The sequence below is a fragment of the Psychrobacter sp. MES7-P7E genome (assembly GCF_002863645.1).
Lineage (GTDB): Bacteria > Pseudomonadota > Gammaproteobacteria > Pseudomonadales > Moraxellaceae > Psychrobacter.
Genome location: NZ_PJBU01000074.1, coordinates 1 through 86,185 on the forward strand (window position 1 = coordinate 1; position 86,185 = coordinate 86,185).

The window sequence follows — 86,185 nt, forward strand, 5'->3', positions numbered from 1 at the left end:
TTTTACAGTTACATTCTCAACAACTCTGTACCAATATAAAGGTTGTTCAACAACTAAATAATTTAAGTCATTATTTTTTGCAGCTTGTAACCATAAATCGAAATCTTCTGCCAAAATTCTACTTTCATCATAATTATTTCTTATATACCAATTTTTACGTGCTAATAGCGAAGCATGTAACAGATTAGTCACTCCCTCTAGAATCATTTTTGCATTCATTTGGTAATTATCACCTAATCGCACACCTGTCAGCTCATTATTTTTACCAATGGTAAAACAACCTGTAGTAACGAAATCAACTTCCTTATTACTTTCTAATACTTGTATTTGCTTCTCAAGACGATGGTTACTCATCAAGTCATCAGCATCCATACGTGCAATATAATCATATTTGGCTTCACGAACAATTTGATTTAATCTATAGGGTAATTTTTTATTTAAACCATCAGATATCACCCTGATCCTAGTATCTCTACTCTCAAAATCTCTAGCAATTTCCAATGACTTATCGGAAGAACCATCATCAATTAAAATCAATTCCCAATATTGATACGTTTGAGCTAAAACTGAACATATAGCATCTTCTAGATAGTTTTCTGTATTATAAAATGGAATGCCAATTGAGATATAAGCGCGACTTTTCATCAGAACACCTCAAACATAGGATTGATAATATAAGGACTCAGATTGCTGAACTTTGATGTCGTCAATATGAAATACACCAGGAAGATAAACACACTGATGATATAGACATAAATATTATTTATCTTTTTCAAAACCACAGGCAGTAATAAAATCAAAGTCCATGTGAAATACGAAATGATTCTTTGCGGGCCTGAAGCGCTAGTACCTAACAGCGCTAGCGGTATGACAAAAACTACGCCTGACGCATAAAACATCAATAGCTGTTGAAAGGTCTTATCTTTAATTTTATATACATAGCTTGCAACAATTATGAGAAGCATAAGCACTGTGTAAAACCCAAGTGTCAAAAACCCGCCTGACTCTTCAGATACTTTTGCATAGTCTTCATATCGATCATTAGTAGATGAAATATAAGATACGAGTAACCTACTAACGAATAAAGACCCGAAAAACGTCGCAAGTATTTTATAAGCTGGCTTCACTCTCAAATTTACAATCAAATAAAATGGAATGATAAATAAAGCCGTGATATGAAAAAACGATGCAATGGCACATATTAATAGATAAGGAAAAAGCCGTTTCTCTAGCAGATAAGGAATGGCTAAAGTAAACAAAGCCATTGCGATTCCTTGACGCAATCCATTGAATGAAAAGGTATAGACGCCTAGCGTAATAAACAGAAATACAGAGAGCCAATAGTTCACACTGTATTTTCTGATGATTCTTAAATAGCAATAGACGATAACCAAGCTGGTGATGATCAGTAGCCAAAAATAGTTATTCGTCACATGCAGTAATGAATACTCAAATAGCTGGTAGCCGTACTCAACATCTTCATTAAATCTAAAGGACTCAGGACTCAATTTATTATTAAAATTTCTGATATAGTTTGCAGTATCCGTACCGACCCAATAGCTACGACCGCCTGCGAATAGGGCTAAAGTAATTAAGGGCAGCCAAAAAGACGTACGATTGAGAGATTTTTTCTCCAGTACTATCCAGAAAACAACAAGGCTAAGGACTAACAGATAAGGAAGCATTTAATCCTCTATAAAGTAGCTGAATATTAAGTAAAAGCCTTATCGCATATTCAAATACATTTGCGTTAACTTCTGCGAATTGGTCGCGGCGCTAAAGCCATGTAAATTTAGCGTCTTTATTACTTCTGCTTCATTGGATATTGGAGGCTGAAAACTCAGCAAACTATCCACCCAAACATTGGCTGACTGTATAGGCAAAAAACATACAAGTCCAAGTCCTAAATCTACTTCATTTGATACTTGATCAGAAACCAATGCCATAAGTCCTACTGTCTGGCTTTCTACTAAGACTACTGGGAAACCTTCATGCAGGGATGGCATAATCATATAGTCAGCACTGGCCATTAACTCAGTAATATCAGTACGCATACCCAAAAACTTAATGTTATCCCCTAAGGCCTGCTCTTTCACTTGTCGTCTTAACTGGTCTTCCAATGGACCTTGTCCAACGATATATAAGGTAAAGTCGATCTGACGTTTTTTCAGCTGCTCAGCGATTTCTAAAGAAAACTGATGGTTTTTAACCTCATTGAGACGACCAACTTGGATGATTTTTAACCCTTCATCTCCAAGTCTTTTAGCACCAAACTCCTGATTGATATAATGCCGTGATTGGTTAGCGACTGATATCATCTTCTGTATATCAACAGCATTGGGCAGTAGCCAAACATCTTTTGTAGTACCAAATAAGTAATTTGCAGCACGATCACCGCAGCTGATTCTCTTAGTAGCCAATGTACGATTGGTAATTAATGCCCATTGTTCATATATTTTTTTAATAATATTGGTTTTACCATTACTGGTGCTATGAGAGTGAGAAATGCGATGCGGCACGCCAGCACCTTTAGCAGCCAACAGATGAAAAGCATTGTTTAATAGCATATGAGCATGAACGATTTGATAATCAGGCTGCTGTTTAAGGAATTTTTTAAGTTTGAGCATGCGCGTTAATGAATGACCAGCTAAAATCGGTATAACCCTACCGCCCAACGCTATTATCTCAGCATCATAGTCGCCGATCTCGTCGGTAAAAGTGACAAAATCAAACTGAATCTGGCTATGATCTATATGACGGTATAAATTCATAAGCATGGTCTCTGCCCCAGCACGATCCATTTTTCCCACTATGTGCAGCACTCTCCGGATAGTCATATCATTTACCTTTTAAGAAACATAAAGCCAACTTTGCTTCTTGTAACTATTTCCAATTTGCTTCCTTTTAACCTTGTTTCTTTCTTTAATGCTTTACGAAGCACCTGCATTATAGGCAGCGCAATTTGGCTTGGCATACGTGCTATATTGCTGATCACTATATTTCTTAACGTCAAATTGTTCTGATAACCATTTAAACGTAGTGTTTTATCTGCTTTTTTAGCTTGTGCCAGTGCCCTTATTAAATACTCATTGTCTATACGGGTGAGAATGCTCCAATGACTTTGTCTGATTTTATTGGCAAGTATTTTTTTAACTTCATTAGCTTGATAGTCTTCTACTAGATTCATGACTTTTGAATGAATAACGAAAAGGTCTAATAGCTTTTTATCTGTTGAACCCGTAATCGACGTGCCTCGCTGTCTATACAGGTAAAAATTAATAGGCAACTGATATCTAACCTTAGTAGATAAGCCAAGATGCCAATGGAAAGGCCAATCCTCGTAATACAAACCCACTGGAAAACTTAGAGAAGCCGTTTGCACGACACTGGATTTAATAAATTTAAGCCACGCAAAATGCGGTAGGCTAAAATACGAATCGTCTATCTTGGTTGTCTCGGATGCCAAGCTAGCAGCTGGATACGGTAGTTCATTCTCTGCCGCTCCTTCTTTGAACGGTGCAAAACCATATGTCACTACTTCTGCATTCGTAGTAAGAGCACAATCTACACAAGCTGCCACTAAGCGAGTATCTACAATGTCATCAGAATCAACAAACATCATATAATCACCTACTGCAGATTTAATACCAGTATTGCGAGCAGCAGAAAGACCGCTGTTTTCATTATGTTGAATGACTCTGATACGCTTATCTGTGAGATGTAAGGCAAGCGCTTGTTTTGAATTATCAGTAGAGCAATCTTCAACGACAATAATTTCAATATTCTTATACGTTTGCTGCTTGATAGTTTCTAAGCAAGCGTCAATATATAACGCGACGTTGTATACTGGCACGATAATGCTCACCAATGGCTTTGCTACGCTAGTCATATAATAACCACCGATTTTTCTAGATCATGGTATTCATTGATATGAACGGGTGACTCATTCATCGTACCGTGAGACAAAAATAGCAGTTTGTCGATATGTTTCGAAATCTCAGCAACCTCATCTAGTTCTAAAAACACAAGTCTTGGATGATTACGTAACCAGTCTAACTGCGTTTGCCTTATCTTATGATTGGAGTTCGGCAATACCAAGCAAGGTGTACCCGATAGTAAACATAAAATCATGCCATGTAGGCGGTCAGTCACGACCAATTTTGCAGATCGAAACTGGCTAAGCTTGTCAGTCAATAATTTTTTGCAATGTGCTTCGTCCAATTGAGAGCCGCCAGCATGAGTATCTGTCTTTTCAATATGATAGTCAGTATCTGCTAAGGCTTTATCTATAAAGCCGTATTGTTCAGTGGATAGAGCAGCTTCTTTGTCATTCCGTAAGCATCGCAGAATAGTTGACGACTCTACGTCATTTTTCGTCCCAAGTACTGCTGCGTTTGCACTCATAACGATATCTGGCACAAGACCAACATGGACATTGCTATACTCAGCAAAAAGCTTGATAAGTTTGGCCGCTGTCATCGACTCTCTAGCGAAAATGTGTATATCTGGGTGCTTGGCGTAGACCTTTACAATACGATGCAATGCTCGCTTAGACTTAGCAGAATCACTCCAATCTAAGGTCTGAGGAAAACACACAACGCGATTCGTAGGAAACGTATTGATAACTAATTGGCGCAGCTCCTCAATATCAGGATACGAGCTACCCATATTGCCTCCCCCAATAATAGTGACAATATCCCTCTGTTGTATTTGTTGTTTAATCGAATTAAGCACCAATCTGGTTTGACTAATAGGAACACTGACAACTTCATAATCAGTCATCACATGTTGCAAGTATTGCTTTTGAGCATAAGAGATAGCAATATCACCAATATTGCCGTAGTCAGCTGCCAGAAAAATGAAGCATCGATTACTACTAGGCAAAGGAAAATCTCGCGCGCCCCTATAAGTAACTAAGTGTTGTTTCAGTTTAATTGGTATGAGTTTTTTTATGGCGGTAGTATTCATTTTTGACACTCCCTTATTTATTTCTCATTAACATCTTTTTTACCCACATGCGACGCTTTGACCCAAAAGGTAATAACCCACTCAATTTTGGAGATGATTTACGTTTGAGTACTTTTTCAATGTATGGAAGCCATTCAAGACCCTTGCCCGTTTCAATCATTTCTTGACGAATTAGATACCAGTCTATGCGTACAGCGTCACTTTTCAAAACCATAAACCTGAAAAGTGACGAATCTATCGGGGTGTCAAAACAAGCAGGATTATCAACACCTGCAAGTAAGAGATTCAGTCGAGTTCGTACACATTTTTCACAGTGACCGCAGTTTCTATCATGCTTATTACCAGCCCAGCAAACACGTAAATTTCGTATGCCTATAGACCAATTTGAAAGAATGATTAACTTCTCAGATCGACGAAATCCTGCACCATCATGAATAATTCTAAAATTGCCACCGCTCAATAATGGATCTGTTATGGGGTGTGAACCCCATGGAGTAAGTAATACATCATAAGAATCGCCACTACCGATGAGTCCAATTCCTGCATATCGTTTCAATCCACATAGAACGGAAGCAATGGCAGCCGCGTGATATTCTTCCCAATCGATAGACCACAATGTTCGAACATTCGTCTTAACGGGCAGTAGATCAACGTTAATATCAGAAAGTACTTTGGTTGCTATCTCTACAGCACTATCAAAACCTTCTGTATCATCTAAAGGTATATCAAAACCATGCACAAAAACCCCTGCCTTAATATCTCGCGTGGCATATCCTGCTCTGCCTGTCGCATGACGATAAGCGGTAAATTGAGCATCCACGCCACCAGAAAATGCAGCAATCGCACCTTCTACTTGTACGTCGCGCGCTCTAATACGATCAACTTGTATATCAATCAAAAAATAACGCTCTGGTAACCATTTATTCCAGACATACTGTAGTTCTGTCAGGTTGGCTAATAGCTCATGGGACACGCTGCCATGGACACGAATAGCCGCACGCAGCTGCATCGCAGGCAACAATGTGGCTAACAAATAAGAGTCGCAATCATCATCTGCTGGCATTGGTAGATTGATAGGATATGCAAACCACAACTCTTGCTCAGTGACACTTTCACCCATGGTTGTTTTTTTCAGCAAACAAGAACGAGTCTGTCCATTTTCGTCACTTTTTAATGCCTGAGGAAACAAATCAATATTAAACATGTTTTTTTACCTTCGCTTTAGACCAAGACAGTTGTAAAAAAGCCAATGTCATCACATACCAACGTCGTGAAAAACATGAAATCAAAATACGAATACAGCGTGCTGGGTGCCATTGATGGTAATGTGGCAAACAGTTCTGATAAACGAAAGACTGGCGTATTTTTATCAACTCTGCATGGCGTTTTCTCATCTGAATATGAGCCAAATTATTGAGTAAATATGGCAGCATATGCTCGATATAACTACGGGCAAAATCTGATAGCAGTATTTGTCTCTCAGTAGCACTGATAGACCAGTCATGTATCCTGACTCTAGCGTTATAGTCTGCTTCAATAGACTCGAGCAGCCCTGGCTTATATTGCAAACTCGTCATCGAAGTGGCATTTTCATAGTAGTTATATGGACAGTCGGGTACGACAGATAAATGGTTCGATTTACCCAAGCACTCAATATTAAAAATACCGTCTTCACCAAGCTTTATGTCACAATTAAACCGTAAATCCGCTATCAGGCTTTTGCTATAAACCTTGGTAGTTACATACCAATATATATTTCTATTCTCTGTCACTCTCAGCTGTAGCATTTTAATGTCTTGCCGTGAATATTCTGCTGTAATGTTACGTCGCTCGATAACAGAGTCATCTAACATGATGCGCTTATGACCAAACGCCAACATTTCGATATTCCGATCAACCATTTGTGCAATGACAAAGTCAAAATACCAATCATCGATAGTGTCGTCCGCATCTATAAAAACGATGTAGTCGCCGGTTGCGATATCAAGCCCAGTATTACGAGCATCTGCCACGCCCCCATTTTTTTGATATTTCACCGTAACCCATGCCCTATCACTTTCCCACCTGTGCAATAACCTAGCAGTTTCATCATCAGAACCATCATCAATAATGATCAATTCAATCTCATGATTCTTTTTCGCAACGTCAATACTACCAATACAACGATCAATAGTAGCAGCGGCATTAAATGCGGTGATAATAACTGAAATCATAGTGAGCCTCTTGAGTTGAGACTTCTAATGCATATCCTTTGTGCCATCCAACGCAGTCAACATATTTACCTACTGCTGCACTTTATAGATATGAACCAGACGCCGAAAAGCGACATAAACGATAGATAAGCTAAGCAATACCCCAACAGATGAGAACAGGGCAATGGCTACCATATCTGACTCAAAAACGTAAAACCCTATATACAGCGCTGCAGCACGAAATATCACTGCAAAAATCTCTCTAATCAAAAGAAAACGCTGCAAACGCAATGCTGGCAATGCTGCAGTACTCGCACCCGATACCAAGCTGGTCAAAAGCCAAATAGAAAGCCACTGTGAATAACTACCTGCTAATGCCCACTCTGCGCCAAACACTAAAGAAAAAAGATAATCGCCAAAAACGAACACTGTACCGAATGGAACAATACCAACCACCAATAGAATTACCGTCACTTTTAATAAAAATTGATAAGCTTCTGGTGACTTTGCTGTGATCGCACGCGTAATCTTAGGGTAAAAAACCTCTCCAACAGCTTGGCCTAGCAACATCGCTGGTGCACCAAGTACAAGAATAGCCAACGAATACTGCCCAGCAGAAGAAGCACTAAATAGTGATGCTAATAAGATAGTTGGCAACCCTACTGAAGCAGCATTAAGCATACTCTGTGGCATGCGATATATGGCAAAGTCACGCTGAGATATAGCGGCGTTACGGATACCAATCGTGCCAAACCAATTTCGGACATTTAATACACCAATCCTAGGCACACGGAGCATTTGCATTATAAAATTCGTGATCTGCCCTGCTATCGTCAATAAAATAAGCAACATACCAGAGGGGGCCCACATACCCCCTATCAACTTACTGGTATCTGTCACAAGCTTGCTCTCTACATATGCACGAGCTTTGGCTTTAAACAAACCTACCCTGATAGCAGACTGATCAGCAACAGATAGAAACGCGCCAGCCAATAGCGTCAACGGTATGAGATACAACATATATGGTGCACCTTCCATACCCGTCCATCGTGCCAAATAAACATTGCCGAAATAGACAGCGATGAACGCTATAGCCGCTATAAACAAACTGAGCAATACAGACAATCTGATAATGGCAGCGGCATCCTCGTCACTGTCAGGCATCACAATGGCATTGGCATAACCCATGGTCGCAATCGGAGTAATAATACTGATGACTGCGGCAAATGCGGCAGCGATACCAAAATCTTCAGGACTATATAATCTGGTGAGAAACGGCATAAAGACCATAGCGATTGCCTGACCAGCAGCAATACCGCCGCCAACCATGGCCACATCTCGTACAAAGTGACTGGCTTTCAATCGACTGATTACGCTCTGTATCGATAAAAACACTTCAGAGGCCATTACTCATCATCCAATTTGGTATGTCACAGCATTTATATAAATCACCATATCCTAAACAATCTTACCAATAAGTGATTTCATCATCTCTTCAATATCAACCTTATCACCGCTATTTAATACCCTTACTTAGTATCATTACTACTACTTAACCGACCACCTCTAACTGCTCTACATCTGTCTTTGTGACATCAGCTTCATCGCCTTCTCGGTAGCCTTCAACGAAGGTCCTAAACTGTGCTTTCAACCATTCAATATCGTGCCGCTTTGATCTTTCGATAAACTCAAACAAGATAGCTTCGATGTCTTCCAATGGAAAACTATGCTCCATTGCTTGCATAATGAGTGGATGAAACGTGGTTTCTATGTTGTCGGCACCAATGATTAACTCTTCATAGAGCTTTTCACCTGGTCTCAATCCAGTAAACACAATTTCGATATCACCATTAGGGTTCCTCGCATCTTTTAGCTCGCACCCTGTCAGACGAATCATACGTTTTGCAAGATCCACAATTTTGACGGGCGCACCCATATCAAGCACAAATACTTCACCACCGAACGCCATAGCCCCTGCTTGAATAACCAAACTGGCCGCTTCTGGTATGGTCATAAAGTAGCGCGTGATGTCTGGATGGGTGATGGTAATCGGACCACCCTGCTCAATTTGTTTGGTGAATAGTGGCACTACGGAGCCTGATGAACCCAAAACGTTACCGAAACGCACCATACTAAAACACGTATGACTGTTGCTTTGGCTCAGTCCTTGGCAGACAAGTTCAGCCAAGCGTTTGGAGGCACCCATGACATTGGTCGGTCGCACTGCTTTGTCAGTAGAGATCAATACAAATGTATCAACGTGAGCCTTTATCGCGGCACAGGCACAATGGTAGGTGCCTTTAGTATTATTAATCGTGCCTTCAAATGGATTGGACTCGACAATCGGTACATGTTTGTATGCTGCAGCATGATAAATCGTTTTTATATGGTATTTTTCGAATATATTGATTAATTTTTTTTCGTTACCCACGCTTCCAATGATGCTAACAATCTCAGTATCTTGATATTCAATATTACTAATAACATTACTAGCGACAAGGCTTCTAAGTTCCTGATCGATTGTGTACAAAGCATATTCAGACTGCTCGTATAACACCAAACATGCAGGTTTATTTTTCATGATTTGTCTACACAGCTCACTACCAATAGAACCCCCTGCGCCTGTCACGAGTACGTTTTTACCCGTAATATTTTTTTGGAGGAGCTCAGCAACTGGTTCTACAGTCTCTCTTTCAAGCACATCTAATATATCAACTGGCCGTATATGGCTGACTGTTACGATCTCATCAGCAAGCTCTCGTAAGCTCGGTAAATCTTTTAATTTGACAGAAACACCTGACAGGCTATCCATAATCTGTTTTTTACGACCACGGCTCATAGAAGGCATTGCCAAAATCACTTGCGCGACATTTAATTTTTCTATTAACCAAGGTAACGCATGAGCAGCATATATTTTTTTACCATGTAAATAAGCCCCTATCAGCTGCGGATCATCATCGATATATGCCACTACATTGTATTTATGAGAATGTCTCAAGCTCTCTAATAGCTCTCTACCAGCCGATCCTGCACCATAAATAATCACGTTATCGCAGCAACTATCTAGGCGATCTTGATTGTCTGGTTTCTGTAGTCGATTCAGCAACCCACGAATCATTAGCCGACTGTTCCATAACCAAATAAAGAATAAGAACAAAAATATGATTGGCGCTGAGCGCGGCATCGTTGACACTGGGTTCACATAAATGATGAACTGATAAACGATAATAAGTAATAAAAACAACTGTAGTACTCGACCCATCGCAGCATCGAAAAATCCTCTAGAAGCACCTCTATAAAAGCCAATCAGATATAAGCTGACGACAGGTATCAATGCATAAAAAGCTAATACCGTAAGACCGATTTGATCATCGACATAACCCTGACGCAATGCCAATGCCGCTACCAAGCAAAGGACAGCAACTGAAAAATCGATACCAAATAAGATAGAGCATTTAGCAAAGCGTGGTAAAGCTAATAAAAACAGCGTCATACGCCTCGACCATCGATTGAGGTCACTTGGCGTTTGATAAGCATTGTTAGACTCTGTTTTTATAAACATAAGATCCACCTACTTAAGTTATGTCGCTCGTTTGCCATGGACAATGAACAGTAGCTGACTACGAATTGTGTCCATAAGCATAATGGTAGTGATAGCTGTACCGGTTCAAGATACTTTGCTGTATGTCATTTAATATGATGCCATCGACTTGTATGTTTGCTTTACTCATCTGTTTAATGGCATAGACCAACTGACCTTCTACTGAATGATCAAATTTGGTAACGATCAGTACTTTGTCTGCGTGCTGTGCCAACACCATGGCGTCTGATGCAGCCAATATAGGCGGCGCATCGATAACGATATAGTCGTACTTCGTTTTGAGCGCTACCATCAAATGATTGAACCTCTCTCCTATCAATAACGAAGTCGGATTATGCGATGGTCGTCCCCGCGATATAAGGTCGATATGCTCCATACCAGTCGGCTGAATAAAGCTTTCAAGGTTTAACTTAGCCATGTCAATATCTAACCGAGGCTCATTATCTGATAGAGAGCTATCTTTATCCTGCAGTAAGTAGTCTGTGAGACCACTGTCTGGATTCATACCAAACATTTTGTGCAGCTCTCCTAAACGCATATCTCCATCGATAATCAGCACTTTTTTGTCAAGCTGTGCAAATACCTCAGATAAATTGGCCGTAATAAAAGACTTACCGACACCTGGGCTTTCTCCAGTGATTAATATGGTCTGAGCGGATTTCTCATCTACTGTCTTCGTCGTCTTACCAAATAAAAGGTTTGTCCGTAAATTTTTAATTGCTTCATAGCTCAAGCCATTGTGATCAACGTGAGCAAGCATCCGACCAGTATTTTTTTTGTTCCTACCTAGCTTAGATATCGAGGTCGAACGTGGAATCGTTGCAATAACAGGAATTCCCGTTTTAGATTCTAGATGCTCTGGGTCCTTTACGACATTTCTAATTAAGTTTCTGATTAAAACCAGCATCACCCCAAGTACAGTACCTACGAGTAGCGCCAACAGCATAATTTGGAATTTGTTTGGTGCAATGGCATCGAAGGTACTAGTCGGTCTATCTAGAATACGGGCATAACCAACCTGACCAGCTCTAACGATTTTTAGTTGTTCATAATTTTTGAGCAGCGTGAGGTAAATCTCTCTATTGATAGCTGTATCTTCTGATAGCTTTAAGAACTCTCGCTGTATTTCAGGCAGTCCTGCGACGGTGCTACCTATCGCTCCTATTCGACTGTTGAGGACTTTTAGTTGCTCATTGATCTGGATGACGAGTGGGTGTTCATTGGTATAGTAAGTCGTTAGATCGGCTCTCTTTAATTTGAGATCATTAAGCTGCTCATCGATTCGAGACTTTTCATTTAGTAATAGCTCAGCTTCTTTACCTACATCGATGGTGCCGTGTTTTTTACGAAACTCATTGAACTGAGCTTCAGAGGTGTCTAATTTCTCTTTTAACGCTGGAATCTGCGTCTCCATAAAAGCCAATGTTTTGGTCGTTTCTTCCGTACCACGAGATTGGTTTTGATCGATATATGACTGGACTATCTGATCAAGTGTGGTCGTTATTTGCTGTTGGTTTGTGCCTGTCATCGACAGCTGAATAATGTTGGTTTTATCGCCTTTTTCTTCCACAGACAATTCGCTATTAATTGCGTCTGTCGTGGTCTTTAAGGCCTGCTTAGTGATGCCAATAGGATAACCGTCTGTAGGTAGCTCAGTCACTGTAATATTAATCTCACCGTTTACCCCATTGAACTGATGCGGCTGACCTAACTGTCCTTTAAAATCATCTAGTCCATTGCTCAGGACAAACCCTGTGTCAGACTGTGATAGCGTAAAAGATTGGTTTAAATACGCTGGTGACACATCGAACTGATTGATTTGTACGGAACCGTTTTTTGTGCTCAGAGACACACCATCATTCGTGTTCAACTGAGTGTTAATGCGGTCGTTTGTTATTTTATCGAGATAGCCAATATTAGGATCGGTCAGTTTGATGTCTAGATGTAGCATATCGACGACTGGCTCTAGTATCATCCGAGACCGTATGAGCTCGGCTTCTGCCTCAGCCTTGCTCACTTCTTCTCCGACCAACTCTGAGATATTCGCCCCAAGCGCATCGACTCCTTGGGAATTTTCTTCAATTTGGATTAGCGCATCAGACTTGAAGGTTGGATTAATATAGCGTGTATAAAAAAATCCTATTAAGAGTCCGATTGCTGCCATGAGCGCTATGACTTTCCAGCCACGCAACAAAACCAAAACCAGCGCCGTTAAGTCGATGTTGTCATTGTCGTTGTCACCCTTAGGTGTCGATAGGTCTTTTGAATCTATATTATTCATAACCATATACCCATTATTCAATGTAAATCGCTTAATAGCTTTCGCTTAGCTTCAAGACCCTAACTGCCCTTGACTGCCCTTGACCGCAGTTAGATTGCTCTCTGCCTCATCGCACCTTATAAAACCTATCACTCTACTTTCTATTCTTATCTCATTTAATCTCAGTATTTAAATTCAAAGCACATCCAGTATTTTCACTAGCTATCATTTATAACCCTGATATCACGTTGATGGCAGAGGTTGACGGTAGTATCGCGCTAATCACACGATTCCAGCGGGCCAAGCCTGTTGGATCCACATAAAGAATGTCATTGGCCTGCATGTCAAAGCGACTGGCTAGTGCCAAGCTTGTGATGCTCTGCATGTCGACGTAATAGATATTTGTGTACTGGTGCTGAGGGTTATCGCGCACGATATATACTTTGGCTGCGTTAGCCGTATTGGAATTTAGTCCATTTGACTCGCCCAATACATGCGCCAAACTTAGTCCCTGTTCTGGAATCGCAACTGGCTCAATTTTGCCAAATTCACCCAATACGTAGACCTTATTGCGGCTTTGATTATTGACATGAATAGAGTCACCATCCCGCAGATAGATTTGATTGGCAGACAGCCCCATTTTATGTAGTGACTGCACTCCTAAGCGATAGCTGTTGCCCTGACGGTTGAGCACAATGTTGTTTGAATCGCCTGTCTCAGTGGTACCACCTGCCATAGAGATAGCCCCATATACCGACACTGGCACATCAGCAATAGCAAACTCACCAGACTGCTTCACCGCACCATCTACGAAAAACTTGCTGCCACGGTAATTGATGATTTTGACTTGAGGATCTGAGTACTTGAGATAGCGCTGTAGTTTGCTTTGCAACGTAGCGGTGAACTGCGGCACGCTCAGCCCACTGGCTTGGACTCTGCCTATCAATGGAAACTGTATATACCCTTGTTGATCTACCGTTAAGCTAGCAGTTGACGCATTAATATCTGGATAATTGGTAAGGATGATATTCAGCACATCCCCTTTCGCAATGCCATAATTGACTCGTCCAGAGGTTTTGATCAAATGAGAGAGATCTTGAGTAACAGTAGCCAGCGCTGTACGCGGTAAAGTTGCCAGACTTAAAGGCTGAATGTGAAATTGAAGGCCGTTTTCTGCGGTAAAGGTGCCAGATTCAGGAAGATTTCCTGACTGAAGTCCTGAGTTGATCGTACAGCCACTAAACAACCCCATTAGAAATAAGCAAAATATGCTCATTACCAGGAAGCGTCTGTGTACAAAAATGAAATATTTATTAACCATAACAGTTACTCATATTTATATTTGTGAATCAAACCAGGAAACCTCACCACAGCATTTATATTCGTAAAAAAGAATATATTTAATAAATATACACCTAAAATATATTCAGTGCAATACATATAACTTGCCATAAAATAATTAAGTGACTATTTTGCAATTTCTCATCAAGCCCTTTATTTTCGGCTAATTGCAAAAATTTATATCGACTTTTAGATTGTTGAGCGATAAAAAAACGCAAGTGAAAACAGCTTCGTCATAAATAAAATTTTTATTTTTAATTTGAAAAACTTTAACTTAATAAAGGATTGTTTCGATTGCATTTATGATTGGAACTATCCCTTTAATGCCGGAGTAGTGTAAGTGTTTGTATCTATGTATTAACTTATATAGTCAGTCACTAAGACTCTTCGAGTCTATATTTCGTATACGACTAATAAACTTTTATTGATTAGCACAATGTTTGCTTATGCATTAATAATCAGTAAGCTATTGGTTTACGTGCTAAATTTGTTAAAATAGCGTAGAATAGTCAATCCAATTTTTTACATTGAGAAATGTAACCCACCGACTCAAGGATATTATGATGAAAGACGAAAAATTACAGAAAGCACTCGCCCGTATGGGACTTGGTTCACGCCGTCAAATGGAAGAAGTCATCAAATCTGGCCGCGTAACGGTTAACAATGGTCCTGCGACCATCGGTGATCGCGTCTCGCAAGGTGATGAGATTCGCGTTGATGGCCGTCAAATCAAATACACTTCTGAAAATGAGAAGCGTCGCCGTGTTATCGCTTACTACAAGCCTGAAGGCGAAGTTTGCTCGGCTAAAGATCCAGAAGGCCGCCCAACTGTCTTTGAACGTTTGCCAAAGCTGACGCATGACCGCTGGGTAATGGTTGGACGTTTGGACATCAACTCAACTGGCCTATTGTTATTTACTAATGATGGCGAAATGGCGCATCGCTTGATGCATCCATCTGGTGAAGTCACTCGTGAATATGCGGTACGTGTATTGGGTGAAGTAACGCCTGATATCGCCCGTGCATTGACCGCTGGCGTCATGCTAGAAGATGGCCTTGCAAAATTTGAAGACATCAAAGAAGGCGGCGGCGAAGGCGTCAACAAGTGGTATCACGTCCAGCTAAAAGAAGGCCGTAACCGCGAAGTACGTCGTTTGTTTGAATCACAAGGTCTAAAAGTTAGTCGTCTACTACGTACACGCTATGGCACGATTGTTCTACCAAAAGAGCTACGTACTGGTCGTTTCTTAGAGCTTGATAAAAAAGAAATCAATACGTTGACGGATTTGGTCAGCTTACGCCCACGTTATGGCACGGGTCTACATGGCGCAGCCAAAGAAAAACAAGAACGTATCAGAAACAAGCCGCTTAAAGCGCGTCGCACTGATACTCGTAGCGATAACCGCAACAGCAGCGCGAAACCTAAAAGTAGTGCTAGCCCTGCCAGCCGCGGTACACGTAACACCCGTAATCGCAATGATAAGCGCTAGTTAAATTGGGTTAACATTATTCTAAGTCTTGAATAGATTTAGAATAAACATAAAAAAGCGGTCAATGATAAATAGTCATTGACCGCTTTTTTATGTCTTTTTATAGGCGTCACAGTTTACAGAGGTCACAGTCGCTTAGTATAAAAATAGCGGCTCAGCTATCGTGACTATTAATATAGTGTTTCATGACTCGCAGCTCTTTTAGCTGCTCCTCGTCCATTTGTGCCAGTAATCTATCCAAACGCTGTTCGATATTATCTAAAACACTCTGCAATAACTCACTAGCCTCTAACCTCTTTTCGCTATTCTCATTAGTGACGTTTATATTTGTTAATTGATAGTGAGTAGCTAGCATCTCGGGTAACCGTGTTTGCAGCATTTTACTTAATACAAACTGTGCTTCTGTTATCGCTGGTGTCTTATATTGAGCGTGTAGGGCTGCTTGATAAGCGTGATAGCTGCTTACTTTCTCATCGATATCTTTTAACTGGCGTAGTTGTTGCTCTGACAAGTTTTTTAAGTGCTGTTTATTTAACTTTAGCTGCTGCAAGCTTAATGTGGCTAATGACAAGGGCGCATCATAATCCTGATAAGTGAGCACACCAGGTGAGATACCGACGGCTTTATGAAAAGCCTGCCAGCCTTTTCTACCTAGATAAAAGGTAGTGACGGTCGTTACAATACCGATGCCTATTAAGATACTCATATACGCTTGCTCTTTACCCTTTCACCGTTCAACTTTGTATTTACAGCTTAATGTCTTTAGCACTCACATTTTCACCAGTTGGGCTTTCAATCGCTTGAATATTTACATCACTACTAACACCACTACTAACACCACTACTAACACCACTACTAACATCACTACTAACATCACTACTGGCATTGCTATCGGGCTTTAGAATATCTGTATTGCTAGCAAGATTGTTAAAACGTTTTTGGAGATAGCGATTGGTTGCAAGTAGTTTTTGACCGTCTTGATGATATGACGCGTTGAGCAGGTCATCAAACTGTGTGTTAATTGTCTTAAGCACGTCTAACAAGGCTTCTTTACCAGTAACATTAGAATGTTTAATTTTGGTAGTGTCAGCAAGCGCACTATCCGTCACATCTAAATCATGCAAGCGGCGATAGTCAGCGACGGCTTGCGGCACATGCCTATCCATTAGGTTTTGAATCATAATATAAGTTTCGTTGACAGTATCTTTATCATCAATTTTGCCATCGTTATTGGTATCGCCATACATGACACGCAGCTTTTCACCCTTTGTATTAATTTGCTCCAGAGCAGTTTTAACGTCGTCAGGTAGGCTTTTTTCAGGTATATAACCCAGTTGCGGCATCGCCTTATATTCGAGCATTTTGGGTGCTGTGACTTTTTTAATGCCACGATAACCTAGATATAACCCAGCCGCTGGCAACAGCCCATACAAAACAAACATTACGAACATCGCAGTCATTTGGGTCATTATATTGTCCTTATTACTTATCAGAATGTCGTGGCTGATTTCTTATGATTGTTATTATTAAACAAAAAAATAAGGCTCTATTAAAGCCCTATATTGTTATGCACTGGGTCGACTGTGTCTTTTGATAATACTTAACCTTTACAAGTGTTCAAAAAAACATCATCAAAGAACATTTAACTTTGCGTACGGCTCTTAACATAACGGTGGGTTGAGGCAAGGCGGTTCAAAACTGTCTGATGCAATTCATCCAATAGTTCGTCAAGCTCATAATCAATCTCTAAAAACAAATCTGTCAGCATATCACCGGCTGTCATCTTGCCCTGCACCATATTGTTTTTGGTGCGATGCGGACTAAAGCGTTGTAGCTGCTCATAATGACGCAATGCCTCAGGGATACTTTCGGATACTAGCTTGTCGATGACGAACTGACGCTCATTATGTTGCTGCTGTTGCTGTTCGTTTAGCTCACTACTCCACTCACGATAACGCTTTAGCTTACCGTTGATACGATCTAATATCGCAACGGCTTCAATAGGCATGGCATTTAGGGTGGCCTCATCGACCACATCAACAAGCTCAGTCATAATCGGACAACGTCCATGTTTGAGATACCATAAAGTATCTGGGTCAAAAGGCGGTCTATTGGTTGGGCGCATTTGAGCACGATTGCTCAGATAGCGATCAGTCAAAGGCGTGGATGATTGGCTATCACTGACTTGTGCCAACGCATCACATATGCGGTTTACACGTTCAGGCGGAGTCAGTGTAGAACGCTCTTGTACTGCGTGATTGCTATCACTATTGGCAGCAGCATCCCGTTCATGATTGACACTCATCTCCTGAGCATTCTTTGCTGCCAATGTCGGTAGGTCATCTTGAGCTTGCCCAAATGACTGTAGCATTCTTGTCAAACTGACTACCATGACTTGCTCTGCCCCTCGTCTATTACACTCACATTGTGCGCATATTGCATACATTCATTCAATAGCGTATCTTAGCAGGTTTTTGCTGGCCTGCCAGTAAGCAAAATGTCACCATTCCTACACGCCAACCGTTAAGCACCGTATTATGAATGCTCCCGATTATATCTCTGGTTTCCTACTTGGGTTATCTCTCATCATTGCTATTGGCTCCCAAAACGCTTTTGTACTTAAACAAGGCCTCAAACGCGAGCACATACTTTTTGTTTGCTTGTTTTGTGCGGTGAGCGATGCGTTTTTAATCTCAGCAGGTGTTGGTGGTTTTGGTGCAGTTACGGCCCGCTATCCTCACGTTATAGATATCGCAAAAATAGCAGGTGTTATATTTTTATTAGGATATGGCTTGCAGAGTTTGTATGCCAGCGTACGTGTGTCACATGCTTTGACTGTCGAAGGACAAGTCGTCACTAGCTTAAAAAAAGCCTTATTACTATGCTTTGGTTTTACTTGGCTAAACCCGCACGTCTATCTAGACACATTGGTACTCGTCGGTATGGTTTCTACAGGTGCAAGCAGTAAATTGACGTTTGCCACAGGTGCAATTAGCGCTTCGTTCTTTTTCTTCTTTGCGCTTGGGTATGGTGCACGATTATTCAGGCCTCTATTTGAGAAGCCTAAGGCATGGAACATACTGGATGCTTTGGTAGGGTTACTGATGCTCTATCTAGCTTGGCATTTGTATCAAAGCTGATAGAAGTATAACTAGGAAATGATAGATAAGCTGAGTGTTGAATAAACTGAATATTAAGTAAACGACGTATTGGATAAACTAAATTACGTCGATATCCGATATCCGCTAACCACTGTATAAATATATATATGGTTAGCAATATTGTATTGATCATTTACATCAAGCTAGGAAAGAGCGTACGCAGTCCATTAACGATAATTTCGATAGAAACGGCTGCCAATAGCATACCCATGATTCGACTCATGATGTTCAAGCCAGTATCGCCTAGTAAGCGACTGATACGACCTGCCGCCATCAATGCCAAATAGCAAAACAGACTGATGAATAAGCCAGCAATCAAGATAGCGGATACCTGCAAAATACCTGATACTTGTGAAGAGTAAATGATAACCGTGGAGATACCACCAGGCCCAATCATCATTGGAATCGCGAGGGGAACCACGGCAGCTGCCATCGAGACTGGCGCGTCTTTCACATGATCAACATCGAAGTTCTCTTGATCAGGTTTAACAGGGTTACCCTCTCCATTCATCATATTTAGCGCAATTAAAAATACCAATATACCGCCTGCCAACTGGAACGAGCCGATAGAAATACCAAGGGTTTTTAGTAGCGTTTCACCTGCAATCGTAAAAAAGCTGATGGTAATAAAAATGGTCAAACAAGCAACGCGCGCGACCTTACGTCGATTGTTCATCGAATAGCCGCGAGTCAAATCCAAAAACAACGTCAATGCGCTAAATGGATTGATCAATACCATAAAGGCTAGGATTATCTTGATAATTTCAGTATTCACTGAGCGCTCGCTTGTCTATTGATACCGCTTGTGCAAAAAGATAAGGTCATCGTGCGAGTGCAACGATGACCCAATAGGCAACTAAAAATAGCATTGTAGCATAGGCAGATAAGCTAATAAAATCATTAACTTTGCGCCGTTACGCCTATATGTCACCTTAGTAAAGCTTCAGTGTAAAAACAAACATTTAACAGGTTGTTAGTACAATCTACCAGTATAAATTACCATTTTACTAACTCGTTGATAGTCTTTTCGATAAAATCGAGCGCATGTAGCGCTATTAACCTTTAGCACATCTATATTTATGCACTAAAATCTAGCCCAATATCCAAAGCAGTAGTACTGTGCGTCAAATAACCCATGGCGATAAAATCAACTCCCGTACTTGCTGCCGCTTGTACCGTTTCAGGCGTAATACCACCTGAGGCTTCAGTCTTTGCGCGTCCCTGACACATAGCAACCGCTTGCGATAATGTTTCAGGCGACATGTTGTCTAATAGCACTAAACTCACACCTGCATCGAGTGCTTGCTCTAATTGCTCTAGCGTATCGACTTCGACCTCAATAGGAATCAGATGCCCAGCAAATTTCTGGGCTTGCTGAATGGCCGTTTTGATGTCACCAGCAATAGCGATATGATTGTCTTTGATTAAAATCGCATCATCCAACCCTAAGCGATGATTGCGTCCGCCGCCGCAGCGTACCGCATATTTTTGTACGATACGTAAGCCTGGAATGGTCTTGCGTGTACAAGTAATCTGCGCAGGATATTGGGCCACACTATCGACAATCTGACGGGTCGCTGTCGCAATACCGCTGAGATGGGTCATAAAGTTCAGTGCCGTGCGTTCTGCTGTCAACAAGTGACGCGCGTTACCTTTTACGGTCGCTAACACTGCGCCAGCCTCTACTGTTTCGCCATCCTGTACTTGTGCAATAAACTCAATTTGTGCATCGACTAAGGCAAAAGACAAACGTGCCAAATCGATACCACATATCACGCCTGCTTGCCGCGCCTTGATCTGTAGCTGCGCTTGCATATCGGCTGGGATAGTAGCTTGCGACGTTACATCACCACGCCTACCCAAATCTTCAGTTAGTGCATTCTCAACCAATGGTTTAAGCAATACGTCATCCAATGCTGGCTCTTTTTCAATTGTCATCTTTGACCCTTATCTAGGCATGATATTGATAGAAACTGCTCGTCATTTAAACTCAAAATGAGCATAAATATAGCGTAAAGTTAGCGACCCTGCAAGGAAAGGTGACAGATTTTTCGTTTTGCTAGCTATGTTAAGTACGAGATATTATTGGATGCTCATCGTTATTTGCGCTTGGGAAGCTTACTGTCCATCAATAAACTCTGTAATTCAATATCATGACGGAAGCGATATAGCTTGGCAGGACGACCGCGCTGAGCAGTGCTACTCTCTCCTGTCTCCATTACTAGATTTTGCGAATCAAGCAAGCGACGGAAGTTTTGCTTGTGCAAGCGCACTCCTGACAGTGCTTCAACACTCTGCTGCAACTGCGATAAGGTAAAGACGTCTGGCATCAGACCAAAAATAAGCGGTCTATATTCAATCTTGGCGCGCAGTCTTGAGATAGCAGTAGCAATCACGCGACGGTGATCATAATACATGGGTACACCTATGCGTTGTGACCAGTCCTCTGGCAAAGCAACAGCCTGATAGTTAGGCGGATAATTAGGGGCTTCGGGTATCAGACCTGCTTCATAAAGCATCTCATAACGTAATAATACATGCTCTGCAATCCATTCTCTACTTTCATTATCGTGTTCGTTGACTGATTGACTGTCAGTGAGTTTACCACTTGCCAAAAACGCTTCGTCCAGCCCCCAACATAATCCAATACGCTGACGCCTACGCTGTTGAACGATTGAATCGTTGGCAGTATTTGCCCATTCGAGTAGCGCAGGCACGATAAAGTCCATAATAATGCTAGGCATACCGTCCAAATGATTTTCCCATGGGAAATAATCATACCAATCTCGCCAGAGTGCTTTGCTTTGGAGTGCCTGCGTTTGCGTCTCTTGCACCAAACCTAAATAACTCACATACACCAACGCATGACCGTCGATGTTGCGCCTGTTGGTATCGACAAAGGTATATAACTGCTCCAAATATCCAAGCGGTTGCTGCGTTTGCTCCTCTACCCATTGACGCACACCTGCTTGTAACGAGCGATGTAGCGGCATAAGTGGCCCATTTGGCAACAGCTTGCCTTGGTCAACGGTTAGAACGCGCGCGATATGATCTGTGATAGCGACCAATACGGCGACTACTTCTGTTGTGCCGCTACCTTGCTGGTGCGCATGTGAATAAGACAACGTCATGGCTTTGGGAATTATCCTTTTTCTCTGAAATGTGAAAGGCTATTGGGGTTAATAGCTATGGTATGGCTTAGTATAGCTCGAATCTAAAACTATCATAGTCTGTGGTTGTAAGTATGAAAAATCAATATCGATAAATAGTTATAAGGGGCATGAATTAGTACCATTTCCAAGCTCAGTACGGCTTAACTGCACGTCATTTTGAGCACTAAAAACCAATCTTTTGACTTATTGAGTATAAAAAACCACTTGTAATTATGCTCAAAATGAGCATAATTAAGATAACCTATAAATTTGTTATGTCTAATTACCCATTTTTTAGCACACACATTTATCGTTATTGCACCAACAAAGGCTGCCATTATGAAAAAATATCCTTACGACGCACCTATCATGAGTACGGACAATCGCATCGCCACTCAGATGAATATTGAATATGCTAAGGCTAAAATGCCAGCAGACTTGCCTCGCGCTGAACGCATCGTGGTCGAAGAAAATATCAAGAAGCTACTGAAAGAGAATAATGCCGTACTGGTAGCACACTACTATGTCGACCCTTTTATCCAAGACTTGGCATTGGCAACCGGTGGCTGCGTCGGTGACTCACTTGAAATGGCTCGGTTTGGACAAGCTCATAGCGCCCAAACATTGGTTGTCGCTGGTGTGCGCTTTATGGGTGAATCAGCAAAAATATTAAGCATGGAAAAGACTGTCCTCATGCCAGATTTAGAAGCCGAATGTTCGCTTGATTTGGGCTGTCCTGCTGAAGAGTTTTCAGCATTTTGTGATGCCCATCCTGAGCGTACTGTTGTCGTCTACGCCAATACCAGCGCCGCGGTAAAAGCGAGAGCTGATTGGGTGGTCACCTCATCTGTCGGTATAGACATCGTCCGTCATCTGCATGCCCAAGGTGAGCCGATTATTTGGGGCCCTGACCGTCATTTGGGCAAATACATTGCTCGTGAGACTGGCGCAGATATGTTGCTTTGGCAAGGGTCGTGTTTGGTACATAATGAATTTAAAGCCACTGAACTCCTGCAACTGAAAGAGGAACATCCAGAGGTCAAAGTCTTGGTGCATCCTGAGTCACCTGATAGCGTGGTTGAACTAGCCGATGTGGTCGGCTCGACTAGCAAGCTTTTGCAATCAACGTACGAGATGGATGCTGATACCTTTATCGTCGCTACTGATTTAGGCATATTGCACGAGATGCAAAAACGCTCACCAAACAAGCGATTCTTGGCCGCACCAACTGCTGGTGAGAGTGCAAGCTGTAAGAGCTGTGCGTTTTGTCCTTGGATGGCCATGAACGGTCTAAAAGGTATTGAGCAGTGCTTAACCAATCAAAGCGGTGAAGTGCTAATGACACCTGAGTTAGCAGTAGCAGCAAAAAAACCATTACAACGGATGCTTGATTTTGCTGAAGCACAAAAGCAACGTGTAGCCGCCAGTGGCGACATAGTAAAAGACCGTGCGCTGTTCGCTAACGTTGGGGCAGCCTAACATGAGTCCGTCGCATTCAGTTGATTGTTCTAATACCACTCGCTATAAAGATAATAGGAGCAGCAGTGATATGAGTAATATTATAAAAACTGATGTTCTTATTATTGGGGCTGGTCTGGCAGGTTTGAGCACCGCGCTATCTCTGCCGATATCGCTGAATATCACTGTTTTAAGCAAAGCGGCGCTTGAGGTTTGCTCAAGTCACTACGCTCAAGGTGGTATCGCAGCTAGCTTAGACACGGCGGACTCTGTGACTGATCATGTCGCTGATACCTTAATCGCTGGTGCAGGATTGTGTGCGACGGACAATACTGCTCGTATCTTGGGTGCAGGACAGCAAGCGGTGCAGTGGCTATGCGAGCAAGGTGTGCCATTTACTCAAACCACTTTAACTAAAGAAAATGATAATACACCTGATTTTGCAGTCTTAAAAACCAGTGACTTACACTTGACCAAAGAAGGCGGTCATGGCTGTAGACGTGTGGCCCATGCGGATGATGCAACGGGTCAGCACGTGATGGACGCATTAAACATCAAAGCACAGACTGCGGCCAATATCACTATCTTGCCTTATCATGAAGCATTAGAGCTACTGACTCCACCTATGATTAGCAGCTCTTCTTTTAGCATGAATGATAGCGAGATTAGACATTGCCGAGGGGCGCTGGTCTTTGATCATATCAATGAGCGTCAACTCACTATTCATAGTTCAGCTGTCGTACTCGCTAGTGGTGGCTTAGGTCAACTATTTAAGCGTGCCAGCGCGCCTAATGTCTGCGTCGGTGATGGCGTCATGATGGCATGGCAGGCAGGTTGCCGCTTAGCAAATTTAGAATTTATTCAATTTCACCCAACGGGTCTGGCATTAGATGACAGCAGCTTTTTGATATCTGAAGCGTTACGCGGTGAAGGTGGACGACTGTATTGTCCGCAGACTGGCGTACGCTTTATGTTAGATATTGATGAGCGCGCTGAATTGGCGCCACGCGATATCGTCGCTCGAGCAATAGCCAATCAGATTAGTAGTAACGGACTTGGCTATGTACATCTTGATGTCAGTCACTTGCCAGCCGCATTTATACAAGCGCATTTCCCGCAGATTTATCAGACGCTGCTAGCACTCGGCATCGATATGACCACAGACCCTATTCCGGTCGCTCCGACTGCCCATTATAGTTGTGGCGGCGTGGTGACTGATGCCAATGGATTGACCGACATTGCAGGGCTGTATGCAGCAGGTGAAGTTGCTTATACAGGGCTGCACGGGGCCAACCGTTTAGCAAGCAACTCATTGTTGGAGTGTGTGGTGGTTGGTCGCAACATCGCCGCTAATCTGCCTCGTTATCTAAAAAAATTGGAACGCTTAAAGAACTTAGAGGCTTTAGAGAAAACGGCTGAAGCTTTAGAAAAAATGGCGCAGCCACATACGACAGCCTCTTATGGACTGCATCAGTTAGCTGCCGATATTTGGCAATATCCGACACTAGAAAACACGCAATTTGTCATCTTGCCATCTTCCAAGCAGTTATCACTCCCAATTTATAAGGCTGATAAAGCATTTCATTCTGAAGTAGCTATTGCAGAGATAACTATAGCATTGAAAGCTCTTTTGACCGCCAATATGGGCATTACACGTAGTGCCAAACAATTAGAGCAAGCATTGCGACAAATTGAGCAGTGGCAAGAGTCAATCGAACATACTGAGATCATGCTATCTGATACGAGCAGTAGAACTCCTACTACTAACAGTGAGCTTGCCATTTTTCAATTGGCGAGGCAATTAGCGTTAGCAGCGATGATTGTTCAATCGGCTTATCAGCGTTTTGAAAGTCGCGGTGGGCATTATCGTGAGGATTATCCTGACTTAGCTGAAACGCCTTTGACCAGTATCATTCTGCCATTAAGAAAAACTACGCTTAACTCCTTTTCTCACATTATAGAAAATGAGCGTTGTCTGATACCAGTTACTGACCATATTTAAACCTACGACAGATAACAGATAATAGCCAAACCCATCAAGAGGATATCTAACACTATAGTTAAAGAGGCATTTAAGCTATCATTATGGATAGGCTTAAAATATTACCTCTTCTTTGAGTGTCCATGGCATGGCTTCTGATATTGTGTTTGTGATTGCCCTAATGATAATCGTCAGCTTGGCTTGGAGTGTACTTGCCGTACATCGTCTGCGCAAACGCTTGCCAAAAATCTACCTGATAGCCCGCTCGTGGTGGTTGATGCTCGCCGCGCTCTGTACTTGCTATGTGATTGCAAAAATAACGGACGATACGCAAGGTTCACATTCGCAAGCATATCCCTCTCAATGGCTGCTCATTTTATTTTTTATATTAATTGGTCTACGCGGCAGCTACGAGATTAAACGTCTATGGTGTTTACGCAGTAAAGCCGTGCTCATTCATAAACTCCAAGCGCAAGGTTTGCAACCAAGTACGCTACTGCTACCGAAAACCTCTCTCAATCCGACTCAACACTATACGCGGCTCAACTACTTAGACCTACTACTGAGTGTTACCTTCCTCTCACTCATCATTAGCTTTATTGTCTTACAGCAATTGACCTGGCAACGCGAACAATATGGCGTTTTACTCTTCGTATTATTTGCCAGTCAGTTCAACGATATTGCCCAATATCTATGTGGGAGACTGCTTGGACGTAAGCTCTTTAAACGAGGTCTAGCGCCGACTATTAGCCCGAATAAAAGCATTGAAGGTGCTATCTTTGGTAGTTTAGTTGCGGCAATCTTGGCAACAGCACTAGGTTTTTGGCTCACCCCTTTTGATTGGTGGGTCTGTCTATTAGCTGCCTATGGCTTGGCTGTAAGCGGTATATTTGGAGACTTGTTGGAATCAGCATTTAAGCGTCAACATGGGGTGAAAGACACCGGAACGATGCTCGCTGGTCATGGTGGGGTATTAGATCGGATAGACAGTTTGCTGATTGGAGTGCCAGTATTTACCCTACTGTACTGGTTATTTGGTTAAATACAATCAAAGCACAGATAGCATAGTCATCTATGCTTTATCTAGTTTACTGCGCAATACCCAATTGAGCACAGGCTTAGGCAAATGATTTAAGGCACTCGTGATATAGCGCATTGAGCGTGGGAATATCGCCAGTTCTACATCATCGTCAATCGCCTGCATAATATTATCAACAGCTGCTTGCGTGCTCATGATAAATGGCTTATGGCTAGCATCGCCATCGTTTAAATCACGTAGTGCTTGAGTATTGATATAGCCTGAAGCAATACAGTTCACTTGGATGTTGTAAGGCGCAAGTGCTGCTCGATAAGCGCTAGCCGTAGCAATCATTGCACGTTTGCTTTTTGCATAAAGGCTAGCATAAGGATAATCCATCGTACCTGCGATAGAGGCAATACAGATGAGGCTAGTTCTGTCACTTCCAGTCAAATCCAACGCCTGATGTGATTGTTTTAACTGCTGCTTTAACTGATCACTTGCCCATCTAAAAACCTGCTCAAATGCCTGTAAATTAATTGCTAGCATTTGGTCGCTATCTGCTTGATTTAAGTGATGGATACGCTCATTGGTATAGCTACCAGCACTATAGATCAGCCTTTGAAATGGAATACCTGAAAAATTGTCTAATAACGTTTGCGTTTGATTTGGTTCAGTTAAATCACACACATAAGTTACGATAGCAGGATGCTGGCTATTGATATCGGCTATCTTTGCTGCGCTACTACCAACAACGCTTACTTGCCAGCCAAGCATCTGATGATGCAACGCCAATGCCAAGCCAATGCCACTCGTACCACCAACGATAATAATATGCGGCGCATGGTTTCTAGTGATACCTTTTGCGATGTTTTTCATAATTTATGTTGCTGTATATAGTTGACCGTACGCTGATAGCCATATTGCCATTGCGCCTGCATTTGCTGCACAAAACCGTCATAGTCGCTGTGTATTAGCTCAACAGTCATTTGCTTTAGGTTAAACCGCTTTTGCACATTTTGACCTGCTAACTGCTGTTCATTATCGGCAAATGGTAACCAATGTAGCTGACGGTTTTTATTAATGGTTTCAGTGAGCGCCGACACACTGACTGGTTGATAACTGTGTACTGCTGCCAAGCGCTCATTGGGATCAAAACCAAAGACGCGCTGAATCGCGGGAGCAGCCAGCCATGGGTCATAACCTGCCTTAGTCTCTGCAAATACGCTATCACCCAACTGACAGGCCAACTCAATCGGTGTGAGATTAATCACACCTCCTAAACACCAGCCAAGCTCTGTGATATGTGTTGGCGGTAGATAGTACATATCAGCCATAGACGCGCGAATCACTGGGGCAAAATCCCATTGCGTCTGCACCTTTACAGAAGGGTGTATGCGTCCGTTTGCGAATGTGTGCGCAGGTGATGTCATTTGCCCGTCGGCCAGACCTGATGCGAAATTTGGCAAATTTGCTAAGCACGGCGGCGCAAATAACAACTCTTGCAGTGTGGTTTTTTCATTATATAAGCCATCAGTAGATGCTTGATACAATCGACTGGCAATGATAGCTATCTCTGGCGTTGTTTTATCAGCAGCGCTACCATTATCACTAGCAGCAAACCTCGACAGCTCATCTAGCCAGTACTGCTCGTTATCAATACGAAACATTGCCAACTGCTGTAGCTCATTTAACAGTCGCTCGTAGCTGTCTGCTTGCCGTTGGCCTTGTCCGTTATCCCTTTGCTTTGATAACCGCCAACGTTTGAGTGCATGGGTCATATAACGCAGCTTTAGAAGTTTATTGGCTTCATCTGGCGCGACATGTCTGATGGCAGTGATGACACGATACAACTCACGACTACACATCAGCGCTTGCAAATCCTTGGGGTTAGGCGCAAGTTGTACTAAGTAAGCAGACAAACTACCACCGCAAGTACCGACGATAATATCTGGCGCTAAATCATGAGACACTAAGGCTGCATAACTGCCCAAATAGTAACCGAAACGTGACCCTCCCCCTGAAAACAGCTGAACACGTTCATAAGGTTTAACCTGCTCATTGTTCATCTATCACTCATCATCAGTTTGTGCAGTTTTAATCGCTAATGACACGGTAAAAATACCAAAGCGATCGATACGCATCGTGACTTTCTTAAAGCCTGCACGCTCAACCAGTTGATCCATCTCCGCTTGCGAGCGACAGCGCATCACCCAACTGCTACCGCGGTGATTGTTCAATGTTTTACTGATAAACTCCTGCTCAGGGTGCCAAGGTTGGTTGGTATAAATCAGATAACCGCCCGATTTTAAACTATCATGAATACCTGCCAAAGCTGTCGCTGGTAGCGCATTATCAGAGAATAATTCAAATAACCCTGAAGCAATAGCAAGATCTGATTTTTTAGTATCGGTACTAGTATCATTCGTATGTGCATTGATATAACTGGAAGGATCAAAGGCATCCTTCTGACTGGTCACTACTCGATCAGCAATCACTAACTGCTGTGCTTTTGCTTGCAGTGCCTGAATATTATGCATCTCATAATCACGCAATTCAGCATACAAATCTGTAAATTCTGTCAGCAGATCAAACGCATAAAAACCATGCCCACTAGCGATATCTAATAATTTCGGTTGATATGGCTCAGCGTTTTTTTGCTTGGTAGTCCTAATGTCGGCTAATGCTTCACGTGCCAACTCCAATATATGCTCACGGCGAATGCGAATACCTTGCCAGCCGATATTGTTTAAATAAAATTTATCGACTGCCTGTCCGAATTTATTCTGACCGCTGGGTTTATTATAATAGACATGATCCAGTGAATGACCTGAATCAAATCCATGCTCAAGTCCTGTAGCAATCGCATCGCTAACATGACCAAACTTCTGCATCGCAAAACGGGTAATCGCAAAGTTTGGATTGAATGGTTTAATCGCCAAACGATCCACTTTATCCTTACTGGCACTGTTTAAGTGAGCCGTACTTAGCTCAGGGACTTGTACTTGGGTGCTAAATATTTGCTCAGCAAACTCAATACAGTCGGCAAAGACATCGGCTTTATTGGTCTCATGAAAGATTGCATGGTAGCTGTCTGGATACAACTGCCAGCGTTTGATCGGTGTGTTAATCGCTTCATAAAATGTGCGCTCAGCCTGTTTATCGACCACATAATCCTTGCCCGCACATAAGACGAACGTCGGTACGGTGATAGCACCAGCATCATCGAGTAGACGCTGACCCGTTGCATGGGTATCAATGAGTAAATCAGTCGAGATACTATTCGATATCAATGGATCGGCATTATAAGCTTGCTGCGCGTCTTTATCATGGGTCAGTACTTGTGCTTTAACATAGCTGCTGACACGTGACATCAGACCTAGCGTACGTGCTACCTTCAGTGATGGTATGGCAAAGGGCAAATACAAGCGAATACTGAGCGCAGGCGTGCCAAGTATCATCCCGCGAATATTAGGCGCATAATCGTGTACCCATGCTGCTGCCAACACTGCGCCGATACTGTTAGCGACAATCAATGTATCTTCGATAGCAATACCAGTTTGCCCAATCACCAATTGTACAAAACCCTCTAAATCTCGCTCAAGCTCAGTGACGCTCTCTGCATGATCTTTGATACCCCCTGAGCGCCCATTACCGCGCGCATCCCAAGCAAATACTTGATAGCCAGCTGTTGCAAACTGCTCTCCCAGCTCTGCCAATCGTCCCGAATGCTCATGTCCTCGGTGCAATAAGATAACTTGGCGCAACGGTTGGTTGGCTTGCTTGATAGCTGATTTTTTCATGTCTTCTAAAGGCGTCGTTAGCCAATAGCGATAATAAATAGCCGTGCCGTCGTAAGCGTTATAACAGCTTTCACCATTGATGATTTTAGATGCAGGCAGGTCAAAACCAACACTGGCCTGTTCTTCGAATTTTTGACTATCAACGGTTGTGGTTGGCATTTCTTTGAACTCCAATGGGCGAGCGTTATCAGTAGAAGTATTTGGCAAAACAACAGTAAGAGATAGTGAGTTGTTTGTTGACTCACCCAGTACGGATCGCAGCTGAGGTGGGTTATGCATCAAGTATAACTCTGTCATATAACGTAGTCGATTGAGACAGGTCTTTAGTAGCATTATCTCTGTTAATATAAATAATTGACTCATTCTGATAGCAGGTAAAGCCACCTGCCCTTTAATACTTACTGGCGCTTTGGCTCTAATGCCCATAAACGCACCAAGCATACCTAATAAGAAGGCACGATCGCTTTTGCCCAAAGGCCCTTGGTTAGCACGAACACCTAACATGGTATTACTAGTAACGCCCAACAGCTCGGTGCCAATACTAAGCGCGATCAGAGCAGTGATATGGTGCTGAGAAATTGATATGTTCGTTGGTAAGTTGGCTATTACCGTTTGCCGTTCTTTGTTATTGATATGAGGGGTCAGAATATGAGGCGCCAGACTCGCTAATAGAGCCGTATCGGCAACCATATCACCTACCTCGTTTAACACGGCTCCTAGCGTTGATGCCTGGCCATGTTCACGGGCCATCATGCCATCGATGGCATTGAGTGCCATACGTACAAACAATGATGATGGTAATAAAAGCCACAGCCGCTGCTGTTCAGCCGCTAGTTTGGCAATGATATAGGCAGTACCGATACTTAATAAAACAGCGGATACTGTCACTTGATTAGCGGTAACATTTTGCTCAACCAGCGCATTACTTATCGGGCGTAGTTGATTTTGAAACTGAGTTTTGAGCTGATATAGGGACATGAGTTTAGCCAAATATTTTCAGTACTTTAATGTAGCAACAAAAGTTTATAAGGTAAAGAATTACAAAGCGCTCAAAAACGTTCAAACATTTTGAAAAAGATATTTATTAACATCATTATAATCGTCCAGTTTTTCCAGTTTAGCCAACAATGAGCGATGATTTACAATGAATCTCAGTGGCTCATATCAATACTATTAACCTTATATGGTACAATCTTCAGCTTCTTAAAAACGCCTTATTAAAAATGCTGCGAGCCCTTTATCATGGAAAGCCTAGTCACCCTTGTTCTGGTATTAATGCCAATGTTTATTGGCTTTGCCATTCCGTCTAACCCTACTATGACAAAATTGGCCGACAAAGGTCTATCATACTTGGTATTTATTATCCTAGCGTTGATCGGTATTGAGCTGTCTCAGGTAGAAGGTCTAGGTAATCAGTTGGGTGAAATTGCCTTATATGTCACTGTATTATCGATACTGACGATTGGTTCAGGTTTATTTGGGCTGATGTTGTTCGATCATCTGCGCCCGTGGCATGCCAAAAAACCAAGCGTAAAATCTAAAGAGCATCGGGTGAGCATTCGAGGTAGCTTGGCGCAAGTGGTTTGTGTGGTGATCGGGATGGTGATTGGCTATTTCTTGCCTGCTGATTATATGCCGCCTGAAAACTCTATGACTGTCATGCTGATGATTTTGATTTTACTGGTCGGTATAGGCTTAAAAGGATCGGGCATCACCTTAAAAGAAGTACTACTGAATAAACGCGGCGTAGAAATGAGTGTCATCTTTACGCTAGCGGTATTGGCGGGTGGGCTTATCTTTGCACTACTATTTACTGATGTGTCATGGACGAAAGGCTTAGCACTATCGTCAGGGTTTGGTTGGTACTCGCTATCAGCGATTGTCATGACCGATGCTTATGGCGCGGTTTGGGGTAGTGTCGCGTTGTTTAATGACTTGGTACGCGAGTTCTTTGCGTTAATCTTTATTCCGGTATTTATGCGCAAATACCCCTCCGCTGCGGTTGGGCTTGGCGGCGCGACCAGTTTAGACTTTACCTTGCCTATCATTCAGCAGTCAGGTGGTCTAAAAGTCGTGCCACTAGCGATTAGCTTTGGCTTCCTAATCAACATTGTCTCGCCAGTGCTGATGGTGTTTTTTTCGGCGTTGGGATAAATAAGATAGCTCACTATATACGCTTTTAGTGATTATATAGTGAGCCTATTAAAGGTTTTCATATGGATTATATAATGTAACTCTCAACCACTAAATATCAATAGCAATATATATATCATCCGCGAAATCTTCAGACCACTCGTGTTGCTTAGCTAACGGTGAGCACCACACTGAAATAAATAAACCGATCAAACTATCTGCCCGCTTAAGGATTTTATCTTCATTCCAGATACTTAATTCATCTTCAGCTTCTAATTGAAAATAACGATTTAGATTAGACTTACTATATTTAAGTATTTCTGGCCGCTTTGCCTGCCATGAGCCATTAGAAATAGAAGGATTTAAGCTATCTGTGATTAGTGTCAAATTACCGATTGTATTTTTTAACGTATTTCTACGCGACTCTTGCTCAAGAATATCTTCTGGTGACTTTCCTTCGTTTTCAAGTGGCCAATACTTTTCCCACTTCTCTGGCAATATATGTTCAATAGTGAGATTCTTTTGAATGGGCATTGATTCAGCTTTAGTATGATGAGCAGCAGCGTCTATTGCTTCCAATACCATTCTAAGCTTATATTGCGCGATACGCCCATATATAGGTCGTTCTAGTAGCTGAGACTTTAGCTCGATATCATCGGGCATTCGCGAACTATCGCTATCGCTTTTAGATAATATTTTGTGTATATCATATGAACTAATAAGACCATCAGACTCTTTTTTAGTACGATATATTTCTTTTATAACATCTGTAAAATAGCGGTTATAGTTTTTACTGGTCATGCCACATACCATTCTTCTAACCAAATATGATTCCAAAGTACTTAAAAACTCGTATAATTCTGTCGGCTGATGTTGCCATAATTTCATTGCTAACAGTAACAATGGATAGACCGTTGCTGTACCTACAGCTTCTAATCGATATAGGAATAAAGCCACTCTTTCGTCTTGCGGTTGAGTAATAAGCTGATATAGCTTAGCAAATTCTTTAAGAGCAATTAGGTGCTCAGTCGTATTTTTAGGATGTTTAAAAAAACGGTTATTAAACTTATCATAACTATCTTCTGTATCATTGACATATACTTTGAATGAATCAAAAAGATGCGATACTTTAATATCATCCTGCAACATCAAACTTAAATAATTCTGCAGAAACCAATCTATTCGTGGTCGCTTAGTACGTCCTTGACTAACCTCTTCACGCCAAAACTCACTATCAAATGCGAGCCAATACTCAGTGTATAAACGTTCTATTTCCTTATCTGAACCAATAACCTTGCGAAACAGAAAATTCTTAATTAAGTCTGCAGGGAGAAGCTGAGTGCCGCGTGCATTAAGCGTTTCAAAAATAACTTGTGCTTCATCTTGCGAATGCAGGTCGATGACTACAATTTGTAAATACTCACGTACTACTTGCCATAAAGCATCTAAACAATCCTCTACATCGTTATGCTCTGAGAACCATACTTCTAATACTCTAAGAAAGTAATGATAAGCTTTAAATATTTGACTATTTTTGATTTTATCTTCAAGTTGATGTGCCTGCTCTAGATCATACTTATTTAATTGATGTACAACTTCAAATGCTGAGCGATCACTGTTTGTAGGCCAAATTTTGTAAGCTTCTTCGTCCAAATCAACCTTACTGCGTTTATTACTTACCAAACCATCAAATCTGTCATAAAGCTTAGTGTTTTCATACTTCTCACAAATATCTCTGATAGCAATCATCATTATTTGTAGAGTAGTAAATCGCTGTTGCCCATCAATAACTTGTCTGGTTTCAATAGAACCCGTAACATTGTTATTACGCTCTAATACCACTGCCCCTAAAAAATGGCTGCGACATATCTCATTTGATAGATAACGATCAGCGACATCAACAATATCTCCCCATAGATGACACCAGTTTTTTTCTTCTGTCCAAACATAGGGACGCTGGAATAGTGGGATTTGATACGAGACAGTACCATCAAATATACGTTCTAAGTTACGAGCATTAGCTTCCATGTATGTGAACTTCCTTTAGTTGACTTTAATATTAGAATATAGCGTAAAAATTTTAATTTAAATCTAAAATAAATAACCCTTCATCTCTAATCTACCTAAATATAAAGTGCTTTGTAAATAGTCTTATGAAATATCAAACCCCACTCGCCTGCTTAGCAAACAAGCGCATCAATGGTTTTATTTTACTGACTCGGTACATGCCTTCATTACGTATCTGCTGCACGGGACGCACTTGTGCAAGCGACCCTGCAAATAACCAGTTAAGCGCAGAAAAGCTGTGCATCATTAGGCTATTATGCGGACGGCGCGAACGCTCATAATGACGTAGCGTTTGATTACTTCCCCAAAGCGTACCGCCACTACGGGTAAAGTCATGCTTTAGCTGCTCACATAATACTGTCACATCCAGCATACCGAGGTTCAACCCTTGACCCGCCAGCGGATGTACGCCATGAGCTGCATCGCCAATAAGTACCAAGTTATCAGCGACGTAGCTTTTCGCTTGCTGTGCCGCTAATGGAAAACTAGCGATAGACTCAATCTGATTAATCGCACCCAGCTCGTAATTGCTAGCAGCTGCTAACTTATCAGCGATAAATCGATCTTCTTCCTCTATCAATGCCAATGCTTGATTGCGTGGCAATGTCCATACTATTGACTGCCAATGCTGCGGGCTTGCCTTATCAACATCGGTTATATCTGCTAATGGCAATAGTGCCAGTGTGCCCGTCGGTAGCATAGCTTGACGTGCCGTTGCCTGATGCGGTTTCTCAGTCTGAATCGCACAGCAAATCGCGGTTTGATTATAATCAAGCATATCTACGCCAATCCCTGCTTGCTGGCGGACAAATGAACCGCGCCCATCAGCGCCAACTAATAGACGCGCATCAATCGCTTCGCCATTGTCTAGAGTTACACGGTAGCCTTGCTGCGCCCCTAGCCAATCCATATTGACAACTTTATGACCAGCGATAAGGGTCAGATAGTCGCTGACATCCTCTTCATGCAAGCGTTGCCATAATGCGTACTCGATAACAGCAGGCTCGACCATACTGCCTAATAATATAGGCTCATGAGTTTCACTACTATTATCCTCAGCGCCGCTATCTTCACTTTCGCCAAATAATAGCTCACCCATACCATTTAACTGCCACACTTGCATTTGCGAGTAATCTGCTTTGCGTTTAGAGGCGGCAATATGTTGCCAAGCGCCAATATCTTTAAGCAAATTAATACTAGCCATACTGAGTGCATAGACACGTGCATCACGTTTGCTAAGTACATCTTGCCAAGCTGACTCATCACGCTCAGGGCGGGCATCAATCAATGTCACTGGCATTTTATCCTGCGCCAGCTTTAGAGCAAGCGTCGCTCCAACGATACCGCTACCGATAATCAGCGTATGGTTGTTTTTCATAAGGTATCTCTCAATATTGCTCAATATTAGAATGCTTATTATCAATCTTAATTACAGTTAGTTGATTCAGTTTAAAAGAGGGACAAGGCAACCGAGTGCAGCTGTATAGGCAATACTTTAAGCGAGGTTAACGCTGTCACTCTTTTAAAGAGGATTTAACTATAGCACTATGATTTTAGACCCATCGCATAAGTGGCGACTAGTGGTTTAATATTTGGCAATTTATCAAAGGCCAACAAAGCCATATTTCGTACCAGCTTAATCGCTGGGTTAGGATGCGTGAAGCCATGTACTACCGCATCACAAAAACGAATCACTCGCTTCTGGTCGGTTTGACGTGCTTTCTCATAACGCTTTAATAACTGTGCATCACCGATATCTGCGCCTTTGAGCACTTGTGCATTTAGCATTTGTGCCAGCACATGCGCATCTCGCATACAGAGATTAAAGCCTTGGCCAGCGACAGGATGCAGAGTATGAGCGGCATTGCCCATAATGACGCAGCGCCCTTCTACTTGCTTATCCGCTAGTACGCGGGTCAATGGATAGGCGCCGCGGCGACCAGCAGCGATAAACTTGCCAGCGCGTTGTCCAAAGGCTTGCTGTAGGGTCTGCAAGAAATGGGCGTCGTCTTCTAAATATCTGGTTTCTTCACCTGTTGGGCATACCCACACGACAGAGCGCCTGTAACCTTGCTGATACTCATCGTTGCCATCGCCTTCTGGATCAGTCAGTGGGAGCACAGCAAGTGGGCCAGCTGGACTAAAACGCTCAATCGCTGCATGCTCGTGTGGCGTATCTGTCTCTACTACGCCGACGATGGCCGTTTGCTGATAGTCATACGTAGTTGTACCGATATCTAGCAATTGTCGTACTGTAGAATCGCGTCCATCACAAGCGACTAATACGCTAGCTTGTAGCTGCTGCTCGTTTTCGGCTTCATCGTTATAATTAAAGCTAAGTGTCACACTATCGGCTTGCTGCTGGACAGTCGTCACATTGGCATTATCTATCAAGGTAATTAATGGCGCTTGCTGTGCGGCTAATAAAAGTTTACGACCCAGCCAAGCGTTTTCGATGACTTGCCCAAATGACTCAACGCGCTCTTCTGCTTTATTTAGCTGCGCGCGCCCAAAGCTGCCTTGCTCACTAATCTGTACAGTGTCGATACGGCAGGCATGGCTCTGTAATTCATCCCACAGTCCAATCTCTTGATATATTTGTACCGTGCGCCGCGATAAAGCCGTATTGCGACTGTCTAAATAATGGCTGCGAGTACTATCATCCGTTGGACTGATGGTTGGATAGCTGTTTTTTTCTAACAAGGTGCTCGCAATACCGTGATGGGCCAATAGCAATGCAAAAGACAAACCAACATGACCACCACCTGCGATAAGCACTTGCTGGTCGGTTATCGCTTCTTTGTTTTTAGATATGCTGTCGAACTTTTTAGGTATGCTGTCAGTATTGGATAAATGTGAATCAGTATCTTGCATCGTGATTTTCCTATTATAATTTTTTGGACAAGCAGTTTATTTATGATAGACAACTGCTCGTCACTGACTTTATTTTATAATTTTTATCATGTCGCTGCTGTTGTTAGATAGGTTGCAGCAACCTATGGTATCGCCCATAGATTACCACAAATTGTCTATTATGCCGTGGTCTTAACAGTAGACAAATCGTTTCTCCACTCTCATCGTAAACGAGGTTTATATTTATAAAACCCAAATATATTAATTTTATTAAAGCACTATCACATGATGGGTAGCGATGAATTATATAGAACTGATAGCAACATCGAATCGATCTATAGAAAATCGCTGTAGCAGTTGCAATCAGCATACAAAAACAGCGTTATCTATCTAATGTATGGCTTGAAATTTAAAAATTCTCTACCATAATGAAGGCAAGACTTTCATTACTTTTATTTACTACCTTCCACAAAAACAACAATAATAACGCCGTCATTTTTATCATCTACAATCTTTTTATCACCTAAACACTGTAATTCCACTAACTATTTTATCTCTGCAACCCGCCACGCAATTAAAACCAAATCATAGCGTCGGGTACACAATAAAAGGATAATCGCTTGACTGATTCCATGAGCCGCCGTATAAAGTTTGAATCATTGACCCCAGCACAGCTAAAAACCGTGCTTGGTGAATATAACAATCACATGAAATATATCCAAGAACGCCTCGATATTAAAATCATGCAGCGCCAAGGCGATTTTTGCCTGAGTGGCGATGTGACCAATGTCGAACGCGGTGAACGTATTATCTACAAAATGGTAGATGAAGCACAGAACACCAAAGACATCAGTGCAGAAGAGCTGCATCTTATCATCCAATCTAGCCTCTCTCGTGATGAAGACATCGAAGAAGACGAACAAGATCACGATGACATGGAATATGATGAAGATTTGGATGAGGCTAGCGAGTTTACGCCCATCAGTTTACGTACACGTAAAGGCCGCATCGTTCCGCGTGGTGGCAACCAACAGCGCTACGTAAAAAACGTCCTGAGCTCTGATGTATCGTTTGGTATTGGGCCAGCTGGTACGGGTAAAACGTATCTAGCAGTGGCATGTGCCGTCGATATGCTTGAGCGTAATGAGATTGAGCGTATTTTGCTAGTACGTCCAGCAGTAGAAGCTGGCGAAAAGTTGGGCTTCTTGCCAGGTGATTTGACCCAAAAAATCGATCCGTACTTACGCCCGCTATATGACGCACTCTATGAGATGATAGGCTTTGAAAAAGTCGGTAAAATGATTGAGCGTCAGATTATCGAAGTGGCACCGCTTGCTTATATGCGTGGTCGTACTTTGAATAACTCATTTGTCATTCTAGATGAAGCGCAAAATACCACGCCTGAACAGATGAAAATGTTTTTGACCCGTTTGGGCTTTGGCTCACGTGCCGTCATTACTGGTGACATTACTCAGGTCGATTTGCCACGTGGTCACAAATCAGGCTTGGCACAAGCAATGGATATTCTAAAGGATATCGAAGAGATTCATATCACAAAGTTTGATTCAAAAGACGTCGTACGACATCAATTGGTACAACAAATCGTTGAAGCCTATGATGTGTTTGATGAAGAACAAATGGCTTTAGAAGAAAAACGTAAGTTTGAACGTATTAAAGAACAAGAGCGTAGACAAGCTGTCGCTAATGCAGCAGCCAATCTGTAATAATCAAGCTAATCACTGAATTACAGTCATTTGCTATAAGCATTTATCTTGCATAAGAAAACCGGATTACTAAAAGTAGTCCGGTTTTTTCTTACTGACAGTTTATTGAATTTAGCTCTTTCGCTACTAGTCGCCCACCAGTAACTTAGCTATAGTAGCCTTTATACATTTTATACATTGGCCTCTATTTATTAGCCAACAATTTAGCGATGAGATAAACAGTGATTGAGCTGCTTTTATGGTAAAAAACTGGCAAATAAATCACCTAGACGATGCAGCATTAGAAACGCATTTATTTATAATAAAAAGGACAGCAATATGAGCCAACCTGACAATACTAATGTCGATGACAAGATCGCTAGCAACCATGCCAGCTTAGCAGCACTTGATATCAGTGCGACCGACAGTATTGATGATGAAATATTAGATACTTTTTATAATCGCGAGCATTTACTATCAGTCATGATGGCGACTTTAGATTATATAGATGGTCGTATTAATACTGGTCTGACCCTACCCTATTTTGCAGATATTGTTCCTGAGCTTTGGCAGGAAAAGTCTAAAACACTAGATATATATATCACTGATGAATTCGAAGGCCGTGCTTTAAATCTAGAAGCACGCGGCAAGGACTATGCGACCAATATTTTGTCTTATCCAAGCGAATTACCTGCAGCCGTCATTGAGCTGATGCCAACATTGCCTCTTGGAGAGCTGGTTATCTGTCATGAAGTGATGGTACGTGAAGCGGCTGAACAGGACAAAACAGTGGCGCAGCACATCAGCCATTTGCTAGTGCATGGCGTGCTACACCTACTAGGTTTTGATCATGAGCTCGGACAAGCTGAACAAGATGAGATGGAGTACTTTGAAATTGATATTTTGGCAGGCCTAAACCTACCAAATCCTTATATCTAAACTAGCACTGCTTCATTAAACAGTCTTCTAACTCTTAGACAGCTATCAATCAATCTTTAGATAATGGCAATTTTTGCGCTTGACCCATTTGGTTGATCATATGATCTAAGCCTTTAACATGGACACTGCGCTGCGGGAATGGAATCTCGATTTTCTCATCATCTAGAGCTTGCTTGAATTGCTCTAGTAGCTCGCATTGCATCGACCACCAGTCGGCATTGGTTGTCCAAACGTTTAGGGTAAGATCGACTGAATTATCGCCTAGATTGGTCACTCGTACGATAGGTTCAGGATCAGTAAAAGCCAATGGGTTATTTCTTGCCAGACTTAACATCACGTCTTTAGCCGTTTTGATATCAGCATCGTAGCCAATACCGACGGTGATATCGACGCGGCGATTGGGTAGCGCTGTATAATTAACCACAGGTGAAGTCGTGATATCGCTATTAGGAATGATGATATCATGATTGTTAATGGTCGTCAGATGGGTATTAACCAAAGTAATCTCAGTCACCGTACCTGTGTAGCTACTAATCTGTACGTAATCGCCGCGTACAAACGGGCGAAACGTCACAATCATAATACCAGCGGCAAAATTTGATAGCTGGTCTTTTAATGACAAACCAACGGCGACAGCGGCACCACCTAAGATCGCAACGACCGAAGTAGTCTGTACACCGACTTTGCTAAGTGCAGCTAAAATCACTACGACCAGTAGCACGCCATACAATAGACGACTTAAAAAACTAGCAACTGTCTCGTCCAGATGGCTACGCGTCATCAAGCGATCGGAAAAAGCGACTGCCTTTTTGGCAAGCCAACGTCCAACGATAAATATAAGTATTGCTAAAGCGACTTTAATGACCAACTCTAGGGCATTGCTCGTTAAGGTAGCGACATCGACGGTAAAACCTAAAAATTCCATACTGACTCTTTATTTTATAGCTGTGTGTTATGAACTTGGGTATCTGTAATGATAAAAAATGGTGCGTTAAGTGTTATTCTTAACAATTGTATTTTCGGTGATATTTTTTCAGCAACTTTATTTTCAGTAGCTTTTTTCTTAGTGCTTGTCTTCTTAGTGCATAAATACATTAACCTTAGTACGTTACTTCGACTGTATCACTATAGCGGTAAGTACGTATCAAGCGCAGCTCGACGATATCGCTCATATCTTCGGTGAATTTACCAAAGGGTGCAGCTTGTCGTACCGACTGCTTGGCCGCTTCATCCAATATCGTAGAGTTCGAGCTTTCAAGCAGTCGAATGGCTTTGATATTGCCGTCGTTACTGATGATAACCATTAGCCGTACTTCGCCCGTAATGCCTTGGGCACGCGCTTGCACGGGATAATGCAAGTTGCCCACTCGCTCGACATGCTCACGGAATGTATTGATATAGTCTGCTGCCGCACCCCGTGTGGTCGAATTACTATCCATCGTCACGACTTTGGATTTGGTTGCGTAGACCTGCTGACGCTGAGATAGCTGAGCTTCTAAGGTGGCAATCTGCTTACGTAGCCGCTCTTCTTGCGCCATTGCATCATCTTGCGCTTGCTCGCTGTCATTATCCGACTCTACAGTGGCCTGACGCCAACTTAACGTCGTACGCAGATAACTCTCTTGATAACGCTGCTGACGTACTTTACGCTGTAAATTAACGATATCTTGAGTCTCACTCATTTGCTCAGCAGACATTGCACTTAACTGATTGTTCTCTTGTCTGAGCTGCTCTTCTATTGTACCGCCGCCCTCTTGTGAAGCGTTGGCAATAAAGTGTGCATCTTCATTGGGCTTCATATTGTCGGTCAGCGCCTTTGCCACATCTTGCATCATAGCAGCTGGGTCTTTTCCCATAGAGAAGCTAATTCCGAAAATAATCAGCACATGAACAGCCACTGCAATAACAATAGCAACAGGCAAGCTTATATCGCGCTTGGGCGCTTGCGCGGAAAAATGATAGCTCTGTGAGTCTTTTATATAGGCCACAATGAATCTCAGCTTGTGAGCACATCAGTACAAAGCACTATTTAACAAGTGTTGTAACGATGGGCATGATTTATACTGGCGCTATCATAACATGACATAGAATTATGTCGCCAGTATAAGCACTGAGACGGCATTTTGACATTTGCCATACAGTATTGGTAACCTTATCCGCTGATTGAAAAACATGCATTTGAGAATATATAAGGCAGACGAAACACTGTCTATACCAAATGAATTGCTATAAAACGCATGTGTTCATTTTGAAGCCACTGTATTTGTTATATACTGCTTTAGCATAATAGCATTAGTAGCACGATACTTTGCAACAATCAGAACTGTGCATCGTGTTGATTAGGCACGGCAGATTATCAAGCAGCACAGTAAATGTAGATTCACTATGCACTAGTATCAGAGGTCAGTTTTTCGCTTTTGCTACCTATCAGTATAAAAATTACTAATGGTCGTAGATATTTAGAAATTATAGATGATTAGCTTTCGTTCAAATTAACGATAGCCTGCAAAGTTTGTTTAGCCATTTTTACGTCACCGATTGAATGACGCGCCCTATAAGGATAATAAGTTTGAGTGACTTTGATAACGTGAATAATTCAGACAATTTTGATGAGTTCTTCGAGAGTATTGGCTATCGTTTTGACGAGTCATTCGGCAGTGGTTGGGAGCGTATCGCCCAATCGGTTAAAGATATCTATAATAAGACGACGGACAAGTTCGAAGATGAGTTGTCATTGCCAGTAGCACAGACTTACGTTAACGATGCATTACAAACATTCGTCACCGACAATGTAAAAGCCATTTTAGAGCTACGCGTCGAGATGCATGATGATTGGTTTCGTTTGTACTGCACTGTCAATGCAGGCGGCATCTATGCTGAGGTGGCAAGTAACTTTAGCTTAGTTCACGTCCAACTCGATCGCAATGTGCAGCGCTTTGTATTTGGTCAGCAAACTTATACCGATATATTAAATCTGCGCTGCGAATCTTTCGTGAAACGCCAAGGAGTCAAACTGGCGATTTGGTTTTATCATAGCGTCCTCAAAAAAGACCCTTTAGGCTTTATTCTGTCGTACGTCAATATTGCTCGCGCAAAAGACGAAGTGATTTATCTCGATATCCATCGTTGGTTAAAAAACAACAAAAAAATTATGAGTACTTTGCACAAGGTACAGATAAATTATGGCGAGCTAGAAGAAGAGCAAATGATTTTGAAGGCTCAAATCAACTATCGTGATTTACTGGCGGCCAGCAGTAACGAAGATATCATCGGTGATGATGATGATCCTGAATTGATGCAAGGCCCTATTAACCCTGTAGACGATGCGACTGAACCAAGCCAAGAGTAAGTCGCTAATGTTTCATCCCATAAGACAATGTTTTATCCCATAAAAAAACGCTGCAGCTTAGAGGTTATTGGCCTTATAGATGCAGCGTTTTTTTATTAAAGTCGTCAACTACCAGTAGTTCTCTACGGCAATATTACCCTCACCGCGGCGATTCATTACTAGTCCCAGTGTCTTTAATGCCTCTTTGGTATCTTCTACCATATCTGGGTTGCCACATAGCATGACATGCGTAGTATCAATATCTAATGCGATACCCGCGCGCGCTTGCAACGTACCCTCTAGCAGCAGCTTCGGCAGACGCTCTGACAATGCACCATCGACAGGCTCACGAGTGACGGTTGGGATAAAGATAAGCTTTGCTGGATTATCAACCAGTGTACCGAAGTCTTCTTGTAGGCTTTCGATTTTCTCAACGTAAGCAAGTTCATCGAGCGAACGTGCGCTATAAGCCAATACAATGTGCTCGTAATCTTCCCATGTCTTTAAATCTTGCAGCATTGACAAAAACGGTGCTAAACCAGTCCCTGTTGCTAGCAGCCATAAGTCTTTGGGCAATGGTTTTTGGTAACGTGCTAACGTCAAAAATCCAAATGGCATCGTATTAAGTAGCAGTTCATCACCCACTTGTAAGTGCTGCAATTGCGACGTAAATGCACCATCAGGAATCACGATAGAGAAAAACTCTATCACCTCATCAAAGGGCGAAGAGACAATCGAATACGCGCGAAAGACATCTTCATTCAATGCGCTATCAGCAGTTTCATCACTTGCATCAGTCTGCTGGTAATATTTTAATTGACTGGGATTGACGCCTAAACGTACAAACTGCCCCGCTGTAAACTTAAAACTATCGGGACGGCTGACGGTAAAGCTAAATAAATTTGGCGTCCATGTGGTTTTACTGAGCACCGTTACGGTTTGAATATTATCACTCATAATTATTCGTCACTTATACTTTATTAAACTGTATTTTTATAAGATATCTTTGATAGGCAAAAGAAGATAAATGCCAAAAAGATAAGCATAAAAAAAGATGCGCCAAGCTTATCATAAAGCTGGCGCATCTTGGTTTTTTAACCGTAACAACAGATAGATCGCAGCGACTTATCTGTTGTATTAACTCAGCGACATTACCAAATGCGAGCCAAACTTGCCCACTCAATCATACTATTTGGCAAGATACCAAAGAATAGAATAATCGCCGTCACAGCAATGACCATGATACCACCGGTACGAATACCCCATTGCCCAGACACGTCAAACTCGATGAGCTGCTTAGGACGTTTGAACAGCGTGAGTAAAACGCGTAAGTAGTAGAATAGACCAATCGCACTGCCCAAGATAATCATCGCAGCCAAGAACCAGTTGGTGCCTTGTACCGCAGCTAAGATAGCAAATAGCTTAGTGATAAAGCCTGCCGTCAACGGAATACCAGCCAATGACAACATCATGATAGTCATGACAGCGGTCAATAATGGACGACGCCAGAATAGCCCTTGATAATGCGTCAACTCATCAGCTTCACCAGATAAGCGATACGGACTCGACATCAACGTCACTACACCAAAGGCACCAATAGAGGTAAAGGCATAAACTGCCATATACATACTAGAGATACTATCAGCGGCCGAGCCAATGCTGACAATCACGATCATCACATAACCCATATGGGCAATAGATGAGTAACCGAGTAGACGCTTGAGACTGGTTTGACGTACTGCCAACAAGTTACCTACCAAGATAGATAAAGTTGCCATGACCATTAATAGCATCTGCACTGATGGCAATGCCAGCAAAGCAGTATCGATTAAGAAACGCACGGCTAGTGCCATCATCGCCACTTTTGATACTGATGCTAAAAAGGTAGCGATAGGCGCTGGTGCACCTTCATAAACATCTGGTGTCCACATATGGAAAGGAGCAGCTGAGAGTTTAAAGGCGATACCAAACATCATCATTGCCGCACCCAATATCAGTAGTGGCGACTCAAAGATATTGCCTAGCACCATGCTGATTGGCTTAAATGCCAGTGAGCCTACTTCTGCATAGATAAAGGCCATACCCATCAGCAACGTCGCTGATGCAGTCGCTGACAATACCAAATATTTCAGTCCCGACTCAAGTGACTGGTTGCGCATGTAAGTATAAGCAAGCAAACCATATAACGGTACTGATAGCATCTCTAGGCTCATAAAGAATGACGCCATATGCTGCGCGCTTACCATGAGTAATGCACCAATGGTCGATAGCAGCATGAGCAAGTACAGCTCTTCTTTATTGTCTTTTAGGTTGGCCAGATACGCATAAGACAGCGTACAACAAGCCAAGGCACAGATAAAAATCACCACCATATTAAACTGAGCAAAGTTATCAATAACAAATAACTGCTCAGCATTTGGCGCGATAGATCCGCTTTCAATCACACCGATCATCTGACCGATCAGGGTAAATAGACCAATGTTTAAGCCTGCCACTGTAATCGTACCAGTGACCATGTGCGAGCGTTTAAAGGTAATCGCGATCATAACCGTCAGTACCGTAATCACTACGGTGATAATCGGCGCGTAAGGCAACAATCCTATCAAATCATTCATCGTAATATCATTCATGACTTAACGTGCCTCCATTACATCAAGCAGCTGCGACGCATCTACCTGTGTCACTTGACTGTATATATATGCGTTATTGATCCACTGCATAGCGTGACTTGAGGTATCAAGGAACGGCTGTGGGTACAGTCCGAGCCATACCAAACCAGCAGCTAATATCAGTAGTAATGACAGCTCGCGCTTGCCCAAATCTTTTAGTTTACGTGCAGGTAAGCCATGTGACTTGGTCTCTCGCTCTGCCAATGCAGCGATGTTGTTTTCACCAAATAACGCGCGATGAATCAAAATCAGTGAATAAAGACCTGCTAATACCAAACTGAATGTCGCAAATACCACAAACACGGGATACTGAGCAAATGAGCCGAATAAAATCATGAACTCGCCAATGAAGTTACCTGTGCCTGGAATACCAAGCAATGCTGCACAGAAGAACATCAGTATCGGTGCGTAGTAACGGAACTGTCCCCACATACCACCCATCAACGTCAAATCACGCGTATGCAGACGCTCATATAGCTGTCCTGCCATGATGAATAGTGCGGCTGAACTCAAGCCATGAGCAAGCATCTGAATCATCAGACCTTGTAAGCTGAGTAATGTACCAGCATAGATTGCCAGTACCACAAAGCCCATATGCGAGATACTGGTATACGCTAGCAAACGCTTCATATCGGTCTGCATAAACGCAAGCCATGCACCGTAGAAGATACCAATCGTACCTAATGTTATGGCTATCGGCGCAAACTCTTGTGACGCTACTGGAAATAGCGGCAACACAAAACGAATCAAACCATAGGCGGCAGTCTTAATGAGCACACCTGCCAAATCCACCGAACCTGCCGTTGGTGCTTGCGCATGCGCATCTGGCAACCAGCCATGAAAAGGTACAATAGGCAACTTCACCGCAAAACCAATGAAGAAGCACAGCATGATGGGATATTCCCAGCCGCCAAGTGACGTACCGAGCAAGTCATTATAGTTAAAGCTGACCACCCCAGTTTGGGCGTAGCTGATAATGACCAATACCAAAATACCGATGAGCATGATAAGCCCAGACGCTTGGGTATAGATAAAGAATTTGGTTGCGGCGTATTCTTTGGTTTTGCCAACCACATCATGACCCCAAAGCGCGATCAAGAAGTAGATAGGAACCAGCATCATCTCCCAAAAGAAGAAGAATAAGAATAAGTCAATGGCCAAGAAAACACCGATGACGCCGCCCAAACTCCATAGCAAGTTTAAATGGAAGAAACCAACACGGCGCTGAATCTCATTCCACGAACAAGCAACGGCTGCCACACCAAGCAACCCTGTTAGGGCCACCATCATCAATGACAAACCATCTAGCGCTAAGTGAAAGCTAATACCAAAACTTGGTATCCATGGCACACTGAACTCCGCGACCCAAGGCACGGTAGCATCTGGTGCAATGACCTGCTGACTCATACCGCTAAAATCACCTTGCTGCCAAAGTACCAATGACAAAGCAAAGGTCAACATCATACCGATCAAGGCAATCCAGCGCGGCAGACGTTTATTAAATCGCTCTACCACCCAGCATAGCAATCCTGCAATAAAAGGAATTGCGATTAATGCTGGTAGCATCCACGTTTGTTGTAACTCAATCATCTTTTACACCACCGTCATCATTACCAGCACCAGCAATACAGCCATACCCAAGCCAAAGCTTGTGGCATAACCTCGAAGAGACCCTGTTTGCGTCGCAGACAATACTTTATTACCTGCTGAAGCCAGCTTAGGTAACAGCAACCACGTTTTATCGATAGGGTCGGCTTTTAATAAGCGGCCGATGAATAAAAAGGGTTTTACGAAAATCACATCATATAGCGCGTCGAAGCCTAGGCCATGGTAGCACCAGTGATATAGCGCCCCACCAATACGTGAGCGCTTAAAGCTAGTAAGCAAGCGACCTTTGTTGACGACATACAATAGTGCGGCCAATATCAAACCTGCTGCCATGGCACCCATCGCGATATACTCTGCGGTATGTTTAGCATGCGCTTGACCAGCAACTTCTAATAGATGGCCAACGCTCTCTGGCAATACACCATCTAATGGCGGTGTAATCCAAGCACCAACTGCTGTAGATAGCACTAGCAACACGGTTAAAGGCAACCAATACGACACACCTGATAGCTTATGAGCATGGGTTTTCTCTTCACCAAAGAAGATAATCCAAATCATACGGAACGTATAAATGGCCGTTAAGAACGCACCAAATACACCCATATAGAATAACACTAGATGACCTGTAGCATAGGTTTCCCAAAGAATTGCTTCTTTAGAATAAAAACCAACGGTAACCCAAGGTATGGCAGCGAGCGCACCACCACCGACGATATAACACCAAAATACCAATGGTATCTTTTTACGTAGACCACCCATCTTAAAGATATCTTGCTCATGATGTACCGCAAGGATGACCGCACCTGATGATAAGAACAGCAATGCTTTAAAGAAGGCGTGCGTCATCAGATGGAAGATTGCCCCTTGCCATGCCCCCACGCCAAGTGCTAAGAACATATAGCCAATTTGACTCATGGTCGAATACGCAAGAATACGTTTGATGTCTGTTTGCGCGAGTGCACAGAATCCAGCAACGACCAACGTCAATGCCCCTACGCCGCCAACCCAATACAACAAGATACCTGGGGTCAGCTCAAACAATGGATGTAGACGGGCGATTAAATAAACACCTGCTGTAACCATCGTTGCAGCGTGAATCAATGCCGATACTGGTGTTGGACCTGCCATCGCATCAGCAAGCCATGTATGTAGTGGCAACTGCGCTGATTTACCCATCGCGCCACCAACGAGCATCATGGTCGTTAGAATCATCGTTGGATTGTTAATATCAAACACTTCCGGAGCGCGCGTAATAATCTCTTGAATATTAAGCGTGCCAAATTCGCGGAATAATAAAAACAAACCAAAGGCTAAGAACACATCACCCACACGGGTGACGGTAAAGGCTTTCATCGCCGCCCGACCATTGGCTCTGTCATGATAATAAAAACCAATGAGTAAGTATGAACAGATACCGACGCCTTCCCAACCGAGATATAGCAAGAACAGGTTATCTGCCAAGACTAGCAATAGCATGCTGGCCACAAACAAGTTCATATAGCTAAAGAAACGAGCAAAGCCAGTGTCGCCTTTCATATACCAAGAGGCAAACAGATGAATCAAAAAGCCAATCCCAGTGATGACACCTGTCATGGTCAATGCAAGACCATCAAAGCTCAAACCGAAATGTGGCGCAAAATCGCCAACTTGAAACCATGTCCATAGCGGAACTTCAATTACCGTTCCAGCTGGATTGGTGGTCAAAAAGGTATAGCTAACCACTAGCGTGCATAGTGCTGATAACAGCATGCTACCCACGCCAACAATCGCTGCGACCATCTCTGATAATTTGTCGCGCATAAAGGCTAAAATCAAAAAGCCAATGAGCGGGAATATAAAGGTTAATGGTAATAAACTCATGACATCATCCTTTCATCTCATTGGCGCTATCGACATCGAGATGCCCACGCTGATGATAAAAACGCAATAATATTGCCAGACCAATTGACGCTTCAGCCGCGGCCAAGGTCAAAATAAAGATAAACATAATCTGTCCGTCTGGATCGACCCAGCGACTACCTGCTACTACAAATGCCAATGCTGCCGCATTCATCATGATCTCAAGACTCATTAGCATAAACAGGAAGTTACGTCGTACCATGACGCCGCACAGACCGATAGCAAATAAAATACCTGCCAAAATCAGTCCATGGCTCATGGGTATCATGCCCAGCACATTTTGCGCCTCAGCAACTGGCTGTACTAAGCCTGCCACCTCGTGGGCAAACGGCACGTTTGACACATCTTGTGCCACGCTTGCTGCTAGTACCATTAGTCTGACTCCTTGCGCGTAACTTTATTCGCACCTACTTGACTGCCTGCCCTCGTACCTACCTTCATACCTACATAGTCATGCGGGTCAACATCTTTATATTCATAAGGCTTAGCCATTTCTACGCCATCATGCTTTGTAAGCGTACTATCATTGTCGTATTGTTTGATACTGCCTACACTTGGCTTGAAGTTTTGGCTATCGTTACCGATGACCTCGTCATCGACTGTCTCTTTACCTAAATGATAAGCGGCGACCAAGGCTGCTAATAGTAGCAATGCTGCTACTTCAACCAGCATAATGTATTTGGTAAATAGCACCGTACCGACTGCTTTGGCAGAGATAGTCGTGCCACCCATCATAACGGCTTCATCATGATTAAGACCAATCATCGCATATAGCACAACCGCGATAATAATCGTCAATCCTGTCGGTATCGCCCAAGTTCCTGCATCGAGCCAACGCTCTTCGCGCTCGTCATTACTCATGCCCAAATTAAGCATCATAATAACGAAAACAAATAGCACCATAATGGCACCAGCATAAACAACAATCTCTAATGCTCCTGCAAACGGCGCACCTAATACAAAAAATATCCCAGCAATTGCTAACAACGACACAATCATCGATAAGATAGCATGCACTGGATTGGCCTGAGTCACTACGCGCAGACTGGCAAATATTGCCACTGCTGCAAGTGAATAAAACCCAGCCAGTTCAGGATGGTTCAAAATACTCATCATGGTAGCAAGCTCCTTAGATCAATCGGTGCAGACTCATTTTGTGCTGCGCCTTTTGGTTTATCTGCTACCGCCATACCTGTCACACGATAATAGTTATAATCAGGGTATTTACCTGGTCCTGAAATGAGCAAATGCTCTTTTTCATAGACCAAGTCTTGGCGCTTATATTCACCCAGCTCAAAATCTGGGGTCATTTGAATCGCTGTCGTTGGACAGGCTTCTTCACACAATCCACAAAAGATACAGCGTGAGAAATTGATACGGAAAAACTCTGGATACCAGCGGCCGTCTTCACGCTCAGCTTTTTGTAATGAGATACACCCTACCGGACATGCCACCGCACACAAATTACAAGCGACACAGCGCTCGTCTCCATCAGGATCACGTGTGAGGACAATACGTCCACGAAAACGCGGCGGTACAGGTACCGGCTCTTCAGGATAAAGGATGGTATCACGCGGTCTGAGCGCATGACTATTGACCATCCACATGCTGCGGACAATGGTAAATATACCAATGACGGTCTTTTTTATGGTAGTAAACATGAGATTATTATCCTTATCAGCTTTACCCTAGTTCATCAGTGATGGCTAGTAATGACTATAACGTTGGGGAAAAGATCAAAATGACCGCAGCAGTAATCAATAGATTGATTAAGGTTACGGGCAGACATACTTTCCAGCCAAAGTTCATCACCTGATCATAACGCGGACGCATGAGTGAGCCTCGAGCCAAAACAAACATGGTCATAAAGAACAGCGTTTTAATCATGAACCAAAAAGCTGGTGGAATAAATGGAATATCTAAATTGAACGGCGCAAGCCAACCGCCAAAGAACAAGCAAGTCATCAATGCAGAAATCAAGACAACGTTGACATACTCACCAATAAAGAACATACCAAACTTCATGCCAGAATATTCAACATGATAACCTTCAGCCAGTTCTTGCTCTGCTTCTGGTTGGTCAAATGGATGTCTGTGAGTGACGGCTACACCAGCCACGACAAAAGTTAAGAATCCGAAAAACTGCGGAATGATATACCAGCCGTCTGCTTGTGCTTCGACAATGGCGCGCAAGTTAAACGAACCTGTCAAAGCAACAACGCCCATCAACGACAAACCCAGAAACACTTCGTAACTGATCGTCTGTGCTGCTGAGCGCAAACCACCGAGTAGTGAGAACTTGTTGGCAGAAGCCCAACCACCGAACATCACTGCATAGACAGCAATACCTGCCATAGCAAAGAAGAATAGAATACCGATATCCCAATCAACCACGCCAAGCGTTGGCGAGATAGGAATGATGGCAAATGAGGCCAAGGCAGTAAACATTGCGACCGCAGGTGCCAACGTGAACATAAACTTATCGGTAAAGTTTGGTGTCCAATCTTCTTTAAAGAAGATTTTGAGCATATCGGCGACTAACTGCAATGAACCAAAAGGCCCAACACGGTTTGGACCATAACGATCTTGCCATAAGGCCAGCATACGGCGCTCATAGATAATCATCATCGCGGCAACCAATACTACGACCAAAAAGATGACTAAAGACTGACCCACCAAAAACAGAATAGACCAAGTATCAAAACTCATGCTATTGGCCAAAAAGCTTGGCACATCAGGGATAATACGGGTAACTTGCATATTACACCTCCTGTGTGGTGGTCGGCGCTGCGTTTATTTGCGCAGTATCGTTATTGTTCATCATGTCGTTAGCCATGCTACCCATCATCGTCACTGGTGCATCCACTTTACGTACAGAAGCTGGCATTGATGGGTGAATAATGCTCACTTGCCCGACTGGGTAACCGATACAACCTTCTGCCAAATAACCGACCAGCTGTACTGGCAAGGTTATTTGTTGCTTATCGATTTCTATCGCCAAGTAATCACCAGCAGCAATATTCCAGTCCTTGGCATCGTCTATACCGATACGCCATGTTGCAACTGGCAGCTGCTCTGCGACGATTGGGCTACGTGATGCCATCATTGAGCTGGCATAGATATTATGAATCGGTACCAGTTTCGCTTGGCCTTGCTGCAAATCAGTTGTATTCGAAGACATCGCTTCTGGCGCCACATATTGACGAGTGGCTAGGCGCTCTAGCTGATCGAACAAACGCACACCTGGATCACCATTTTTCAGATGACCGCCAACTTTGTCTTGGTATTTGTTCCATGCTTGCGGTGAGTTCCAACCTGCCGCATTGGCAAAAGGAATCATCGAGCTTGGTGTTTCTTTACCGCTATAACCTTCCATTGAGAAAGTTAGACCAGTGTCCAAATCTTTTGGCTGCATTGGCTCATGTACTGAGATCGGTGCACGCATAGCAGTACGACCCGAATAACGACGCGGTTGGCGCGCAATTTTAAGTCCAGTTATACGGTAGTCAGCTTCAGGCGCGGCGCCCTTGATAGCTGCAAGCTTAGGATGCGTTGCTATCAAAGCATTAATCACATCATCAAGCTGCGTCCAGTCAACATCCCGACCTTCAATACTACTATGGACGGCATGTATCCAGCGCCAGCCTTCTTTAATGCTGCTCATCGGATGGTAGTATTCGTTATCGTAAACTTGGAAGAAGCGCTGCGCGCGACCTTCAGCTGATATCAATGTACCATCCGCTTCTGCAAAGCTCGCCGCTGGCAGTACGATATCGACGTCTTTATGCCAATCAAGGAGCTGATGATCTAACGCAATGACCGTTTTATCAGTCAATAGTTGCGTCAATTTATTGGCATCAATCGCATCTGTTAGCTGGTTTTCTGCAACCACAACCACATCGTAATCAGTCGCTAGCAGTTCTTCAACTGACTGACCGCCAAGCATACAAACGCCCATGCTATTGGCATCAGGAACCGTTAGGTAGATACCTGCTTGTGCCTGATACTTGTTATTTACTTCTTTTAACTCAAGGTTTTCAGCAGGCTCACGTTCGACATCATCTTGAGCTTCTGTATTTACACCCGTTTCAGGTTTGTTCGGCTTAGCAGATAAATCTTGGTCTTCTTCAGGTTGGTCATTAGCCGTTTTCGCTTGGGCTGCCTGTACTTTGGCATTATGTGCCTCGACCTGCTGTTGCTCGGTCGCTTTGATTGCCGCGCGTTTTTGGGTCAACGCTTGGGTAATCTGTGCCGCTGCTTCTATCAATGCGGTAGAAGACAAGCTACTACCCGAGACAACTAAAGGCTTATCAGCTTGAATCAAGTCATAAGCGATTTGCTGCGCCAACGCTTGCATACCGTCAGTTTCAGTACTTGCATCAGTATCTTGTTCAGCTGTTTGTGGATCTGCTATGTCTGCTAAATCATCAGCGAAATTAGCGATTTCATCAGCAACCTTGAAGCCAAGTTTAGTGATGTCTTCAGGAGTTGCCACTACGCTCACTTTACTGATATCTTCTAGCTTAGTTTGCGTTACATCGATGACATAGACTGGGCTTAGCGCATCTTGAGCGATACGCTTAACAGGTTCTGCAAGCCAAGGTTGTGTTTGCAGCGCCGCCGCCATTTTCAAGCCTTCATTTTTTGCGGCTTGACGTACTGACAGCGCGACACGTGATGAAGTTTGCGTGATATCTTCACCTAATACGAGCACGGCATCATGCGTTTCGATATCAGTCATGCTAGGGTTATAAATGCCTTCCGTGCTGAGCACTTCGATACATTTATTAACCAGTGCTTGCTGCTGATGGTTCAAACCTGTTGAGAAGTTATCAAAGCCGACCAGATTTTTTAGCGCAAAGTTGGTCTCTAAACTGGCACGCGGTGAGCCAATCCCGATGACTTTTTTATCTTTGATACGTTTGATGGTTTCATCAAGTGCGTAGTCAATATTGATTTTGACATGCTTATCATTGATACGTTCAAGCGCTTGCGTTGGACGATCTTCACGATTGACATAGCCATAACCAAAGCGGCCACGGTCACATAAGAAATAGCGGTTTACTTCGCCGTTATAGCGGTTTTCGATACGGCGCAATTCACCATAACGCTCACCTGGTGAGATATTACAGCCAGCCGAGCAGCCATGACAGATGCTTGGCGCATACTGCATGTCCCATTTACGGTTATAACGTTCAGAATGTGTTTTGTCAGTAAACACACCGGTTGGGCAAACTTCCGTTAAGTTGCCTGAAAACTCGCTTTCAAACTGACCATCTTTATCACGGCCAAAGTAAACACGATTATTTGAGCCATAAACGCCCAAATCTTCGCCGCCCGCATAGTCTTTATAAAAACGTACACAACGATAGCAAGCGATACAACGGTTCATTTCATGCGCGATGAACGGGCCAAGCTCTTGGTTATGATGTGTGCGTTTGGTAAAGCGATAGCGACGACGGCTGTGACCTGACATATACGTCATGTCCTGCAAATGACAATGCCCACCTTCTTCACAGGTTGGACAGTCATGTGGATGGTTGGTCATGAGTAGCTCAACCATCGACTTGCGGAATGCTTTGGCTTCATCGTCAGTGACCGAGATGTACATATCATCGCCAGGAGCGACCATACAAGACATCACAAGGCGACCGCGACCCGCTTCCATATCTTCTTTATTTTGGAATTGTTTGACCGCGCACTGACGGCACGAGCCTACTGAGCCAAGGGCTGGATGATAACAAAAATACGGCACATCAATGCCGAGTGATAAGCAGGCTTGTAGCAAGTTATCTGCGCTATCTACTTCGACAGTGGTCCCATCAATATGTATGACTGCCATGCCGCTCTCCTTATTTCACTTCTGGCTGTTGATTGGCTGCCGCATCAATGACATCGACACCAACCGCCTGCGCGATTTTTTGATCAAACTCAGGACGGAAATATTTAATCGCACTCATCAGTGGTTCCATCGCACCCGGCGCATGCGCACAGAAGGTTTTACCAATCCATAAGTCACGCGTAAGGCCCTCTAGTTTTTCGACATCGCCCACTTGCCCTTCGCCATCATTGATAGCGGTAAGCAATTTGACACCCCACGGCAGGCCATCACGGCATGGTGTACACCAACCACACGATTCGCGTTGAAAGAAAATCTCGAGATTGCGTAGTAGCGGCACCATATCTTGCGCTTCGTCGACGACCATAATCAGCCCCGTACCCATACGGCTACCCGCTTCTTGAATCGTGTCAAAATCAACCACCACATCTAAATGCTCTGCGGTCAAAAAGTCGGTCGAGGCACCGCCCGGCAGCCATGCTTTAAGCTTTTTACCATCTTTCATACCACCCGCTAAATCTTCGATGATTTCACGAGCGGTATAGCCAAATGGTAGCTCCCAAAGACCTGGGTCATTGACCAAACCTGAGCAGCCAAACAGTTTAGTGCCCGGCGTTTTGCTTTTGCCTTTAATTTCAGATAACGACTGATACCATTCAACGCCATGATTCAAAATCGCTGGCATATTACACAGCGTTTCAACGTTGTTGACGACGGTTGGACGACCCCATGCACCAGAAATTTGTGGAAACGGTGGTTTGGTACGTGGATTAGCACGGCGACCTTCTAAGCAATTAATCAATGCGGTTTCTTCACCGCAAATATAACGTCCAGCGCCAGTATGCACGTGCAAGTTAAAGCTAAAGTCTGAGCCTAGAATGTTCTTGCCCATTAGATTATTGGCCAAGCATTCTTCGATAGCAGCGACCAAACGTTCAGCGGCCAAGATGTACTCACCGCGGATAAAGATATAACCGTCAGTGGCGCCAATCGCATGAGCGGTAATTAGCATACCTTCGATAAGCTGAAACGGTAGACGCTCCATGAGCAAACGGTCTTTGAATGTGCCCGGCTCCATTTCATCAGCATTACAGATGAGATAGCGCGGCAAACCATCCGGTGGCGACATAAACGACCATTTAAGACCAGCATTAAAACCTGCACCGCCGCGACCTCGGACATTGGCCGCTTTAATCATATTGCCGACGTCTTTAGGTGACTTAGATAGCGCTTCTTTTAGACCTGTAAAGCCTTTTAGAGATTCATAAGTAGCTAAATCAAGCACCGCATCATGATGGGCTAAACGCCAAGTCAAAGGCTTGGTTTCGCTAGTGGCTGTCGCTTTATCACCATAGATTGGAACACGCTGTGCATTTAGCTGGCTTGGCGCTTGACCTTGACCGCGACGAGCAATTTGCTCTGAAATCGTTAAACTCATGCGTATAGCTCCAATAATTGCGCGACCTCAGATGGCTGGACAGGGCCGTAAGTGTCTTCATCAATCAGTACCGCTGGTCCCTTATCACAGTTGCCCAAGCAGCAAATTGGCAATAGGGTAAAACGTCCATCAGCAGTAGTCTGACCATACTCAATACCCAGCTGTGATCTAATCTCAGCGGACAGCGCCTCATAACCTGTCAAATAACAAGCCACAGAGTCACATATGAGAATCACATGGCGACCGACAGGTTGGCGATAAATACGGTTAAAGAAAGTCGCAACGCCGTCCATATCTGACATCGGGATATCTAGGATATTGGCAATGGCATTTGCTTGCGCATCATCGACCCAGCCGTTGCGCTTTTGCACGATTTTTAGTGCATCTAGCGAGGCGGCACGCGCCTGTGGGTAATGGTGCATAAACTCATGAATGGCAGCGATTTCATCACTGGTGAGAATGCTTTCCACATCTACTTTTGGCATTTTGTCGGAAACAATTTTCATAATCTTCTGTCTTTCCTCACTCATCCTGCTCTATCACAAGCCAACAACAGTCTGATTAAAACTATGGTTATATTGGCGAGTGACAGCATTTTGGTGTGCCATCAGGCAATAATATATTGATGAACAAATACTTTTGAAGCACGGCTCTAACGATCACAATCCGCCATCACAATATCGATCGATGCCAAATACATAATGGCATCAGAAACCAGCGAGCCATTAATAACCGATGGCATCTGCTGCAAATGCGCAAATGTCGGCGTACGAATACGGGTGCGATAGCTCATCGTGGCCTTGTCTGAGGTAATGTAATAGCTGTTCAGACCTTTAGTCGCCTCGACGATCGTCGTACATTCGCCCGCTGGCATCACAGGACCCCAAGATACCGAGATAAAGTGGTTAATCAGCGTTTCGATATCATTTAGCGTACGGTCTTTTGGCGGTGGTACGGCCAGTGGATGATCCGCTTTGTAAGGGCCTTGTGGCATATTATCCATACATTGACGAATGATACGCAATGACTGACGCATCTCTTCGACCTTGACCATACAGCGATCATAAGCATCACCGTTGTAGCCAACTGGCACTTCAAAGTCGTAATTCTCATAGCCCATGTATGGACGCGCTTTACGCAGATCGAAATCAACGCCTGTCGCACGCAGACCAGCGCCCGTCACGCCCCAAGCAAGTGCTTGCTTGGCATTATACTGAGCAACCCCTTGGGTACGGCCTTTGAGCACGCTATTTTGTAATGCCGCTTTGACATATTCGTCCAAGCGTTTTGGCATCCAATCTAAAAACTCACGCACCAGACGCTGCCAACCACGTGGCAGATCAGCAGCGGTACCGCCGATGCGGAACCAAGCGGGATGCATACGATAGCCAGTCACGGCTTCGATGACGTCATAGGCTTTTTGGCGATCGGTAAACATATAGAATACAGGGGTCATACCGCCCGCATCCTGAATGAACGTACCGACGAATAGTAAGTTATTGGTAATACGGAAGAACTCACTCATCATCACGCGGATGGTTTCAGCACGTGGTGGAATGGTGATTCCAGCCAGCTTTTCGACCGACATGATGTACGGCAGTTCATTCATCACACCGCCAAGATAATCGATACGGTCGGTATAAGGAATAAATGAGTGCCATGTTTGACGCTCAGCCATTTTTTCTGCACCGCGATGGTGATAGCCGATATCAGGAATACAATCGACGACTTCTTCGCCATCGAGCTGTAGCACCAAACGGAACGCACCGTGAGCAGAGGGATGGTTAGGACCGATGTTCAAGAACATAAAGTCTTCATCACGACCTGAACGCTTCATGCCCCACTCTTCTGGGACAAAACGTAGGTTTTCTTGCTCGTATTGTTGCTTGGCGGTATTCAAGAAATACGGGGTAAATTCAGTCGCCCGCGCATGATATTCTTTACGCAGTGGATGACCTTCCCAGTATTTCGGTAATAAAATACGGGTCAAATGCGGATGACCTGTAAAGACAATACCGAACATGTCCCACACTTCACGCTCATACCAGTTGGCATTTGGCCAAATATTGGTGGCGCTCGGTACATTGACATCGTCTTCGCTCAGCGCGACCTTGATACGTACATCACTATTGCGCTCAAGCGACATCAAGTGATAAAACACTGTAAAGTCACTGTCAGGTAAGCCTTGGCGATGTTGGCGTAAACGCTCATCTATCGCTGACAAGTCAAATAGCATGACATACGGCTGGGGCAATTTACGCAGAAATAAGAGGACATCGAGCAAATCCGCACGCGCAACCCACACTGTTGGAATCTCATCAACAGTGTGCTGCACGACAAACTTACCGGCATATTTCTGCTCCAGCTCTTTGATAACCGCTGGGACAGGCTTAATCTTAGGATCTATGTTTTCGACTACCGTGACCATGAATGATGTATTCCTTCATTAATCATAACTGAACTATGTTAGTCATAACCGAACTATGTCAACCATAACTGAGCTATGTTAATCATAACCGAACTATGATAAGCGCATAAAATATTGAAACTGTTGCTACAAATCTAAATGCTATCTAGAATCTAAATACTGTCTGGGCTGCGCAAGTTTTTGACAGCGATACGATCTGCCTGCTTACGGTCACGCTCAGGCGTCATTTGCGGCTGATAGACACCCTGCTCATTGACATGGATACCCAACGGACGACGCTCTTTAGTAATCGATTCTTGTAACAACATCAAACCCTGAATAAGCGCTTCTGGACGCGGCGGACAACCTGGTACATAGACATCAACAGGGATAATCTTATCGACGCCTTGTACGACAGAATAAATATCATACATGCCGCCCGAGTTGGCACAGGCACCCATAGAGATAACCCATTTTGGCTCAAGCATTTGCTCATATAGGCGCTGGATGACAGGGGCCATCTTGACGAAGCAAGTACCAGCGACGATCATGACATCCGCCTGACGAGGCGAGGCACGAATAACCTCCGCCCCAAAACGTGACAAATCATGAACGGCGGTTAAGGTAGTAGCGTATTCAACATAACAGCAAGAGGTACCAAAGTTAAATGGCCAAAGTGAGTTCTTACGCCCCCAGTTTGCTGTTGAATGAACGAGGTCTTCGAGACGACCCATAAAGACGTTTTTATTCACTTCATCTTCGATAGGATCATTGACCGTTTGACTGGTCTGTGCAGGATAGGTATCTGCATCGGGGTTGGCTTTTGTTAATGTGTATTTCATAACATACAACCTTTATATTAGGCTTTGCGTGGCAATCATCTTGCTCGCGCTGTCACCATAACTTTTATGATAAATAAGTGGCTAATCATCAGCGATCATTAATACAAACAGAACTGACGCCTTCATGCATTGCTGCTCGTTTTTACAAACGCTATAAGCTGAGCATCAACTGCTATTAACGTTCAGTTTTGTCCTGCTGAGCAGACGTCGCAAAATCCACAGAAGTAACGTTACCCGTGGTATTAATATGATCGATGTTTTGTAGATGACGACGATTGGTCTCAATATTGTTTGAGACATTGATTTGACCGGATGACTGCGCTGGCACTTTACCTGTCGGATCGACCATTAGCTCATGAGCACCATCAAACTTGGTGATGTCTGCCAAATTAAAGCCTGCAGGCGCCGCATATAAGCGTGCTTTTTTGCGTAGCTTGTCAGCAGGTGCCCAGTTCATCGCACCCAAGCTCAGCTCATAAATCAAACCGATAATCAGAATAGTGATAAACGTGCCAGCGGCGGCAAAGCCAAGCCAACCCGCCTCGCGTACTGACACAGCATAAGCGTAGAGATATAACGCCTCTAAATCAAAAATCACAAAGAAGATTGCGACCAAATAAAATTTGGCAGACAAACGAATACGGGCGTTGCCAGATCCGACAACACCCGCTTCAAATACTTCTTCCTTTTGTGAGCCTTGAGAGCGACCGCCAAGTAAGCGCGGTACGACCAGCATAAAGACAACTAGCCCAATGGCGGCTAAGATAAAAGCAATGGCTGACCAATTAAAAGCAGACATGATAATACGTGCTCCTCACCCAATCGAGTGTTAGACACAGCGCAAGCACTGACCCACTCAGGCCATGTTGCGACAGGTATAACGCAGACGAAAACACAAAGTGACTTTATTTAAAAAGTGACTTTATTTAAGTAATTGTCACTGCACTTCAGCAACTGTCACTGTGTTTAAGTAACTGTCATTGAGTCACATGTTAGGTATTTTGCTGGTAACAACCAATTATCAAGTGTATTGACGACGATGTCAGACGTGACCAACTGTAGAGATTCCGGTATGCGCGCGGATAAAGGCTGGTCGCCCAACGCATCTTCTAACAACGTAAGATCAACGTATTAAATCAATATCATATCTGACTGCTTACTTAATTGATTTAATAGCTCATTACACGTGGTCAACAATGACGTGACAACTGGCATAAATTATTTATGTACTATACGCATATCAGTGCCTAAAAGCTAGTTTTTAACTGTATTGAACGGTCACTTTCTGTGTAAAAAAAATGTGTTTTTTTTACTATGAATTATGATATAGACCTTACCTTATATTAACCCCAAATCCGTACTTTTGGCTACGAGCAAACACTGCCACGCTATTTGTCAAAAATCAAGTGTCCAAATACCCTACTTTCATCACCTAAGTCCTCCCCCAAAGTGAGCATTTTTGCTTTATAATGACCCACCAGATTTTTATGATATGCCATCATCAAACCTTAAATTCTATTATTCTTATAATAAAGATTATTAAAATATCGCAACGATACGAATTTTGATGATGCGCGCTGCGTTTATCTATCTTTGTCATATCAGCGCTACCCTCTTTTTTGCTTTTGTCTTACAGGTCACGTTATGAGTCAACTCAATCCCAAACAATCCGAGGCCATGCTCTACGTATCTGGTCCATTACTTGTACTTGCAGGTGCTGGCTCCGGCAAAACCTCTGTGATTACGCGTAAGATTGCTTACCTAATCCAAGAATGCGACATGCCAGCTGAGCGCATCACTGCCGTGACCTTTACCAATAAGGCGGCACGTGAGATGAAAGCGCGGGTAAGCAAACTGCTACCAAGCGAAAAAATGCGCGGGCTAACGGTGTCGACGTTTCACCAATTTGGTCTACAGTTTTTGCGCTATGAGCTGATTCATACGCCGCTAAAAGGTAACTTTTCCATTATGGACAGCGATGACAGTAAGCGATTGCTGATGGAGCTGATGATGCGCGATAACTTAAGCGGCGCTGAAAGTCGCGAGTTGGTCGGTAAAGCCATCAAAATGATTTCGGATTGGAAAAATGACTTGGTCGAGCCTGATAAGGCGATGGAAACGTTAGACGATCCAGAGGATATGATTTTCGCGACGTTATATGCGCTTTATGAGCGTAATTTGCGGGCCTATAATGCCGTCGATTTTGATGACTTGATTGTCTTGCCAACCAAAATATTGCGTGAAAATAGAGAACTGCGTGACAAGTGGCAGAACCGTATTCGTTATCTATTGGTCGATGAGTATCAGGATACCAATACCGCCCAGTATGAAATGATTAAATACTTGGTCGGACCGCAAGGTCGCTTTACCGTGGTGGGTGATGATGACCAATCTATCTATGCGTGGCGCGGGGCAAAGCCTGAAAACATGGCTCTGCTAAAAGAAGATTTTCCAAAACTAAAAATCGTTATGCTTGAGCAGAATTACCGCTCAACCACTCGTATTTTGACCTCTGCCAACGCCGTTATTCTAAATAACGAGCATTTATTTGAGAAAAAACTGTGGTCAGATAAAGGTCAAGGCGAAAAAATCCGTATCATTAACTGCCGTAATGACGATGATGAATCCGAGCGCGTGGCCAAAGAAATCGTCACGCATAAACTGCGCTTTGGTAACGAGTGGGAACAGTATGCCGTACTGTACCGCAGTAACTTTCAGGCACGTATGCTAGAGGCACAATTGCGCCAGTTGCAAGTACCTTATAAATTATCAGGCGGTCAATCATTCTTTGCGCGTAGTGAAATCAAAGACATCATGGGCTATCTACGCCTGATTTTGAACCCTGAAGATGACAGTGCATTTTTACGTATTATCAATACACCTAAGCGCGGTATGGGACCAGCCACGCTAGAAAAGCTTGGTTTGTTTGCGCAAGAACACAGCATATCACTATTGGCCTCTTGCACCCATGCTGGTCTGACTCATGTTTTGCCATCGAAAGCTTATGGCACGATAAAAGAGTTTGGGGAGTTCATTGAGCACTATACGCGTGAGTTGGATCAACATCCTGACCCTGTACCAATCGTACGCCAGATGATTGATGAGACGGGTTATATTGATTTTGTGCGTAGCGACGCCAAAACGCCGCAACAAGAAAAAAACCGTATTGATAATATCGATATGCTTTACACCAGTATTCAGTCGTTGATTAATCGCGCTGAAAAAGATGAAGACCGAACGATTGATACCATCATTCGTAAGCTGGTTTTGCTTGATATGCTCGAGCAACAGCAAGAAGAAGAGAACACTAACAAAGTTAACTTGATGACCTTACATGCGGCAAAGGGCTTGGAGTTTGATTTCGTTTATATCATGGGTCTTGAGGAAGAAATGCTGCCGCATCGCAACTCTATCATGAGTGAGACGGTCGAAGAAGAGCGCCGTCTGATGTACGTGGGCATTACCCGTGCGCGTCGTGAGCTGACATTGACGCTCGCGACCCAGCGCCGTGCTGGTGGTCAAATGCGCGTTACCTCAGAATCAAGATTTTTGGATGAGCTGCCTGAGGATCATATTGACTGGCCTGCCAAAGCGAAAAAGAAAAAAGCGACCAAAGATCCAGAAGCCGTCGCTGATGAATATCTGGCCAATATTCGAGCGTTACTGGGTAAGCGTTAATCTTAATCAAGACATTTAAGCACCTGAGTAATAAACACCTAAGTAAAACGCTTGCGAGAACACGCTTTAGACTGCGCAAAAAACGATTGATATAATCGTTATTGTTATTGTTCTTCATATACTGTAAAAACTTGGAACACTTATGCCTACCCCCACGCCCAATCAGGAACGAACCGCCATGCTGTCAGGAGATTATAACTCGGCTGAGTATAGTGCCGAATATAAGCTTCTGTATCTGCAGGGTTTGGTTGCTGATAAAGCATACGAGGCCATTACTGAGTTTTTAGAAAAGCAGTCCGAATATGAGATTGCCAACCTACTAGAGTCCTTCCCAACTCAAAACCGTCTGTTGATTTGGGCGCAGGTGCCAGAGCATATCAAAGGTGAGGTACTTGCCGAACTAGATGTCGATACGCGCCAGCCGTTGATGGAGAATATTTCTTCTCAAGAAATCTCCTTGTTTACCCAAGACCTTGATGCTCAAGACATCTCTGAGATTTTGGACACCGTCACTGAGAGCGTACGTACCTCAGTCATGGCAACGCTGGACGAAGAGACGCGGGTCCAAGTCAATAAGCTTGATACTTATGCTGACTGGGAAGTGGGTAGCTATATGGATCCAGATATTATCCAGATAAGGGATGATATCTATCTAGCTGATGTGCAAGAGTGGCTGCGTGAAAACGACGACCTGCTCGATGACGAGAGCCAAGAGCTGTTAGTTGTCGATCAAAGCCAGCAATTGCTAGGGCTACTGAGTCTAGTAGATTTAATTAAGCATAAACAGAATACATTAGTCTCGGAGCTGATTGACACTGCCATTACAATTAATGATCGCTTGGATATTCAAGATGCAGCCGCGATTTTTCGTTCAGAAGACATCCGTTTTGCCCCTGTCATCAATAGCCATGGCGAGCTGGTTGGTCAACTAAACGGTGAAGACATTATGGAAATCATCCAAGATGATGTCGACAGCACCATGAAAAACCTCGCTGGTGTTAGCCAAGATGAAGAGCTGTTTGCCCCCATCCTAACCAGTGCTAAAAGCCGTAGCGTTTGGCTAGGTATCAATTTATGTACTGCCCTTTTGGCCGCAGCAGTGATTGGACAGTTTGAAGAAGTATTGGCACAAGTCGTGGCGCTAGCGATATTGATGCCAGTGGTCGCCAGTATGGGCGGTATTGCTGGCTCGCAAACGCTGACGGTCGTTATCCGCGGGATGGCGATGGGTCAAATCGGTGGTTCCAACCGTGTCTGGCTGTTAAATAAAGAGCTGTGGGTGGGTGCGATAAACGGTATCATCTGGGCGATAATTATGGCGTTTATTGCTCAGTTATGGTTTCATGATATTAAGATCAGTGCCGTCATCGGTTTTGCCATTGCAATCAACATGACTGCAGCTAATGTCTCGGGTATCAGCATACCGCTGATGCTCAAGCGCATGAATATCGACCCTGCTCTATCTGCTTCGGTTATCCTAACGACCGTCACAGATATCGTCGGCTTTATGTCCTTTTTAGGATTGGCTAGCGTACTGATACTCTAGTTGATTGCTGAATTGCTGAATTGCTGAATTGCTGAATTGCTGAATTGCTGAATTGCTGAATTGCTGAATAATTAAAATATAGAATTGTTATTTGTATAAAAATGTCGAATAAGACTTATTTAGACCATAGTTCAAGGCCTTAGTTTAAAATCATAATTTAAAAACCATCAAACCGTTAAGTGAGTGTGTTATGCAAGCTGTACAAGTTAAAGTGGTAAACCCTAAAATTACTGAAGATAAAGCGTTTTCTTTACCAACTCGTGCCACCGATGGCAGTGCAGGTATTGATTTGCGTGCTTGCATCGATGAGCCATTAACGATTAAAGCAGGTGAAACCCATTTGATTGGTACAGGCCTTGCCGTTTATATTCAAGATCCTAATTATGCAGGTATGATTTTACCGCGTTCAGGTCTTGGTCATAAGAATGGTATCGTCTTGGGTAACTTGGTTGGGCTAATCGATGCCGACTATCAAGGCGAGCTGATGGTTAGTATTTGGAACCGTAGTGGAGATGACTTTGTTCTTAACCCAGCTGAACGTATGGCACAGTACATCGTGGTACCTGTTGCGCGTCCTGAGTTTGAAATGGTTGCAGAGTTCAGTGATGAAAGCGTACGTGGTGCGGGCGGGTTTGGACATTCAGGTCGTCAATAATAGCTATTTTGACGGTCAATTCTGCTAGTAATTTTTAGATAGCCTTCAAGGTTTTGCTTAAGCTATATATAAAATCTTGCGCTATTCATTTTTATTTATCATTGAACACCTATCACGGTTATAAGGAGAGTAAGCAATGCCACCTTTTGCGGCGCAGCAATCCTTATTCCGTGCTTATGATATTCGCGGTGCCAACCAGTATTTCACTAGCAGTTTTATACAAGCGTTAGGCCATGCTTTTGCTACTCTCTACAATGCCCAAGATAGCCAACCGACTCAAAACATCAGTACTAATACTTCTGTTGAGACTAAGCAGAATGTTGTCGTTATTGGTTATGATATGCGTATTGGTAGTGAAGCCATTGCACATACACTCTCTACTGTATTAGCTCAGCAGGGTTTACGCGTAATCCAATTAGGTCTGGTTACCACGCCGATGATGGCGTTTTGGGCAGCGCAATATCAAGGTCATGGCATAGTTGCAACAGCGAGCCATTCTGCTAAAGACATACTAGGCATTAAATGGTTAGTAAATAACAAGTCCCCTAGTAGCTCAGAGATACAGACGCTCTATCATCAGCTAACCGATCATCATAGTTGTCACGCTTATCCCGATAGCCAAGCTAAAAATCCTATCTTTCATTCAGAAAATATTGAAAGCATTGATAATAACTATGACTCAAAATTACCAAGCGACTTGCTTGAGCAACTACCTGCTTATCAAGTAGCAAACGTTTATATCGATGCTATTGCGCAGGTATTTGAACAATTATTTCAGCATAATCACTCGGCAACTGCAGCCAATCAAAAAAACGCTTATAAACTTGATTTGGTCATAGTTATTGACTGTATGCACGGTGCAACTGGTAGCATTGCTCAACGCTTGTTCGAACGTTTTTGCCAGAATGTTATTTTTCTCAATGATACCCCCAATGGCAATTTCCCCCTTGGTAATCCAGACCCTACCGAACCAAACCGCTTAAACGAATTGCAACGAGCCGTTGTTTTGCATGCAGCAGATATCGGCTTGGCGTTTGATGGCGATGGCGATCGTTTGATGATCGTTGATAACAACGGCAAAATAGTTACGCCCGATCATTTGCTCTATCTACTGGCACGTATTGCTATTACTGAACATCCTAACTCTCTTAGCGCCTCTTTATTAGCGTCTGAAGTTCTTTTCGATATTAAGTGCGCCCATCATTTACCAAGACTGTTATCTGAGCTTGGTACTACACCTGTGATTAGCAAGACTGGCAGCAGCTTTATGCGCCAACAGGTACAGCATCCTGACAATCAGATTGTTTTCGCTGGTGAATTATCAGGACATTTCATCTTTAATGACAGCCGCTTTATCCCTTACGATGATGCGATGTATGCTGCATTACGGTTGCTGCATTGGCTTGACCAAACTCAGAATGATGCTAATGATAAAAAACAACTATCAGATATCATCCAAAACTTGCCCACTATAGTCAGTACTGCTGACCGTTACTTGCCAATGCCGCAGACGGCTACTACCGACTGCTCACTCGTAGAGCAATTAACGAGATCTTGTCATTACTTGCAGTATCTAGTAGATATGTCTACTCATACTGATTCTTCATCTAGTCAGCAGTTAAAAGATACTTGCCTGCCCGCCACAACATGCAAGTCATCAGCGTGTACTTGCGCTACTGCGAAGGCGCAAATAGCATTAAAACAGACGCATGAATTATTACCTATGGGAACTAAACTGAGCTGTATCGATGGTGTGCGTTTAGATTTTGCGCATGGTTTTGGCGTACTGCGTCAATCAAATACCAGCAATAGCCTGACCGCGCGCTTTGCGGGTGACAGTATAGATGACCTAAAAGACATTCAGGCGACATTTGCCGCTTTATGCCGACCATTTAACGCAGCGCTAGCTGAACAGATTCTTGCTATTCCTGCGGAGTAGCCTCATAAAACATATATCACTGTCTCATTAGACATAGTAGAAAAACAACCAATTTAAAACCGGCCCTTAGGAGTTTGTAATGACGCTTAATTTAGATGATGCCAAAAACACCGCTGAAGTATTGACCACTGCTCTGCCCTATATCCAGCGTTTTGTTGATAAACTCATCGTCGTAAAATACGGCGGCAACGCCATGACCGACCCTGAGCTTGAGAGCTCATTTGCTCGCGATATCGTTTTGCTAAAGACCGTCGGTATGCATCCGGTAGTTGTACATGGTGGTGGCCCGCAAGTTGACAATCTCCTAAAAGAGCTCGGACGTCAATCAGACCGTATCGATGGGATGCGCGTCACTGACAAAAGTACCATGGATATCGTAGAGATGGTCTTGGGCGGTAGCGTTAACAAATCGATTGTTAGCTTGATTAACAAACATGGCGGTCGCGCGATTGGTCTTACAGGTAAAGATGCCAATTTGATTCAAGCCAAAAAACTGATGATGGAAAAAATTGGCGCAGATGGTATCGCTGTACCAGTTGATTTAGGATTCGTCGGTGATGTAGTAAGCGTCAATAAAGACGTGATTAACATGTTGATTGCCTCAGATTTTATCCCTGTAATCGCGCCACTTGGCGTTGACGCTGAAGGCAATACCTACAACATTAATGCTGACCTAGTCGCAGGTAAAGTAGCGGAGTTTTTACAAGCAGAGAAACTGATGCTATTAACCAATATCAAAGGCGTATTGGGCCGCGACGGTGAAGTAGTGACTGGACTCACGCCAAAGAAAGTCGATAGCTTAATCGAAGATGGCACTATCTCAGGCGGCATGATTCCCAAAATTCAATGTGCGCTTGATGCGGTACGTAGCGGCGTCAAAAGTGCGGTAATCGTTGATGGCCGTGTCCCTCATGCGACGCTGTTAGAAATTTTCACCAACGAAGGGGTTGGTACGCTCATTAGTCGTGAGATAGACTCATCATTGAGCTAGCAAAATCTAGCAATACTAAATGTAAAAAAGCCCGAGTTAGTAAAACGCTCGGGCTTTCTTATGTATTTTTATACTTAATAGATAAGCCTAGCTTAATTTTTATAAATTAATTTTACGAAAAAACTTTATCAAACTCCGCTTCATCGAAGCCGCATAGTAATACTGCTTGATCTCTATCTGCCAACTGACCTTCTACAATCGGACGTTTAATCATACTGGTGTTTTCCACGAGTAAATCTATCGCGGTGTCTACACTAGCATCAGCTGCTTGCTTTTGACTGTCGTCTAGCTTGCGCCATGTCGTACCACGCTTATTCAGCACTTTGTCGATACCTAGCTCATTTACCCAGCGCTGTACTGTTTCTTTATCGATACCTTGTTTTTTATAATCGTGAAAATCGTAGCTGACATCTAGATCGTTTAGCTTAGTAAACGCTTTTTTCATCGTGCTACAAGATTTGATACCGTGAATGGTGATGGTCATGATAAATCCTCATAAATATTCATTAACTTGTCTATTATACCTAAGGCTGACTGGATATAGAGAATGCATTACTTTTAATCGTCAAACCTGGTAAGCAACTGCATCATATCGTCGCAATTTTCGCCAAATTACGCTATGCTATGGCATTGTCAAATTCCACCTATTTTGAACAGTATTAAACAAATCCGTATTAAATAAATCAGTATCAACCAATTTCGAGCCGACTATGAGCAACGCCGTGACAGCAGACCAAACAGAAAACAACTATTATAACCCACAAGCGATAGAAGCCGCGCAGCAAACCAAATGGGCCACTGACAAGCGCTTTGAAGTAAGCAATGAGCCAAGCGACAAGCCAAGCCGTTACATGCTGTCGATGTTCCCTTATCCAAGTGGTAAGCTGCATATGGGCCACGTCCGTAACTATACGATTTCTGACGTATTGAGCCGTTATTATCGTCTCAAAGGCTATGAAGTCATGCAGCCAATGGGCTGGGATGGTTTTGGCTTGCCAGCGGAAAATGCAGCGATTGCTAACCAGACGCCACCCGCTGCATGGACATTTGCCAACATTGACAGCATGCGTGCACAGCTTAAATTGCTAGGCCTGTCTATTGACTGGTCACGCGAATTTGCCACTTGTAGCCCTGAGTATTATCAGTGGGAGCAGTGGTTATTTTTACAATTGTACAAAAAAGGCTTGGTCTACAAAAAGCTATCGACGGTCAACTGGGATCCCGTTGACAACACTGTCTTAGCAAACGAACAAGTCATCGATGGCAAAGGCTGGCGTAGTGGTGCTGCGGTCGAAAAACGCGACATCCCAATGTACTACTTCAACATCACTGACTATGCTGATGAGCTATTAGATGATTTGGATCAGCTAGAAGGTCATTGGCCATCTGAAGTACTAACCATGCAGCGCAACTGGATTGGTCGTAGTGCTGGTATGGAAGTGCACTTCCCTTATGAGCTTGCTGGTGAAGAAAACACTTTAGATGTGTTCACCACTCGTCCTGACACCTTGATGGGTGTGACTTATGTTGCTGTTGCCGCAGAGCATCCACTTGCACAGTATGCCTCTGAGAAGGATGACGCAATCGCTCAATTCTGTGCCCTTTGCAAAAAAGGCTCAGTCGCTGAAGCGGATTTGGCCAAGGCCGAAAAAATCGGTATGGATACAGGCCTAACTGTGACGCATCCTTTAACTGGTGAAGAAGTGCCAGTTTGGGTTGCCAACTACGTACTGATGAGCTACGGCTCAGGCGCAGTCATGGCAGTACCTGCTCACGATGAGCGCGACTATGAATTTGCGGTGAAGTACGACCTACCAATCAAACAGGTCATCAATGTACCTGAAGGCTATTTTGATGAACTAAAAGCAGATGCTAAAGCGAACGATAGTGAAGTCAATCTTGCTTATACCGAGCGCAATACCTTGGTTAATTCAGGTGAGTTTGACGGTCTAGACTTTGAGCAAGCATTTGAAGCAATGCTGGCTAAGCTTGAGCCAAAAGAGCTGGCTAAGAAAAAGATCCAGTATCGCCTACGTGATTGGGGTGTCTCTCGCCAGCGCTATTGGGGCTGCCCTATCCCAATGATCAACTGTGAGCATTGTGGTACGGTACCTGTTGAAGAGCAAGACCTACCAGTTGTATTGCCAACCGACGTTGTACCTGATGGTCGCGGTAACCCACTTAAAAATATACCAGAATTTGTTAATACTACTTGTCCTAAATGTGGCAACCCTGCTGAGCGTGAGACCGATACCTTTGACACATTCGTAGAGTCAAGCTGGTACTATGCACGTTTTGCTAGCCCAAATGACGCACAAAACATGGTCAACAAGTCTGCTGCCAATAAATGGTTGCCTGTTGATCAATACGTTGGCGGTGTCGAGCATGCGGTAATGCATCTGTTGTATGCGCGTTTCTTCCATAAGCTGATGCGCGACGAAAATTTAGTCACAGGTGATGAGCCATTTGCCAATCTAATGACTCAAGGCATGGTGCTCGCTGGTACGTTCTACCGCGTCAATGCGGATGGCAGTACGACCTACTACTTTGCAGAAGATATCGATATTGACTTTAACGAACGCGGTCAACCAATCAAAGCTATCTTAAAATCTGACGGCCAGCCAGTCACGATTGGTAAAATCGAAAAAATGTCAAAATCAAAAAACAATGGCGTAGATCCACAGCTAACCATTGATAAATATGGTGCTGATACGGTTCGTCTATATACGCTATTTACTGCGCCTGCGGATCAAACGCTTGAATGGTCAGACGACGCGCTAAAAGGCCCTTATAACTTTGTGAAAAAAGTATGGCGTATTGCAACCGACCATATGCAAGCGCTAACAGCCGCCAATATCAGCATTGATACGCTTAATAGTGCTACCTTGAACACAGACGGTCTAAGCAAAGAAGCCAAAAACTTACGCCGTAAAACGCACGAAACAATTGCTAAGATTGACAGTGACTTAGGTGACCGTTTGGCATTGAACACACCTGTATCAAGCCTGATGGAACTTGCTAATGAGCTGACTGGTTTTAACGCGAGTAATGAACAAGAGCTACACGTCAAACACGAAGCGTTGACCAATCTGCTGATTATGCTATCTGTCTATGCGCCGCACGTTGGTGAACATCTGCTTGAGCAGTTAGGTCTTGATACCTTAACCTTAGACTACCCAACCGTGGAAGAAAGTGCGCTGGTACAGGACATGATCACGATGGTGGTACAGGTCAATGGTAAGATGCGTGGTAAGATGGATGTCGCACCAAACAGCGATCCTGAGCAGCTAAAAGAGCAAGCTCGCACCATGGAAAGCGTGGCAAAATTCATCAGGGGCGAGATCAAAAAAGAAATCGTCGTGCCTAACAAATTGGTTAACATCGTGGTTGTAGGCTAAGGTATCTTGAGCTAAGCATTTTAGGCTTAGTGCTCTAAGCCTTCTTATCATATGAGGATAGCGTTTATGTCATACAAGCATCGAGCTGAGCAGGCGCAACCAGAATCAAGCGCATACAGCCTAGCTAATAAAAAGTCCCATGGCCAAAAGCTCGGAGCAGTCTTACTTGCCACGCTGCCAATGTTTGCGGTGGTAGGTGCAGCCGCTGCTCTTAGCGGCTGCGGCTTCCAGCTGCGTGGCTACGACTCAGCGATGCTGCTTGACGTCGAAAAAACAGCGGTCATCATCGAAGACAATCGCACCTCATTCCCGCTGAAACTACCATTGACGCGTCGCCTAAAGACGTTAGGTGTCGACGTTATTGGTAATATTAGCTCAGAAGAAGTTGCTCGTAATAACCAACAAGCAGGGGCTGAGTCTATTGCCGCTATCGACATTCGTAATGTACGTTTTAAGCGTTACGAATTGGTTGGTGTATTAACAGAGATTCGCTTGGTACTATCAGCAGATGTCAGCTATCAAACGATGGAAAATGGTAAGCCTGTAACACTGAGCAACCCCATTCAGGTCGAGCGAAGCTATCAGTACAACGAAGCCTCTGTTAGTACTGACGATCAGCAAGGCGATCAGACTCGCGATTGGCTCTATGATACTTTAGCTCGCCGTATCACTGACCAGTACGTTGCTATCTCGCTTCCAAAAGTTGCACCTGCTGCCAAACAATCTCTGCAAATAAATAAAGGCATGACACCAACCGTTGTCGTCGTACCACAACCGTAAGAGTTAGTCGTTCTGATTATCAAACGATACCATTTCTAGAAATATGAGTAGAAAACTAAGCGAGTGTAAGTACTACCTTGAGTAGACTGGGCTAGCTTGACACTGCTGAGCATATTTTTGGAACTGGCATTACCTGCTCATCAACCTGTGTAACACCACGCTATGCAAGATACTTTCATAAAAGCCTACCCAAAACTACTGCAGCCTTCCGTTGGAGTAGCAGGGCTATGGCTGGCGCACGGTGACGAGCCACTGCTGAGTCAATGGTTGATAGATGCGCTGCGTCCACACTGGCGCGCACAGAACTATGCAATCAAACGTATAGAGCTAATTTCTGTCAAAAGCTGGCAAGAAGTACTGTCTGAGCTTGGCAGCCAGTCTCTATTCGATGATGCCAGCGCTTTAATCGTAACGGGCAATCATAAACCTGACAAAGCAGTTATCACCGAGCTGGAACGTTTTGCGATCGAGGCACAAGCGGGCACACACGGTCATAGTGTATTGTGGCTTACACCTAAGCAAGACAAACGCAGCCAGAGCAGCAAATGGTTTGCTCCTTTTGCGCAATATGGCAATGTCATTGATTGCAATTTATACAATGAGCAGCAGCGCCAACAGCTACTACAAATACAAGCTCAGAAGTTTGGCTTACGACTGTCTCAAGAGGCCTGGCAGCTACTCATGTCACACACTGAGCATCATCTATTGAGTGCTTATCAAACCCTATGGCGGCTGTCCTATTTGTTTGCACCGCAGCTAGTTGCTAATAACAGTACTAGTGAAGATAGTGCTACTGACAACAGTACCGAACAATCTAATAGCTTTTCACAACCTGTGAATAATGTGGCATTGGATATTGCAGACCTACAAGCAGCGTTGGTCAGCGATGCGCAGTTTAGTGTGTTTGATTTGTCTGATGCGATGCTCGCGGGTAATAGTACGCAGGTCGCCAAAATCATGTTCCAGCTAAAATCGACCGATGAGCCCACTACTTTAGTGCTCTGGGCTATCAGCAAAGACATGCGTCAAATCATTCAACTTATGGACGGTCAAGACCCTCAAGCATTAGGCATTTGGCGTAGTAAACAAGGGTTGTACCAACAAGCCTGCCGCCGTCAGTCAAAAACGCACACGGCCGAATGGCCTGCCCTGCTTTACCGCTGTGACCAAGCTATTAAAGGTCTTATTCGTCAGCCAGCATGGGAGCTATTATTACAAGCGGCACTAGAGCTTGCAGGTAATCGTTTATTTGCGATGCGCTAAGACTAACCTGCTTGTCACCACCTTATATTATTTTTCTTATTAACAAGTTATCCACCTCTTCTCTTACTGATTTATACATTTAAACGCTATAAATCCAGATTCTACTACCCTATCTTGTTTTCTTATAATCTCCGTTTTATTGATTTTTAGTAAGCATTTCTTTTCTATACCTAACTCTGTTCTTGGCTACCTTAACCTTTCGTAAACTAATTTTCATTCCCTTTTGTAGGTGAAGTCTCTACTATATCTACACTTGATTTAATTGTGATTGGATTGTTGTCATGCACAAAATAAGCAAAAAGTCTGCTATCAAATGGGGTGTCATCACCTTAATTATCGTAGCGTTAGGGGCTTTGGCCTATACTTTTTTAAAACCAGAAGAAACCACGCCTAACTACCTAACCGCAACCGTTGAAGTCGGTGATATTGAAAACAATGTCATGGCGTCCGGTAAAGTAAAAGCGTTAAACACCGTCGATGTAGGGGCACAGGTATCTGGTGAAGTAAAACGCCTGTATGTTGAAGTCGGTGACGAAGTCAAACAAGGCGATTTGATTGCGCAGATTGATCAAGTGACTCAGAAGAACAGCCTGAGCAATGAACAAGCCAGTCTTGAACAAAGCGAAGCCGCGCTACAAAGTGCGCAAGCAGAATCGTTAAGCAAACAAGCCAGTCTGAAAAGTGCCTATGCCGACCTTGCCAGCCGTCAGTCTGAGCTCAAACAAGCACAGTCTGATTTTGCACGCTTGCAAGACTTAGTCGCTATCGATGCTATCTCGCAGCAAGAATACGACACGCAAGCGACCAGTGTTGAGACCGCAAAAGCAGCCGTTGCCAATGCACGTGCGGCTATCGACACAGCTAAAGCCGCGATTGCGACCACAGAAGCCAATATCAACAGTCAGCAAGCAGCATTACGCAAATCACGAACCAACGTCAGTACTGCTGAAGAAGATCTAAGCTATACCACGATTCGTGCACCAATATCAGGTACAGTCGTTTCTATTACGACTGAGCAAGGTACTACGGTCAATGCTAACCAAACGGCGCCCACATTGGTGACGTTAGCAGATTTATCGACCGTACGTATCAACGCGCAAATCTCAGAAGCTGATGTCATTAACGTCAGTGCTGGTATGCCTGCTTATTTCAATATTATCGGTAATCCAGACAAACAGTATGATGCGACATTAACCGCTATCGAACCTGCCCCAGAGCAGATCAGTAGCACCAGCTCGACAGACGCTGCTATCTATTACGTCGGCTACGTAGAAGTACCAAACCCTGACCGCTTGTTTCGAATCGATATGACGGCACAGATATATATCATCGTCAACGAAGCCAAAAATACTCTATTAGTACCATCAACAGTGATACAAGAAAAGCGAACTAAAGAAAAAGGCAAATCAACAACGGGCAAGTTTGTACGTGTATTAAGAGATGACGGAACCGTAGAAGAGCGTACTGTAGAAGTCGGTATTGATAACCGAGTAAATGCGCAAATCTTAAGTGGTTTGAAAGAAGGGGAAGAAGTAATCATCAGTGAAGAGAGCGGTAAGAAATCAGATAGCGGCCGCGTACCTGGTGGACCTCAAATGTAACTTGTGCTTTGACTATGTTGAGTAAGAAAGGCTTGCTAAAAACATAGCAGCCCTTTCATAACAACACTATAACGCTTATTAGCCTTTATTAAAGACACTGCTATGACTATATCTCAATCTCCTAAACCGTCGAGTGAAGATAGCTCTGAAAGTAGTACGGCTCAAAACTTAGGGTCACACACTACTGCTAACCCTTCAAACAGCTCAGATAACTTAAGTAATCCGGCAAAAACCAATACCGCTAACCATCCTGCATCAGGCAAGCCCATTATGGAGCTGTCTGGCATTATCAGAGAGTTCCCTGCTGGTGAGCAAACCATTCGCGTCTTGCATGATATCAATCTGACGATTCACCAAGGTGAGATGGTTGCCATCATTGGACAATCAGGCTCTGGTAAGTCCACCTTGATGAATATATTAGGTTGTCTAGATCAAGCCACTGCTGGTGATTATAAGATTTATGGTCAATCCGCCCGTAAGCTTGATGCCGATCAGCTAGCAGAACTGCGCCGTGAGCACTTTGGTTTTATTTTTCAGCGCTATCATTTGCTTGGTGATATCAGTGCCAAAGACAACGTCGCCGTCCCTGCCGTGTATGCGGGCATGGATACCGAGGCACGCACCAATCGTGCTGAGAAGCTACTAACTGACCTCGGCCTTGGCAATAAGGTCAACAATCGTCCCAATCAGCTCTCAGGTGGACAGCAGCAGCGTGTTTCTGTCGCTCGTGCACTGATGAATGGTGGCGATGTTATCTTAGCAGATGAGCCAACTGGTGCCCTAGACAGTAAGTCTGGCGAAGATGTCATGGCGATTTTGCATGACCTCAGCGCACAAGGTCATACCATTATCATGGTCACTCATGATCCAAAACTAGCAGCACAAGCGGAGCGTGTGATTGAGCTCAAAGATGGCCATGTCATCGCTGACTATCAAACTGAGCATTATAAGCACACAGACAAAAAACCAGAATCTATCCTTGGCGAGCATCGAAAAAGTGCCTTTGGTAGTTTTATCGATCGATTGCTTGAAGCGTTTAAGATGTCTTTGCTTGCCATGCGCGCGCACAAGATGCGTACCCTACTGACTATGCTCGGTATTATCATCGGTATCGCTGCGGTCGTATCTATCGTAGGTCTTGGACAAGGCTCTCAGCAGCAAATCCTTGCCAATATCAGCTCGTTAGGTACCAATACCATTACCGTCAATGATGGCTACCCTAGAGGCGACCCTAGACGCCGCTATAATGATGACAACTTGACACCAGAAGACGCAGAAGCGGTCGGCAATCAACCCTATATTATCAGTGTCAGCCCTCAGGTAAATGCCAGCTCTAGTGTCCGCTATCGTAATATACAAGAGGATGCTACCGTCAATGGCGTTGGTGAAGACTATCTAAACGTCACTGGTGAGACATTAACATTGGGTCAAGGGTTTGATGCAAAAAGCATTACATTACGTAGTCAAGATATCATCATCGATGACAACGCTAAACAGACCTTTTTCTCAGATATTGATAATCCTGTTGGTGAGGTGATACTGGTTGGTAGTGTACCTGGACGCGTAATTGGCGTCCTCGAAGAGAGCGATGGTGGCTTTGGTCCCAGTGTGACGACGCCTACCATCTATATGCCTTATACAACGGTGATGTCGCGCGTCACTGGTAGTACCAATATCGACCGCTTTGTGGCGTTGTTAGATGACAGTATCTCTTCTAGTGCCGCAGAGACGGCCATCTCTGACTTGATAGAGAGTCGCCATGGCAAAGATGACTTTGAGCTACGCAATTCAGACTCTATCCGTCAAACGATCGAATCGACGACAGGCACGATGACATTACTTATCTCATCAGTCGCGGTCATTTCATTAATCGTCGGCGGTATTGGAGTGATGAACATCATGCTCGTTTCTGTCACCGAGCGCACCAACGAGATTGGCGTACGTATGGCAGTGGGCGCGCGTCAGAGCGATATTATGCAGCAATTTCTTATTGAGGCCGTTCTAGTCTGTATCCTAGGGGGACTGATTGGTATTGGAATGGCATTTGCCATTGGTGAGCTGATTAATAGTGTGGGCGGTGATAGTTTCAAAGTTATCTATTCATCAACCTCTATTATTGCTGCTTTTGTTTGTTCGACGTTAATTGGCGTGGTATTTGGATTCTTGCCAGCGCGTAATGCCGCCAAGTTAGATCCTGTTGAAGCCCTTTCTCGAGACTAATAATCGATTATTGACTCGCTTTAGCCAAAAATAGAGCAGTCAATATCGATATAATGACGAAAATTTAAAGAAACTGGAATAAATTGGCAATTTTATAAGAGAATTACACTTTTTTTATCATGTGGGGTTGTAATTGTCATAATAATATATATAATGTGCTCTCACGTTTAGGGATACAAACACTTTAAACGTTAGGGCTGTTAGCTCAGTTGGTAGAGCAGTTGACTTTTAATCAATTGGTCCCGCGTTCGAGTCGCGGACAGCCCACCATATTTAGTTTAATCTTTATTAATCGTTCTGCCCTATCCGGTAGTAGACTAATAAAGATAAGTTTAAAAGACATCGTTAAGATGTTTAGTTTTAGAAAGTTCTTTAGTTAGAATTTTCTCTTGTAGAGTTAAAAAGCATTGCTTTTTTATATACTCTTCAGGGCTGTTAGCTCAGTTGGTAGAGCAGTTGACTTTTAATCAATTGGTCCCGCGTTCGAGTCGCGGACAGCCCACCATATTTAGAAAGCCCAGTTACTATCTTAGTAATTGGGCTTTTTTTCGTCTGGGCGTTTTAAATGTTGTTTCTTAGCTTTTATATACCTCTATTTATTATGCTTGCGTTTAAATAGTCTAAAGTTATCTCTCTTGCGCCATAGTAGTTTGTGTCTGATCGTATCTTTGATGGTACGTGGGTGCTTAGGTGCATGAGCAATAAACTCATCGAACTCTGCCTCACTCATCGCTAGCTCTCGACCATGTGCCATCATCACCATTGACGGTTGCAATGCTTTGATTTTTTTCAACGATTGAACATAGTCTTTAGGGTAGTAGACAGGAAATGGTGCTACGAACTTGTGTCGCAACTTAATGATTAAATCAGCGGTATATACTTCGCGACTGGGCAGATGAAACAAAGACAAATCGCGATCCGTGTGACCTGGGGTCTCTAATACTTGCCATTCATCAAAGTGTGGCACAAGCTCACCATCTGTGACGGTGATATCTGGTTTTAGACTTGCCGAGTAATATAGGTTTTTAAGTGGGCGTCCTTGACGTCTGGCCACATAATATCCTAGATGTATATCTACGAAGTGCATCGTGCGCCCGCCAATACCGCTATACCACTGCTTTTTTTTATCAGCGGAGACAATCAGACAGCCCGTCTCTTCTCGAAACTTATGTGCACCGCCTGCATGATCCGGATGCATATGCGTGACCACCACTACTTTTAGGTCGGTGACGGGTCGTTTTAACGTTGTCTTAATATAGTCAAGCACCATCGGCACATCAGCACGGCAGCAGCCATCTAACAGCATTATTTTATCTGGATATACTGCCAGATAGCTACTCTGGATATATCCTTCTAATCGTACAATTTCACATAGACTCATTGGTGTTCCCTACCTCATTCGTCGTTATTATTGTGAGGCTTTTGTTCAGTTTTATAGCCAACCTTTAGTATAGCGCCCGTCACGATAAATAAAACGACTTTGAGTGAACGCTTGTGACTATATACAAGAGTAATGCGACATACAGAGACGATGAAGCTAACAATTAACTATGGACAACTTACTACTCATAACTGCATGTATAATTCTATCCATGAAAATTCTCACCTTATTAGCAAAAAGCAAAAACCCAGCGCTTAGGCTGGGTTTAAGTAAACATTTAGCATTTAGATAGTTTGTAAATTATCTGCTTATCGACTATGCAAGATCACGAACCTTTGGCTCACGTTCCCATAGACGAGACTTAGCATTGCTAATAAAGGCATCTAGCTCGGCCAATGGCGTTACGAACTCATCTTTTTCAACTGGGAGCTTACTTAGGATAAATTCATCAGTCGCGCCGCAATAGGCAATGGCTTTGCAATGATTGTACGCATCGTTGAACCAATCTAGTGCTGAGCTGTCTTTTGCGAGCTTTTTAGCTTGGTCAGGCATGATAATACTAACGACGGCATCAAACATCACTGACGGACCACCAGCGAGGCGCTCATCAGCTTGTATACGTGTACCATCATCCAATACGACTTCTTTGTTAGGTGCTACGATTTTGACACTAGCACCCTGCGCTTTAGCAGCATCTTCGAATTTTTTGACTTCACTACTTTTAGAACCTTCTGCGACTAAGATACCAATCATGCGCCCTTTTAAGCTATCAGGCGTTAGACCAATAGTTTGTACCGCTTTAGAAGTTCCTAAGTCTTGGACAGGTGCAGCCGCATCCGCTGGCTCTGGTAGCTCCATACCCAGTGCAGTCGCTACGCGATTGGCCAAGTCTTCATCGATATGAATCAAATGGCTAAGCATACGCGTACGTACATGGGCTGTATCTACCTTACCTAGCTCAAACGCATAAGCGGTTGCGATATGGGCTTGTTCAGTTGCTGTCTGACTACGGTAGAACATACGTGGCTGACTATAATGATCTGCAAAGCTCTCGTCACGGACGCGACCTTTTACGCCATCGTCTAGTTGCTCATGGAATGAGTTGAAACCACGTTTAGCGCTTTCACGAGGACGAGTTGGATCTAGGCTTTGTGGCTCATAGAGTACACGTGTCTTAGGCACCTGCATTTGCATATGACCATCTTGCTGATTATTAGCAAACGGGCATTTCGGTGCATTGATAGGAATCTGGGCAAAGTTTGGCGAGCCTAAACGTGATAGCTGAGTATCCAAGTAACTGAATAGACGACCTTGCAATAGTGGGTCATTACTAAAATCAACACCAGGTGGCAAATGCGATGGGCAGAATGCTACCTGCTCAGTCTCTGCAAAGAAATTATCTGGATAACGGTTCAATACCATCTTACCCACGACTTTTACTGGTACCAATTCTTCTGGAATCAGTTTTGTCGCATCGAGATGGTCAAATGGGAACTCATTGGCTTCTTCTTCAGTAAATAACTGTACGCCAAACTCCCACTCAGGATAGTCACCGTTGTTGATTGACTCAAACAAGTCGCGGCGATGATAATCAGGATCAGCACCTGAGATTTTCACTGCCTCATCCCATGTGGTTGACTGTACACCCAATACTGGCTTCCAATGGAAACGTACAAAGGTGCTCTTACCGTCTTTATTGATTAAGCGATAGCTATGAATACCAAAACCTTCCATCATGCGTAGGCTACGTGGTAGACCGCGGTCACTCATTAGCCAAATTAGATTGTGCATAGTTTCAGGACTTAGTGAGACAAAATCCCAAAACGTATCATGAGCAGATGCCGCTTGCGGGAAACCGCGATCTGGTTCTGGTTTTACCGCATGAATCAAATCTGGAAACTTCATCGCGTCTTGGATAAAGAAGATTGGCATGTTGTTACCAACGATGTCCCAGTTACCTTCTTCTGTATACATTTTCACAGCGAAACCGCGCACATCACGTGGCGTGTCTTTTGAGCCTTTATTACCCGCTACCGTTGAGAAACGCGTAAAAAGTGGCGTTTGCTTGCCCGTTTCGGTCAACACTTTGGCAGTCGTATATTCTTCTAGTGACTCTGTCAGCTCAAAATAACCGTGTGCTGCACTACCACGAGCATGGACGATACGCTCAGGGATACGCTCATGGTCAAAATGATTAATTTTTTCACGTAATACAAAATCTTCTAATAGCGTCGGCCCACGTGAGCCTGCTTTTAGCGAGTTTTGATTGTCAGCGATAGCTACGCCTTGCTGCGTGGTTAATACTTTGGTGTCGTCACCTGCGCGCTGATGGGTTTCACCACCATTGCCACGTTCCGTATTCATGTCTTTGGCGGGGTCCGTATGATCGATATTATTATTCATAAAAAGTCCTAGCTAATAGATTGAGAGTGCTCTTTTAAATCATTAAAAGAGTGCCTACACAGGTTTGATATCCTTTGAAATAATGGTGACTTCATCTGTCATTTATTTATCTGTGTTTTCAGCATTGTCGAGCGTTAAATTGATACCGCACTAAAATTCGTAAAGGAATAATAGGCTTAGGACTTATACTACCCAAAAAATAAGTCAAATATAGTTGCGTATATAGTAAACCTTGTTGATGTTTGGTTAAGGTCTATAGACGCTATAAACCAGCTGCTTTAGATGGTCTTAAAGGCGCATAAACATTAACAATAGAATCTTGTAATGTAGTTATTCTTTAAGGTATGCTTTTTATGAAGTATCAGAGACTATCGATAAATAAATTGGCAGGGTTTTAGCCTTATATTTATCTTTTTTATATCGTTGGATTCAGATAATTTCGATACAAGAGAACCGAGCGCAAGCTGTACATTAGTATGGTTAGCGAAGATGACGATGTAGCGGGTTTATATGGATTTGACGATGCGACTATTTTTTATATAACTATAAGGCTACCTACCATGTTACCAACTCTAAGCTCCCCGACTAAAAAACCTTATCACTCATTGCTAGTAGGCGCATCAATGGGTCTAATGGCATTAACGCTCAGTCAAACAGCTGCTGCTATCACGACCAAAAACGTGACCTATACGGTCGATGATAAAGCGTACGAAGGCTATTACGCCAAGGCGGACAAAGCTAATGCACCTTTTATCTTATTGATTCATGATTGGGATGGTCTAACTGACTATGAGCGCAAACGTGCTGATATGTTAGCGGCTGAAGGCTACAACGTATTGGCGGCCGATATGTTTGGACAAGGCATTCGCCCTACTTCTATCGAAGAAAACAAACGCCTAACTGGGGAGCTATATGATGACCGTAATAAAATGCGTCGCATATTGGCAGGGGCATTGACGGCAGGACAACTACAAGGCAATGATGTGCGTAAAGGCACGACCATGGGATATTGTTTCGGCGGTACGGTTGCGTTAGAGCTAGCACGCTCAGGTTTTGAGCAAAAAGCCTTTGTACCCTTCCACGGTGCCTTTGATATTCCAACCGGTCAAAGCTACGACAAAACTACAGGAGAAATCCTAGTATTTCACGGTTCTGCTGACCAATCCGTCTCGCTAGAGAGCTTTGCCACTTTGGGCAAGACCTTAGAAGCAGCCAAGATACCTCACGAAATGGTTACCTACAGCGGCGCGCCACATGCCTTTAGCGTATTTGGCAGCGATAGATATGATGCTCGCGCCGATGAGCGCTCTTGGAAACGTTACTTGGACTTTTTAGCAGAAGAATATAAATAACCTAGCAGCACAAGTTGAATAAGTAATAATATAAGCAAGCCCAAACGAAAAGTCACTTCAATAAGATCTGATAATGATTCATTGAGGTGTCTTTTTATTTATTTAATTTTTGCTAACGCTTTAAAACTTAGCGCTTATAAAATACCAATAGCTGATTATTAGCAGGCATTGCATACGTTTTAGAAAGTTGTAGATGATGAGCATTTGCTAAACTAACGACATCTTCTTTATCGCGAATGCCGCTATCAGGATTACCTGCTCTCAACATCGCATCAAATCGCTGATTACCTTCACTGGTATAGTTACCATTCTCGTTAAATGGGCCATATATAATCAACTTACCGTCCACAGGTAACGCATCACCAGCCAATGCAATTAATCGCTTGACCAAAGCCCAGCTAATGATATGCAAAGTATTGGCCGTAAATATCACATCGTAAGGTAAGTTGAACTGGCTATTAACAGGTACGGAATCCGTACTCAAATCAAACGCTAATGGCGAATATAAATTAGGTGCAGGATAGGCATTGTGCCAAGCGATTATATGGCGATGATTACTAGTGACATCGCTAGTTTGCCACTGTATCTCAGGCAGATTAGGCGCAAAGTAAACACTATGCTGCCCCGTTCCAGAGCCAATCTCTAATACATGACTAAAGCCTTGTAGTTCTATTTGAAGTACTTCTAGAATAGGCTGTTTATTATTTTCACACGCTTGAGAAAACGGCAATGCAGAAATATCTACTTTATTATTTGGATTATCACTATCCAGATTATCGTCATGCATCACTATCCTCCCAGACCGTTTGTTATGCTAAGCGTTGATAGCAGTAGATGAACAAGCACTGTCTATATTGCCCTAGTAACTACCAAACAACTGACTACTAGTAAATACCCGCCTCTACCCCAGCAGCCAAGGTCATAGCAAGCTCTTCTACTTGCTCAGCAAAGCTATCTTGCCAATCGCCTTGTAGTATCAGCGCTTCTTGAATCCATGACCAACGTAGCCCCGTTGTAATCGTTTTGAGCGCAAGCTTGGTACCTGTACCATCATGACCTGCGCGTATATATACCGCAAATGGCATGCCTTGCTTCTCTTCTAACACTAGATAGTAGCAACGATCAAAAAAGTCTTTGGTCAGCCCTGCCATATAAGCCAGATTTTCAGTCGTGCCTAACAGCAACGCATCAGCAGCCAATACATCCTCAGGCCGCGTATCCTGCGGTGATTTCAAAATGACAGTAATATCTATATCAGGATGATTCGCACCGTCATAAGCTGCCTGCGCCAATTTCTGAGTATTGGGCGATGGCGTATGAGCGACGATAAGTAAAGTCTTAGTAGACATATTAGGCTTCTGAGCCATTGTTAAATACTAGATTTTGAGTAATGGCAGGATCCAAGCTATTGCCTACTGGACAGGTCAACGCGGTTTTATAAAACCGTTTTAAGGTACTCTCGTCCAATGCTTTCGAAAAATTAACCACAACGTGTATTTCACTCACACGTCTTGGTTTGGCGGCCATGACTTTGGTAACCTCTGCGGTCGTACCTGAGATATCAATATCCATCGCTTCGGCTTTGATACCAATAATCGTTAAGATGCAACTACCCAAACTGGTCGCTAGCAAATCAGTAGGAGAAAACGCTTCGCCCTTACCATGATTGTCCGTCGGCGCATCAGTGATGATTTGATTATTCGACTGTAAGTGAATAGCTTGGGTGCGTAAATTGCCTTGATAGGTTACTTTTGAGGTGGTCATAATTTTGCCTTAGTTTATTAAACTAGCTGCCTGAGCAATAAAGATGCTGTGATAGTTATTTGATAGATGCTAAGATAGCGAGCATTTGTGCAAACATTAGTTCTGTAAAGGAAATTGTAATATGTATGTGTATGAGCTCTCAGAATACCAAGTTTATCAATTAAAATCGATAGACCCAGCATTAGGTGGTAACTGGAAAACCATTCTTATCAGTATTTTGCCGCAGCTCGATATACCCAGTCGTAAAAGTGTGTACGAAAAAATATTATCAAAAAGGAACATTAGCCCAAATTTTACTTATATCATTCCAGATGATTTGAGAAGTTTGTTATCTAAAACAGCAATTCGTCATCGAGAGCTAAAAGCAATTGCTATACAGATGTTGAAATTTATTGAGTCTAAGCCGGATTCATATGATGCTATTGAACTTGCTGATAAAGTAGAGGCGATGATCGATTATCTTAACCGTATTGATATAGGTGATCATATTTTAGACCAAAAAAGTCGTGAAAGTATAAAAAAAGCATTTTTATACGATTTAGCATTTTGGATCGATAATGTAAATCTTATAGTACAACCTGGTATAAGGCACTTAAATACTGATATCGTAAAAACATACTTTAAAGAAGTATTTATTAAGCAAAAGATTCAGGGGCGAGACTTTCGCGCATGGGACTCTACTGACATAGACTTTCAGGAACAAGACAACTTACCCGATATTATAAAAAGAGAGGCAAAGCGTAAAAAGTTCTTTGTCATTGAAAGTGAGCGTTACTGGTTTTTAATAGGTATTGCCGATAAATCAAGACAAAATCCTTATTCTATTAAACGTTTTTTGCATGAAGATGGCGGTAGTAATGATCTATTTGTATATCTGACACACGTTGTCATTAGAAAAGAGCTTATAGATGAAGAAAGTTATATACGACATGTTAAATACTGTACAAGTCGACTATATACTTTGGATGCTGGTGTATCGGACACAATTATCAAATTTATAGCAGAAGCACAACATCTTTGTAAGACACAAATTATACCTCTACTCAAAAAAGAATTGAAAAAAG

The 86,185-nt window shown here is 43.3% G+C and carries 66 protein-coding genes and 2 tRNA genes; 23 read left to right on the forward strand and 45 right to left on the reverse strand.

All coding sequences use genetic code 11. The features are described from left to right. From CXF62_RS03540 to CXF62_RS03590, 11 genes are all read right to left on the reverse strand, one after another. On the reverse strand, positions 1-645 hold a 645-nt coding region (locus CXF62_RS03540), incomplete at its 3' end, for a glycosyltransferase family 2 protein (RefSeq protein WP_102092937.1). After that, positions 645-1,685, reverse strand: a complete 1,041-nt coding sequence (locus CXF62_RS03545; RefSeq protein ID WP_102092938.1) for an EpsG family protein — start codon at positions 1,683-1,685, stop codon at positions 645-647. The genes CXF62_RS03545 and CXF62_RS03540, both read right to left, overlap by 1 nt. Positions 1,686-1,724: 39 nt before the next feature. Continuing rightward, positions 1,725-2,837, reverse strand: coding sequence for a glycosyltransferase (locus tag CXF62_RS03550; RefSeq protein WP_228153154.1), 1,113 nt, complete (start codon positions 2,835-2,837; stop codon positions 1,725-1,727). A gap of 5 nt (positions 2,838-2,842) precedes the next feature. Next, positions 2,843-3,889 carry a glycosyltransferase family 2 protein gene (locus CXF62_RS03555; protein WP_102092940.1) on the reverse strand — a complete coding sequence of 349 codons (1,047 nt, stop codon included), beginning with the start codon at positions 3,887-3,889 and terminating at the stop codon, positions 2,843-2,845. Then, the gene (locus tag CXF62_RS03560) at positions 3,886-4,968 is read right to left on the reverse strand and encodes a polysaccharide pyruvyl transferase family protein (RefSeq protein WP_102092941.1); all 1,083 of its coding nucleotides are present in this window, start codon (positions 4,966-4,968) and stop codon (positions 3,886-3,888) included. Before CXF62_RS03560 ends, CXF62_RS03555 begins: the two co-directional genes overlap by 4 nt. A 13-nt stretch (positions 4,969-4,981) precedes the next feature. Next, complete coding sequence (locus tag CXF62_RS03565) at positions 4,982-6,172, reverse strand: hypothetical protein (RefSeq protein WP_102092942.1); 1,191 nt, start codon at positions 6,170-6,172, stop codon at positions 4,982-4,984. Continuing rightward, entirely contained in the window at positions 6,165-7,181 is a 1,017-nt protein-coding gene (locus CXF62_RS03570; RefSeq protein WP_102092943.1) for a glycosyltransferase family 2 protein, read from the reverse strand. The genes CXF62_RS03565 and CXF62_RS03570 overlap by 8 nt, the downstream gene beginning before the upstream one ends. A gap of 69 nt (positions 7,182-7,250) precedes the next feature. After that, positions 7,251-8,567 carry an oligosaccharide flippase family protein gene (locus CXF62_RS03575; RefSeq protein WP_102092944.1) on the reverse strand — a complete coding sequence of 439 codons (1,317 nt, stop codon included), beginning with the start codon at positions 8,565-8,567 and terminating at the stop codon, positions 7,251-7,253. A 145-nt stretch (positions 8,568-8,712) separates the two neighbouring features. Beyond that, positions 8,713-10,722: a polysaccharide biosynthesis protein gene (locus CXF62_RS03580; protein ID WP_102092945.1), complete on the reverse strand. Its 2,010-nt coding sequence runs from the start codon at positions 10,720-10,722 to the stop codon at positions 8,713-8,715. Between the two features lie 58 nt (positions 10,723-10,780). Next, on the reverse strand, positions 10,781-13,042 hold the full coding sequence (locus CXF62_RS03585) for a polysaccharide biosynthesis tyrosine autokinase (RefSeq protein WP_102092946.1): 2,262 nt from the start codon (positions 13,040-13,042) through the stop codon (positions 10,781-10,783). Between the two features lie 208 nt (positions 13,043-13,250). Next, positions 13,251-14,297: a polysaccharide biosynthesis/export family protein gene (locus tag CXF62_RS03590; protein WP_228153155.1), complete on the reverse strand. Its 1,047-nt coding sequence runs from the start codon at positions 14,295-14,297 to the stop codon at positions 13,251-13,253. Positions 14,298-14,925: 628 nt separating this feature from the next. Between CXF62_RS03590 and rluB the strand changes: the two genes are divergently transcribed. Beyond that, entirely contained in the window at positions 14,926-15,852 is a 927-nt protein-coding gene (gene rluB, locus CXF62_RS03595; RefSeq protein WP_102092948.1) for a 23S rRNA pseudouridine(2605) synthase RluB, read from the forward strand. A gap of 154 nt (positions 15,853-16,006) precedes the next feature. On the opposite strand, the gene CXF62_RS03600 is transcribed toward rluB, so the two are convergent. The 3 genes from CXF62_RS03600 to CXF62_RS03610 form a co-directional block, all read right to left on the reverse strand. Further along, complete coding sequence (locus tag CXF62_RS03600) at positions 16,007-16,558, reverse strand: hypothetical protein (protein WP_102092949.1); 552 nt, start codon at positions 16,556-16,558, stop codon at positions 16,007-16,009. Between the two features lie 40 nt (positions 16,559-16,598). Continuing rightward, positions 16,599-17,321 (reverse strand): hypothetical protein, encoded by a 723-nt coding sequence (locus CXF62_RS03605; protein ID WP_102092950.1) that lies wholly within the window; start codon positions 17,319-17,321, stop codon positions 16,599-16,601. 173 nt (positions 17,322-17,494) lie between these two features. Next, on the reverse strand, positions 17,495-18,223 hold the full coding sequence (locus CXF62_RS03610) for a hypothetical protein (protein ID WP_102092951.1): 729 nt from the start codon (positions 18,221-18,223) through the stop codon (positions 17,495-17,497). 166 nt (positions 18,224-18,389) lie between these two features. On the opposite strand from CXF62_RS03610, the gene CXF62_RS03615 reads away from it, so the two are divergent. Next, positions 18,390-18,992, forward strand: a complete 603-nt coding sequence (locus CXF62_RS03615) for a LysE/ArgO family amino acid transporter (RefSeq protein WP_102092952.1) — start codon at positions 18,390-18,392, stop codon at positions 18,990-18,992. Between the two features lie 154 nt (positions 18,993-19,146). On the opposite strand, the gene CXF62_RS03620 is transcribed toward CXF62_RS03615, so the two are convergent. The 3 genes from CXF62_RS03620 to CXF62_RS03630 form a co-directional block, all read right to left on the reverse strand. After that, positions 19,147-19,788 carry a MarC family protein gene (locus tag CXF62_RS03620; RefSeq protein WP_082624565.1) on the reverse strand — a complete coding sequence of 214 codons (642 nt, stop codon included), beginning with the start codon at positions 19,786-19,788 and terminating at the stop codon, positions 19,147-19,149. Positions 19,789-20,090: 302 nt separating this feature from the next. After that, complete coding sequence (nadC, locus tag CXF62_RS03625; protein WP_102092953.1) at positions 20,091-20,951, reverse strand: carboxylating nicotinate-nucleotide diphosphorylase; 861 nt, start codon at positions 20,949-20,951, stop codon at positions 20,091-20,093. A gap of 161 nt (positions 20,952-21,112) precedes the next feature. Next, complete coding sequence (locus CXF62_RS03630) at positions 21,113-22,144, reverse strand: NUDIX hydrolase (RefSeq protein WP_101206240.1); 1,032 nt, start codon at positions 22,142-22,144, stop codon at positions 21,113-21,115. A gap of 360 nt (positions 22,145-22,504) precedes the next feature. On the opposite strand from CXF62_RS03630, the gene nadA reads away from it, so the two are divergent. The 3 genes from nadA (at position 22,505) to CXF62_RS03645 (ending at position 26,646) form a co-directional block, all read left to right on the forward strand. After that, the gene (gene nadA, locus CXF62_RS03635) at positions 22,505-23,644 is read left to right on the forward strand and encodes a quinolinate synthase NadA (RefSeq protein WP_102092954.1); all 1,140 of its coding nucleotides are present in this window, start codon (positions 22,505-22,507) and stop codon (positions 23,642-23,644) included. Positions 23,645-23,714: 70 nt separating this feature from the next. Beyond that, positions 23,715-25,625 carry an L-aspartate oxidase gene (gene nadB, locus CXF62_RS03640; protein ID WP_102092955.1) on the forward strand — a complete coding sequence of 637 codons (1,911 nt, stop codon included), beginning with the start codon at positions 23,715-23,717 and terminating at the stop codon, positions 25,623-25,625. A gap of 127 nt (positions 25,626-25,752) precedes the next feature. Further along, entirely contained in the window at positions 25,753-26,646 is an 894-nt protein-coding gene (locus CXF62_RS03645; RefSeq protein WP_102092956.1) for a phosphatidate cytidylyltransferase, read from the forward strand. A 30-nt stretch (positions 26,647-26,676) separates the two neighbouring features. Here CXF62_RS03645 and CXF62_RS03650 read toward each other — a convergent pair whose 3' ends face one another. The 3 genes from CXF62_RS03650 to CXF62_RS03660 are packed head-to-tail and all read right to left on the reverse strand — an operon-like array spanning position 26,677 to position 31,403. After that, on the reverse strand, positions 26,677-27,501 hold the full coding sequence (locus tag CXF62_RS03650) for an SDR family NAD(P)-dependent oxidoreductase (protein ID WP_102092957.1): 825 nt from the start codon (positions 27,499-27,501) through the stop codon (positions 26,677-26,679). Further along, on the reverse strand, positions 27,498-28,691 hold the full coding sequence (locus tag CXF62_RS03655; RefSeq protein ID WP_102092958.1) for a patatin-like phospholipase family protein: 1,194 nt from the start codon (positions 28,689-28,691) through the stop codon (positions 27,498-27,500). The genes CXF62_RS03650 and CXF62_RS03655 overlap by 4 nt, the downstream gene beginning before the upstream one ends. 3 nt (positions 28,692-28,694) lie before the next feature. Next, positions 28,695-31,403, reverse strand: a complete 2,709-nt coding sequence (locus CXF62_RS03660) for an alpha/beta fold hydrolase (protein WP_102092959.1) — start codon at positions 31,401-31,403, stop codon at positions 28,695-28,697. Between the two features lie 264 nt (positions 31,404-31,667). Between CXF62_RS03660 and CXF62_RS03665 the strand changes: the two genes are divergently transcribed. Continuing rightward, positions 31,668-32,579, forward strand: a complete 912-nt coding sequence (locus CXF62_RS03665) for a LysO family transporter (protein ID WP_102092960.1) — start codon at positions 31,668-31,670, stop codon at positions 32,577-32,579. Between the two features lie 90 nt (positions 32,580-32,669). On the opposite strand, the gene CXF62_RS03670 is transcribed toward CXF62_RS03665, so the two are convergent. The 3 genes from CXF62_RS03670 to CXF62_RS03680 form a co-directional block, all read right to left on the reverse strand. Next, the gene (locus CXF62_RS03670) at positions 32,670-34,586 is read right to left on the reverse strand and encodes a DUF262 domain-containing protein (protein WP_102092961.1); all 1,917 of its coding nucleotides are present in this window, start codon (positions 34,584-34,586) and stop codon (positions 32,670-32,672) included. 133 nt (positions 34,587-34,719) lie between these two features. Next, positions 34,720-36,003 carry an FAD-dependent monooxygenase gene (locus tag CXF62_RS03675; protein ID WP_102092962.1) on the reverse strand — a complete coding sequence of 428 codons (1,284 nt, stop codon included), beginning with the start codon at positions 36,001-36,003 and terminating at the stop codon, positions 34,720-34,722. A gap of 167 nt (positions 36,004-36,170) precedes the next feature. Next, positions 36,171-37,499 (reverse strand): UbiH/UbiF/VisC/COQ6 family ubiquinone biosynthesis hydroxylase, encoded by a 1,329-nt coding sequence (locus CXF62_RS03680; RefSeq protein WP_102092963.1) that lies wholly within the window; start codon positions 37,497-37,499, stop codon positions 36,171-36,173. A 599-nt stretch (positions 37,500-38,098) separates the two neighbouring features. Between CXF62_RS03680 and CXF62_RS03685 the strand changes: the two genes are divergently transcribed. After that, positions 38,099-39,202, forward strand: coding sequence for a PhoH family protein (locus CXF62_RS03685; RefSeq protein WP_179798643.1), 1,104 nt, complete (start codon positions 38,099-38,101; stop codon positions 39,200-39,202). Positions 39,203-39,520: 318 nt separating this feature from the next. Then, positions 39,521-40,120: an rRNA maturation RNase YbeY gene (gene ybeY / locus CXF62_RS03690; protein ID WP_102092964.1), complete on the forward strand. Its 600-nt coding sequence runs from the start codon at positions 39,521-39,523 to the stop codon at positions 40,118-40,120. 49 nt (positions 40,121-40,169) lie between these two features. Here the strand turns inward: ybeY and CXF62_RS03695 are convergent, their stop codons facing one another. Next, a complete protein-coding gene (locus tag CXF62_RS03695) occupies positions 40,170-41,045 on the reverse strand; it encodes a mechanosensitive ion channel family protein (RefSeq protein ID WP_102092965.1) in 876 nt (291 codons plus the stop codon). A gap of 175 nt (positions 41,046-41,220) precedes the next feature. Beyond that, on the reverse strand, positions 41,221-42,108 hold the full coding sequence (locus CXF62_RS03700; RefSeq protein WP_102092966.1) for a TonB family protein: 888 nt from the start codon (positions 42,106-42,108) through the stop codon (positions 41,221-41,223). A gap of 581 nt (positions 42,109-42,689) precedes the next feature. On the opposite strand from CXF62_RS03700, the gene CXF62_RS03705 reads away from it, so the two are divergent. Further along, positions 42,690-43,469 (forward strand): hypothetical protein, encoded by a 780-nt coding sequence (locus CXF62_RS03705; RefSeq protein ID WP_227676866.1) that lies wholly within the window; start codon positions 42,690-42,692, stop codon positions 43,467-43,469. Positions 43,470-43,577: 108 nt separating this feature from the next. Here CXF62_RS03705 and CXF62_RS03710 read toward each other — a convergent pair whose 3' ends face one another. The 14 genes from CXF62_RS03710 to ndhC form a co-directional block, all read right to left on the reverse strand. Beyond that, positions 43,578-44,405 carry a ferredoxin--NADP reductase gene (locus CXF62_RS03710; RefSeq protein ID WP_102092968.1) on the reverse strand — a complete coding sequence of 276 codons (828 nt, stop codon included), beginning with the start codon at positions 44,403-44,405 and terminating at the stop codon, positions 43,578-43,580. 194 nt (positions 44,406-44,599) lie between these two features. Beyond that, a complete protein-coding gene (locus CXF62_RS03715) occupies positions 44,600-46,078 on the reverse strand; it encodes an NADH-quinone oxidoreductase subunit N (protein WP_102092969.1) in 1,479 nt (492 codons plus the stop codon). 3 nt (positions 46,079-46,081) lie between these two features. Then, positions 46,082-47,707, reverse strand: a complete 1,626-nt coding sequence (nuoM, locus tag CXF62_RS03720; protein ID WP_102092970.1) for an NADH-quinone oxidoreductase subunit M — start codon at positions 47,705-47,707, stop codon at positions 46,082-46,084. A gap of 3 nt (positions 47,708-47,710) precedes the next feature. Further along, positions 47,711-49,585 carry an NADH-quinone oxidoreductase subunit L gene (gene nuoL, locus CXF62_RS03725; RefSeq protein WP_102092971.1) on the reverse strand — a complete coding sequence of 625 codons (1,875 nt, stop codon included), beginning with the start codon at positions 49,583-49,585 and terminating at the stop codon, positions 47,711-47,713. 4 nt (positions 49,586-49,589) lie between these two features. Continuing rightward, positions 49,590-49,898 carry an NADH-quinone oxidoreductase subunit NuoK gene (nuoK, locus tag CXF62_RS03730; RefSeq protein ID WP_025653102.1) on the reverse strand — a complete coding sequence of 103 codons (309 nt, stop codon included), beginning with the start codon at positions 49,896-49,898 and terminating at the stop codon, positions 49,590-49,592. A 98-nt stretch (positions 49,899-49,996) separates the two neighbouring features. Continuing rightward, positions 49,997-50,740, reverse strand: coding sequence for an NADH-quinone oxidoreductase subunit J (gene nuoJ / locus CXF62_RS03735; protein WP_102092972.1), 744 nt, complete (start codon positions 50,738-50,740; stop codon positions 49,997-49,999). Continuing rightward, positions 50,737-51,285, reverse strand: coding sequence for an NADH-quinone oxidoreductase subunit NuoI (gene nuoI / locus CXF62_RS03740; RefSeq protein ID WP_010198902.1), 549 nt, complete (start codon positions 51,283-51,285; stop codon positions 50,737-50,739). The genes nuoJ and nuoI overlap by 4 nt, the downstream gene beginning before the upstream one ends. A gap of 55 nt (positions 51,286-51,340) precedes the next feature. Continuing rightward, positions 51,341-52,333, reverse strand: coding sequence for an NADH-quinone oxidoreductase subunit NuoH (gene nuoH / locus CXF62_RS03745; RefSeq protein ID WP_179798733.1), 993 nt, complete (start codon positions 52,331-52,333; stop codon positions 51,341-51,343). A 52-nt stretch (positions 52,334-52,385) separates the two neighbouring features. Beyond that, complete coding sequence (nuoG, locus tag CXF62_RS03750) at positions 52,386-55,466, reverse strand: NADH-quinone oxidoreductase subunit NuoG (protein ID WP_102092973.1); 3,081 nt, start codon at positions 55,464-55,466, stop codon at positions 52,386-52,388. A gap of 10 nt (positions 55,467-55,476) precedes the next feature. Beyond that, positions 55,477-56,901 (reverse strand): NADH-quinone oxidoreductase subunit NuoF, encoded by a 1,425-nt coding sequence (gene nuoF / locus CXF62_RS03755; protein WP_102092974.1) that lies wholly within the window; start codon positions 56,899-56,901, stop codon positions 55,477-55,479. Next, entirely contained in the window at positions 56,898-57,407 is a 510-nt protein-coding gene (gene nuoE, locus CXF62_RS03760; protein WP_057758927.1) for an NADH-quinone oxidoreductase subunit NuoE, read from the reverse strand. The genes nuoF and nuoE overlap by 4 nt, the downstream gene beginning before the upstream one ends. A 146-nt stretch (positions 57,408-57,553) precedes the next feature. Continuing rightward, complete coding sequence (gene nuoC, locus CXF62_RS03765; protein WP_102092975.1) at positions 57,554-59,329, reverse strand: NADH-quinone oxidoreductase subunit C/D; 1,776 nt, start codon at positions 59,327-59,329, stop codon at positions 57,554-57,556. A gap of 152 nt (positions 59,330-59,481) precedes the next feature. Further along, a complete protein-coding gene (locus tag CXF62_RS03770; protein WP_057758923.1) occupies positions 59,482-60,150 on the reverse strand; it encodes a NuoB/complex I 20 kDa subunit family protein in 669 nt (222 codons plus the stop codon). Positions 60,151-60,325: 175 nt separating this feature from the next. Then, positions 60,326-60,949 carry an NADH-quinone oxidoreductase subunit A gene (gene ndhC, locus CXF62_RS03775; RefSeq protein WP_102091044.1) on the reverse strand — a complete coding sequence of 208 codons (624 nt, stop codon included), beginning with the start codon at positions 60,947-60,949 and terminating at the stop codon, positions 60,326-60,328. Between the two features lie 845 nt (positions 60,950-61,794). Here ndhC and CXF62_RS03780 point away from each other — a divergent pair. From CXF62_RS03780 to argB, 5 genes are all read left to right on the forward strand, one after another. Next, positions 61,795-63,828 (forward strand): UvrD-helicase domain-containing protein, encoded by a 2,034-nt coding sequence (locus CXF62_RS03780; protein ID WP_102092976.1) that lies wholly within the window; start codon positions 61,795-61,797, stop codon positions 63,826-63,828. Between the two features lie 142 nt (positions 63,829-63,970). Further along, on the forward strand, positions 63,971-65,374 hold the full coding sequence (mgtE, locus tag CXF62_RS03785; RefSeq protein WP_101206268.1) for a magnesium transporter: 1,404 nt from the start codon (positions 63,971-63,973) through the stop codon (positions 65,372-65,374). Positions 65,375-65,564: 190 nt separating this feature from the next. Next, the gene (gene dut / locus CXF62_RS03790) at positions 65,565-66,029 is read left to right on the forward strand and encodes a dUTP diphosphatase (protein ID WP_102092977.1); all 465 of its coding nucleotides are present in this window, start codon (positions 65,565-65,567) and stop codon (positions 66,027-66,029) included. A 136-nt stretch (positions 66,030-66,165) separates the two neighbouring features. Next, the gene (locus tag CXF62_RS03795; RefSeq protein WP_102092978.1) at positions 66,166-67,968 is read left to right on the forward strand and encodes a phosphohexomutase domain-containing protein; all 1,803 of its coding nucleotides are present in this window, start codon (positions 66,166-66,168) and stop codon (positions 67,966-67,968) included. A gap of 79 nt (positions 67,969-68,047) precedes the next feature. Beyond that, the gene (gene argB, locus CXF62_RS03800; protein WP_057758912.1) at positions 68,048-68,959 is read left to right on the forward strand and encodes an acetylglutamate kinase; all 912 of its coding nucleotides are present in this window, start codon (positions 68,048-68,050) and stop codon (positions 68,957-68,959) included. Positions 68,960-69,071: 112 nt separating this feature from the next. Here the strand turns inward: argB and CXF62_RS03805 are convergent, their stop codons facing one another. Continuing rightward, positions 69,072-69,443, reverse strand: coding sequence for a Spx/MgsR family RNA polymerase-binding regulatory protein (locus CXF62_RS03805; protein WP_102092979.1), 372 nt, complete (start codon positions 69,441-69,443; stop codon positions 69,072-69,074). 226 nt (positions 69,444-69,669) lie between these two features. Between CXF62_RS03805 and leuS the strand changes: the two genes are divergently transcribed. From leuS to CXF62_RS03840, 7 genes are all read left to right on the forward strand, one after another. Continuing rightward, positions 69,670-72,357, forward strand: coding sequence for a leucine--tRNA ligase (gene leuS, locus CXF62_RS03810; protein ID WP_102092980.1), 2,688 nt, complete (start codon positions 69,670-69,672; stop codon positions 72,355-72,357). Between the two features lie 66 nt (positions 72,358-72,423). After that, the gene (locus tag CXF62_RS03815; protein WP_102092981.1) at positions 72,424-73,137 is read left to right on the forward strand and encodes an LPS-assembly lipoprotein LptE; all 714 of its coding nucleotides are present in this window, start codon (positions 72,424-72,426) and stop codon (positions 73,135-73,137) included. 162 nt (positions 73,138-73,299) lie between these two features. Next, positions 73,300-74,400, forward strand: a complete 1,101-nt coding sequence (locus CXF62_RS03820) for a DNA polymerase III subunit delta (RefSeq protein WP_102092982.1) — start codon at positions 73,300-73,302, stop codon at positions 74,398-74,400. A gap of 281 nt (positions 74,401-74,681) precedes the next feature. Further along, complete coding sequence (locus CXF62_RS03825; protein ID WP_102092983.1) at positions 74,682-76,001, forward strand: efflux RND transporter periplasmic adaptor subunit; 1,320 nt, start codon at positions 74,682-74,684, stop codon at positions 75,999-76,001. Positions 76,002-76,271: 270 nt separating this feature from the next. Then, positions 76,272-78,221, forward strand: coding sequence for a MacB family efflux pump subunit (locus CXF62_RS03830; RefSeq protein WP_228153156.1), 1,950 nt, complete (start codon positions 76,272-76,274; stop codon positions 78,219-78,221). A gap of 194 nt (positions 78,222-78,415) precedes the next feature. Next, a tRNA-Lys gene (locus CXF62_RS03835) sits at positions 78,416-78,491 on the forward strand. A 159-nt stretch (positions 78,492-78,650) separates the two neighbouring features. Then, positions 78,651-78,726 (forward strand) — tRNA-Lys (locus CXF62_RS03840). A gap of 87 nt (positions 78,727-78,813) precedes the next feature. On the opposite strand, the gene CXF62_RS03845 is transcribed toward CXF62_RS03840, so the two are convergent. After that, positions 78,814-79,602 carry an MBL fold metallo-hydrolase gene (locus tag CXF62_RS03845; protein ID WP_102092985.1) on the reverse strand — a complete coding sequence of 263 codons (789 nt, stop codon included), beginning with the start codon at positions 79,600-79,602 and terminating at the stop codon, positions 78,814-78,816. Positions 79,603-79,917: 315 nt separating this feature from the next. Beyond that, positions 79,918-82,005 (reverse strand): catalase, encoded by a 2,088-nt coding sequence (locus CXF62_RS03850; protein ID WP_102092986.1) that lies wholly within the window; start codon positions 82,003-82,005, stop codon positions 79,918-79,920. Between the two features lie 560 nt (positions 82,006-82,565). Here CXF62_RS03850 and CXF62_RS03855 point away from each other — a divergent pair. Continuing rightward, the gene (locus CXF62_RS03855) at positions 82,566-83,357 is read left to right on the forward strand and encodes a dienelactone hydrolase family protein (RefSeq protein WP_102092987.1); all 792 of its coding nucleotides are present in this window, start codon (positions 82,566-82,568) and stop codon (positions 83,355-83,357) included. 127 nt (positions 83,358-83,484) lie between these two features. On the opposite strand, the gene CXF62_RS03860 is transcribed toward CXF62_RS03855, so the two are convergent. From CXF62_RS03860 to CXF62_RS03870, 3 genes are all read right to left on the reverse strand, one after another. Continuing rightward, entirely contained in the window at positions 83,485-84,144 is a 660-nt protein-coding gene (locus tag CXF62_RS03860) for a DUF938 domain-containing protein (protein ID WP_102092988.1), read from the reverse strand. Positions 84,145-84,241: 97 nt separating this feature from the next. Further along, on the reverse strand, positions 84,242-84,706 hold the full coding sequence (locus CXF62_RS03865) for a flavodoxin family protein (RefSeq protein ID WP_102092990.1): 465 nt from the start codon (positions 84,704-84,706) through the stop codon (positions 84,242-84,244). Position 84,707: 1 nt separating this feature from the next. Beyond that, a complete protein-coding gene (locus tag CXF62_RS03870; protein WP_102092989.1) occupies positions 84,708-85,121 on the reverse strand; it encodes an OsmC family protein in 414 nt (137 codons plus the stop codon). Positions 85,122-85,242: 121 nt separating this feature from the next. Here CXF62_RS03870 and CXF62_RS03875 point away from each other — a divergent pair. Then, on the forward strand, positions 85,243-86,185 hold a 943-nt coding region (locus tag CXF62_RS03875), incomplete at its 3' end, for a hypothetical protein (RefSeq protein WP_145990532.1).

Bases quoted from the DNA above. Each gene is read 5' to 3' on its own strand.
- CXF62_RS03600 (WP_102092949.1), bottom strand. From the start codon at position 16,558: ATGAGTATCTTAATAGGCATCGGTATTGTAACGACCGTCACTACCTTT.
- CXF62_RS03770 (WP_057758923.1), bottom strand. From the start codon at position 60,150: ATGAAATACACATTAACAAAAGCCAACCCCGATGCAGATACCTATCCT.
- nadB (WP_102092955.1), top strand. From the start codon at position 23,715: ATGAGTAATATTATAAAAACTGATGTTCTTATTATTGGGGCTGGTCTG.
- leuS (WP_102092980.1), top strand. From the start codon at position 69,670: ATGAGCAACGCCGTGACAGCAGACCAAACAGAAAACAACTATTATAAC.
- argB (WP_057758912.1), top strand. From the start codon at position 68,048: ATGACGCTTAATTTAGATGATGCCAAAAACACCGCTGAAGTATTGACC.
- CXF62_RS03710 (WP_102092968.1), bottom strand. From the start codon at position 44,405: ATGAGTGATAATATTCAAACCGTAACGGTGCTCAGTAAAACCACATGG.
- CXF62_RS03795 (WP_102092978.1), top strand. From the start codon at position 66,166: ATGCCACCTTTTGCGGCGCAGCAATCCTTATTCCGTGCTTATGATATT.
- CXF62_RS03650 (WP_102092957.1), bottom strand. From the start codon at position 27,501: ATGAAAAACATCGCAAAAGGTATCACTAGAAACCATGCGCCGCATATT.
- CXF62_RS03630 (WP_101206240.1), bottom strand. From the start codon at position 22,144: ATGACGTTGTCTTATTCACATGCGCACCAGCAAGGTAGCGGCACAACA.
- CXF62_RS03675 (WP_102092962.1), bottom strand. From the start codon at position 36,003: ATGAAAAACAACCATACGCTGATTATCGGTAGCGGTATCGTTGGAGCG.
- CXF62_RS03870 (WP_102092989.1), bottom strand. From the start codon at position 85,121: ATGACCACCTCAAAAGTAACCTATCAAGGCAATTTACGCACCCAAGCT.
- CXF62_RS03645 (WP_102092956.1), top strand. From the start codon at position 25,753: ATGGCTTCTGATATTGTGTTTGTGATTGCCCTAATGATAATCGTCAGC.
- CXF62_RS03655 (WP_102092958.1), bottom strand. From the start codon at position 28,691: ATGAACAATGAGCAGGTTAAACCTTATGAACGTGTTCAGCTGTTTTCA.
- CXF62_RS03865 (WP_102092990.1), bottom strand. From the start codon at position 84,706: ATGTCTACTAAGACTTTACTTATCGTCGCTCATACGCCATCGCCCAAT.
- CXF62_RS03715 (WP_102092969.1), bottom strand. From the start codon at position 46,078: ATGAATGATATTACGATGAATGATTTGATAGGATTGTTGCCTTACGCG.
- nuoE (WP_057758927.1), bottom strand. From the start codon at position 57,407: ATGAAAATTGTTTCCGACAAAATGCCAAAAGTAGATGTGGAAAGCATT.
- CXF62_RS03830 (WP_228153156.1), top strand. From the start codon at position 76,272: ATGGAGCTGTCTGGCATTATCAGAGAGTTCCCTGCTGGTGAGCAAACC.
- CXF62_RS03580 (WP_102092945.1), bottom strand. From the start codon at position 10,722: ATGTTTATAAAAACAGAGTCTAACAATGCTTATCAAACGCCAAGTGAC.
- CXF62_RS03575 (WP_102092944.1), bottom strand. From the start codon at position 8,567: ATGGCCTCTGAAGTGTTTTTATCGATACAGAGCGTAATCAGTCGATTG.
- CXF62_RS03610 (WP_102092951.1), bottom strand. From the start codon at position 18,223: ATGCTACAGTCATTTGGGCAAGCTCAAGATGACCTACCGACATTGGCA.
- CXF62_RS03825 (WP_102092983.1), top strand. From the start codon at position 74,682: ATGCACAAAATAAGCAAAAAGTCTGCTATCAAATGGGGTGTCATCACC.
- nadA (WP_102092954.1), top strand. From the start codon at position 22,505: ATGAAAAAATATCCTTACGACGCACCTATCATGAGTACGGACAATCGC.
- CXF62_RS03850 (WP_102092986.1), bottom strand. From the start codon at position 82,005: ATGAATAATAATATCGATCATACGGACCCCGCCAAAGACATGAATACG.
- CXF62_RS03845 (WP_102092985.1), bottom strand. From the start codon at position 79,602: ATGAGTCTATGTGAAATTGTACGATTAGAAGGATATATCCAGAGTAGC.
- nuoM (WP_102092970.1), bottom strand. From the start codon at position 47,707: ATGATTGAGTTACAACAAACGTGGATGCTACCAGCATTAATCGCAATT.
- CXF62_RS03660 (WP_102092959.1), bottom strand. From the start codon at position 31,403: ATGTCCCTATATCAGCTCAAAACTCAGTTTCAAAATCAACTACGCCCG.
- CXF62_RS03555 (WP_102092940.1), bottom strand. From the start codon at position 3,889: ATGACTAGCGTAGCAAAGCCATTGGTGAGCATTATCGTGCCAGTATAC.
- nuoH (WP_179798733.1), bottom strand. From the start codon at position 52,333: ATGAGTTTTGATACTTGGTCTATTCTGTTTTTGGTGGGTCAGTCTTTA.
- dut (WP_102092977.1), top strand. From the start codon at position 65,565: ATGCAAGCTGTACAAGTTAAAGTGGTAAACCCTAAAATTACTGAAGAT.
- CXF62_RS03670 (WP_102092961.1), bottom strand. From the start codon at position 34,586: ATGGAAGCTAATGCTCGTAACTTAGAACGTATATTTGATGGTACTGTC.
- nuoJ (WP_102092972.1), bottom strand. From the start codon at position 50,740: ATGATGAGTATTTTGAACCATCCTGAACTGGCTGGGTTTTATTCACTT.
- CXF62_RS03590 (WP_228153155.1), bottom strand. From the start codon at position 14,297: ATGAGCATATTTTGCTTATTTCTAATGGGGTTGTTTAGTGGCTGTACG.
- CXF62_RS03615 (WP_102092952.1), top strand. From the start codon at position 18,390: ATGAATGCTCCCGATTATATCTCTGGTTTCCTACTTGGGTTATCTCTC.
- nuoC (WP_102092975.1), bottom strand. From the start codon at position 59,329: ATGGTCACGGTAGTCGAAAACATAGATCCTAAGATTAAGCCTGTCCCA.
- CXF62_RS03565 (WP_102092942.1), bottom strand. From the start codon at position 6,172: ATGTTTAATATTGATTTGTTTCCTCAGGCATTAAAAAGTGACGAAAAT.
- CXF62_RS03780 (WP_102092976.1), top strand. From the start codon at position 61,795: ATGAGTCAACTCAATCCCAAACAATCCGAGGCCATGCTCTACGTATCT.
- nuoL (WP_102092971.1), bottom strand. From the start codon at position 49,585: ATGAGTTTATTACCATTAACCTTTATATTCCCGCTCATTGGCTTTTTG.
- CXF62_RS03550 (WP_228153154.1), bottom strand. From the start codon at position 2,837: ATGACTATCCGGAGAGTGCTGCACATAGTGGGAAAAATGGATCGTGCT.
- nuoF (WP_102092974.1), bottom strand. From the start codon at position 56,901: ATGAGTTTAACGATTTCAGAGCAAATTGCTCGTCGCGGTCAAGGTCAA.
- nadC (WP_102092953.1), bottom strand. From the start codon at position 20,951: ATGACAATTGAAAAAGAGCCAGCATTGGATGACGTATTGCTTAAACCA.
- CXF62_RS03570 (WP_102092943.1), bottom strand. From the start codon at position 7,181: ATGATTTCAGTTATTATCACCGCATTTAATGCCGCTGCTACTATTGAT.
- CXF62_RS03820 (WP_102092982.1), top strand. From the start codon at position 73,300: ATGCAAGATACTTTCATAAAAGCCTACCCAAAACTACTGCAGCCTTCC.
- ndhC (WP_102091044.1), bottom strand. From the start codon at position 60,949: ATGTCTGCTTTTAATTGGTCAGCCATTGCTTTTATCTTAGCCGCCATT.
- nuoG (WP_102092973.1), bottom strand. From the start codon at position 55,466: ATGGCAGTCATACATATTGATGGGACCACTGTCGAAGTAGATAGCGCA.
- CXF62_RS03805 (WP_102092979.1), bottom strand. From the start codon at position 69,443: ATGACCATCACCATTCACGGTATCAAATCTTGTAGCACGATGAAAAAA.
- CXF62_RS03855 (WP_102092987.1), top strand. From the start codon at position 82,566: ATGTTACCAACTCTAAGCTCCCCGACTAAAAAACCTTATCACTCATTG.
- CXF62_RS03560 (WP_102092941.1), bottom strand. From the start codon at position 4,968: ATGAATACTACCGCCATAAAAAAACTCATACCAATTAAACTGAAACAA.
- CXF62_RS03605 (WP_102092950.1), bottom strand. From the start codon at position 17,321: ATGACCCAAATGACTGCGATGTTCGTAATGTTTGTTTTGTATGGGCTG.
- CXF62_RS03860 (WP_102092988.1), bottom strand. From the start codon at position 84,144: ATGCATGACGATAATCTGGATAGTGATAATCCAAATAATAAAGTAGAT.
- CXF62_RS03815 (WP_102092981.1), top strand. From the start codon at position 72,424: ATGTCATACAAGCATCGAGCTGAGCAGGCGCAACCAGAATCAAGCGCA.
- CXF62_RS03545 (WP_102092938.1), bottom strand. From the start codon at position 1,685: ATGCTTCCTTATCTGTTAGTCCTTAGCCTTGTTGTTTTCTGGATAGTA.
- CXF62_RS03680 (WP_102092963.1), bottom strand. From the start codon at position 37,499: ATGCAAGATACTGATTCACATTTATCCAATACTGACAGCATACCTAAA.
- ybeY (WP_102092964.1), top strand. From the start codon at position 39,521: ATGAGCCAACCTGACAATACTAATGTCGATGACAAGATCGCTAGCAAC.
- rluB (WP_102092948.1), top strand. From the start codon at position 14,926: ATGAAAGACGAAAAATTACAGAAAGCACTCGCCCGTATGGGACTTGGT.
- nuoI (WP_010198902.1), bottom strand. From the start codon at position 51,285: ATGTTTACTACCATAAAAAAGACCGTCATTGGTATATTTACCATTGTC.
- CXF62_RS03585 (WP_102092946.1), bottom strand. From the start codon at position 13,042: ATGAATAATATAGATTCAAAAGACCTATCGACACCTAAGGGTGACAAC.
- CXF62_RS03665 (WP_102092960.1), top strand. From the start codon at position 31,668: ATGGAAAGCCTAGTCACCCTTGTTCTGGTATTAATGCCAATGTTTATT.
- mgtE (WP_101206268.1), top strand. From the start codon at position 63,971: ATGCCTACCCCCACGCCCAATCAGGAACGAACCGCCATGCTGTCAGGA.
- CXF62_RS03695 (WP_102092965.1), bottom strand. From the start codon at position 41,045: ATGGAATTTTTAGGTTTTACCGTCGATGTCGCTACCTTAACGAGCAAT.